81 protein-coding genes, 3 tRNA genes, 1 other RNA gene and 3 pseudogenes are annotated in these 96,705 nt (G+C 64.6%); 57 read left to right on the top strand and 31 right to left on the bottom strand.

What is annotated here, in order from left to right; all coding sequences use genetic code 11:
• Nucleotides 1-146: 146 nt before the first annotated feature.
• From HWY30_RS25020 to trxA, 5 genes and pseudogenes are all read right to left on the bottom strand, one after another.
• Nucleotides 147-410 carry a type B 50S ribosomal protein L31 gene (locus HWY30_RS25020; protein ID WP_090804621.1) on the bottom strand — a complete coding sequence of 88 codons (264 nt, stop codon included), beginning with the start codon at nucleotides 408-410 and terminating at the stop codon, nucleotides 147-149.
• A gap of 180 nt (nucleotides 411-590) precedes the next feature.
• Nucleotides 591-1,424 (bottom strand): M90 family metallopeptidase, encoded by an 834-nt coding sequence (locus HWY30_RS25015; protein ID WP_090804623.1) that lies wholly within the window; start codon nucleotides 1,422-1,424, stop codon nucleotides 591-593.
• Between the two features lie 33 nt (nucleotides 1,425-1,457).
• Nucleotides 1,458-1,784 (bottom strand): annotated as a pseudogene (locus HWY30_RS25010) (MFS transporter); the annotation flags it as partial.
• A 95-nt stretch (nucleotides 1,785-1,879) separates the two neighbouring features.
• Complete coding sequence (gene rho / locus HWY30_RS25005; protein WP_090804624.1) at nucleotides 1,880-3,148, bottom strand: transcription termination factor Rho; 1,269 nt, start codon at nucleotides 3,146-3,148, stop codon at nucleotides 1,880-1,882.
• 281 nt (nucleotides 3,149-3,429) lie between these two features.
• Complete coding sequence (gene trxA / locus HWY30_RS25000) at nucleotides 3,430-3,756, bottom strand: thioredoxin TrxA (RefSeq protein ID WP_013089343.1); 327 nt, start codon at nucleotides 3,754-3,756, stop codon at nucleotides 3,430-3,432.
• A gap of 508 nt (nucleotides 3,757-4,264) precedes the next feature.
• On the opposite strand from trxA, the gene ffs reads away from it, so the two are divergent.
• The 8 genes from ffs (at nucleotide 4,265) to HWY30_RS24960 (ending at nucleotide 12,609) form a co-directional block, all read left to right on the top strand.
• An RNA gene (gene ffs, locus HWY30_RS24995) (signal recognition particle sRNA small type) lies at nucleotides 4,265-4,363 on the top strand.
• Nucleotides 4,364-4,544: 181 nt separating this feature from the next.
• On the top strand, nucleotides 4,545-7,001 hold the full coding sequence (locus tag HWY30_RS24990; RefSeq protein WP_090804626.1) for a DNA polymerase III subunit gamma/tau: 2,457 nt from the start codon (nucleotides 4,545-4,547) through the stop codon (nucleotides 6,999-7,001).
• A gap of 73 nt (nucleotides 7,002-7,074) precedes the next feature.
• A complete protein-coding gene (locus HWY30_RS24985; protein WP_008923976.1) occupies nucleotides 7,075-7,401 on the top strand; it encodes a YbaB/EbfC family nucleoid-associated protein in 327 nt (108 codons plus the stop codon).
• Between the two features lie 227 nt (nucleotides 7,402-7,628).
• Complete coding sequence (gene recR, locus HWY30_RS24980; RefSeq protein WP_018418135.1) at nucleotides 7,629-8,225, top strand: recombination mediator RecR; 597 nt, start codon at nucleotides 7,629-7,631, stop codon at nucleotides 8,223-8,225.
• A 108-nt stretch (nucleotides 8,226-8,333) separates the two neighbouring features.
• A complete protein-coding gene (locus HWY30_RS24975) occupies nucleotides 8,334-9,575 on the top strand; it encodes a CaiB/BaiF CoA transferase family protein (RefSeq protein WP_090804628.1) in 1,242 nt (413 codons plus the stop codon).
• A 160-nt stretch (nucleotides 9,576-9,735) separates the two neighbouring features.
• The gene (locus HWY30_RS24970) at nucleotides 9,736-10,773 is read left to right on the top strand and encodes an ABC transporter substrate-binding protein (protein WP_090805743.1); all 1,038 of its coding nucleotides are present in this window, start codon (nucleotides 9,736-9,738) and stop codon (nucleotides 10,771-10,773) included.
• 127 nt (nucleotides 10,774-10,900) lie between these two features.
• The gene (locus HWY30_RS24965) at nucleotides 10,901-11,713 is read left to right on the top strand and encodes an ABC transporter ATP-binding protein (protein ID WP_090804630.1); all 813 of its coding nucleotides are present in this window, start codon (nucleotides 10,901-10,903) and stop codon (nucleotides 11,711-11,713) included.
• 71 nt (nucleotides 11,714-11,784) lie between these two features.
• Complete coding sequence (locus HWY30_RS24960; RefSeq protein WP_090804632.1) at nucleotides 11,785-12,609, top strand: ABC transporter permease; 825 nt, start codon at nucleotides 11,785-11,787, stop codon at nucleotides 12,607-12,609.
• Between the two features lie 78 nt (nucleotides 12,610-12,687).
• Here HWY30_RS24960 and HWY30_RS24955 read toward each other — a convergent pair whose 3' ends face one another.
• A complete protein-coding gene (locus HWY30_RS24955; protein ID WP_090804634.1) occupies nucleotides 12,688-13,662 on the bottom strand; it encodes an NADPH:quinone oxidoreductase family protein in 975 nt (324 codons plus the stop codon).
• A 344-nt stretch (nucleotides 13,663-14,006) separates the two neighbouring features.
• Here HWY30_RS24955 and surE point away from each other — a divergent pair, with 344 nt between their 5' ends.
• The 6 genes from surE (at nucleotide 14,007) to rlmD (ending at nucleotide 20,390) form a co-directional block, all read left to right on the top strand.
• Nucleotides 14,007-14,765 carry a 5'/3'-nucleotidase SurE gene (surE, locus tag HWY30_RS24950; protein WP_090804636.1) on the top strand — a complete coding sequence of 253 codons (759 nt, stop codon included), beginning with the start codon at nucleotides 14,007-14,009 and terminating at the stop codon, nucleotides 14,763-14,765.
• Nucleotides 14,762-15,973 carry a protein-L-isoaspartate(D-aspartate) O-methyltransferase gene (locus HWY30_RS24945; protein WP_090804638.1) on the top strand — a complete coding sequence of 404 codons (1,212 nt, stop codon included), beginning with the start codon at nucleotides 14,762-14,764 and terminating at the stop codon, nucleotides 15,971-15,973. The genes surE and HWY30_RS24945 overlap by 4 nt, the downstream gene beginning before the upstream one ends.
• A 5-nt stretch (nucleotides 15,974-15,978) precedes the next feature.
• Nucleotides 15,979-16,929 carry a peptidoglycan DD-metalloendopeptidase family protein gene (locus HWY30_RS24940; RefSeq protein ID WP_090804640.1) on the top strand — a complete coding sequence of 317 codons (951 nt, stop codon included), beginning with the start codon at nucleotides 15,979-15,981 and terminating at the stop codon, nucleotides 16,927-16,929.
• A gap of 11 nt (nucleotides 16,930-16,940) precedes the next feature.
• Complete coding sequence (gene rpoS / locus HWY30_RS24935; protein WP_090804642.1) at nucleotides 16,941-18,029, top strand: RNA polymerase sigma factor RpoS; 1,089 nt, start codon at nucleotides 16,941-16,943, stop codon at nucleotides 18,027-18,029.
• Nucleotides 18,030-18,033: 4 nt separating this feature from the next.
• Nucleotides 18,034-18,810: a 3'-5' exonuclease gene (locus HWY30_RS24930; protein WP_090804643.1), complete on the top strand. Its 777-nt coding sequence runs from the start codon at nucleotides 18,034-18,036 to the stop codon at nucleotides 18,808-18,810.
• Nucleotides 18,811-18,959: 149 nt separating this feature from the next.
• Nucleotides 18,960-20,390, top strand: a complete 1,431-nt coding sequence (gene rlmD, locus HWY30_RS24925) for a 23S rRNA (uracil(1939)-C(5))-methyltransferase RlmD (protein WP_090804646.1) — start codon at nucleotides 18,960-18,962, stop codon at nucleotides 20,388-20,390.
• A gap of 93 nt (nucleotides 20,391-20,483) precedes the next feature.
• Here the strand turns inward: rlmD and HWY30_RS24920 are convergent, their stop codons facing one another.
• Nucleotides 20,484-21,344: an outer membrane protein assembly factor BamD gene (locus HWY30_RS24920; protein WP_090804648.1), complete on the bottom strand. Its 861-nt coding sequence runs from the start codon at nucleotides 21,342-21,344 to the stop codon at nucleotides 20,484-20,486.
• 38 nt (nucleotides 21,345-21,382) lie between these two features.
• Between HWY30_RS24920 and HWY30_RS24915 the strand changes: the two genes are divergently transcribed.
• Nucleotides 21,383-22,633, top strand: a complete 1,251-nt coding sequence (locus HWY30_RS24915) for an RluA family pseudouridine synthase (RefSeq protein WP_090804650.1) — start codon at nucleotides 21,383-21,385, stop codon at nucleotides 22,631-22,633.
• A complete protein-coding gene (gene pgeF / locus HWY30_RS24910) occupies nucleotides 22,630-23,493 on the top strand; it encodes a peptidoglycan editing factor PgeF (RefSeq protein ID WP_090804652.1) in 864 nt (287 codons plus the stop codon). Before HWY30_RS24915 ends, pgeF begins: the two co-directional genes overlap by 4 nt.
• A gap of 54 nt (nucleotides 23,494-23,547) precedes the next feature.
• Here the strand turns inward: pgeF and HWY30_RS24905 are convergent, their stop codons facing one another.
• Complete coding sequence (locus tag HWY30_RS24905) at nucleotides 23,548-23,769, bottom strand: hypothetical protein (RefSeq protein WP_143037168.1); 222 nt, start codon at nucleotides 23,767-23,769, stop codon at nucleotides 23,548-23,550.
• A gap of 329 nt (nucleotides 23,770-24,098) precedes the next feature.
• Between HWY30_RS24905 and phaC the strand changes: the two genes are divergently transcribed.
• From phaC to HWY30_RS24865, 8 genes are all read left to right on the top strand, one after another.
• Nucleotides 24,099-25,913 carry a class I poly(R)-hydroxyalkanoic acid synthase gene (gene phaC, locus HWY30_RS24900; RefSeq protein WP_090804653.1) on the top strand — a complete coding sequence of 605 codons (1,815 nt, stop codon included), beginning with the start codon at nucleotides 24,099-24,101 and terminating at the stop codon, nucleotides 25,911-25,913.
• A 196-nt stretch (nucleotides 25,914-26,109) separates the two neighbouring features.
• On the top strand, nucleotides 26,110-27,291 hold the full coding sequence (locus HWY30_RS24895; RefSeq protein ID WP_090805745.1) for an acetyl-CoA C-acetyltransferase: 1,182 nt from the start codon (nucleotides 26,110-26,112) through the stop codon (nucleotides 27,289-27,291).
• 227 nt (nucleotides 27,292-27,518) lie between these two features.
• Nucleotides 27,519-28,259: a 3-ketoacyl-ACP reductase gene (locus HWY30_RS24890; RefSeq protein ID WP_090805746.1), complete on the top strand. Its 741-nt coding sequence runs from the start codon at nucleotides 27,519-27,521 to the stop codon at nucleotides 28,257-28,259.
• Between the two features lie 137 nt (nucleotides 28,260-28,396).
• On the top strand, nucleotides 28,397-29,032 hold the full coding sequence (phaR, locus tag HWY30_RS24885; protein WP_090804655.1) for a polyhydroxyalkanoate synthesis repressor PhaR: 636 nt from the start codon (nucleotides 28,397-28,399) through the stop codon (nucleotides 29,030-29,032).
• Nucleotides 29,033-29,305: 273 nt separating this feature from the next.
• Entirely contained in the window at nucleotides 29,306-30,349 is a 1,044-nt protein-coding gene (locus tag HWY30_RS24880; RefSeq protein ID WP_090804657.1) for a tRNA dihydrouridine synthase, read from the top strand.
• A 301-nt stretch (nucleotides 30,350-30,650) separates the two neighbouring features.
• A complete protein-coding gene (locus HWY30_RS24875; protein ID WP_090804658.1) occupies nucleotides 30,651-31,004 on the top strand; it encodes a type II toxin-antitoxin system RelE/ParE family toxin in 354 nt (117 codons plus the stop codon).
• A 65-nt stretch (nucleotides 31,005-31,069) separates the two neighbouring features.
• Nucleotides 31,070-31,354 carry an XRE family transcriptional regulator gene (locus HWY30_RS24870; RefSeq protein WP_090805748.1) on the top strand — a complete coding sequence of 95 codons (285 nt, stop codon included), beginning with the start codon at nucleotides 31,070-31,072 and terminating at the stop codon, nucleotides 31,352-31,354.
• Nucleotides 31,355-31,456: 102 nt separating this feature from the next.
• Entirely contained in the window at nucleotides 31,457-32,260 is an 804-nt protein-coding gene (locus HWY30_RS24865) for a TIR domain-containing protein (RefSeq protein ID WP_090804660.1), read from the top strand.
• Nucleotides 32,261-32,320: 60 nt separating this feature from the next.
• Here HWY30_RS24865 and HWY30_RS24860 read toward each other — a convergent pair whose 3' ends face one another.
• Together HWY30_RS24860 and HWY30_RS24855 are read right to left on the bottom strand one after the other, a co-directional pair.
• Complete coding sequence (locus HWY30_RS24860) at nucleotides 32,321-32,614, bottom strand: hypothetical protein (RefSeq protein WP_244144988.1); 294 nt, start codon at nucleotides 32,612-32,614, stop codon at nucleotides 32,321-32,323.
• Nucleotides 32,615-32,758: 144 nt separating this feature from the next.
• Nucleotides 32,759-33,553, bottom strand: a pseudogene (locus HWY30_RS24855) (recombinase family protein); the annotation flags it as partial.
• A 16-nt stretch (nucleotides 33,554-33,569) separates the two neighbouring features.
• On the opposite strand from HWY30_RS24855, the gene rimO reads away from it, so the two are divergent.
• From rimO to HWY30_RS42510, 7 genes are all read left to right on the top strand, one after another.
• Nucleotides 33,570-34,955, top strand: a complete 1,386-nt coding sequence (gene rimO, locus HWY30_RS24850; protein ID WP_090804662.1) for a 30S ribosomal protein S12 methylthiotransferase RimO — start codon at nucleotides 33,570-33,572, stop codon at nucleotides 34,953-34,955.
• 3 nt (nucleotides 34,956-34,958) lie between these two features.
• Nucleotides 34,959-35,909: a sugar kinase gene (locus HWY30_RS24845; protein ID WP_090804664.1), complete on the top strand. Its 951-nt coding sequence runs from the start codon at nucleotides 34,959-34,961 to the stop codon at nucleotides 35,907-35,909.
• Nucleotides 35,910-35,996: 87 nt separating this feature from the next.
• Nucleotides 35,997-37,181 carry a beta-ketothiolase BktB gene (bktB, locus tag HWY30_RS24840; protein WP_090804666.1) on the top strand — a complete coding sequence of 395 codons (1,185 nt, stop codon included), beginning with the start codon at nucleotides 35,997-35,999 and terminating at the stop codon, nucleotides 37,179-37,181.
• Nucleotides 37,182-37,244: 63 nt separating this feature from the next.
• Nucleotides 37,245-37,922, top strand: a complete 678-nt coding sequence (locus HWY30_RS24835) for a hypothetical protein (RefSeq protein WP_176078939.1) — start codon at nucleotides 37,245-37,247, stop codon at nucleotides 37,920-37,922.
• An 84-nt stretch (nucleotides 37,923-38,006) separates the two neighbouring features.
• Entirely contained in the window at nucleotides 38,007-39,191 is a 1,185-nt protein-coding gene (locus HWY30_RS24830; protein WP_090805752.1) for a cystathionine beta-lyase, read from the top strand.
• A 181-nt stretch (nucleotides 39,192-39,372) separates the two neighbouring features.
• Nucleotides 39,373-39,822 carry a hypothetical protein gene (locus HWY30_RS41815; RefSeq protein ID WP_244144987.1) on the top strand — a complete coding sequence of 150 codons (450 nt, stop codon included), beginning with the start codon at nucleotides 39,373-39,375 and terminating at the stop codon, nucleotides 39,820-39,822.
• Nucleotides 39,823-39,873: 51 nt separating this feature from the next.
• Nucleotides 39,874-40,005, top strand: a complete 132-nt coding sequence (locus HWY30_RS42510; protein WP_260321381.1) for a hypothetical protein — start codon at nucleotides 39,874-39,876, stop codon at nucleotides 40,003-40,005.
• 78 nt (nucleotides 40,006-40,083) lie between these two features.
• Here the strand turns inward: HWY30_RS42510 and serB are convergent, their stop codons facing one another.
• The gene (gene serB, locus HWY30_RS24820; protein ID WP_090804667.1) at nucleotides 40,084-40,923 is read right to left on the bottom strand and encodes a phosphoserine phosphatase SerB; all 840 of its coding nucleotides are present in this window, start codon (nucleotides 40,921-40,923) and stop codon (nucleotides 40,084-40,086) included.
• A 216-nt stretch (nucleotides 40,924-41,139) separates the two neighbouring features.
• Here serB and HWY30_RS24815 point away from each other — a divergent pair, with 216 nt between their 5' ends.
• The 4 genes from HWY30_RS24815 (at nucleotide 41,140) to HWY30_RS24800 (ending at nucleotide 46,851) form a co-directional block, all read left to right on the top strand.
• Nucleotides 41,140-42,375 carry a cytochrome P450 gene (locus HWY30_RS24815; RefSeq protein WP_090804669.1) on the top strand — a complete coding sequence of 412 codons (1,236 nt, stop codon included), beginning with the start codon at nucleotides 41,140-41,142 and terminating at the stop codon, nucleotides 42,373-42,375.
• 201 nt (nucleotides 42,376-42,576) lie between these two features.
• Entirely contained in the window at nucleotides 42,577-43,596 is a 1,020-nt protein-coding gene (ku, locus tag HWY30_RS24810) for a non-homologous end joining protein Ku (RefSeq protein ID WP_090804671.1), read from the top strand.
• Between the two features lie 48 nt (nucleotides 43,597-43,644).
• Nucleotides 43,645-46,461 carry a DNA ligase D gene (gene ligD, locus HWY30_RS24805; RefSeq protein ID WP_090804673.1) on the top strand — a complete coding sequence of 939 codons (2,817 nt, stop codon included), beginning with the start codon at nucleotides 43,645-43,647 and terminating at the stop codon, nucleotides 46,459-46,461.
• Nucleotides 46,462-46,548: 87 nt separating this feature from the next.
• A complete protein-coding gene (locus tag HWY30_RS24800) occupies nucleotides 46,549-46,851 on the top strand; it encodes a hypothetical protein (RefSeq protein WP_090804675.1) in 303 nt (100 codons plus the stop codon).
• A 22-nt stretch (nucleotides 46,852-46,873) separates the two neighbouring features.
• Here the strand turns inward: HWY30_RS24800 and HWY30_RS24795 are convergent, their stop codons facing one another.
• Nucleotides 46,874-47,842 carry a LysR family transcriptional regulator gene (locus tag HWY30_RS24795; protein WP_090804677.1) on the bottom strand — a complete coding sequence of 323 codons (969 nt, stop codon included), beginning with the start codon at nucleotides 47,840-47,842 and terminating at the stop codon, nucleotides 46,874-46,876.
• 112 nt (nucleotides 47,843-47,954) lie between these two features.
• Between HWY30_RS24795 and HWY30_RS24790 the strand changes: the two genes are divergently transcribed.
• Both HWY30_RS24790 and HWY30_RS24785 read left to right on the top strand, forming a co-directional pair.
• Nucleotides 47,955-48,971, top strand: a complete 1,017-nt coding sequence (locus HWY30_RS24790) for a zinc-binding alcohol dehydrogenase family protein (protein ID WP_090804679.1) — start codon at nucleotides 47,955-47,957, stop codon at nucleotides 48,969-48,971.
• A gap of 233 nt (nucleotides 48,972-49,204) precedes the next feature.
• A complete protein-coding gene (locus HWY30_RS24785) occupies nucleotides 49,205-49,753 on the top strand; it encodes a DUF6013 family protein (protein WP_090804681.1) in 549 nt (182 codons plus the stop codon).
• Nucleotides 49,754-49,822: 69 nt separating this feature from the next.
• Here HWY30_RS24785 and HWY30_RS24780 read toward each other — a convergent pair whose 3' ends face one another.
• Both HWY30_RS24780 and HWY30_RS24775 read right to left on the bottom strand, forming a co-directional pair.
• Nucleotides 49,823-50,629, bottom strand: a complete 807-nt coding sequence (locus HWY30_RS24780) for an ABC transporter permease (protein WP_090804683.1) — start codon at nucleotides 50,627-50,629, stop codon at nucleotides 49,823-49,825.
• Nucleotides 50,626-51,366, bottom strand: coding sequence for an ABC transporter ATP-binding protein (locus tag HWY30_RS24775; protein ID WP_090804685.1), 741 nt, complete (start codon nucleotides 51,364-51,366; stop codon nucleotides 50,626-50,628). The genes HWY30_RS24780 and HWY30_RS24775 overlap by 4 nt, the downstream gene beginning before the upstream one ends.
• A gap of 170 nt (nucleotides 51,367-51,536) precedes the next feature.
• Between HWY30_RS24775 and HWY30_RS24770 the strand changes: the two genes are divergently transcribed.
• A complete protein-coding gene (locus tag HWY30_RS24770; protein WP_090804687.1) occupies nucleotides 51,537-54,020 on the top strand; it encodes an AsmA family protein in 2,484 nt (827 codons plus the stop codon).
• A 149-nt stretch (nucleotides 54,021-54,169) separates the two neighbouring features.
• Here the strand turns inward: HWY30_RS24770 and HWY30_RS24765 are convergent, their stop codons facing one another.
• Nucleotides 54,170-54,661: a hypothetical protein gene (locus HWY30_RS24765; RefSeq protein WP_090804689.1), complete on the bottom strand. Its 492-nt coding sequence runs from the start codon at nucleotides 54,659-54,661 to the stop codon at nucleotides 54,170-54,172.
• Between the two features lie 68 nt (nucleotides 54,662-54,729).
• Here HWY30_RS24765 and HWY30_RS24760 point away from each other — a divergent pair, with 68 nt between their 5' ends.
• The 4 genes from HWY30_RS24760 to HWY30_RS24745 all read left to right on the top strand — a co-directional run bounded on the left by HWY30_RS24760 (nucleotide 54,730) and on the right by HWY30_RS24745 (nucleotide 58,892).
• On the top strand, nucleotides 54,730-54,903 hold the full coding sequence (locus HWY30_RS24760; protein ID WP_167368651.1) for a hypothetical protein: 174 nt from the start codon (nucleotides 54,730-54,732) through the stop codon (nucleotides 54,901-54,903).
• Nucleotides 54,904-55,046: 143 nt separating this feature from the next.
• A complete protein-coding gene (locus tag HWY30_RS24755; protein WP_090804690.1) occupies nucleotides 55,047-56,657 on the top strand; it encodes a sensor histidine kinase in 1,611 nt (536 codons plus the stop codon).
• An 80-nt stretch (nucleotides 56,658-56,737) separates the two neighbouring features.
• Nucleotides 56,738-56,890, top strand: coding sequence for a hypothetical protein (locus tag HWY30_RS24750; protein WP_167368652.1), 153 nt, complete (start codon nucleotides 56,738-56,740; stop codon nucleotides 56,888-56,890).
• 28 nt (nucleotides 56,891-56,918) lie between these two features.
• The gene (locus HWY30_RS24745; RefSeq protein ID WP_090804692.1) at nucleotides 56,919-58,892 is read left to right on the top strand and encodes a hybrid sensor histidine kinase/response regulator; all 1,974 of its coding nucleotides are present in this window, start codon (nucleotides 56,919-56,921) and stop codon (nucleotides 58,890-58,892) included.
• Between the two features lie 123 nt (nucleotides 58,893-59,015).
• Here HWY30_RS24745 and mscL read toward each other — a convergent pair whose 3' ends face one another.
• From mscL to mfd, 4 genes are all read right to left on the bottom strand, one after another.
• Entirely contained in the window at nucleotides 59,016-59,462 is a 447-nt protein-coding gene (mscL, locus tag HWY30_RS24740; protein WP_090804694.1) for a large conductance mechanosensitive channel protein MscL, read from the bottom strand.
• A gap of 99 nt (nucleotides 59,463-59,561) precedes the next feature.
• Entirely contained in the window at nucleotides 59,562-60,596 is a 1,035-nt protein-coding gene (locus tag HWY30_RS24735; RefSeq protein ID WP_090804696.1) for a threonine ammonia-lyase, read from the bottom strand.
• 89 nt (nucleotides 60,597-60,685) lie between these two features.
• Nucleotides 60,686-61,918 carry an acetylornithine deacetylase gene (gene argE, locus HWY30_RS24730; protein ID WP_090804699.1) on the bottom strand — a complete coding sequence of 411 codons (1,233 nt, stop codon included), beginning with the start codon at nucleotides 61,916-61,918 and terminating at the stop codon, nucleotides 60,686-60,688.
• A gap of 171 nt (nucleotides 61,919-62,089) precedes the next feature.
• A complete protein-coding gene (gene mfd, locus HWY30_RS24725; RefSeq protein WP_090804701.1) occupies nucleotides 62,090-65,569 on the bottom strand; it encodes a transcription-repair coupling factor in 3,480 nt (1,159 codons plus the stop codon).
• Nucleotides 65,570-65,690: 121 nt separating this feature from the next.
• Here mfd and ispD point away from each other — a divergent pair, with 121 nt between their 5' ends.
• Both ispD and ispF read left to right on the top strand, forming a co-directional pair.
• A complete protein-coding gene (gene ispD, locus HWY30_RS24720) occupies nucleotides 65,691-66,404 on the top strand; it encodes a 2-C-methyl-D-erythritol 4-phosphate cytidylyltransferase (RefSeq protein WP_090804703.1) in 714 nt (237 codons plus the stop codon).
• A gap of 82 nt (nucleotides 66,405-66,486) precedes the next feature.
• Nucleotides 66,487-66,966, top strand: a complete 480-nt coding sequence (gene ispF / locus HWY30_RS24715) for a 2-C-methyl-D-erythritol 2,4-cyclodiphosphate synthase (RefSeq protein ID WP_090804728.1) — start codon at nucleotides 66,487-66,489, stop codon at nucleotides 66,964-66,966.
• 34 nt (nucleotides 66,967-67,000) lie between these two features.
• On the opposite strand, the gene HWY30_RS24710 is transcribed toward ispF, so the two are convergent.
• The 3 genes from HWY30_RS24710 to ompR all read right to left on the bottom strand — a co-directional run bounded on the left by HWY30_RS24710 (nucleotide 67,001) and on the right by ompR (nucleotide 69,753).
• Nucleotides 67,001-67,549: a peroxiredoxin gene (locus HWY30_RS24710; RefSeq protein ID WP_090804730.1), complete on the bottom strand. Its 549-nt coding sequence runs from the start codon at nucleotides 67,547-67,549 to the stop codon at nucleotides 67,001-67,003.
• Between the two features lie 76 nt (nucleotides 67,550-67,625).
• Nucleotides 67,626-68,975 carry an ATP-binding protein gene (locus HWY30_RS24705; protein WP_090804732.1) on the bottom strand — a complete coding sequence of 450 codons (1,350 nt, stop codon included), beginning with the start codon at nucleotides 68,973-68,975 and terminating at the stop codon, nucleotides 67,626-67,628.
• A gap of 43 nt (nucleotides 68,976-69,018) precedes the next feature.
• Nucleotides 69,019-69,753 (bottom strand): osmolarity response regulator transcription factor OmpR, encoded by a 735-nt coding sequence (ompR, locus tag HWY30_RS24700; protein ID WP_006048917.1) that lies wholly within the window; start codon nucleotides 69,751-69,753, stop codon nucleotides 69,019-69,021.
• Between the two features lie 227 nt (nucleotides 69,754-69,980).
• On the opposite strand from ompR, the gene HWY30_RS24695 reads away from it, so the two are divergent.
• Entirely contained in the window at nucleotides 69,981-70,307 is a 327-nt protein-coding gene (locus tag HWY30_RS24695; RefSeq protein WP_090805755.1) for a hypothetical protein, read from the top strand.
• A gap of 415 nt (nucleotides 70,308-70,722) precedes the next feature.
• Nucleotides 70,723-71,780, top strand: a pseudogene (locus HWY30_RS24690) (DUF1501 domain-containing protein); the annotation flags it as partial.
• A 42-nt stretch (nucleotides 71,781-71,822) separates the two neighbouring features.
• Here the strand turns inward: HWY30_RS24690 and HWY30_RS24685 are convergent.
• Nucleotides 71,823-72,659 carry a squalene/phytoene synthase family protein gene (locus HWY30_RS24685; protein WP_090804734.1) on the bottom strand — a complete coding sequence of 279 codons (837 nt, stop codon included), beginning with the start codon at nucleotides 72,657-72,659 and terminating at the stop codon, nucleotides 71,823-71,825.
• Between the two features lie 230 nt (nucleotides 72,660-72,889).
• Between HWY30_RS24685 and HWY30_RS24680 the strand changes: the two genes are divergently transcribed.
• Nucleotides 72,890-72,976: transfer RNA gene (locus tag HWY30_RS24680), tRNA-Leu, on the top strand.
• A 120-nt stretch (nucleotides 72,977-73,096) separates the two neighbouring features.
• Here HWY30_RS24680 and HWY30_RS24675 read toward each other — a convergent pair.
• From HWY30_RS24675 to HWY30_RS24665, 3 genes are all read right to left on the bottom strand, one after another.
• Nucleotides 73,097-73,384, bottom strand: a complete 288-nt coding sequence (locus HWY30_RS24675; RefSeq protein ID WP_090804736.1) for a hypothetical protein — start codon at nucleotides 73,382-73,384, stop codon at nucleotides 73,097-73,099.
• A gap of 119 nt (nucleotides 73,385-73,503) precedes the next feature.
• Complete coding sequence (locus tag HWY30_RS24670) at nucleotides 73,504-73,953, bottom strand: MarR family winged helix-turn-helix transcriptional regulator (RefSeq protein WP_090804738.1); 450 nt, start codon at nucleotides 73,951-73,953, stop codon at nucleotides 73,504-73,506.
• Nucleotides 73,954-74,016: 63 nt separating this feature from the next.
• Nucleotides 74,017-75,162 carry a glycerate kinase gene (locus tag HWY30_RS24665; protein ID WP_090804740.1) on the bottom strand — a complete coding sequence of 382 codons (1,146 nt, stop codon included), beginning with the start codon at nucleotides 75,160-75,162 and terminating at the stop codon, nucleotides 74,017-74,019.
• Between the two features lie 556 nt (nucleotides 75,163-75,718).
• Between HWY30_RS24665 and tig the strand changes: the two genes are divergently transcribed.
• The 8 genes from tig (at nucleotide 75,719) to HWY30_RS24625 (ending at nucleotide 84,916) form a co-directional block, all read left to right on the top strand.
• Entirely contained in the window at nucleotides 75,719-77,065 is a 1,347-nt protein-coding gene (tig, locus tag HWY30_RS24660) for a trigger factor (RefSeq protein WP_090804742.1), read from the top strand.
• 194 nt (nucleotides 77,066-77,259) lie between these two features.
• Nucleotides 77,260-77,913, top strand: a complete 654-nt coding sequence (gene clpP / locus HWY30_RS24655; protein ID WP_013089401.1) for an ATP-dependent Clp endopeptidase proteolytic subunit ClpP — start codon at nucleotides 77,260-77,262, stop codon at nucleotides 77,911-77,913.
• A 196-nt stretch (nucleotides 77,914-78,109) separates the two neighbouring features.
• Nucleotides 78,110-79,381, top strand: a complete 1,272-nt coding sequence (clpX, locus tag HWY30_RS24650; protein ID WP_013089402.1) for an ATP-dependent Clp protease ATP-binding subunit ClpX — start codon at nucleotides 78,110-78,112, stop codon at nucleotides 79,379-79,381.
• Nucleotides 79,382-79,582: 201 nt separating this feature from the next.
• Complete coding sequence (gene lon, locus HWY30_RS24645) at nucleotides 79,583-82,003, top strand: endopeptidase La (protein WP_018418078.1); 2,421 nt, start codon at nucleotides 79,583-79,585, stop codon at nucleotides 82,001-82,003.
• Between the two features lie 318 nt (nucleotides 82,004-82,321).
• Complete coding sequence (locus tag HWY30_RS24640; protein WP_018418077.1) at nucleotides 82,322-82,594, top strand: HU family DNA-binding protein; 273 nt, start codon at nucleotides 82,322-82,324, stop codon at nucleotides 82,592-82,594.
• Between the two features lie 101 nt (nucleotides 82,595-82,695).
• A tRNA-Val gene (locus tag HWY30_RS24635) sits at nucleotides 82,696-82,771 on the top strand.
• 47 nt (nucleotides 82,772-82,818) lie between these two features.
• Nucleotides 82,819-82,895 (top strand) — tRNA-Asp (locus HWY30_RS24630).
• Between the two features lie 86 nt (nucleotides 82,896-82,981).
• A complete protein-coding gene (locus HWY30_RS24625) occupies nucleotides 82,982-84,916 on the top strand; it encodes a SurA N-terminal domain-containing protein (protein WP_090804744.1) in 1,935 nt (644 codons plus the stop codon).
• A gap of 81 nt (nucleotides 84,917-84,997) precedes the next feature.
• Here HWY30_RS24625 and HWY30_RS24620 read toward each other — a convergent pair whose 3' ends face one another.
• Nucleotides 84,998-85,339, bottom strand: coding sequence for a hypothetical protein (locus HWY30_RS24620; RefSeq protein ID WP_090804745.1), 342 nt, complete (start codon nucleotides 85,337-85,339; stop codon nucleotides 84,998-85,000).
• A 117-nt stretch (nucleotides 85,340-85,456) separates the two neighbouring features.
• Nucleotides 85,457-86,161, bottom strand: coding sequence for an arylesterase (locus HWY30_RS24615; protein WP_090804747.1), 705 nt, complete (start codon nucleotides 86,159-86,161; stop codon nucleotides 85,457-85,459).
• Here HWY30_RS24615 and HWY30_RS24610 point away from each other — a divergent pair.
• On the top strand, nucleotides 86,160-86,846 hold the full coding sequence (locus tag HWY30_RS24610) for an ABC transporter ATP-binding protein (protein WP_026225394.1): 687 nt from the start codon (nucleotides 86,160-86,162) through the stop codon (nucleotides 86,844-86,846). The genes HWY30_RS24615 and HWY30_RS24610 overlap by 2 nt on opposite strands.
• Before the next feature lie 136 nt (nucleotides 86,847-86,982).
• On the opposite strand, the gene pgi is transcribed toward HWY30_RS24610, so the two are convergent.
• The 3 genes from pgi to HWY30_RS24595 all read right to left on the bottom strand — a co-directional run bounded on the left by pgi (nucleotide 86,983) and on the right by HWY30_RS24595 (nucleotide 92,067).
• The gene (pgi, locus tag HWY30_RS24605; RefSeq protein ID WP_090804749.1) at nucleotides 86,983-88,605 is read right to left on the bottom strand and encodes a glucose-6-phosphate isomerase; all 1,623 of its coding nucleotides are present in this window, start codon (nucleotides 88,603-88,605) and stop codon (nucleotides 86,983-86,985) included.
• Between the two features lie 347 nt (nucleotides 88,606-88,952).
• A complete protein-coding gene (locus tag HWY30_RS24600) occupies nucleotides 88,953-90,593 on the bottom strand; it encodes an NAD(P)H-hydrate dehydratase (protein ID WP_090804751.1) in 1,641 nt (546 codons plus the stop codon).
• Nucleotides 90,594-90,771: 178 nt separating this feature from the next.
• A complete protein-coding gene (locus HWY30_RS24595; protein WP_090805757.1) occupies nucleotides 90,772-92,067 on the bottom strand; it encodes an FAD-dependent oxidoreductase in 1,296 nt (431 codons plus the stop codon).
• Nucleotides 92,068-92,380: 313 nt separating this feature from the next.
• On the opposite strand from HWY30_RS24595, the gene purL reads away from it, so the two are divergent.
• Complete coding sequence (purL, locus tag HWY30_RS24590; protein ID WP_090804753.1) at nucleotides 92,381-96,517, top strand: phosphoribosylformylglycinamidine synthase; 4,137 nt, start codon at nucleotides 92,381-92,383, stop codon at nucleotides 96,515-96,517.
• Nucleotides 96,518-96,705: the final 188 nt, after the last annotated feature.

Here is a 96,705-nt window from a genome sequence, read left to right as displayed (position 1 = left end):
ACGAAACGAAGCTCGCTGGAGCAATCCAGTCGTCAGGAAACGCCGGATACGTGATCCGTACGTCCGGTGTTGTGGGAGGACGGCGGGGGCAACCCCGCCTCCTACCCGATCTCCGTTGCCGGCCGGAAGCCGGTACCGTTGCGGTATTACTTTACTGCCTTGCCCGAAGCACGTGCGCCGAACTTCTTGTTGAACTTCTCGACGCGGCCGGCCGTGTCCATGATCTTTTGCTGGCCGGTGTAGAACGGATGCGATTCCGACGACACTTCGATCTTCGCGAGCGGGTAGGTCTTGCCGTTGAATTCCGCGGTTTCGCGCGTCTGGATGGTCGAGCGCGTCACGAACCTGAAGTCGTTCGACATGTCGACGAACAGGACTTCGCGGTAATTCGGGTGAATGCCTTCTTTCATGGTCTTTCCTTTAATCTGGCGGTAGCCAACCCGCGTGCAGCCTCGAATGGGACTGCCTTCAGGCGCGAGCCACTTGCCTACGGTCGAAAAACCGCGATTATGGCAGAAAATCAGTCGCTTGGCGATTTTTCTGCCAGCGGATTCTCTTGCGGCGCAAGCGGCGCCCACATTCGCGGCGTCTCAAATGGGCGTGAACGTCAAACCGACGCGCGCTGGATCTTGCCGGTAGTAGCGCGCGAGCAGTCGGTACAGTTCCGGATACTCCGCCTCGAACGCTTGGGGCCGCACGAACAGCGCCTCGCTGCATACGGCAAAAAATTCCGACGGATGGTCCGCCGCATACGGATCGATCAGCGACTCGCGTTCGAAACGCGCCCAGCGTCGCTCGGGCACCGCGTCGACTTTCGCACAGAAGTGATCGTATGCATGGTCGAACACATCGGCCCATGCCTGCGCATCGAGCGGCGCGTGCCAGCGGCGCATCAGCGGCGGGTGGCCATCCGCTTCGCCGTTGAACATGTCGATTTTGTGCGCGAACTCGTGGATCACGACGTTGTATGCGTCGCTGCCATCGGTCATCTGCGCGTCTTCCCACGACAGCACCACCGGGCCGCCTTCCCACGCCTCGCCGCTGGCGTCGTGTTCGATTTCGTGCACGACGCCATCTTCGTCCTCAACGGTCTTGCGGATCACGAACTCGCCCGGATAGACGATCACGCCGACCCAGCCGCGATACAGATCGAGGCTCAGGTTCAGCACCGGCAGGCACGCCTGCGCGGCGATGCCGACCGTCATCGCATCGGTCAGCTCGAGCTCGTGCGCGGTCGAGAACTCCTTCTGCGCGAGGAAGAGAGTCGTCATCTCGCGCAGCCGCGCGAGATCGGGCGCTTCCAGATGCGTGAGAAAGGGTAGGCCGGCGAGTGTCGCCTGCCACAAGGAATCGTCGATCGCGTAGTCTCGCAGCGCGCGCTCGCGACGCCGTGCGCCCAGCCAGTTCGTGAGTTTCGACAGCATGCTTGGAGCCCACCTTCAGTCGATCTGTTTTTGCTACGCGGCGAACGGGCCGCCGCATATCGCGACGCCGATCAGAAAATAGAAACCGTCGAGCGACGCGAGCAAACTGGCCTGCTGCGCAATCGACCGGCTGATCGACGCGATCGCGAGCGTGTTCTGGTAGACCGGATTGTACGGATTCACGGACTCCGCGAGGCGACTTTGATGCAGCGCGAGCCGGTGCCGCTCGACGATGATCACCGAGGCGGTCGCGAAGGAGAGGGTCAACTGCCGGACGATGTTTTTCAGCCGGTAGCCGTGCGTGAACTCCTCCTCGATCAAGAAGATGCGGCACGTCAGATTCGCGACCGGCGGCACGATGACGGACGATGGACGAAAAAAACCGCTCGCAGTTTGCGAGCGGTTTTTCATGCGTTGCAGTTGCCGACTAATACGGCCGGCACGAACGTCGCGCGTTAGCTGCCGCCGCCACGACGCATCATGTCGAAGAACTCGGAATTGCTCTTCGTCTGGCGGATCTTGTCGAGCAGGAATTCCATCGACTCGACTTCGTCCATGTCGTGAATGAACTTGCGCAGTACCCAGATCTTCTGCAGCGCTTCGGGCTTGATCAGCAGCTCTTCGCGGCGCGTGCCCGACTTGTTCAGGTTGATTGACGGGTAGACGCGCTTCTCGGCGAGACGGCGCTCGAGGTGGACTTCCATGTTGCCGGTGCCCTTGAACTCTTCGTAGATCACATCGTCCATGCGGCTGCCGGTTTCGATCAGCGCCGTGCCGATGATGGTCAGCGATCCGCCTTCCTCGATGTTGCGCGCCGCGCCGAAGAACCGCTTCGGGCGCTGCAGCGCGTTCGCGTCGACACCGCCCGTCAGCACCTTGCCCGAAGCCGGGACCACCGTGTTGTAAGCGCGCGCGAGACGCGTGATCGAGTCGAGCAGAATCACGACGTCGTTCTTCATTTCGACGAGGCGCTTGGCCTTCTCGATCACCATTTCGGCGACCTGCACGTGACGCGCGGCGGGTTCGTCGAACGTCGAGGCGATCACTTCGCCGGCCACCGAACGCTGCATTTCCGTCACTTCCTCCGGACGCTCGTCGATCAGCAGCACGAACAGCACGACGTCGGGATGGTTCTGCTTGATCGCGTGCGCGATGTGCTGAAGCATCACGGTCTTGCCCGACTTCGGCGACGCGACGAGCAGGCCGCGCTGGCCCTTGCCGATCGGCGCGATCATGTCGATGATGCGGCCGGTCACATTCTCTTCGCCACGCATTTCACGTTCGAGCAGCAGCACCTTGTTCGGGTGCAGCGGCGTCAGGTTTTCGAACATGATCTTGTGCTTCGAGGCCTCCGGCGGCTGGCCGTTGACCTTGTCCACCTTCACCAGCGCGAAATAGCGCTCGCCGTCTTTCGGCGTGCGCACTTCGCCTTCGATCGTGTCGCCCGTATGCAGATTGAAGCGGCGGATTTGCGACGGGCTGATGTAGATGTCATCCGTGCTGGCGAGGTAGGAGGTTTCCGGCGAACGCAGGAAGCCGAAACCGTCCGGCAGCACTTCGAGGGTGCCGTCGCCGAAGATCGTGTCGCCCGCTTTGGCTCGTTTTTTTAGAATGGCGAACATCAATTCCTGCTTGCGCAGGCGGTTCGCGCTTTCGATCTCGAGGCCATTGGCCATCTCGATCAATTGGGAGACGTGCTGAGTCTTAAGCTCGGATAAATGCATACGGAGAACCCGCAGGAGAAGGTGCGACGAAATGAAATCTGGGAGGAGGGTGAGCGGAACCGCTCAAAGACTTACACGTCTTTTCGACGTTTTGTGGATTCTAGCATAGCACACGCCAATTTAAGCCAGTGCGGCAGCGTGGCATCTTTGTTGCAAAGCGTGTTGCCGACTGACAACACGCTTGACCGGCGGGCGCGGCGGTTTGCTCACCCGACGCGCCCGATTCTCCAACTGCCTGCGGCGCGCGATGGACCCGCGAGCGCCGCGGCGTACTGCTTGCTTTACAGGTTGCCGTCGAGGAACGCGGTGAGTTGCGACTTCGACAGAGCTCCGACCTTCTGAGCGGCAACGGCGCCGTTCTTGAACAGGATCAATGTGGGGATGCCGCGCACGCCAAACTTGACCGGCGTGGACTGATGCTCGTCGACATTGATCTTCGCGACTTGCAGGCGATCGGCGTAGTCCTTCGCGACCTCGTCGAGGATCGGCGCGATCATCTTGCACGGACCGCACCATTCGGCCCAGAAATCGAGCAGCACGGGTTTATCGGATTTCACGACGTCCTGTTCGAACGATGCGTCGCTAATATGCTTGATTTGTTCGCTCATTTATGAATACCTCTCTCGGTTCGAGGTCCGCCTGAATTGCTCGCCACGATACGTCAAAACTGGGAAAACTTCCGTTCGCTTTGCCGCATCCGGAGCCTCGCCGCGCATGCCTGTGAAAATCAGAAAAACCGTCTGAAAAAACGCCGGATTTTCACGCAATGCGCGGAAAGAGTCGCGTATGCGGGTCTTTCAACTGGCAGTGTAGCTTAATTCGCTATGCGTTGCCGATGGCGATAGTACTCATCAAAGCAGTGGGGCTAATAGGCCGCCGCCGCAGCGTCGGCCGGTTTCTGCGGCTCACGGCGACCGCGTTGCAATCTAAATGGAGTCGCGCGCGGCGAACTCAAGTGCAGCGCGTGGCGGGCGTCGCCGCGGTGGCCGGGAGGGCGTCTGGCGGCGTGCAGAAAGCGGCCGCAAACCGCGCGAAGCCGTTCGAAGCGGAGCGTCGTTCGCGTTTTGCTCATGTCAACAGTCGCACAATGCGCGCGGCAATGATAGAATCCTTCGTGACGGGCCTCCTCGCATGGAGGGATGGTCAACCTGGTCAGGTCGGGAACGAAGCAGCCACAGCCGTTTTCCACCAGTGCCGAGGGTCGGGCTCGTCACCTTTCTTGCTTTTTTCTCCGCGACCGTTCTCACGGCTTCTGCGCAGTTTCTCCCCAGTCATTCCCAGCTTTTGTATTGATCGTTCGCCGTCTTCGGATGGAGCGTCGTCGTGGCCGTTTCGCGCATTTCACGCGTCTTCCCGAATCGGTTTTGCGCGCCATTGTTACTGATACAATTTCCGGATGACCTATCAAGTTCTCGCACGCAAATGGCGGCCGAAGGATTTCGCTTCGCTCGTCGGACAGGAGCACGTGGTGCGCGCGCTCACCCATGCGCTCGACGGCGGCCGTCTGCACCATGCCTATTTGTTTACAGGTACGCGCGGCGTCGGCAAGACCACGCTGTCGCGCATCTTCGCGAAGGCGCTCAATTGCGAGACCGGCGTGACGTCGACGCCGTGCGGCGTATGCCGTGCGTGTCGCGAGATCGACGAAGGGCGCTTTGTCGATTACGTCGAAATGGACGCGGCGAGTAATCGTGGCGTCGATGAAATGGCCGCGCTGCTCGAGCGCGCGGTGTACGCGCCCGTCGATGCGCGCTTCAAGGTCTACATGATCGACGAAGTGCACATGCTGACGAACCACGCGTTCAACGCGATGCTGAAGACGCTCGAAGAGCCGCCGCCGCACGTCAAGTTCATCCTCGCGACCACCGACCCGCAGAAGATTCCGGTCACCGTGCTGTCGCGCTGTCTGCAGTTCAATCTGAAGCAGATGCCGGCCGGCCATATCGTGTCGCATCTCGAACGCATTCTCGGCGAAGAGAGCGTGCCTCACGAGGCGCAGGCGTTGCGCCTGCTCGCGCGCGCGGCCGACGGTTCGATGCGCGACGCGCTATCGCTGACCGATCAGGCGATCGCCTATTCGGCGAACCAGGTCAGTGAAGACGCGGTGCGCGGCATGCTCGGCGCGCTCGACCAAAGCTATCTGATCCGCCTGCTCGACGCGCTCGCGCAGGGCGACGGCGCGGCGGTGCTGGCGGTCGCCGACGAGATGGCCTTGCGCAGCCTGTCGTTCTCGACGGCGCTGCAAGACCTGGCGAGCCTGCTGCATCGGATCGCGTGGGCGCAGTTCGCGCCTTCGTCGGTGCTCGACGAATGGCCGGAGGCGGCCGACTTGCGCCGTTTCGCCGACGCGTTGAGCGCCGAGCAGGTGCAACTGTTCTATCAGATCGCGACGATCGGCCGAAGCGAACTGGGCCTCGCGCCCGACGAATACGCGGGCTTCACGATGACGCTGCTGCGCATGCTCGCGTTCGAGCCGGCGCCGACAGGCGGCGGTGGCGGAGCGGCGGGAGCCGCTGGCACGCAGAGCGGTGCGGGCGGCGCCGGCGCCGGTGCGCAGCGCTCGGGTGCACCGACGGTTGCCGCGCTGCGCGCGCTGTCACCGTCGTCCGCGACGGCCATGGCAGCTGCTGCGCCCGTTCGCGGACCTCAGGTAGGCGTTGCCGGCGAGGAGCAGGGCGACGCGATGAAATCGACCGCGCCGACTGCAAAGCCGATCGCGAAGCCCGCAGCCGACTCCGCGCAATCTGAAGAAGCACCGCAATCGCCCAACGCCGAAGTCGCCCGCGTGACAGACGCGCCTGCCAATGCGGCAGCCCCGCTGGCGCCGTGGGAAGACGCGCCCGCGAATGCCGTCGCCACGATCGCCAGCTCGAGCGCGCCGGTCTCGAACGAAGTTTCCGACATCGCACCTTCGTCCGCACCGAGCGCGCTTGCAACTGCCGCGCCTGGTCGCGCGGAAGAGGCCACGTCACCGGAACCGGAAGCGCGGGCGGAATTGGCGGCGCCCGCAGCCGACTCCGTGCCGCGCCGCGCGGGCGGCGCCAGCGCCGCGCTCGACGTGTTGCGCAACGCCGGCATGAAAGTATCGTCCGACCGTGGCCGTGCTAACACGGAAGTGTCCGCGAAGCCGGCCGCACCCGCCGCACCGAAGCCGGCCGCACCGAAACCCGCCGCGCAGGCTGCACCCGCTCGCGACGCAAACAGCGGCGCGAGCAGCAATGCGCAGCAGAACAGCCCGTCGATCCCACCATGGGACGACATGCCGCCCGACGACTACCTGCCGTTGTCGGCCGCGGACGACGCGTACTTCATTCCGCCAGACGACGACTTCGTGCCGGTATTCGACCGCGGCCCCGACGACGTCCGCATGGACGGCGCGGCCGCGCCGGCGCCGCTCGCCGATACGCGCCCGCTGCCGCCTGCCGTGCCGCTCGATCCGCTAGGTTTCACCGGCGACTGGCCGGCGCTCGCCGTTGATCTGCCGCTGAAGGGCATCTCGTATCAGCTTGCGTTCAACAGCGAACTGATGGCGCTCGACGGCAGCACGCTGAAGCTCAACGTGCCGGTGCCGCAATACGCAGAAGCCTCACAGGTCGCTAAACTGAAGGCAGCGCTCGTCGAGCGGCTCGGCCAGAACGTCGACGTGCAGGTCGAAGTCGGCCCGGCGCGCCGTACCGCCGCCGCGCACGACGCGAAGCTGCGCGCACAGCGCCAGCAGGAAGCCGAGCGCGAGATCAGCGCCGATCCGTTTGTGCAGTCGCTGATTCGCGAGTTCGGCGCGAGCATCGTGCCGGGCTCGATCCGCCCGATTACCCCGGACGCCGCCCCGAACGGCGCGTCGCCGGCCCACTGATCCATCGTTCGCGGCGTCGTCGCGGCGCGGCGCCGGAATGCCAGATTCCACGCTATCTAGAAGGAGCACGTCCATGATGAAAGGCCAACTCGCCGGGCTGATGAAACAAGCCCAGCAGATGCAGGAAAACATGAAGAAGATGCAGGAGCAACTCGCGCAGATCGAAGTCGAGGGGCAGTCGGGTGCCGGTCTCGTCAAGGTGACGATGACCTGCAAGAACGACGTGCGCCGCGTGTCGATCGACCCGAGCCTGCTCGCCGACGACAAGGACATGCTGGAAGATCTCGTCGCCGCCGCGTTCAACGACGCCGTGCGCAAGGCCGAGGCGACCGCGCAGGAAAAGATGGGCGGCATGACCGCCGGCCTGCCGCTGCCGCCGGGTTTCAAGCTGCCGTTCTGAACCTGTTCTGATTGAGAACGGGCTGAAGCGGGTGAGCGCCGCGGCGGTTGATTGCCGCGGTGCGAACGCAGACGCTCGCCGCCGCGCGCCGCGTGCAGGGTGGAAACATCGAACCTGCAGCCGCGCGTGAAAGCGTCGTCACGGCGTGAAAACGCGGCCCGGTTCGAGCAACACCCCCGCATCCCGATTCGCCCACGCGAGCACCACCCACGTCGACGCCGATCCGCATGAAACAACCTTCCGCCCTGTCGGCGCTCGTCGAAGCGCTACGCGCGCTGCCCGGTGTCGGGCCGAAGTCCGCGCAGCGCATGGCGTATCACCTGATGCAGCACGATCGCGAAGGCGCCGAAAAGCTCGGGCGCTCGCTGTTGTTCGCGACCGAGCATCTGCGTCACTGCGAAAAGTGCAACACATTTACCGAAGCGCAGATCTGCGAGGTCTGCCTCGATGAGGAGCGCGATCCGTCGCTGCTGTGCGTCGTCGAAACGCCGGCCGACCAGATCATGCTCGAACAGACGATGACCTATCGCGGCCTCTATTTCGTTTTGATGGGGCGGTTGAGTCCGCTCGACGGCATCGGCCCGAAGGAAATCCATTTCGACCGGCTCGTGAAGCGCGCATCGGATGGCGTCGTCAAGGAAGTCGTGCTGGCCACCAATTTCACCAACGAGGGTGAGGCCACCGCGCATTACCTCGGACAGACGCTGAAGGCGCGCGGCCTTGCCGTGACGCGTCTCGCGCGCGGCGTGCCGGTGGGCGGCGAGCTCGAGTATGTCGACGCGGGCACGATCGCGCGCGCGATGCTCGACCGTCGTTCGATGTAGCCACGCGGCTTTCGTTGGCCGCCGCCATATCCGTCCAGGCAGGCATCGTCGCAAGTCGTTGCAAACCAGACAGACCGGGTACACAACGATGCAGAACCAAGGAGACTCATGAGCGCCACCCCCGAATCAGGCGCCAGCGCCGCACCGCATGACGCGTGCGGTCCGCTCGCCGGCGTCAAGGTGCTGGAACTCGGCACGCTGATTGCCGGGCCGTTCGCCGCGCGTTTTCTCGGCGAATTCGGCGCCGACGTCGTCAAGATCGAAGACCCCAAAGGCGGCGACCCGCTGCGCAAATGGCGCAAGCTGTACCCGGAAGTCGGCGGTACGTCGCTGTGGTGGGCCGTGCAGGCGCGCAACAAGAAGTCCGTCACGATCAACCTGAAAGCCGAAGAGGGCAAGGAGATCGTGCGGCGCCTCGCGAAAGAGGCCGATATCGTCGTCGAGAATTTCCGGCCCGGTCTGCTCGAAAAGCTCGGGCTCGGCTACGACGTGCTGTCCGCCGAGAACCCCGGCCTCGTGATGGTGCGTCTGTCGGGCTACGGCCAGACGGGCCCGTATCGCGACCGGCCCGGCTTCGGCGCGATCGCCGAGTCGATGGGCGGTCTGCGCCATATCACCGGCTATCCGGATCTGCCGCCGCCGCGCATCGGCATTTCGATCGGCGACTCGATCGCCGCGCTGCACGGTGTGATCGGCGCGCTGATGGCGCTGCATCACAAGCAGATGAACGGCGGCAAGGGGCAGGTCGTCGACGTCGCGCTGTACGAGGCCGTCTTCAACATGATGGAAAGCGTGGTGCCGGAATACGGCGTCTACGGCATGGTGCGCGAGCGTACCGGCGCGTCTCTGCCGGGCATCGTGCCGTCGAACACGTATCCGTGCCGCGACGGCAGCATCGTGATCGGCGGCAATAGCGATCCAATCTTCAGGCGCCTGATGATCGCGATCGAACGCGACGATCTCGCCAACGATCCGGCGCTCGCGCATAACGATGGCCGCGTGCTGCGCACGCAGGAAATCGACGCCGCGATCGGCGCGTGGCTGTCCACGCGAACGATCGACGAAGCGCTCGCGGTGCTGAACGCGGCCGACGTGCCGGTGGGCCGCATCTACAGCGTCGCCGATATGTTCACCGATCCGCAGTTCATCGCGCGGCAGATGATCCAGCGGTTCAAGTGGCAGGACGGCAAGGAAATCACGCTGCCCACGGTTACGCCGAAGCTGTCGGCGACGCCCGGTGAGACGCGCTGGCTGGGGCCAGAACTGGGTGAACATACCGATGAAGTCCTGCAATCGCTAGGTTATGATGCTGACGGCATCGCGCGGTTGCGGGCGCAACAGATCGTCTGATGCGCACAGCGCAACGCATAGAGAAAGGCGCGTAAAGCGCGGCGCTGACGCACGATTTGCGCCTTGCGACCAGCAGCCCCACACCGTGGCCAAGCGCTTGCGCAACGCGCACACGGGCGGTCAAAAAGCCGGACGACAAAAAATCTGGAGACAACGGACCATGCAACGCAGAACCTTCCTCGCCGGCGGTGCGGCGCTCGCGGGCGCCTCGCTCGCGGCCACGCCGTTCGCTTTCGCGCAGGGCAAGCCCGAGACCACCAAGGTCGCCATCGCGGTCGGCGGCAAGAACCTGTTCTACTACCTGTCGCTGACGATCGCCGAGCGCCGCAACTACTTCAAGGACGAGGGGCTCGAAGTCGAGATTTCCGACTTCGCGGGCGGCTCGCAGGCGTTGAAGGCGGCAGTCGGCGGAAGCGCCGACGTGGTCTCCGGCGCGTTCGAACACACGCTGCTGTTGCAGGCGCAAAAGCAGATGTTCCGCGAATTCGTGCTGCAGGGCCGCGCGCCGCAGATCGTGCTCGCGGTGTCGAAGAAGACGATGCCGAACTACAAGTCGATCGCCGATCTGAAGGGCAAGAAGATTGGCGTGACCGCGCCGGGTTCGTCGACGGCGATCATGGCGAGCTTCGTCCTCGCGAAAGCAGGGCTCAGTCCGAAGGACGTCGCGTTCATCGGCGTGGGCGCCGGTGCCGGCGCGATCGCCGCGCTGCAGTCCGGGCAGATCGACGCGATCGCCAATCTCGATCCGGTCGTCACGCGCCTCGAGCGCGCCGGCGACGTGCGCGTCGTGTCGGATACCCGCACGCTCACCGATACGCACATCGTGTTCGGCGGCGACATGCCGGCGGGCTGCCTGTACGCTTCGCAGTCGTTCATCACGAAGAACCCGAACACCACGCAGGCGCTGACCAATGCGATGGTGCGCGCGCTCAAGTGGCTGCAGAACGCGAGCGGCAGCGAACTGATCAACACGGTGCCGGAGAGCTATCTGCTCGGCGACCGCGCGCTCTATCTCGACGCGTGGCAGCACGTGCGCGAAGCGATGTCGCCCGACGGCCTGATGCCCGCCGACGGTCCCGCGACGTCGCTGAAGACGCTGAAAGCGTTCGATCCGGTGATCCAGAACGCGCAGATCGATCTGTCGAAGACGTGGACCAACGACTTCGTGAAGAAGGCGCTCGCGACCGTCAAGGCATAAACGACGCGGCGCGCGCACAGGCGCATCGAATGGGACGTGGACAGGGCGATTCGCCGCGTCCACAGCCGTCGCCCCAGCGTCGCCGCGACAACTCCCCGCTAACCCGATTCCCGAAGCGAGCCGTACGATGACCGTTGCTGCCCTGGCGCTCGAAAACATCACCTGCACGTTCGCCGCGCGTGACAACCGCGCACAGCGCTACACGGCAGTTAAGGACACGACGCTGCGTATCGAGCCCGGTGAGTTCGTGTCGGTCGTCGGGCCGACTGGCTGCGGCAAGTCCACGCTGCTGAACATCGGCGCGGGGCTGCTCCAGCCGTCGACGGGCGGCGTCAGCGTGTTCGGCGAACAGCTCAGCGGCCTGAATCGCCGAGCGGGCTATATGTTCCAGGCAGATGCGCTGATGCCGTGGCGCTCGGCGCTCGACAACGTGATGGCCGGCCTGTCGTTTCACCGCGTGCCGGCCTCGGAAGCGCGCGCGAAGGCCGAAGAGTGGTTGAAGCGTGTCGGTCTCGGCGGCTTCGGCGACCGCTATCCGCATCAGCTGTCGGGCGGCATGCGCAAGCGCGTCGCGATGGCGCAGACGCTAATCCTCGACCCCGACATCATCCTCATGGACGAGCCGTTTTCCGCGCTGGATATTCAAACGCGGCAGTTGATGGAAAACGAGCTGCTCGATCTCTGGGCCGCGAAGCGCAAGGCCGTGCTGTTCATTACGCACGATCTCGACGAAGCGATCGCGATGTCGGACCGCGTGGTGGTACTGTCGGCCGGGCCTGCGACGCATCCGATCGGCGAGTTCCGGATCGATCTGCCGCGGCCGCGCGATGTCGCCGAAATCCGTTCGCATCCGCGCTTCGTCGAGTTGCATGCGCAGCTCTGGGGTGTGCTGCGCGATGAGGTGCTCAAGGGTTATCAGCAGCAACTGACCGCTGTTTAAATGTGCCGCGCATCCCCGCCTGCGCATCGAAAAGAAGACGTGTTCAATAATCGTCCAAGGCAAACCAAGTCATGTGGAAGACGTTGCGCCCGAGCCGGGCGAATCTGGTGATCTGGCAGTGGCTGCTGCTCGTGCTGTGCTTCGTGCTGTGGTACGTGCTGACGAGCCCGACGCTGATACCGCCGTTCTATTTCGACGATCCGAACAAGGCGGCGTTTTTCTTTGGCGAGCCGCAGAAAGTACTGCAGCGGATCTGGGAATGGTTCACGGGCGGCGAGATCTATCTGCATCTGTGGATCACGCTCGTCGAGACCGTGCTCGCGTTCGTCTTTGGCACCACGATCGGGCTCGGCGTCGGCCTGTGGCTCGCGCTCGCGCCGACCGCGAGCGCGCTGTTCGATCCGTACGTGAAGGCCGCGAACTCGATGCCGCGCGTGATTCTCGCGCCGATCTTCGGCGTATGGTTCGGCCTCGGCATCTGGTCGAAGGTCGCGCTCGGCGTCACGCTGGTGTTCTTCATCGTGTTCTTCAACGTCTACCAGGGCGTGAAGGAAGTGAGCCCGGTCGTGCTCGCGAACGCGCGCATGCTCGGCGCGAACCGCAAACAGCTGCTGCGTTTTGTCTATCTGCCGAGCGCGATGAGCTGGGTGTTTTCGAGCCTGCATACGTCGGTGGGGCTTGCGTTCGTCGGCTCGGTGGTGGGCGAGTATCTGGGCTCGGCGCGCGGCGTCGGCTATCTGATCCTGCAGGCCGAGGGCACCTTCGATATCAACACGGTGTTCGCGGGGATTCTGGTGTTGACCGCGTTCGCGCTGATTCTCGATGCGATCGTCGGGACCGCGGAGCGGCGTTTGATGAAGTGGCAGCCGCGCACCGGGGATACAGAGAAGTTGTGAACGTGGATCGCAAGCGGCGCGGCGGCCGAAATCGCAGTCGGCCGCCGCGCCGTTTTTGATGCTGCTTTATGGGTTGTGCTACGGCGTGATGACCACCTTGCCGATCACGCGGCGCTCGGCCATGTCGCGCAACGCGCGGCCGGTGTCGTCGAGCGAGTAGCGGGCCGACACGTAGGGCTTGAGCTTGCCTTCACGAATCCAGCCGGTCATCTGCTCGAATGCCGCGCGATTGCGCTGCGGCTCACGCTTTGCGAAGTCGCCCCAGAACACGCCGACCACGCTTGCGCCCTTGAGCAACATCAGGTTCAGCGGCAGCCTTGGAATCTCGCCATTCGCAAAGCCGACCACCAGATAACGCCCCCTCCAGCCGATGCTGCGAAACGCCGGTTCCGCATACACGCCGCCGACCGGGTCGTAGATCACGTCCGGACCCTTGCCGTCGGTGAGCGCCTTGATGCGCTCGCGCAGATCCTCGGTGTTGTAGTTGATCGTCGCGTCCGCGCCGTGCTTCACGCAGGTCGCGAGCTTTTCGTCGCTCGATGCCGCCGCGATCACGCGCGCGCCGAGCGCCTTGCCGATTTCGACCGCCGCCAGCCCGACTCCGCCGGCCGCGCCGAGCACGAGCATCGTCTCGCCCGGCTGCAGCGCGCCGCGATCGACCACCGCGTGATGCGAGGTGCCATACGCGAGCGTGAACGCGGCCGCGAGTTCGAACGACACGTCATCGTCGAGCGGCACGCAGGCCGCGGCGGGCGCAAGCGCCTGCTCGGCAAAACCGCCGGAGCCGGTGAACGCGGCCACGCGCGAACCAGGCTTGAACTGCGTGACGCCTTCGCCCACCGCGCGCACGATGCCCGCGGCTTCCGAACCGGGCGTGAACGGCAGCGGCGGCTTGAACTGGTATTTGTTCTCGATGATCAGCACGTCGGGAAAATTGACGGCCGCGGCTTTCACGTCGATCACGACGTGGCCAGGCGGCGCTTCGAGATCCGCCAGGTTGTCGACGACCAGGCTCTCGGGCGGCCCGTACTGCTTGCAGCGAATCGCGCGCATCGTGTCTCCGTATCGTTCAGGGTTGGCACTGTTTTCGAGTGTAAAACAAAGCGCACGACCGTGCGATTTATTGCGCTGCGGGTTACGACGTGCAGCGCGCTTTCGATGCGTCGCGCGCGCTTCTCGCGCAAGCCGTATTGCATTGCACAGCGCGAAGTACGCACAGGATGCCGATTCATCGACGAGCGCGCACGGCCGCGCGTTCAGTGCGAAGCAGCATCTTTGCGTTCGATACGAGCATCCGCGCAACTGGAAAACACTGGCTCGCACGACGCTTGTGCACGCCACGCAGACACGCCGTCCATGTCGTTCGCGTGCCATCTTTCCTCGGTTACAATCGGCGCATGCGAATCCTACTCAGCAACGACGACGGTTATCTGGCGCCGGGCCTCGCCGCGCTTTACGAAGCGCTGAAGCCGATCGCCAGCGTCACCGTGATGGCTCCCGAACAGAACTGCAGCGCCGCGTCGAATTCCCTGACGCTGTGGCGGCCGCTGTCGGTCCTGCGTTCGGCGAACGGTTTCTACTACGTGAACGGCACGCCGACCGACTCGGTGCACATCGCACTGACCGGCATGCTCGACCATACACCGGACCTGGTCGTGTCGGGTATCAACAACGGCCAGAACATGGGCGATGACACGCTGTATTCCGGCACCGTCGCAGCCGCCACCGAAGGCATCATGTTCGGGGTGCCGGCCATCGCGTTCTCGCTCGTCGACAAGGACTGGGCGCATCTCGAAGACGCGGCCCGCGTTGCCGCCGAAATCGTCGCGCATTATCTCGCGCGGCCGTTGCCGGGACATCCGCTGCTGAACGTCAATATCCCTAACCTGCCGTATGACGAACTGCGCGGCTGGCGGATCACGCGACTCGGCAAACGTCATCCGTCGCAGCCGGTGATCCGCCAGACCAATCCGCGCGGCGAACCGATCTATTGGATCGGCGCCTCGGGCCAGGCGCGCGACGCGAGCGAAGGCACGGACTTCCATGCGGTGGCCAACGGCGCCGTGTCGATCACGCCGCTGCAGCTCGATCTGACCTACACGCAAATGCTGCCTGCGGCGCGCGACTGGCTGCGCGCCGGGAGCGGCAGTTCATGACCGGCGAGCGCGCGAAGCGCTTTCCGTTAGGTCTCGAGGACCTGGTGCGCGAACCGCGCCGGCCCGAGGGACGTCCGGGTGAGATGCGCGCGGCGGCGCTCGCGGCGAGCGCGGCGTTGAACGCACGGCAGCAGTCGGCGAAACCGACGCAGGGCGGCGCGGCCGCACGGGCGCAAGCGAGGACCTCAGCTGCTGCGCAATCTACGCCGGCGACGCGACCCCAGGTGATTCCCCAGGCGAAGACGCAAAGCGCTTCGTTCGGTACGTCAACGGCGGCGACCGGTGCAATGCCGCCAAAGCCGCAGGCCGCGCCAATCGCAAAGACAACGGCGAACTCGTTGGCTGGTGCATTGGCGGGGCAGCCTGTCAAGCAAGCACCAAAGTCGTCGGTCAAGCCAGGCAAAAACTCGACGCATGCGTCTGGCCACAGCGCACGCGCGACGCCATCGCCACTCCAGTCGCAACTGCAGCAAAGCGCGAAACCCGCGCCGAACGCCGCGTTGGCCGGTGCAATGAGCGGCGCATTCGGCGGCGCGACCAGCGGCGCGATGAACAACGCCTTGGCGCTGACCTCGGAACGGGTTCGCGAACGCATGGTCGAACGCGTGCGAGCCAATGGCGTCAGCGATCAGCGTGTGCTGAACGCGATGGCGGCGGTGCCGCGCCACATGTTCGTCGATCCGGGTCTTGCGGCCCAGGCGTACGAAGATGCCGCGCTGCCGATCGGTCATCACCAGACTATCTCGAAGCCGTCGGTGGTTGCGCGAATGATCGAACTCGCGGCGGCCGGGCGCGCGCTGAACACGGTGCTCGAAATCGGCACCGGTTGCGGCTATCAGGCGGCGGTGCTGAGCCAGGTCGCGCGCGAGGTTTATTCGATCGAACGCATCAAGCCGCTGTCCGAGCGCGCGAAGACGAATCTGCGTCCGCTGCGCATTCCGAATATCCGGCTGCATTACGGCGACGGGCGGCTCGGTTTGCCGTCGGCGGCCCCGTTCGACGCGATCGTGATCGCGGCGGCCGGGCTCGACGTGCCGCAGGCGTTGCTCGAGCAGCTTGCGATCGGCGGACGTCTGGTTGCGCCGGTCGGCTCGCAGGAAGGACAGAGCCAGGTGCTGACGCTGATCGAGCGCCTCGGCCCCGCGCAATGGCGCGAGTCGCGGCTTGATCGCGTTTTCTTTGTACCCTTAAAATCCGGAGTGATTTGACACCGATGAGTATGTTGCGCGCGATGCAGAGAACCACCCCGAATACCCCCCTGACCGTAACCCAGCGCAGCGTGTGCGTGCTCGCCTTGTCCCTGTTGATGACGGCCTGTGCATCCCGGCTCGACCAGGCGCCCGTCGTCGACCGCTCCGGCGGCGGCACGCTCGCCACCGCGCAGGGCGCGGCGCAACCGGCGGTGCCGCTCGGCCCGCCGCCGCCCGGCTACTATCGCGTGAAGCCGGGCGATACGCTGTACCGCATTGCGCTCGAAAACGGCCAGAATTACCGCGACATCTCGACGTGGAACAACCTGACCAACCCGAATCAGATCGAAGTCGACCAGCTGCTGCGCGTCGTGCCGCCGGGCGCGAATACCGCGGCCATGACGCCGGGCGTGTCGACCGCGCCGATCGGCAGCACGGGCGCGGTGCAAAGCGCACCGCTGAACAACAACGCGCCGGCCGTGGTCGGCGCCGCGATGCCGCCGCTCTACGGCGGCGCGACGAACGGTACGCCCGCGAATGGTGCGGTAGCTGCGCCTCCGGCCAATCCCTCTGCGGCGAGCGCCGACGTCGGTAGCGCCGCGGCAGGCAACGTAGCATTTGCATGGCCGGTGCGCGGTCCGCTGCTCAACACGTTCAACGACTCGACCAACAAGGGCGTCAATATCGGCGGCTCGGCGGGCGAGCCGGTTAAAGCGTCAGCCGATGGTCGCGTCGTCTATGCCGGAAATGGGCTGCGTGGTTACGGCAATCTCATTATCATCAAGCATGATGCAACTTATCTCACCGCGTATGCACACAACCGCGCTTTGATGGTAAAAGAGGGGGACGCGGTTACGAAGGGGCAGAAGATCGCAGAGATGGGCAATAGCGATTCCGACCGTGTGATGTTGCATTTCGAAGTTCGCCGACAGGGTAAACCAGTCGACCCACTGAAGTATTTGCCGCCGCAATAAGCGATACGACCATGCCGAAATCGAAGCGCCGCCCGCCGCAAGCCGAGTCTGAGACGATCAGCGAAGTCACGTCTGCCGCAGTGGACGAAAGCGGCGCTTCGGAAGTGGAAGAAGAGGTCGCGGAGGAGCGCGATCCCGACGAACGCCAGAGCGGCCTCGACGACAGCGAGAGCGCTGACGCGCGCGAAACCACCGGCGAGGCGCCGCCCGACGCCGACGATTTCCGCGCACTGCTGCAGGCCGAACTCACGGCCGACACGATCCAGCATTATCTGAATCGCATCAGCGTGAAGCCGTTGCTCACCGTCGAGGAAGAGCAGAAATATTCGCGCCTTGCCAAGGCCGGCGAGTTCGAAGCGCGGCAGGTGATGATCGAGCGCAATCTGCGGCTGGTCGTCAGCATTGCCAAGGGTTATCTGAATCGCGGCGTGCCGCTGCTCGATCTGATCGAGGAGGGCAACCTCGGCCTCATGCACGCAATCGAAAAATTCGATCCGACGCGCGGCTTCCGTTTCTCGACCTACGCGACGTGGTGGATCCGCCAGAGCATCGAGCGCGCGATCATGAACCAGGCGCGTACGGTGCGATTGCCCGTGCATGTGATTCGTGAGCTCAACCAGGTGTTGCGCGCGAAGCGCCATCTGGAAAAGAACTCGATGAATTCGGGGGAGGCGGCCGAGCGCCGCGACGCGAGCATCGACGACATCGCTTATCTGACCGGCAAGACCACCGACGAAGTCACCGACATCCTCGCGCTGAACGAGCACACCGCCTCGCTCGATGCGCCGCTCGATCTCGATCCGGCGAGCAGCCTGCTCGATCTGCTGTCGGACGACCAGAGCCAGTCGCCAGACGCCGAAGTGCAGCATCGCGAGCTCGAAACACTGACACGCGCATGGCTCGCGCGTTTGTCGGACAAGCACCGCCATGTGATCGAGCGGCGCTTCGGTCTGAATCACATCGAGCCCGCCACGCTCGAAGAGCTGGCCGACGAAATGGGCCTCACGCGCGAGCGTGTGCGCCAGATCCAACAGGAAGCGCTGGTGCGACTGAAGCGCTTCTTTGCCTCAAACGGTGTCCGCAAAGACGCCGTTCTCTGACCTGATGACACCGATTCTTGTTTTCGACATCGAGACGATTCCCGATGTCGCCGGCATCCGCCGGCTTGAAGATTTGCCCGCGTCGATGAGCGACGCCGATGTCGCCGAGCACGCGTTCGCCGCACGCCGCGAAAAAACTGGCAGCGATTTTCTGCCGCATCACCTCCAGCGGGTCGCGGCGATTTCCTGCGTGTTCCGTGACAACAGCGGTTTTCGCGTGCGCTCGCTCGGTACGCCCGAGGACGGCGAGGCGACGCTCGTGCAGTCGTTCTATCGCGTGATCGAAAAGTACACGCCGCAACTCGTGTCGTGGAACGGCGGCGGTTTCGATCTGCCGGTGCTCAACTACCGCGCGCTCGTCAACGGCATCCCCGCCTACCGGTTCTGGGATCTCGGCGAGGACGACCGCGACTTCAAGTGGAACAACTACATCAGCCGCTACCACGCGCGACACACCGATCTGATGGACGTGCTCGCGATGTACCAGGCGCGCGCGAACGCGCCGCTCGACGCGCTCGCGAAGATGTGCGGCTTTCCGGGCAAGATGGGCATGGACGGCAGTCAGGTGTGGCAGGCGTTCCAGCAAGGGCGTATCGAGGAAATCCGCAATTACTGCGAGACCGACGTCGTCAATACGTACCTGCTGTATTGCCGCTTCCAACTGATGCGCGGTGGCTTTTCGCCGTCGGAGTATGCTGACGAGATCAACCTCGTGAAGAACGCGCTCGCGCTGGAAGGCGCGCCGCAGTGGGCCGAGTATCTGGCGGCGTTCGAGCAGTAAGCGCGCGCGAGCAGAGCCTGCGCCGGGGAGTCGCAATCCGGGCCGCGATCCGCACTCGCTCCGCGTGTGGTCCGCACCGCATCGCAGGCAAGCCCGGCGCTTCGTCTACAATCTCGCCTTTCCCCCATAGTTTGTCAGGAAGTCCGCAGGTGTCCCGAACTGCCCCCCAACGTCGCTCGCCGCGGCGCTCATCGAAGCATGCCAGGGCGCACGCCCCGGCGCCGGCGCCCGTCATTACCGGCAACGAACCGCTGATCGAAATCGTTTCGCTCGATATGGAAGCGCGCGGCGTGGGCCGCACCACGAGCGAAGACGGCACGCCGGGCAAGGTCGTGTTCGTCGAAGGCGCGCTGCCGGGTGAACTCGTCAGTTATTCGACGCATCGCAGCAAGCCGAAATTCGAGCAGGCCGAAGTCGTCCAGGTGTTCCGCGAAAGCGTGATCCGCACGACGCCGAAATGCACGTACTTCAACATCTGCGGCGGCTGCTCGATGCAGCATCTCGACATGCGCGCGCAGGTGGCGGTCAAGCAGCGCGTGCTCGAGGACAGCCTGCAGCATCTGGCGAAACTGCGCCCCGAAACGGTGTTCCGGCCGATTCACGGGCCGTCCTGGGGTTATCGCTATCGCGCGCGGCTCGCGGTGCGCTATCTGCCGGAGCGCGGCGGCATGCGCATCGGCTTTCACGAGAAGAAGAGCAGCTATATCGCCGACATGAAGACCTGCGAGGTGCTGCCGCCGCATGTGTCGGCGATGCTGATGCCGCTGCGTTTCATGGTCCGCAAGCTGTCTATCTACGACCGCATGCCGCAGCTCGAGCTCGCGGTCGGCTCGTCGGTCACGGCGCTCGTCGTGCGCAACCTCGAACCGCTGACGGCCGGGGACGAGCAGGTGCTGCGCGAGTTCGCGGACGAGCACAAGGTGCAGTTCTGGATCCAGCCGGGCGGTCCCGACACGGTCACGCCGCTTTATCCTCTCGACGTGCAGCTCGACTACACGCTGCCCGAATACGGCATCCGTATGCCGTTCAAGCCAACTGATTTCACCCAGGTCAATCACGCGATCAACCGCGTGCTGGTGAGCCGCGCGCTGCGCCTGCTGGCGCCGGCACGCACCGACCGCGTGCTCGACCTGTTCTGCGGGATCGGCAACTTCACGCTGCCGCTCGCGCGAATCTCGCGGGAAGTGGTCGGCATCGAGGGTAGCGAAGTGCTGACCCAGCGCGCGCTCGCGAATGCGGAGCTGAATGGCGTCGCCGGGCATACGTCGTTCGCGTGCCGCAACCTGTTCGAAGTCACCGCCGACGACTTGCGCGCGCTCGGCCAGTTCGACAAGTTCCTCGTCGATCCGCCGCGCGAAGGCGCACTCGCGATCGCGAAGGCGCTCGCGGAGATCGCGCAGAGCGGCAACGGGCCGCTGCCGACGCGCATCGTCTATGTGTCGTGCGCGCCGGCCACGCTCGCGCGCGATGCCGGGCTGCTCGTGCATGAGGCCGGCTATCGGCTGGTGGGCGCGGGCGTCGTCAATATGTTCCCGCATACGTCGCACGTGGAATCGATTGCGCTGTTCGAGCGCGATTGAGTCTCGCGGCGCGCATAAACGAAAACGCCACGACCGAGGTCGTGGCGTTTTCGTTTTCAGACGAAGGTCAGTGTGCCGTCGGCGCGTGAGGGCTCAGAACTGCCACCACGACTTCGCCGTGCCGGGCCGTGCGTGGCCGGTCACGTACGGGCTGTCGGGGAAGGTGCCGGCCAGCACGCGACGAGTGTCGTCGGCGAGTTGCTGGTTGTTCAGCTTCTCGTACGACAGGATCATGATGTGCAGCGCGTCTTCGATGGCCGGCGCGTTCTTGTACTCGCGCAATGCGAGCTGCGCACGGTTGATGGCGGCGACATAGGCGCCGCGGCGATAGTAGTAGTCCGCGGCGTGGACTTCGTGCGATGCGAGCGCATTCACGATGTAGCGCATGCGCTGCGCGGCGTCCGCCGCGTACTTGCTGTTCGGGAAACGGTCCACCACGACCTTGAACGCGTCATACGACTCGCGCAGCGACTTCGGATCGCGCTCGCTCATATCCTGGCCCGAGAAGCGGCCGAACAGACCGAGGTCGTCGTTGAAGTGGATCATGCCCTTCAGGTAATACGCGTAGGCGATGTCCGGATGATCCGGGTGCAGCTGGATGAAGCGGTCGATGGCCTGGTCGGCGGCGGCGTTTTCGTTGTCTTTCCAGTTGCAGTACGCGACGTTGATCTGCGCCTGCTGGGCGAAGTGGCCGAACGGGTCGCGGCCCTCGAGCAGCTCGAAATACTTCGCGCACTTGCCCCAGTCGCCACCGGTCAGGGCGTCGTTCGCCTCCGTATATAATTTGTTGTTGTTCCACGCTGCCGTTTCGTCGGTCTTCTCCGGCAGGCCGTGGCAAGCCGCAACAGCGACGACGGCCGCGGCGCACGCAATGTATCCGGCCACTTTCCGGGCCGCCTTCTTGATGGCCGCCAAATTGATCGCCGCTTCAGTGATGGTGTTCAAGGCTCGCATTTTCCAGTCTAGCTTTACGTCCAGGTGACCCAGATTCAATGACCCGCTCAAATACTCCAGGCGCCGCAGGCGCCGGGAATAGCAACGAAGATTATAGCGTAAGCGCCGACCCGGCCGACGCGTCGGGCGTCGATTCCCTCGACGACGATTTCTCCGGCGACGCGCTCGCCGCAAGCAGCCCGCAAGGCTCTGCGGCCGCGGCGGCACCCGTGCCCGTGCGCGCGGCCGACGAAGCGCCGCGCAGCGTCGTGGTACCCGACGAACTGGCCGGCGAGCGCCTCGACAAGGTGCTCGCCAAAGTGTTCCCGGAGTTCTCGCGCAGCCGTCTGCAAAGCTGGATCGAGGCGCAGCGGGTGCGCGTCGACGGCAAGGCGGCGAAGATCCGCCAGCCGGTGCCGCTTGGCGCGACGATCGAGCTCGTGCCCGATCTGCTGCCCGAGCAGCTCGCCTTCACGCCCGAGCCGGTGCCGCTCGATATCGTCTACGAGGACGACACGCTCGTTGTCATCAACAAGCCGGCCGGCATGGTCGTGCATCCGGCGGCTGGCAACTGGAGCGGCACCGTGCTGAACGGGCTGCTCTACCGCTATGGCGAGTCCGCGGCGGGTCTGCCGCGCGCGGGCATCGTGCATCGGCTCGACAAGGAGACCTCGGGGCTGATGGTGGTCGCGCGCACGCTCGAGGCGCAGACCGACCTCGTGCGCCAGTTGCAGGCGCGCACGGTCAAGCGCCGCTACCTCGCTCTCGTGTGGGGCAACCTGCCCGACAAAGGCACGATCGACGCGCCGATCGGCCGCGATCCGCGCGAGCGCACGCGCATGGCCGTGGTGACGGGCGCGGCCGGCAAGCCGGCGCGCACGCATTTCCGGCGCGTGGCCTCGGCGATCTGGCAGCGTCAGCCGGTCACGGCGATTCACTGCGATCTGGAGACGGGGCGCACGCATCAGATTCGCGTGCATTGCGCGCACATCGGTCATCCGTTGCTCGGCGATCCCGTGTACGGACGCGCGCGCGGCAAGCGCTCGGTCACGCCGCTGCCAGACGGCTTCGCGCGCCAGGCGCTGCACGCGTGGCGGCTCGGCCTGATTCATCCGAAGACCGGCCGCTCGATGCAATGGCGCGCCGAGGTGCCGGCCGACATCGAGGCGTTGTCGGCCGCGCTCGGTCTGGGTCGCGACGACGCGGGCGAGTTCGACGATGCGTATGGCGAGGATGAGGACTACGATGCATCGGTCGACGACGGCGCGTACGATGAAGACAGCGACCACGACGAGGACGATCACGCATGAGCACCAATCTCCCGGAGCTGGGTTTTGCCGATGTCGTGCAACCCGCATGGAACGTGTCGCCGCGCGTGCGCGCGCTCGTGACCACCCGCGACGGCGGCGTCAGCAACGCGCCGTTCGGCCGCTGGCGCGACGGCGCCGACCAGCCCGGCGGGCTGAATCTGGGCATGAAGACCGGCGACGATCCCGCCGCGGTCGCGAGCAATCGCGCACGGCTCGTCGCGCTTGCCGGTGTTCGCGAGGCCGCGTGGCTCGAACAGATCCATGGCGCCGGCATCGTCCGCGCCGAGGATGCGATCGCGCACGCGCGCGAGCATGGTGCGCCGGCGCGCGCCGACGCGAGCGTCACCGATGGCGCGGGCATCGCGTGCGTCGTCATGGTCGCCGATTGCATGCCGGTGCTGTTGTGCGACGAAGCGGGGCGCGCGGTCGGCGCCGCGCATGCGGGGTGGCGCGGACTCGCGGCGGGCATCGTCGAGCAGACCGCCGCGCGGGTCGCGGCGCTGGCTGGTGTGCGGGCGAGCGCGCTGCATGCGTACCTCGGGCCGTCGATCGGGCCCACCGCATTCGAAGTCGGCGCAGACGTGCGTGACGCCTTCATGACCGGTGCCGACGATGCACAACGCGACGCGACCGCGCAGGCGTTCGTCGCGCATCCCGCGAATGCCGGCAAATATCTCGCCGATCTGCCGGCGCTGGCGCGCCTGCGCCTGCAGCGGCTCGGCCTTACGCGCATCAGCGGCGGCGATCTGTGCACGGTCACGTTGCGCGAGCGTTTTTATTCGTATCGCCGTGATCGCGAGACCGGTCGCATGGCCGCGTTGATCTGGATCGACGAACAGGCGCAATCAATTGCCGATTAATTCGGGATGGCGCGCGGGCGCATCTTGTCATACTTTTAAAATCGAGCCGTGGTTTTATTTCGCGTGAATGCGCACCGGGTCGTTATTCGCGAATGCCACTGCCGACCCGTCGCTGACGGCCCGTTCCCCGGCCTTCACACGCATTTTTTGTTGCGCTGCCGGAAGGCCCGCCGATAGCGCGAATCGCCCGCCGGCTGTGTGGGCGACCGAACGAATAAATATGCTTAAGTGCCATGCGCCCTTGGAGTTTTTCGGATTTACCCGCGGCAGGGTCATTTGACTCGTTAAAGCGCGATTTGCCATACAGGGAAAACGATAATTAAAAAACTATCGCACTGCGGCAAAATCGGGAGCAAGCATTGACATGCCTTGTGATGGGGAGCAAGAATGTTCCTTCTAAGCTCCTCGTCGTTCATGGGACAGGGCGTGACGAAGTCGCGAGCAATCGCCACGTGCGCACGGACCTGCCTCTCAACCCGTCCGCAAGGACTTACCGGTCAAAAGCAGGTATGGCAGCATCTCATTCCTCAGCTTCCCCCAGCACCGACTCCTCGAAGGAGCAGACGCAGCAGGCCGGTACGAGCGGTGCATCGTCAGCCGCAGGCATGCAGCAATTTCTCGACGCCTGGATGAACGCCTGGCGTTCGTTCGGCGCGCAGCCCAATGGCACGGCATTTCAGATGCCCTCAATGCCGCAGATGCCGGACCTTGCACAGATAACGGCGGGCTTCCCGCAAATACCGGCATTTCCCGGCATGCCCGACTTCAGCAAGCTGGCCGCCGGTGCGTTGCCGTCGTTGCCGGGGCTGAGCATTCCCACCGCCGCGATTCCGCCCGAGCGTTTGCAGAAGCTGCAGACCGACTATTCGCACGAGGCGATGGAGCTGATCCAGCAGGCCACCACGTCGGCGATCAGAGCGCCCGAACTCAAGGACCGGCGCTTTAGCGCGGACGCCTGGAGCGCGGCGCCCGCCTACGCGTTCACCGCCGCGTGGTATCTGCTGAACGCACGCTATCTGCAGCAGATGGTCGACGCGCTCGACACCCAGCCGAAAACCCGCGAGCGCATTCGCTTCGCGGTCCAGCAGTGGACCGCGGCGGCCTCGCCGAGCAACTTCTTCGCGCTGAATCCCGAAGCGCAGAAAACGCTGCTCGACAGTAAAGGCGAGAGCTTGCGCCAGGGCGTGATGAACCTTCTCACCGATATGCAGCGCGGCAAGATTTCCCAAACCGACGAATCGCGTTTCGCGGTCGGCGAGAACCTCGCGAACACCGAAGGCTCGGTCGTGTTCGAGAACGATCTGCTGCAACTGATCCAGTACAAGCCGCGCACGGCGACCGTGCGCGAGCGGCCGCTCCTGATCGTGCCGCCGTGCATCAACAAGTACTACATTCTCGACCTGCAACCCGAAAACTCGCTCGTCGCGCACGGGCTCGATTCGGGCCATCAGGTGTTCCTGATTTCGTGGCGCAACGCGGATCAGTCCATCGCGCACAAGACGTGGGACGACTACATCGGCGAGGGTGTGCTCACCTCGATCGACACCGTGCGCAAGATCAGCGGCCGCGAGCAGATCAATACGCTCGGCTTTTGCGTCGGCGGCACGATGCTCGCCACCGCGCTCGCGGTGGCTGCGGCGCGCGGCGAACATCCGGCCGCGTCGATGACGCTGCTCACCGCGATGCTCGACTTCTCCGACACGGGCGTGCTCGACGTGTTCGTCGACGAGGCGCACGTGCAGATGCGCGAGCAGAGCATCGGCGGCAAGAACGGCGCGCCGCCGGGACTGATGCGCGGCGTCGAGTTCGCGAACACGTTCTCGTTCCTGCGCCCGAACGACCTCGTGTGGAACTACGTCGTCGACAGTTACCTGAAGGGCCGCACGCCGGTACCGTTCGACCTGCTGTACTGGAACAGCGACTCGACCAGTCTGCCTGGGCCGATGTACGTCTGGTATCTGCGCAACACGTATCTCGAGAACAAGCTGCGCGAGCCCGGTGCGCTGACCACCTGCGGCGAGCCGATCGATCTGTCGAAGATCGACGTGCCGACTTTCATTTACGGTTCGCGCGAAGACCATATCGTGCCGTGGCAAACCGCGTATGCGTCGGCGCCGCTGCTGACCGGGCCGCTAAAGTTCGTGCTCGGCGCATCGGGCCATATCGCCGGCGTGATCAATCCGCCCGCGAAGAAAAAGCGCAGCTTCTGGAAGCTCGATACCGACGCGAACACGCTGCCCGAAAGCGCGGACGAATGGTTCGACGCGGCGACCGAAGTGCCCGGCAGCTGGTGGCCGGAATGGACCGACTGGCTCGATCAGTACGGCGGCAAGAAAGTGAAGCCGCGCGCCAATTTGGGCTCCGACGAATTCCCGGTCATCGAGCCGGCGCCGGGCCGCTACGTGCGGCAACGGGAGTAGGTTCACGCACAGGCTCGACGCGCGCGTACGACATTGCTGTCGACGTCGGCATAGTGCGCAGTCGGCCGGTGCATAGGTGTTTGGCAGGTGAATGAGCGTCTGGTTGATGAAGGCGTGAGAGCAACGCAAGTTGCAACGCAATTTTTAACGTAACGGGCTGTGGCGCAGTTGGCCGGGATGCCCGGAGGATATGGAAATGACTGATGTTGTGATCGTATCGGCCGCTCGTACTGCAGTGGGCAAGTTTGGTGGGTCGCTGGCGAAGATTGCCGCACCTGAACTCGGCGCGCTCGCGGTGCGCGCCGTGCTCGAACGGGCAGGCGTGAAGCCGGAACAGGTGAGCGAAGTTATTCTGGGCCAGGTGCTGACGGCGGGCTCCGGTCAGAACCCCGCGCGTCAGGCGCTGATCAAGGCGGGTTTGCCGTCGGCCGTGCCGGGCATGACGATCAACAAGGTCTGCGGCTCAGGTCTGAAGGCCGTGATGCTCGCGGCCAACGCGATCATCGCCGGTGACGCGGACATCGTCGTGGCAGGCGGCCAGGAAAACATGAGCGCCGCGCCGCACGTGCTGCCGGGTTCGCGCGACGGTTTCCGCATGGGCGACGCGAAGCTGATCGACTCGATGATCGTCGACGGCCTGTGGGACGTCTACAACCAGTACCACATGGGCGTGACGGCCGAGAACGTCGCGAAGGAGCACGGCATCACGCGCGAACAGCAGGACGCGTTCGCGGCGCTGTCGCAGAACAAGGCGGAAGCCGCGCAGAAGGCGGGGCGCTTCAACGACGAAATCGTGCCGGTCGAGATTCCGCAACGCAAGGGCGAGCCGCTGCGCTTCACCACCGACGAATTCGTGCGTCATGGCGTGACGGCCGAATCACTCGCGAGCCTGAAGCCGGCGTTCTCGAAGGAAGGCACGGTCACGGCGGCCAACGCATCGGGTCTGAACGACGGCGCAGCCGCGGTGCTCGTGATGTCGCTGAAAAAAGCGGAAGCGCTCGGCCTCACGCCGCTCGCGCGCATCAAGGCATACGCGAACGCGGGTGTCGATCCGAAGGTGATGGGTATGGGCCCGGTACCGGCTTCGCGCCGTTGCCTCGAGCGCGCGGGCTGGACGCCGGCCGATCTCGACCTGATGGAAATCAACGAAGCGTTTGCCGCGCAGGCGCTCGCCGTGCACAAGCAGATGGGCTGGGACACGTCGAAGATCAACGTGAACGGCGGCGCGATCGCGATCGGCCACCCGATCGGCGCGTCCGGTTGCCGGATTCTCGTCACGCTGCTGCACGAAATGCAGAAGCGCGATGCGAAGAAGGGTCTGGCGTCGCTGTGTATCGGCGGCGGCATGGGTGTCGCGCTCGCGGTCGAGCGCGTTTAAAGTACGCTGGGTACGCCGCGCGCATTCGCGACCGGTCGCGCGCGGTCTTCGCCGGCACAGGCATCTGGCCGCGCGGCACGCCAACTGGCGGCGCGGCGCGTTGCAACAGGTGACTCGTGTCGGCAGTGCGCGTTGCCAGACGGTCGCCCGGCGGCAACGCGAACCAGCATCAGGCGAGGCACGAGGCCGCCGGCAGGCGCCTCGACAACGATAACGGAGTGTGGTTTATGACACAGCGAATTGCGTACGTAACGGGCGGCATGGGCGGCATCGGCACCAGCATCTGCCAGCGTCTGCACAAGGAAGGCTTCAGGGTGATCGCCGGCTGCGGCCCGAATTCGCCGCGCCGTGCGAAGTGGCTCGACGAGCAGAAGGTACTCGGCTACGACTTCGTCGCCTCCGAGGGTAACGTCGGTGACTGGCAATCGACCAAGGACGCATTCGACAAGGTCAAGGCCGAAGTCGGCGAGATCGACGTGCTGGTCAACAATGCCGGCATCACGCGCGACGTCGTGTTCCGCAAGATGACGCACGAAGACTGGACGGCGGTGATCGACACCAATCTGACCAGCCTGTTCAACGTCACCAAGCAGGTGATCGACGGCATGGTCGAGCGTGGCTTTGGCCGGGTGATCAACATTTCGTCGGTGAACGGCCAGAAGGGCCAGTTCGGCCAGACCAATTATTCGACCGCGAAGGCCGGCATTCACGGCTTTACGATGTCGCTCGCGCAGGAAGTGGCGACCAAGGGCGTGACGGTCAACACCGTGTCGCCGGGCTACATCGGCACCGACATGGTCAAGGCGATCCGCCCGGACGTGCTGGAAAAAATCGTCGCGACGATTCCGGTGCGCCGCCTCGGTCAGCCGGACGAAATCGGCTCGATCGTCGCGTGGCTTGCGTCGGAAGAATCGGGCTTCGCCACGGGTGCCGATTTTTCGCTGAACGGCGGCTTGCATATGGGCTGAGCCATCGGCGCGCCGGACCGGAAGGCGGCGCGCTTCGGCTCAGATGGTTTCGCCGGCGTCCCGGCTGCGCAATGGATCCCGTTGCACAGCCCGGACGCCGTTTCCGCGTTTGCTTAACTCGAGCTTAAAGGCGTTACATGACTACTACTACAAAGAAAACGGCCGAACGACTGATCAAGAAATATCCGAATCGTCGGCTCTACGACACCGAGACGAGTACCTACATCACGCTGACTGATGTGAAGCAACTCGTGCTCGATCAGGAAGATTTCAAGGTGATCGATGCCAAAAGCAACGAGGACCTGACGCGCTCGATCCTGCTGCAGATCATTCTCGAAGAAGAGAGCGGCGGCCTGCCGATGTTCTCGTCGTCGATGCTGTCGCAGATCATCCGGTTCTACGGTCATGCGATGCAAGGCATGATGGGCACGTATCTGGAAAAGAACATCCAGGCCTTCATCGACATTCAGGCGAAGCTTGCCGACCAGTCGAAGAATCTCTATGAAGGCAAGGCGATGAACCCCGAAGTCTGGTCGCAGTTCATGAACATGCAGGCGCCGATGATGCAGGGCATGATGACCAGCTACATCGAGCAATCGAAGAACATGTTCGTGCAGATGCAGGAGCAGATGCAGAATCAGGCGAAGACCATGTTCGCCACGTTCCCGTTTACGCCGGGCGGCGCGGTCAATGCGAGCAATGCGAGCAATGCGAGCAATGCGAGCAATGCGCCGGCCACGCCGCAGGCCAATCCGGAGACGGAGAAGAAGTGAAGGAGTGAATGGCGGCGAGCTCGCGGGAGTGCAGCCGCCGACGCGCTACAATGGCGGCCCGCGCGGGGGGACGCTTTTCCGTCGGAACCGGATTCCGGCCGCGGCTCGATATCCGTTGCGTCCACTGCCGGCACACCGCTGCTTGCGCCGTTACCGTTTCTTCCGCTGGACCCGTCCTATGTTTCAGACCGTCTCCCTGATCGCGTCAGCGTCTTCCGTTGCGAAGGCCGCGCGGATCATTCTGCTCTGACCCGCCGTTCACCCAGACCGCTCATGAGCCGGCTGTTTCTCGCCCCGATGGAAGGGCTCGCTGACTATGTGCTGCGCGACGTGCTGACGAGCGCGGGCGCTTTCGACGGCTGCGTGTCCGAGTTCATCCGCATCACAGGCTCGCTGCTGCCAACCCGCGTCTACGAGCGCGAGGCGCCCGAAATCCTGCACGCGAGCGTGACCGCCAGCGGCACGCCGATGGTGATCCAGCTGCTCGGCAGCGATCCCGAGTGGATGGCACGCAATGCCGCGTACGCGGCCATGCTGTCGCCCTACGGTATCGACCTGAACTTCGGCTGTCCCGCCAAAGTCGTCAATCAGCACGGCGGCGGCGCGATGCTGCTCGCGAACCCGAAGTTGCTGAACCAGATCGTCTCGGCCGTGCGCGCCGCGGTGCCTGCCGATATCGCGGTGACGGCAAAAATGCGCCTCGGCGTGTCCGACACGTCGCAGGCGATCGAATGCGCGCAGGCGCTCGCGGACGGCGGCGCGGCCTCGCTCGTCGTGCATGCGCGCACGCGCGACGACCGCTATCGGCCGCCTGCGCACTGGGAGTGGATCGCGCGCATCGACGACGCCGTCGACGTGCCCGTCATCGCGAACGGCGAAGTCTGGACGGTGGCGGACTGGCAGCGTTGCCGCTCGGTCAGCGGCTGCGCGGACGTGATGATCGGGCGCGGCGCCGTGTCGGATCCGTTCCTCGCGCAGCGAATCCGCGGGCTCGTCGACCCGTGTCCATCTGCCGACGAATGGCAGCAGGTGCTGGGTTCGATCGTCGGCTACATGAACAAGCTGCGGGCGCATGGCACGCTGACCCATGAGCACGGCCGCGTCAAGAAGTGGCTCAGCTACCTGCAGCGGACCTGGCCGCAAGCCGCCGAACTGCATGCGGCGATCCGGCGAGTGCAGGACTCTGACGAAATTCTTACGGTAATCGGCCAGGCGCTGGCGGCCGGAGACGCGTCGGCGCCCACGCGTCAGCACCTTTCCAGCGACGAAAATAGTGAGCTGAATCAACCCGGTCCTGCCGAACCCATCCCGGTTTGAAGACTAGAATTCAAAGACTTACGAGCGGTGGCGGTGGCGAACCGCTACAATTCAGGGTTTAACGTCTTCAAGCGGTTCCCCATGTCTTCCACCCCCTCGAACGCTCCGGCCGGGCCGGGCGCCACGCCGAAAGTCGGCTTCGTCTCTCTCGGCTGCCCGTAGGAAAGCAAATCTAAACTGCAAAGAGCACTGCCCGACCAACGCCAGCAGGGCTCCCCGCCTTGTATGTAAACCAAAAAGTGTTTACATTGCGTACCAGATTTGGTACGATTTCGGTATTCCAAGTCCGTCCCAACCATCAATGATTCGTACCGTCGAGGTCGTTTTGTCCGTTTATTTTTTTCAAACGGAAACCGGCAATGAACCGGTGCGCCAGTGGCTTCAGGAGTTGAGCGCGGCCGATCGGAAGGTGATCGGCGAGGACATCAAGACGGTGCAGATCGGTTGGCCGATGGGTATGCCGCTTGTGCGCAAGATGGGGCGGGATTTGTGGGAGATTCGTATTCATCTCCATCGGCGTATTGCTCGCGTTCTGTTTTCCGTGGTGGGTTCCGACATGGTCCTGATCCACGGGTTTATCAAGAAGTCTCAAGAAACGCCGGCAGACGAACTTGATGTGGCAAAAGAGCGGCTGCGTCAGTTGAGAAGGGGATAGGCATTCAAGGTAGCATGGCCAAGGGGTTGGACATGTCCGATGGGTTTAAGGGTTGAGGGGTGGACGTGGCAAATCAACATATCGGCAGTAATTTCGATGACTTCCTCGCTGAGGAAGCAATTCTGGAAGAGGCGACTGCTACTGCAATGAAGCGCGTTATCGCGTGGCAGATCGAGCAGGAGATGAGGGCTCAGCACCTTTCCAAGACGGCAATGGCGACGAAGATGAAAACGAGCCGTGCTGCTCTGAACCGCTTGCTTGATGAAACGGATACAAGCCTGACGCTGACGACGCTGGCAAGCGCTGCAGCCGCACTTGGCAAAAAATTTAAGTTCGAACTTGCGGCTTAGTAGAGCGGCGCTGCGGCGCCGTTTTTGTTTTCTGACGCTGGTCAGGTTGAATTGCCCGCATCTCGTGCTCGCGATTTGAGGGGCCGCTTGTACGGAGGGGCTGTGAACGAAATCGCGACTACATTGGCAAAAATTGCCGGCCTCCGGCAGGCGGTGGGGGCCGCTCTAGCTGAAAAGGTAATCCAAAGAGACAGATCTACCCTCGTTCGCGAGAGCTTCGATCCAAATGCCGTCCGTCATTATTTCTCGCAGGCAGATAAGCTCCTAAAAAAGCTGGAGAATTTGTTGCCGGAACTGTACGAAGATTTTCAAACCGTGAACGCCGAGCCAACTGATAGGCGTATGGAATTTGTGGACGGTGGCCGGAAGACCCAAGAAGTGTTGCACTATTCTCGCGCGCAACTTGAGCGGTTGGTGCGAGATCTGGATCAGATTCTTGAGATTCGAGCAAACAGCGAATTGGCGCCGCCGAGTCAAAGTTCGCCGCAATTACCAAACCGGATTTTCTTGTCCCACGGACGTTCTGGCGATTGGCGTGAGGTACAGGCGTTTGTTGAAAAGGATGTGGAAATACCGACTCTGGAGCTTGCTCAAGAAGTCAATGCCGGGCAGTCGATCATCGAAAAACTCGAGTCCAATTCCGCGGCGTGCGACAGTGCCGTGATAGTCATGACGGGGGATGACATCGATGAGAACGGCCAAGTACGTGCTCGGGAGAATGTGATTCACGAAATTGGTTGGTTTCAAGGGCGCTACGGCCGCGCGCGCGTGTGCCTGCTTCACGAAGAGGCCGTTAATATACCTTCGAATCTTTCGGGCGTCGTATACATTCCCTTTCCGAAGGGAAGTGTTCAAACAAGTTTTGGCACATTGTTTCGAGAACTGAAAGCGATGTATAAGAAATAGGACACCCGGTTGTACTGTTCTCTGAAGAATCAAAAGCGGCGCCTACGCGGCGCCGTTTTTTTATGCCTTGATCGGCTCTGTCGGCCGGGAGAGCACCCGCAAGTGCCCGGAACCTATCAGGAAGTTCCGATACGACTCGAGCGCGATTTTCCAGACGGCCCTCGCGACGCCGGGACCGGAATCGAGAATGCGCCCCTGCATGTCGATCACCGCAAGCATGGCAGGCTCGCCAGTGGCGGTTCTGATCGTGAGGCCGTCGTAGCTTACCGCGCTGATCTGGCAGTTTTTCGGAATCGACGGATCGGCGGCGATCACTGTCGTGGCCACCAAGCTGTGTTCGTTGGCCTTTTTCATTTCTCGGTTCCATTCTTCAATGCGCGAACCAGATCAGCACCGAGCGGCGTGAGGCAAAACGCGCCGCTTTCTGTTTTATACACCAGCCCCATACCGCACAGCTTCGTCATGGTAACGGGCTTCCAGAAGTAGCGACCCCACGGGTAACCGAAACACTTCGCCGTCGACCTCGACTGACTTCTCTCCGAGCAGCATGCGGTTCGCCAGCAGCTTGTATATGTGCGACGAGTGGGTAAGGCCGGACTCGCTTATTTTTAGTCCGCGCTCCGACAGTTCACGCACCACATGGACCGCACCATTCCCTTGGCGGAACATCTGAATTACCAACCGCACCGCGTTCGCGCGCTCAGGTATGAGCTCGAACCTTCCGTCGCCGGACTCTCGGACCCATTGAGGGTCCTTTCCAACGCGGATGGGCGAACGCCACGTTCCGGCGATCCAGCCCTGACAGTGACGCCGGATCGCCGCCTTGACGCGTTTACTTTTCGTATCTGATTCTTCGTGAGCGCAAATCATCACCAGCAGGCTGTACACTAGGTCCATCGGTTGCGCCTTCAGGCGCTCCCGGTTGTACTCACGGCCGTCGCTTGCGGTAACAACGGTGATGCCGGCATTAATAATCTGTGCAAGTTGCGCTTGGGCCTGGATTGGCTCGGCGCGGCTGAGGCGATCCAAGCCCTCGACGACGAGGACGGAGCCGGCTGATACCTGGCCGTCCTCGACGGCGCGGAGGAACACGCCTAACGCGCCCTGCCGGACATGGCGGTGATGGTAAGCCGACAGCCCTTCGTCCCGAAGTGAAAGGGTCGCATCGAGCGCCAGTTCTCGCTCTGCAGCCCATCGAGCGGCATACTCTTGTTGCCGCTCAGCGCTACTTCCCGATGCTTGTTTTGGGTCGGAGAACCGCAAATAGCTGTAAACTCTCGGCTTTGCTGCCATTCCCACTTCCTTTCAAATGTCTAAGCCGCACAGCCTCAAGCCGTCCGAATCGCCTCGTATAGGTATAGTATCCCTCGGCTGCCCCAAGGCCCTCGTCGATTCCGAGCAGATCATCACCCAGTTGCGCGCCGAAGGCTACGAAATCTCCGGCACCTATGACGGCGCGGACCTCGTGGTCGTCAACACCTGCGGCTTCATCGACGAAGCCGTGCAGGAAAGCCTCGACGCGATCGGCGAAGCGCTCAACGAAAACGGCAAGGTGATCGTCACCGGTTGCCTCGGTGCGAAGAAGAGTGCGAGCGGCTCGGGGCTGATCGAGGAAGTGCATCCGAAGGTGCTCGCGGTGACCGGCCCGCACGCGCTCGGCGAGGTGATGCAGGCGGTGCACAGCCATCTGCCGAAGCCGCACGATCCGTTCGTCGATCTGGTGCCCGCCGCGGGCGTCAAGCTCACGCCGCGCCACTACGCGTACCTGAAGATTTCCGAAGGCTGCAATCACCGCTGCACGTTCTGCATCATCCCGTCGATGCGCGGCGATCTGGTGTCGCGCCCGGTCGCGGAAGTGATGCTCGAAGCGGAGAACCTGTTCAAGTCCGGCGTGAAGGAACTGCTCGTGATCTCGCAGGACACGAGCGCATATGGCGTCGACGTCAAATACCGCACCGGTTTCTGGAACGGCAAGCCGATCAAGACGCGCATGACGGATCTGGTCGCCGCGCTCGGCGAACTCGCCGCGCAATATGGTGCGTGGGTGCGCCTGCATTACGTGTATCCGTATCCGAGCGTCGACGAAGTGATTCCGATGATGGCCGAGGGTCCGTACAAGGGCCACGTGCTGCCGTATCTCGACGTGCCGTTCCAGCACGCACATCCGGAAGTGCTGAAGCGCATGAAGCGCCCGGCCAACGCCGAGAAGGTGAGGGAGCGCGTCAAGGCCTGGCGCGAGACCTGCCCCGATCTGACGATCCGCAGCACGTTCATCGCCGGCTTTCCGGGCGAGACCGAAGAGCAGTTCGAGACACTGCTCGATTTCATCCGCGAGGCGGAGCTCGATCGCGTCGGCTGTTTCGCGTATTCGCCGGTCGAAGGCGCGAGCGCGAATGAACTCGACGGCGCGCTGCCCGATGAAGTGCGTGAGGAACGTCGCGCGCGCTTCATGGAAGTGGCCGAGCAGATGTCGGCCAAGCGCATCGCGAGGAAGGTCGGCAAGACACTGAAGGTGCTCGTTGACGAAATCAACGCGGACGGCGGCATCGGCCGCACCGCGGCGGATGCGCCGGAGATCGACGGCGTCGTCTATATCGCGCCGTCCGCCAAGGCGTCGAAGCGCTACAAGGTCGGCGATTTCGTATCGGTGAAGATCACCGGCGCGGACGGCCACGATTTGTGGGGCGAGGTCTAAGCGATGACGCACAGCGCGGCCGCACAGCCTGAAGCTCACACACCGGACATCCTCGCGCTCGGCGAGGCGATGATCGAATTCAACCAGTCGGCGAAGGATCAACCGAACTACCTGCAAGGCTTCGGCGGCGACACGTCGAACTTCTGCATCGCGGCCGCGCGCCAGGGTGCGAGGACCGGCTTCGTGTCGGCGGTCGGCGCCGATCATTTCGGACGCCTGCTGGTCGATCTGTGGGAGCGCGAGCAGGTCGACACGTCGTTCGTGCGCATCGATGCGCAAGCGTCGACCGGCGTCTATTTCGTGTCTCACGGCCCCAACGGCCACGCGTTCGACTATCTGCGCGCGGGCTCGGCGGCGAGCCGCTATGCACCCGCCGATCTGCCGCGCGACGCGCTCGCGGCGGCGAAGGTCGTCCATCTGTCCGGCATCAGTCTCGCGATCAGCGTCAGCGCCTGCGACGCCGCGCTCGAAGCGATCGCGCATGCGCGCGCGAATGGCGCGCGCGTGAGCTTCGACACCAATCTGCGTCTTAAGCTGTGGCCGCTGGCGCGGGCGCGCGCGGTGATGCTCGAGGCGATCCGCCAGACTGACATCTGCCTGCCGAGCTGGGACGATGTGACCGAACTGACGGGGCTGACCGGCCGTGACGAGATCGTCGATTTTCTGCTGTCGCATGGTCCGGGCGTGGTCGCGCTGAAGCTCGGCAAGGACGGCTCGTATATCGCGACGCCGAACGAGCGGCGCGTCGTGCCGGGCCATGTCGTCGACGCGGTCGATGCAACCGGCGCCGGCGACTGCTTCGGCGGCGCCTTCATCGCGCGCATCGTCGCGGGCGACGATCCATTTGCCGCCGCGCGCTACGCGAACGTTGCCGCCGCGCTGTCCACGCAAGGTTATGGCGCGGTCGCGCCGATTCCGTCGCGCGAGACAGTCGAGCGGCGGCTGGCGAACTAGGTTTTACGTAAGCCGCGCGCGGCGCAGCATGGCCCGCGCTGGTGCAATCATCCAGGCAGACTGGAGAGACAACAGGAGGGACAAGCGATGCAACGGGACGTAGTGGTGGTAAGTGGTGTGCGCACGGCAATCGGCACGTTCGGCGGCAGCCTGAAGGATTTCGCGCCGACCGACCTCGGCGCGCGCGTGGTGCGCGAAGTGCTCGAGCGCGCGAGCGTGTCGGGCGACGAAGTCGAACACGTCGTGTTCGGCAACGTCGTGCACACCGAGCCGAAAGACATGTATCTCGCGCGCGTCGCGGCAATCAACGGCGGGGTCGCGCAGCATACGCCCGCGCTGACCGTGAACCGGCTGTGCGGCTCGGGCTTGCAGGCCATCGTGTCGGCCGCGCAAAGCGTGCTGCTCGGCGATGCCGATATCGCGATCGGCGGCGGCGCTGAAAACATGAGCCGCGCGCCTTACTCGATGCCGGCCGCGCGCTTCGGACAGCGCATGGGCGACGCGCGTCTCGTCGACATGATGGTCGGCGCGCTCAACGATCCTTTCCAGTCGATCCACATGGGCGTGACCGCCGAGAACGTCGCGCGCAAGTACGAGATCTCGCGCGACGCGCAGGACGCGCTCGCGCTCGAGTCGCATCGTCGCGCGGCCCACGCGATCACGAGCGGCTACTTCAAGGAACAGATTCTGCCGATCACGATTGCGTCGAAGAAGGGCGACGTCGTGTTCGACACCGACGAGCACGCGCGGCTGAACGCAACCGCGGAAGACTTCTCGAAGCTGAAGCCGGTGTTCGTGAAGGACAACGGCACGGTGACGGCGGGCAACGCGTCGGGCATCAACGACGCGGCCGCGGCCGTCGTGCTGATGGAGCGTAGCGTCGCCGAGCGGCGCGGCGTGAAGCCGTTGGCGCGACTCGTGTCGTACGCGCATGCGGGCGTCGATCCCGCGTACATGGGCATCGGCCCGGTGCCGGCGAGTCGCAAGGCGCTCGAGCGGGCGGGTCTCACGGTCGCCGATCTCGACGTGATCGAGGCCAACGAGGCCTTCGCCGCGCAGGCCTGCGCGGTCAGCAAGGAGCTCGGCTTCGATCCGGCCAAGGTCAATCCGAACGGCTCGGGCATTTCGCTCGGCCATCCGATCGGCGCGACCGGCGCGCTGATCACCGTGAAGGCGCTGTACGAGCTGCAGCGCATCGGCGGGCGCTATGCACTCGTCACGATGTGCATCGGCGGCGGGCAGGGGATCGCGGCGATTTTCGAGCGTCTGTGAGCGCGTACGGCAGGCCGGCGCGACATAGGTAGCAAGCAGGAACCAGCAACAAGGATCGACGGGATGCAGGAAGCGAAAGTGACGAAGGGTTCGGCAACCCGCACGGCAACGCACGCCTTGCGCCGGCGCGCCGGCGTGGTGGTGAGCGCCGCCGCGCTGTTGTGTACGGGCACGGTGCTGTGGATGCCGTCGCAGGCGTGGGCGGAAAGCGATGCGGTCAAGGAACTGGCCGCGCCGCCGCCGATCCAGTTGCCGCTGAAACCGAGCCCCGAGTTCGCGAAGTTTCCGCGCTACGTGGGCACGCTCGGCGCGCGGCCGATCGTGCTGCGGCTCGGGCCCAAGACCGACGATCCATCTGGCGTGCACGGCGAGTATCAGTACACCGATAGCGGCGAGGTGATTCTGATCGCCGGCGATCGCGACGGCGATACGCTCGAAGTCGAGGAATCGAACGACGGCACGCATATCACCGGCAACTGGGTCGGCAAGTTCGCGGCGGACGGCTCGCTCGAAGGCGACCGCATGAACGTCGACGATTCGAACCCTCAGGAATTCAACCTGAAGCCGCTGGCGGCAGGGCAGGCGGTGCCGTTGGCCGGTTCGGCCGGCGGTGCGGCGACGAGGCCTGCAGCCCCCTCACCGCAACCGGCCGGGGCCAACGGCGCGGCGGCTCCCGCGCCGGCACCCGCTGCCGGCGGGCACCCAGTGGGCGGCGTCAGCAACCTGCAAACGGGCTACTGATGCGCACGCGCGCCGGGCATCCGGAATCGCGCAGCGCGGCCGTTGCTTCAGGCTCGCTTGACTATGTTTTTCACCGAGCTTCACATGACTGAATCCAAATTCAAACATGGCCTGCAGACCCGCATCGTGCGTGCCGAGGACCAGATCACGCCGGGCTTCGAATCGTTCTCGACGCCCGTCACGCGCGCGTCGACGGTGGTGTTTCCCGACCTCGCCGCGATGCGCGCGCTCGACTGGAAAAACGACGCGCAATGGCGCTACGGCCTGCATGCGACGCCGACGCAGATCGCGCTCGCTCAGCGCCTCGCCGCGATCGAGGGCGGCAATCATGCGCTGCTGCAGCCGTCGGGGCTGTCGTCGATCTCGAACGTCTACTTCGGCCTCGTGAAGGCCGGCGACGACGTGCTGATTCCCGATAACGTGTACTCGCCGAACCGCGACCACGGCGACTGGCTCGCGCGCGATTTCGGTATCACGGCGCGCTACTACGATCCGCTGATCGGCGCGGGCATCGCCAGTCTGATCCAGCCGAACACGCGCCTGATCTGGATCGAGGCGCCCGGCTCGGTGACGATGGAAGTGCCCGACGTACCGGCCATCACGGCGGCGGCGCGCGCGCGCAAGGTCGTCACCGCGATCGACAACACGTGGTCCGCGGGCCTCGCGTTCCGGCCGTTCGACCACGGCGTCGACATCTCGGTGCAGGCGCTGACCAAATACCAATCGGGCGGCGGCGACGTGCTGATGGGCGCGACGATCACGGTCGACCACGACGTGCATGTGAAGCTGAAGGCGGCGCGCATGCGCATGGGCATCGGCGTGTCCTCGGACGACTGCTCGCTGATCCTGCGCAGCCTGCCGAGTATGCAGTTGCGTTTCGCGCAGCACGATCGCGTGGCGCTGTCGCTCGCGACGTGGTTGAAGAGCCGGCCGGAAGTCGTCGCGGTGTTGCATCCGGCGCTCGGTGACTGTCCGGGGCACGAAGTGTACAAGCGCGATTTCAGCGGCGCGGGCGGACTGTTCTCGGTGGTGTTCGACGAACGGTACAGCGCGGCGCGGATCGACACGTTTTGCGAGTCGCTCGAACTGTTTTCGCTCGGCTGGAGCTGGGGCGGCGCGCATAGCCTCGCGATGCCGTACGACATCGCGTCGATGCGCACTGCGGCGCAGTGGCCGCGTCGCGGCACGTTGGTGCGCTTCTATATCGGTCTGGAAGACGAGGCGGACCTGTGTGCGGATATCGAGCAGAGCCTGGCCAAGCTGGCTTAACACGCGTTAGCCCTGTTCGACACGTTGTTCGAGAAGCCCGCCGGGATGTGTTCCCGGCGGGCTTTTTTGTTGCCCTGAGTATCAGGCAGACCCGACCGTCCGGCCGAATGTTCGATGCCGCGGCGCGACGCTACGATCGTGTGCTTGACGGAACGTTGCGGCGCTCGGGGGAGGGGCTTGGATGAATCTTTTCTTCTGGCTGTTGCTGAACCTTGCGGTGCCGATTGCCGGGCCGATCTTTACGCTCGCGCTCGTCGCGCCCGCGTATGGCTGGCGCGTTGCCAGGACGATGATTGCGGCGTCGGTCAAGGACGGGCAACTGTTCTGGTGTGCGATCGGACTTTGCGCCGCCGCGATTTATGAGGCGGTGATGGCCTTGGAGCAGGGCAGCGTGGAGACGTCGATGCTTGCGTTGGGGATCGTTGGGTTCTGCGGCTTGGCGTTCGCCTGTTCCATAGCCGTGATGGCGTGCTTACTCAAGGTGCGGCGGGACGGCTTCGCCATCGTTATCGATCACCGGCAGACCGAGTCCGTGGTTGGCGCGCTATCACGTGGGGCGATAGGCACGTCAATTTTCATGACCTGCCTGGCGGCGCTTCTATCCGCGGCCCTGCACATTTACCTCAATTAGTTTTATTGGATAGTGCAGCTCTTATACTTGTTCTGTCTTGTGGAGGAGCTTATGAAACAATTTATCCTGTCATTGGAAATAGGCAAAAATCACGATCGCATCATGAAGGGCGTATTGATCTTCAGCATCCTGATTTCCATCGGCATGTTCGCGCTGTTCTTGCCGGCCATTTTCAACAGATAACGCAACGGTTCGCGCGGCTCGCTAGCGCGTCGGTCGTTGTGCCGACGCGAGCGATAACGGATCCCTCGAGCGCCAGCCTCAAACCAACCGCAACAAACCGTCCAGTCCAACGAAATTGAACGACACGCTGGCTGCTTCCCGCACCACCGGCTTCGCCCGGAATGCAACGGAGAGTCCCGCTTCGGCCATCATTTTCAGGTCGTTCGAGCCGTCGCCCATCGCAATTGCGCGCGACGGTTCGATGCCGAGCGTCGCGCAGGTTTCGCGCAGCGTGCGCGCTTTCACCTCGGCATTGACGATTTCGCCCATCACATTGCCGGTCAGCTTGCCGTCGATGATTTCAAGCGTGTTCGCGCGCGTGAAATCGAGCCCAAGGCGCGTCTTCAGCTTCGCGGTGAAGAACGTGAAGCCGCCCGACACGAGCAGCGTTTTCAGGCCCGCCTGTTTCGCGCCGGCCAGCATGCGTTCGGCGCCCGGCGACAACCGCAGCCGCTCCTCGTACACGCGCTCGAGCGCGCTGGCGTCGAGCCCTTTCAGCAGCGCGACCCGACGAATCAGGCTCTCGTTGAAGTCCTTGATCTCGCCGCGCATCGCAGCCTCGGTGATCGCCGCGACTTCGGCTTTGAGCCCGCAGAAATTGGCGATTTCGTCGATGCACTCGATCGTGATCAGCGTCGAATCCATGTCCATCGCGACGAGGCCGAAGTCGCTCAACTGGCGGCCGGTTTCGACAAACGCGTAGTCGAGTCGATGCGCATAGCAATACGCTTCGACGTCGGCGCGTTGCGCGAGGTTCGCGTCGGCGATGCGAATCGCGTGCTCGTCGATGACGGCGGCGTGCGAGCCGCGTGCGAGCGCGACGAGCGTTTTGTGGTGGTCAGCGGAAAGGGGGGCGACGCTTTGAATGACGAGGTTCATGGACGACCGGTGACGCGGGAAGAAAGAGGCGCGTGGCGCGCGGAAAATCCCGCTATTGTATCGGTTCTGTGCGTTGGCCCGTCGCAGGCGGCTGGTCGTCGCGTTGGCTGAAGCCGGCGTCCGGCGCATCGCCGTAACGGAGCAGGCCGAACGAATACGCTCACACGAACCCACCACCCCACCCTGGCGCAACAAGACGCCCCACGGAGACAACGCATGACCCCGGCAACCGCCAGCGAGGCATCCTCCCTTGCCCGCGACTTCGATCTGCGTCATCTGAGCCCGGCGTTCTACGCCGACCCCTATCCGGTCTATCACGCACTGCGCAGCTATGAGCCAATCCGGCGCATGCCCGACGGCTCGCTGTTCCTGACGCGCTTTCGCGACGTGCAGGCGGTCTACCGCGACCCCAAGACCTTCAGCTCCGACAAGACCGTCGAGTTCCGCCCGAAATACGGCGACTCTCTGCTCTACGCGCATCACACCACGAGTCTCGTGTTCAACGATCCACCGCGCCATACGCGGGTGCGCAAGCTGATCGCCGGCGCGCTGACCGCGCGCGCGATCGCGGCGATGGAGCCCGCCCTGATCCGGCTCGTCGACGGCCTGCTCGATGCGGCCGCGCAGCGCGGGCGTATCGATCTGATCGGCGAATTCGCGGCGGCGATTCCGGTCGAGGTCATCGGCAATCTGCTCGAGGTGCCGCACGATGAACGCGCGCCGTTGCGCGACTGGTCGCTCGCGATACTGGGCGCGCTCGAGCCGTCGCTGACCGACGCGCAGTTCGAGCGCGGCAATCGCGCGGTCAGCGAATTCGTCGACTATCTGCGCGGCCTCGTCGCACGACGCCGCCGCGAGCCGGGCGATCCGCAGCACGACGTGCTGACGCGGCTGATCCAGGGGGAGGGGCCGCACGAGCAGCTATCTGAAGCCGAACTGCTGCAGAACTGCATTTTCATCCTGAACGCCGGGCATGAAACGACCACCAACCTGATCGGCAACGGACTCGTCACGCTGAGCGAGTGGTCTGACGAGCGTGCCGCGCTGCTGCGCGAGCCGGAGTTGATCGGCACCGCGGTCGAGGAGTGCTTGCGCTTCGAGAGTTCGAACCAACTCGGCAATCGCATGGCCACCGTCGATACCGAGATCGGCGGCGTCGCGCTCGCGCGCGGCACGCCGGTCACGCTGTGCATCGGCGCGGCCAATCGCGATCCCGAGCAGTTTGCCGAGCCGGACCGCTTCGATATCCGCCGCGACCCGAACCGGCATCTCGCGTTCGGGTTCGGGATTCATCAGTGCGCGGGTCTGTCGCTGGCGCGGCTGGAGGCGCGGATTGCGATCGGGCGCTTCGTGCAGCGCTTCCCGGCGTATCGCGTCGATGGTGAGCCGACGCGGGGCGCTCGCGTGCGGTTTCGCGGGTTTGCGTCGGTACCGGTCCTGCTCGAGCCTTGATGCGGGCGCCGCATAGACCGCGCGCACCAGGAAAACCGTAGGTTTTGCCGCCTCGTCGCAAGACTTACAACCCCATGACGGCACGCCGCCGAGCCGACCCGCTCCTGCTTTACGCGTGGCAGCAGTGTCGAGCGCACCGAAACGCGGGCACGCTTGCTGCTTCGCCTGAGATCTCAGGGCCATGGGACAGGGGAGCGCGCGATGGCACACATGATCTGGAAGGGCGCAATCAGTTTCGGGCTCGTCCACGTACCGGTGCAGCTTTATCCGGCGACGCAGTCGGAGAAGGTCGGCTTCAATCTGCTCGACAAGCGCACGATCGATCCGATCGGCTACAAGCAGTTCAACAAGCGGACCGGCAAGGACGTGACCCGCGACAACATCGTGCGCGGCTTCGAGTACGAGAAGGATCACTACGTCGTGCTGTCGGACGACGAAATCCGCTCGGCGAACCCCGAGTCGACGCAGACGGTCGACATCCTCGCGTTCGTCGACGCCCCCGACATCTCGTTTCTCTATCTCGATACGCCGTATTTCCTGACGCCCGACCGCAAGGGTGAAAAAGTCTATGCGCTGTTGCGCGAGGCGATGACGGCGTCGGGCAAGATCGGCGTCGCCAGTGTCGTGCTGCACAACAAGCAGCATCTGGCGGCGCTGATTCCGCTCGGTCCGATGCTCGCGCTGAACACGCTGCGCTGGGCCGACGAGGTGCGCAATTTCGACGAATTCAACGTGCCGCCCGAAGGCATGAAGGCCGCCGGCGTGACGGCGAAAGAACTCGACATGGCGAAAAAGCTGATCGACGACATGAGCGAGACGTGGGACCCGATGCAGTATCACGATACGTTTCGCGACGACATCATGGCGCTCGTCGAGCGCAAGATCCAGGCGGGCAAGACCGAGGAGGTCGTCGAGGTCGAAACGCCGCACGAGTCGCGCAAGTCCGCCGACATTCTCGACCTGTCCGATCTGCTGCGCCGCAGTCTTGGCCGCGGCAAGGGCAAGCAGGCCGCCACGGGCCGCAAGCGCGCCGCCGACGAGGACGAGGATCAGAGCGATAGCGAGGCCGAGTCCGATGAAGAGGCGGCCGCGCCCGCGCGCAAAAAGCCGCGCGCGGCAAGCACGGCGCGCAGTCGCAGCGGTAGCGGCGGCAGCGGCGGCAGCGGGCGCGCGACGTCGAAAACCACCGCAACGTCCCGCAAACGGCGCGCGGCGGCCTGAGCGCGCGGCCGAGCCGTCTATGGCACCAAACGCACCGGAGTCATCGCCATGAACGACCGGCTCGAGCACTATCATCGCAAGCGCCGCTTCGAGGACACGCCGGAGCCGGCCGGCGCGACGACCCGCGAGCGCGCCGCGAGCAAGACCGGCAAGCGCGCGACGCGTGCCGCGCCCGATACGCTCTCCTACGTGATCCAGGAGCACGACGCGCGGCGTCTGCACTACGACTTCCGGCTCGAACTGAACGGCGCGCTGCTGTCGTGGGCGGTTCCGAAGGGGCCGAGCCTCGACCCGTCGGTCAAGCGGCTCGCGGTGCGCGTCGAGGACCATCCGGTCGAATACGGTACCTTCGAGGGCGAGATTCCGCCCGGCAACTATGGCGCGGGAATCGTGATCGTGTGGGATCGCGGCACATGGGAGCCGGCGGGCGGCGCGGCCGAAGCCGCGCGGTCGTATGCGGCCGGCAAGCTCAAGTTTCATTTGCACGGCGAGAAGCTACATGGCGGCTGGACGCTCGTACGGAGCCACATGCGCGGCAGCGGCGACAAGGAGCAATGGCTGCTGATCAAGGAGCGCGACGAGGAAGCGCGCGACGAAAGCGACTACGACGTGCTGAAGAAGCTGCCGGGCAGCGTGCTGGCCGACGGGGCTTCGAAAGGCAGGAAAACGAAGCAATCGAAAGCGCAGACGAAAACCTCGCGCGACGGCAAGGCCACGAGCGCGGGCAAGCCGGCGAAATCCGCATCCTCGCGCCGCGCAGCCGATCCCAAACGCCCCGACATCGTCGCGACGCGCAGCGCGCAGTCGCTACGCGAACTCGCCGCATCGCCATCGATCGAAGGCGCGGTCAAAGCCGTCTTGCCCGCGAGCCTGAAGCCGGAGCTGGCGACGCTCGTCGACAGCGCGCCGCCAGGCGATGACTGGCTCTACGAAATCAAGTTCGACGGCTACCGCGTGCTCGCGCGCATCGACCACGCGTCGAAAGCGAAGGGCGGTGCCGTCAGCGTTTTCACGCGCAACGGCAACGATTGGACCGCAAAGTTCAGCAAGCAGATCGAGGCTCTCGCGGCACTCGATGTGCAAAGCGCGTGGCTCGACGGCGAAGCGGTCGTGCTCGATGAACGCGACGTGCCCAACTTCCAGTTGCTGCAAAACGCGTTCGATGCGCATCGCCCGCAGGACATCGTGATCTATCTGTTCGATCTGCCGTTTCTGAACGGCTACGACCTGCGCGACGTGCCGCTCGAACAGCGCCGCGCGATTTTGCGGGCGCTGCTCGAAGGCGTCGACGATCGCGTGCTGCGCTTTTCGAACGACTTCGCGTTCAGCGCCGACGAGCTGCTCAGGAGCGCGTGCGACATGGCGCTCGAAGGCATCATCGGCAAGCGGCGTGACAGCAGCTATGTGTCGGGCCGCTCGCCGTCGTGGATCAAGCTGAAGTGCCGGCGCCGCCAGGAGTTCGTGATCGGCGGCTATTCGGAGCCGGGCGGCAGCCGCTCGGCGTTCGGCGCGCTGCTGCTCGGCGTCTACGACGCCGATGGCCGGCTGCAGTACGCAGGCCGCGTCGGCACCGGCTTCGACGCCGCGCTGCTGCGCTCGGTCAAACAGGCGCTCGACGCGCACGCGAGCAAGCGCATGCCGTTCGCGAGCACACCGCGCGAGCGCAGCCGCACGCCCGTGCATTGGGTCGAGCCGGTGCTCGTTGCCGAATGCAACTTCGCCGAATGGACGGGCGACGGCATCGTGCGCCAGGCGTCGTTCGTCAGCCTGCGCGACGACAAGCCGGCGCGCCAGATCGTCAGGGAAACCGCCCGACAAGGAGCCGACGTGCAACAGCAAACCGAAACCGCCACCGCCGCTACGTCGCAAACAGGCGCGCCGAAAAAGCGCGCAACCAGCAAGACCGCCAGTGCCGCCAGGCCCGCCGCCAAGGAAAGCGCGCCCGCCCGAACCACGGCAACACGCTCGCGTGCACAGAGCGAAATCGCCGGCGTGCGCATCTCGCATCCCGATCGCGTGATCGACAAGAGCAGCGGCGCAAGCAAGCTCGAACTGGTGCAGTACTACGAATCAATCGCCGAATGGATGCTGCCGCATCTGCGCGAGCGGCCCGTCGCGCTGGTGCGCGCGCCCGAGGATATCGGCGGTGAGCTGTTCTTCCAGAAGCACAGCCAGAAGCTGTCGATTCCGCACGTCACGCAGCACGAGGGACTCGATCCCGGCCATCCTCCGCTGATCACGATCGACACGCTCGCCGCGCTGGTCGGCGCCGCGCAGATGGGCACCGTCGAGTTTCATACGTGGAATGCGGTCGCGTCGAATATCGAAAAGCCCGATCGCATGGTGTTCGATCTCGACCCGGACCCCTCGCTCGGCTGGGAACGCATGGTCGAGGCCGCGCAACTGACCCGCTCGCTGCTCGACGAACTGGGCCTGAAGTCGTTCTGCAAGACGAGTGGCGGCAAGGGCTTGCACGTGGTCGTGCCGCTCGCGAAGCAGGCCGGCTGGGACGAAGTGAAGGATTTCTCGCAGGCGGTCGCGCAGCACATGGCGACGACGCTGCCGCAGTACTTCAGCGCCAAGATGGGCGCGCAGAATCGCAAGAAAAAGATTTTCATCGACTATCTGCGCAACAACCGTGGCTCGAGCACGGTGGCCGCATTCTCGGCGCGCGCGCGGCCGGGGCTCGGGGTGTCGGTGCCGCTCGCGTGGGACGAACTGGAGAGCACGACGAGCGGCGATCAATGGGGCATCCGCAACGTCCACGAGCGCGTGGACGGCCTCGGAAACGACCCGTGGGCCGGCTACGCAAAGACGCGTCAGCGCATCACCGCGGCGATGAAAAAACGTCTGGGCGTCGCGTGATGAGCGCGCGTCCGGGTGGCTGAATCCAACCCGCGAGTGCGCCGTGCGTACTTGGCGCGCGAACGCGCTTCGCGAAGGAGCAATGCAATGAAGACCCTGCCGCAATCGACCGATGGCGACGCGCAAGCCGACCCGCACGCGAACAAGGATCCGAAGTCGTTGCAGGAAGCCGCGGCGCCGCTGCCGCATGAAGCCGACCAGCATCCCGAGTCGCAGCACGAGGACGAGCCGCGCCATGTCGGCAAGCAGGCACATGACGACATCGCGCATGGGCAGCAGGATACCGACCGCCGCGGCGGCGGCGAGTATCAGCAACGCACGCAGAACGACGCGCATGCCGATGTGAACTCGGATCGCAAGCAGGGCGGCGCAAAGGTCGGCAAGCGCTGACGCGGCGTAGCGGGCATCGCGCCTACGCGCCCGCCAGGCCAACCGGCTCGCGATCCCAGTACGGCGGATCGCCGAAATGCGTGGCGACGAAGTCGATGAAGGCGAGCGTCTTCGGCGGCACGAACGCGCGGCTTGGATACACGGCCCAGATCGCGACGTCGTCCGCGAGAGGATAGCTGTCGAGCACGCTGACGAGTTTGCCGCTGCGCAGATAGGGCGCCACGTCCCATGTCGATTTCAGCGCGATGCCGAAGCCCGCGAGCAGCGCGTCGCGAATCACCTCGCCGTTATCGGTGACGAGGCGTCCGCTCACGCGCACGTCGAGCGGGCCGGCGGGCGTCACGAAGCGCCAGTCGCGCTGCGCCGACAGGATGATGCACTCGTGCCCCGCGAGATCCGACGGATGATGCGGCGTGCCGCGCGCGGCCAGATAGGCGGGGGCCGCGCACAGCACGCGGCGGTTGACCGCGAGCCGCCGTGCGACCAGCGACGAATCCTTCAGCACGCCGACGCGAATCGCGACATCGATTCCCGCGTCGACCAGATCGACCACCTGATCGGTCAGGCGCAGATCGACGCTGACCCCCGGATAGCGGCGTAGAAACTCGCTGATCACCGGCGACACATGCTGACGCCCGAACGACGACGGCATCGACACGCGCAGCCGTCCCTGCGGTGCGGCCTGCGCGCGGCCGACCGATGCGCGCGCTGCGCCGGCCGCGTCGAGCAGCGCCTCGGCGCGCGTCATGAACACTTCACCGTCCTGGGTGAGGCTGATGCGGCGCGTGGTCCGATGCAACAAACGCGCGCCGAGGATCTTTTCGAGTTGTGCGATCCGCGCGCTCGCGACCGCCGCCGACAAACCGAACTCGCGCCCGGCCGCCGACACGTTGGCGAGCAGCGCGGCACGCACGAACAACGCGACGTCGAGCAGATCGAGCCGTTCGCGTTCGCTGGGCACGGACCGGCCGGCCGGGCTTGAATCATCCATTATTCTGAAAAACCAAAAAATGATTCAGTGATTATGGCTGTTTTATCAGAATAAGAACCATCCTACGATATGAGTCATGCGTGCACATCAACCGAACCCACAAGGAGCAGCCATGAAAGCCGTCGGACTCTACCGTTATCTGCCCCTCGATCACGCCGAAGCGCTCGTCGACGTCGAGATCCCGAAACCCGAAGCGACCGGCCGCGATCTGCTGGTCAAGGTCGAAGCCATTTCCGTGAACCCGGTCGACACCAAGGTGCGCGCGCCGAAAGACACCGTCGAAAAGACGCCGCGCGTGCTCGGCTGGGATGCGGCCGGCACTGTCGTCGCAGCTGGCCCCGAGGTCACGCTGTTCAAGGTCGGCGATCCGGTGTTCTATGCGGGCAGCATTACGCGGCCGGGGGCCAACAGCGAGTTTCATCTGGTGGACGAACGGATCGTCGGACACAAGCCGGCGTCGCTCGATTTCACGCACGCGGCCGCATTGCCGCTGACCGCGATCACTGCGTGGGAAGCATTGTTCGATCGCCTCGGCGTATCGCCGCAGGGCGCCGACGCAGGCCGTACGGTGCTGATTTTCGGCGGGGCGGGCGGGGTCGGCTCGATCGGCATCCAGCTCGCGAAGCAGCTCGGCAAGCTGCATGTGATCGCGACCGCGTCGCGGCCCGAATCGGCGAAATGGGCACGGGAGCTCGGCGCGGATCACATCGTCGATCACTTCGGCGATCTGCCCGCGCAGATGAAGGAGATCGGCATCGAGCAGGTCGACTACGTGCTGATCTTCAACGACACCGACCGTAATTTCCCGGCCGCCGCGCAACTGATCAAGCCGCAAGGCGGCATCTGCACGATCGTCGAGAACAGCGCCGCCGTGCCCGTCGAATTGCTGAAGGCGAAGAGCGCCGCGTTTCACTGGGAGTTCATGTTCACCCGCTCGATGTTCGGCACGACCGACATGATCGAGCAGCACAAGCTGCTGACCGAGGTCGCGCGGCTCGTCGATGCCGGCACGTTGCGCACGACGCTCGGCCAGGACCTCGGCCGCATCAACGCGGAGAATCTGCGTCGCGCGCATGGGTTGCTCGAAGCAGGACGCGCGATCGGCAAGCTGGTGCTGACCGGCTTCTGAGATGAAATCGACGCGCAGAAAGCGCGTCGCCGCAAGCGGGTTAACACCCGGGCCGACACGACACGCGCGGCAGCGCGCTTGGCGTTAGACTGACGACGCAGCATGCCAAAACGGTTGCGTGTCTTGCGGCGAGGCCAGCCGGTATGAACCGGCCGGCCCTCGGCAGTGCGTGAACAGTGCACAGGCAGTCGCGTCGACGCGAGCGCGCAGCGGCACAACAACGAGGTGACAGTATGAGCTTCAGCTTCAAACTCTCCGCCGTTTCCGTTGTCGCTTCTCTCGCCTGCGCGCTCGTGCCGGCTGCTCGCGCAGCCACGCCGATCACGGTGACCAACAAGGCCCCGCTCGACGGTCCGATCCGCTACACCGTTCGCGTCACGTCGAAACAGTTCGGCAATTCCCAGGAGACCCGCACGATCCGCTCGGGCGAATCGGACGACTTCACGTGGAAGACCGTGCCGCCCGGCGGTCCGGTGGCCGCGACGGACGCATGCCCGGACTATGCGTCGCTGCCGGTCGACGAGAATGGCGCGATGATCCGCCAGACGCAGATCCGCTTCTCGCCGGTGGTGTCGAGCGACGGCACCGCGGCCGTCCAACTGAACTTCCAGGCGCAGACGCCGCATGGCGTGAAAACCGTGACGAGCGGCGGCAAGACGCTCAAGTGTCCGAACGATGTGAGCGTGAGTCAGATCGTGCGTTTCACGATGCCGGTCAACGGCACGACGAAAACGCTGACGCTGACCGACGGCACGGAGATCGCCGTCACCGCGAAGCGGTGAAGGTTCGAGCGTGCGGCGTGATGGCCGCGTGCGCGAGCGTAGCACGCGCTAGCGCGTCATCCTTGTGCGTCATTCTTTGCGTGCCTCACGCTCGACGAGCCGCGCCGGCAAGAACTGATGCTCGGCCGAAAAGAGCCGCCGGTACGTGAGCAGCACCGCGCCCACGGTCCCCAGCGCCGACGCCGCCGCGATCAGAAACATGATGACGATCTGATAGCGCACCGCCTGCAATGGCGACTGCCCGGCCAGCACCTGACCGGTCATCATGCCCGGCAAACTGACAACGCCGACCACCGCCATCTGGTTCAACGTCGGCATCATGCCGGCGCGCACCGCCTGGCGCGCCGGCGCCTGCGCGGCCTCCCAGCGTGTCGCGCCGAGCGCGAGCGCCATGTCGACGCGGTCGCGCCGCGCGGTCAGCTCCTCGGTCATCCGCTCGATGCCGAGCGATACACCGGTCAGCGTGTTGCCGAGGATCATGCCGAGAATCGGAATCGCATATTGCGGCGCGTACCACGGATGGATGCGGATCACGACGAACAGTCCCACCGCGGCCACGAGCCACGAGCTGACCCAGATCGACAGCACGCTGTCGGCGCGTTGTCCGGCATAGGTGTGGCTGCCGCGCTGCGCGCCGGCGAAACCGGCGATCAGCGTCATCACGATCATCAGCGGCAGCACCACGTACCAGCGAGCGAAACTGAACACCCAGCCGAGCACATAGCCGATCGCGAGCAACTGGACCACGGTGCGCACCGCCGCCCATGCGAGCTTGCGCTCGAGATCGAGCTTCAGCGCGACCGACACCGCGCCATTCACGACGATCAGCAGCGTCGCGATCGCGACGTCCCACAAGCTCAGATTCTGCAGGCTCATTGGCGGGGCTCCCGACGCTGGTCGGCGGGAGCGCGTTGGTCCGCATCGCGCCGCACGCAAGTGTGTTCGGCCAGTACGCCGGCGCGCATCGTCAGATGCCGTTCGCTCATGCGTGCCGCCTGCTCGACATCGTGCGACACCCACATCGATGCGTGAGCGCCCGGCGCGGCATCGAACCACGCCTGCACGAGCGCTTCGATCGCGCGCGACGACGCCGGATCGAGCGAGGCGGTCGGCTCGTCGAGCAACAGCACTTCGGGCGCGAGTTGCAGCACGCGGATCAGCGCGGCGATCTGCGCTTCGCCACCCGATAATTCGCTTGCGCGCTTGCCGAGAAAGTCCTCGCCGCGGCCGGCCTGCATCGCGAGCCTGGCCGCGCACGCGCGATCGAAGCGCGCGTCGCGATATGCCCGCAGCTCAAACGGATAGCGCAGATTGTCTTCGACGCTGCCGTCGATCAGCGCGGGCCGCTGCCGGATATACGCGATTGCGCGCCGGTAGCGCGGAATCCGCGCACTCTCGAGCGGCGCGCCATGCCACAGGATGCGCCCCGCATCGACCGGATCGAGCAGTGCGAGCGCGCGCAGAAACACGCTCTTGCCGGAGCCGGACGGTCCGGTAATCGCGACGCGCTCGCCGGCGCGCAGGGCGAAGGTGGTCGGCTGCAACAGCGTCTGGCCGCGCTGCGCATCGCGCCGTACGATGCCGTCGGCGAGGACGAAGGGAACATCGGTCATGGTTGGAACGCCGTGGGGAGGGTGTGCCGGTGGGGCTGTCGGTAAAGCGTGCGCCATGATAAAGCGACGAGGCGCAACGGCGCACGACCGACGCGGCGATTCATGCTCGCGCGCCAGGTACGATAACTGCTGCACGGTGCACAACGTGGAACAACACGCGGAGCTTTTCAATGGCAGTGTCGAGCGGCACCGGACGACGGGTCGGAAAAATCTTTGCATGGCTGCTGGCGGCGCTCGTGATCCTGATCGTCGCGCTCGTCATCTTCATCCTGAGCTTCGACTGGAACCGCGCGCGGCCTTACATCGACGACAAGGTCAGCCAGGCGATCGGCCGGCCGTTTGCGATCAACGGCGACCTGAAGGTGGGCTGGCGTCATGCGGTCGGCGAGACCGGCTGGCGCGGCTGGGTGCCTTGGCCGCGCTTTTCGGCGGCCAACATCGCGATCGGCAATCCCGACTGGACCAAACAGCCGCAGTTCGCGACGCTCGACGAAATCGACTTCGAGGTCGAGGTGCTGCCGCTGCTCGCGCACGACATCGAGATTCCGGCGATCAACCTCGTGAATCCGTCGGTCGATCTGGAACGTCTTGTCGACGGGCGCAATAACTGGACCTTCAAGCTGCCGTCGTCGAGCAGACCCACCGAGTGGAAGCTCGATCTGCACGATATCGCGTTCGCGAAGGGCAACATCGCGCTGTCGGATCAGCAGAAGAAGGTCGAGGTGCAGATGGTCGTCGATACGCTCGGGCAGCCGATCCCGATCGGCGACGCGCTGAAGCAGCAGGAAGCGGCCTCGCGCAGCGCGTCGGCTCAGGCCGTCGGCCGGGCGGGCGCGCGCCAACTCGCCGCGCAGGCCGAGGCAGAGGCGGCCTCGGAGGCGAAGGCGGCTTCCGCAGCGGCGGCTTATGAAGCGGCGGCGCAGGCGTCGGGCGCATCGGGCGCATCCGCAACGTCGGGCGTGGCCGCGAGTTCCGGCGCGCTCGCGACGAGCGGCGCCGCCGCACCGGCCGAAACCACCAGCGGGAGCGCCAGCCCGGCCGCGGCTGTCTCGGGGGCGAGCGGCACCGCACCTGGCGCCAGGCGCGCGACGCCGCTTTATGCGATCGGCTGGACCGTCAAGGGCACCTACAACCGCACGCCGGTGTCGGGCAGCGGCAAGCTCGGCGGCGTGCTCGCGCTGCAGGACGCGAACCGGCCGTTCCCGGTGCAGGCCGATGTCAAAGCCGGCGATCTGCATATCGCCTTCGTCGGCACGCTCACCGATCCGGCGCATCTCGGGGCGCTCGATCTGCGCCTCTGGCTGCAGGGCAACAGCATGGCGCGCCTGTATTCGCTGACCGGCGTGACCTTGCCCGAGACCCCGCCGTACGCGACCGAGGGTCGTCTGATCGGTCAGTTCAAATCGAGCGGCAACGTGTTCACGTATGAAAACTTTACAGGCCGGGTCGGCGGCAGCGATCTGAACGGTTCGTTGACCTATACCGGGCGCGAGCCACGTCCGCTGCTGCAGGGCGAACTCGAGTCGCATCTGTTGCAGTTCTCGGATCTCGCGCCGGTGATCGGCGCCGATTCGAACGCGAGCAAGGCGAGGCGCGGCGACGCGGCCGCGCAGCCGAGCAACCGCGTGCTGCCGGTCGAGGAGTTCCGCACCGACCGCTGGAAGGCGATCGACGCCGACGTCAAGTTCACCGGCCGGCGCATCATCAAAAACGCGAACCTGCCGATCACGGATCTGTACACGCACGTCGTGATGACCGACGGCGTGCTGTCGCTCGTGCCGCTGAAGTTCGGCGTCGCGGGCGGCTCGCTCGTGTCGGACATTCATCTCGATGGCAGCGCGGCGCCGCTGAAGGGGCGCTTCGCGATGTCGGCGCGGCACGTCAAGCTGAAGCAATTGTTCCCGACCTTCAAGACGATGCAGAACGCGCTCGGCGAGATCAACGGCGATGCGTCGCTGTCCGCGACCGGTAATTCGCCGGCGGCGCTCGCGGCGACTTCGAACGGTGAGTTGAAGGCGCTCGTGACCGAAGGCACCGTGAGCCGTCTGCTGATGGAGGCGGCCGGGCTCAACGTCGCGAACGTCGTCTATGAAAAGCTGTTCGGCACTAGCAACGTGAAGATCAACTGCGCGGCCGCCGATTTCGTCGCGACCGACGGCGTGCTCGAAGCGCGCGTGTTCGCGCTCGACACCGGCGACGCGGTGATCAATATCGACGGTCAGGTGAATCTGCGCGACGAGACGATGGACCTGGGCGTGCATCCGCATACGAAGGGCTTCCGGGTCTTTTCGCTGCGCTCGCCGCTGTACGTGAAGGGCACCTTCAAGGATCCGCACGTCGGCGTCAATGCGGCCGCGCTCGCGTTGCGCGGCGGCGCGGCGGTCGGGCTCGGGCTGATCAATCCGTTCGCGGCGCTGATCCCGCTGCTTGCGCCCAGCAACAACAAGCCGCTGCCGTGCGCGCGATTGCTCGCGCAAGCGCGGCAGATGCCGAAGGCGCCGCCGCCGGGCGTCAAGCAACAGCCGAAGGCGCCGATATCGCTCGAGGGCGCGCCGGTCAACAAGTCTCCGGGCGGCGCGTCGTCGCCAGCCGCGGTGGATCGTAAGCCAGCGACGCAGTCGCCGGCGAGCGCGGCCGAATACAAGGGCAGCTGAAGCGCGGCGAGCGCGTCGATGATGCGATCGCCGAATCAACGGCATGATGCCGCGTGAGAAACTGCGCGCGGTTGCCGTCGAGCCAGGGTTTCGATGAAGCGAAGAGAACGACCTGTCAGCAGCCCTGAACTTCAGGGTGCCCGATTGGCCTATCTGAGCGAACGTGGGGTTGCATCGCCCGACGCATCCTGGCGACGCACGCCGCGCCGGGTACCGATTCGTGTCGCGCCGAACTCCGTCAGAATCTTGCCGCGCGCACGGCTCGCGAACACGAGGAAGCCGAAGCCGTCGGCCTCGTACCAGTAGCCGCCGTTCTCGAGACCATCGAGCGGCTGCTCCAGCGCGTTGGTAATGGATTCGAGGCAGCGCCGCCGCAATTCGGCTGGTGCGGGGTAGGGCGGCTGTGCGCCGCGCACACTGCATAGAAGCACGTCGAGTCCGGGCAGCACGTGTGCATAGAGCACCGGTTCGTCCTGTGCGCGAGCCCGCGCAATCTTGGTGTCGAGTTGACCGAACGGCTTGAAATGCCGCAGAACCGCGAGGAACGACTCGTCGCCGTCCACCTTCGCGCGCCTACGCTTTTTCGGGAAGGACATAAAAATTCGCCTGAAAAAGAATTGCAAGAATCGCTGCGTCTTCATGCGACCACTCCCGGCTTTCGCGCGCCGCACGTCGATGTTTTATAGCATACGACAAGGCCGGATTCACGATGATTCGACGCTACCGCATCGCCCCACCGCCTCCCGCACGAATCATGCCGAACCGCCTCGCCGCGCGCATTCGCATCCCAGCACACCTTGTCTCCATCATAGACGCAGGCGGCGCGGAAAAAACATCCCATCCCAATAAAAAAGTCATTTTTGTGTGGTCGAGCGCCTGCTGACGCGTCGTTGAAATATCTCTGATTCACGTCGATAATGGCCCGTCCAGCCGCGCGGCGCCCGCCTTGCAGGGCGCGACGGGTGCGCGCGAGCCCCGCCGTTCGAGTGACAGCCTGAACCACAGCCTGAACGCCCTGACGGAACCATGAAACTATTCACCAAAGGTCTGCTGCTGATCGCGATACCGAGCGTGGTCGAACTCGCGCTGCTCGGGGTCGTCTTCGATACCCAGGAGCGGACCGCGCAGGCCGCGCGATGGGTCGACAACAGCAAGCAGATCCTCTACGAGTCGTCGGCCATCGTCGATCCGCTGCTGCGTCAGGCCGCGCGCGTGCGCACGGCGATGGTGACGGGCAGTGCCTCGCTGATCGACCGCCATGCGGTGTGGGTCGACCTGAATGACCGGCTCGCGAAGCTCGATGCGCTCGTCGCCGAAACGCCGGCCCAGGCCGAGCGCGTGCGCAGCATGCGGCACGCGATCGACGCGTATCGCGAACAGAGTGTCGCGATCTCGCAGGCGTTGCACGAGGGGCGCAGTCTACGCCCCTATATCGCGCTCGAAACCGGCGAGTTGCCGGAGCAGATCGCCGTGTTCCGCGACGAGTTGGCCCAGTTCGGCGCGGCGGCGTCGGAGCTCGACGTCGAGCGCTCGAGCGCGCTCGGCGAGCGGCGCGAGCTTCAGCAGCGCGCGCTGATCGCCGCGGTGTTCGGCTCGATGTTGATCTGGGCGGTCACCGCCTTCGGGTTCGCGCGCGGCATCGGCCAACGCCTCGAAGTGCTGACCGATAACGCCGAGCGGCTCGGCAGCGGCCGGACGCTCGCGGCGCCGTTGTCGGGCAGCGACGAAATCGCCGCGCTTGACACGGTGCTACATCAGACCGATGCGCGTCTGCGCGAGGCGGAAGCCGGGCAGGAGGCGCTGAAGATGGAGCTCGAAGCACGCGCGCGCGAACTGGCGGCCGTCAATGAGGAATTGCGCCAGGAAACGCAGGACAACGAGATGTTCATCTACAGCGTGTCGCACGATCTGCGCTCGCCGCTCGTCAATCTGCAGGGGTTTTCGAAAGAGCTGCACGTGTCGTGCGACGAACTCGACGTGCTCGTCGGACAGGCTCGTCTGCCGGAGAACGAAGCACGGCGCATGACGCAGATCCTCGATGGCGAGGTGCGCGAGTCGTTGCACTATTTGCGCACCGCGGTCGCGCGCGCGGCGGCGATCATCGACGCGCTGTTGCGCATCTCGCGCGCGGGACGGCTCGAATATCAGTGGCAGCGGGTCAGCGTCGAGCGCGCGGTGGCGCGAGTCGTCGATGGGCTGCAAGGCACGATCGACCACCGCGCCGCGAGCGTCACGGTGCGCGAGCTGCCGCCCGCATGGGGCGATCCGGCGGCGGTCGAGCAGATCTTCGGCAATCTGATCGGCAATGCGCTGACTTTCCTCGATCCGGCGCGCCGCGGGCGCATCGAGGTCGGCGCGCTCGCGCCCGAACCCGTCGACGAAAGCGAGCCGCGCGCGGTCCGTATGCGCATCTATTACGTCCGCGATAATGGGCTCGGCATTCCGGCCGTGTATCTGTCGAAGGTGTTTCGCGCGTTCCAGCGTCTGCACGGGGACGTCGCAAGCGGCGAGGGGATCGGCCTCGCGGTGGTCCGGCGCGCGGTCGAGCGGCACGGCGGGCGCGTCTGGGTCGAATCGGCCGAAGGCGCCGGATCGACCTTTTTCGTGGTGCTGCCCGAGCAGCCGGCGCGCCTCTGAGCGCGGCGCACGCCGGCGCGGGCACCGTCGCTGCCCTTCTCCCGGCGGCATGGATGACGAATCGTTGGCACGGAGAGCCTATGAATCACGCGCAAGCGGTCAGCATCGTTGTGATCGAAGACGACGACGGCCACGCGACGCTCTCGGCTTTTTCCTGCAAGTGGTCAAACTGCCGCCGGGGCAGCGGCTCGCGCCGCCTTGAAGCTGTCCGAAAGCCGTTCATGACAAGATGAGCACCGTACCGAGCCGGAGAGCACCTGCATGATCGAAGAAGTGTCCACGCCGCACGCCGCCTATGTGCTCGTCGTCGATGACGACGAGGGCATCTTGCGGCTCGCGCGCAAGTCGCTCGAACGCGCCGGCTGCCGGGTGACGATCTGCGCCGGCGTCGAGGCGGCCCGCGAGCGGCTCGCGAGCCGCGCCCCCGATCTGCTCGTGCTCGATTATCAGCTGAGCGGACCGGAGACCGGGCTCGATTTCTTCCGGCGTCTGCGCGCGGAGGGCGTGCGCATTCCGGCGATCCTCGTGACCGGCTTCACCGACGAGTCGCGCGTGATCGAAGCGCTGCGCGCGGGCGTGTCCGACGTGGTGCCGAAGTCCGGCGACTATCTCGACTATCTGCCAGAGGCCGTGGAGCGCGTGTTGTCGCAGGTGCGGCTGCAACGCGCGTCCGACGAAGCGCTGCTGCTGCGCGATCGCGAGCTGCATTACCGCACGCTGTCGGAGACGTTGCCGCATCTCGTGCTGACCTGCGACGCGGCCGGCGATTGCGACTTCCTGTCGAAGCAATGGTACGACTACACCGGCTTGCCCGAACATGGCTCGCATGGTCTCGCGTGGCTAGAGGCCGTGCATCGCGACGATTGCGAGCAGATCCGGCAAAGCTGGCTGAAGGCCGTCGCGAGCCGCAGCGGCGACTATCGGCACGAGATGCGGATTCGCCGCCACGACGGCGAGTACCGCTGGTTCGACGTGCGCGTGGTCGCGATGCGCGATGCCGATGGCAACGTCAGCAAATGGTTCGGTAGCTGCACCGACATCCACTCGCAGCGCGAGGCGATCGAGGAGCGCGAGCGACTGCTCGAGTCCGAGCAGGCCGCGCGCCAGGCCGCCGAAGAAGCGAATCGCGCGAAGGACCGTTTTCTCGCGATGCTGTCGCACGAATTGCGCACACCGCTCACGCCGGTGCTCGCGGGCGCGAGCGTACTCGAGATGATCCCGGAACTGCCGGAGCAGGCGCGTGCGAGCGTGCGCATGATCCGCCGCAACGTCGAACTGGAGGCGCGGCTGATCGACGATCTGCTCGATCTGACGCGCGTCGCGAACGGCAAGCTGCGGCTGTCGCTGGAGACCGTCGACGTACACGAGGTGATCGACAGCGTGCTCGAACTCTTTCGCAGCGAAATCCAGGTCAAGCAGCAGGACGTGCATGTCGAGAAGCACGCGACGCATCACTACGTGCTCGCCGATCGCGCGCGGCTGCAACAGATGCTGTGGAACCTGATTCGCAATGCCGCAAAGTTCACGCCGGACGGCGGCCATATCTATGTGCGCACACGCGACGAACGCATGCAGGTGCAGATCTCGGTCGAAGACACCGGCATCGGCATCGAGCCGGAGCAGATCGGCAAGCTGTTCAATGCGTTCGAGCAGGGCGACCAAAGCATGACGCGGCAGTTCGGCGGCCTGGGTCTCGGTCTCGCGATCACGAAGGCTTTGACGGACGTGCACGGCGGCACTGTGACCGCGCGGAGTCCCGGTCCGCATTGCGGCGCGACCTTCACGATCACGCTGCCGACCGCCGCCGCGCGGGCCACCGCGCCGCCGGTCATCGTGCCGAGCAACCTGCAGCCGGCGAGTTCGCTGTCCGTGCTGCTGATCGAGGACCATGCCGACACCGCCGACGTGATGGCCCAATTGATGCGCGGCTTGGGTCATCAGGTGACGGTGGTCGGGCGGGTCGACGATGCGCTTGCCGCGACGCAGTTGCACGGGTTCGATCTGGTTGTCAGCGATGTCGGATTGCCCGATGGCACCGGTCTTGATTTCGTCAAGGCGTTTCGCGAACATTCCGACGTGCCAGCCGTCGCGCTGACCGGCTTCGGCACCGACGAGGACGTGCGCCGCTGTTTGAGCGCGGGCTTTACATCGCATCTGACGAAGCCTGTCAATTTCGGCCAGCTCGAAGCGATGATCGAAAGTGCGGCGCAATTGAAGGCGCAAAAGGAAGGGTAAGGCTCGATAAAGCGCAGCGCGCTGAAGGCAGCGTGAAAACACAAAGGCCTGTCGCGACGCCGATCGCGACAGGCCTTTTGATTTCACTGGCTCAGGCCGTCCAACCCGAGCTTGATTCGACGATTAACGCTGCTGGTTGTTCAGCGAATCGCGGATCTCGCGCAGCAGCAGCACGTCTTCCGGCGGCGGCGGCGGCTCCGCCGGCGCGGCTTGCGGCTCCTTGCGCAGTTTGTTGATGAATTTGACCATCAGAAAGATGATGAACGCGAGAATGATGAAGTTGATCGTCGCGGTAATGAATGAACCGTAACCGAACACCGCCACGCCACCTGTCTGCAGGTCTTTATACGATTCGGGGTTGCCTTTGTAAGTGGCCGGAATATGGCCCAGGCGAACGAACAGATTGGAGAAATCGAGGCCGCCGGTAGCGACCCCGACAACCGGCATGATCAGGTCTTTAACCACGGAATTGACAATGGTGGAAAACGCGCCGCCGATAATCACACCGACCGCCAGATCCATCACGTTGCCTTTGAGGGCAAATTCTTTAAATTCCTGGATCATGCTCATGCCTACACCTCCCTGATGTGAATAGCCGAATCATACCAACCTGAAGCGGATAGGCTAGTGCTTTAGCCGCAAGGCAACAAGCGCATCTGCTGCGCGTCGCTAATGAGGAAACTGTGACTCGCTATGGCGCGCGCGCTCCAGATGCGCGGCAAAACTGACCGGGTCGATATTGGCACCGCACAGCAGCACGCCCACGCGTTTGCCCTGCAACTGTTCGCGCAGCGGTCCGAGCAATCCGGCCGTGGCGGCCGCGCAAGCCGGCTCGACCGCGAGCTTCAGCTGATTGAACAGGATCAGCATCGCCTCGCGCAACTGGTCGTCGGACACGGTGACGATCCGATCGACATGGCGGCGGCACAGTTCGTAGCTGTATTGCTCGGTATGCGGCGACATCAGCGAATCGGCGATGCTGTGCATGTGGCCCATTCTGACCGTATGGTTGGCGGCAAAACTCTTACTCATCACGTCCGAGCCTTCGGGTTCGACGCCGTACACGTGCACGTTCGGATTCGCGAGCCGCAGCGCGGTGGAGACCCCGGCCGCGAGTCCGCCGCCGCCGATCGGCACGATCACCGCTTCGAGGTCAGGCGTTTGCGTGGCCCATTCGTAGCCGAGCGTCGCCGAGCCGAGCACCGTGCGATAGCCGTTGAACGGATGCACGAAATAGCGGCCTTCCTCGGCCTCGACGCGGCGCACCAGTTCGAACGCTTCGGCGAGATCTTCCGCATAGACGATGTCGGCGCCGTACTCGCGGCACAACGCGACGCGGGCCGGATTCGCCGCGCTGAACAGCACGACCTTGGCGCTGACGCCGAGGCGCATCGCCGCATAGGCGACCGCCACCGCGTGATTGCCGCCCGACACGCAGGTGACACCCGCGCTCTTTTGCGCGTCGTCGAGCGCGAGCAGGTTCGTGAAGGCGCCGCGCGCCTTGAAGCTGCCGCCCGCCTGCAGCAGCTCGAACTTGAAATTGACGACGGTGCCGCGCAGCGATGAGAAGTCGAGCCGGTCGAACACCGGCGTGCGCGCGACCCAGGGCGTCAACGCGAAGTGCTGCGCGGCGATGTCGTCGAGCGTAGGGATCGGCTCACCGTCGATCGTGTGATCCGTGTGCTGCGGCATGGCGCTGGACATGGCGGTCGCTCCGGAGTCGTCGATGTCGCTGAGGCCCGTGGCTCGGCGCGCAGGTTCACTGCGGCTGCGCGCCGCTGCAACGAAACGGGCTAAGCGGCCTCGACCGACATGCTGTGGATGAACTTGCGCAAGAAGCGCTCGCACGCGACGAGCTGCGCGAGCTCGACGAATTCGTTCGCCTTATGCGCCTGCTGGATGTCGCCGGGGCCGCAGACGATGCTCGGAATCCCCGCGTTCGAAAACAGCCCGGCCTCGGTGCCGTATGCGACCTTGCGCTTGTCCTGGTCGGCCGTCAGCGCGCGGACGAGCTGCGTGATCGCGGCCTGTTCGGACGAATCGAGTCCGGGCGCCGCGGCGATCTTCGTGATCTCGATCGCGGCCGAGGGGTGCTCGCGCAGCATTTTCGGCAGCAGCGTTTCGCGCGCGTAGCTGTCGATGCGCGCGAAGATCTGCTCGGGATCGAGCGTCGGCAGGTTGCGGAACTCGAACTGGAACTGGCATTCGGCCGGCACCGTGTTGATTGCGTTGCCGCCCGTGATCGTGCTGGTCTGCGCGGTGCTGAACGGCACGTCGTACAGTTCGTCGAAGGGGCCTTGCGCGCGGAACTGGTCGGCCATGTCGCGGATGTAGCAGATCAGGCGAGCCGCGTACTCGATCGCGTTCAAGCCCTTCGGCGTCAGCGACGAATGCGCGGCCTGGCCGCGTACGCAGCACTGATACGCGTTGATGCCCTTGTGCGCGATGATCGGGCGCATGCTGGTCGGCTCGCCGACGATGCAGCCGTCCGGCTTCACGCCGCGCTTCATCAGATCGGCGATCAGAAGCGGCGCGCCCACGCAGCCCACTTCCTCGTCGAACGACAGCGCGAGGTGGATCGGCTTCGCGAGCTTCGTGCGCTGCATGTCCGGCACGAGCGCGAGCGCCGCGCCGATGAAGCCCTTCATGTCGCAGGTGCCGCGGCCATAGAGCTTGTCACCGCGAATCTCCGGCTTGAACGGATCGCTGTCCCATTGCTGGCCGTCCACCGGCACGACGTCGGTGTGGCCCGACAGCACGACGCCGCCGTTCGTTTCGCCGTCGTGCGCGGGAATGGTCGCGAACAGGTTCGCCCATTTGCCGCCCTTGCCGTGCGTCAGCGTCGCGTCGATACCGACCGCGCGCAGTTCGTCGCGCACGGTTTCGATCAGGCCGAGGTTTGGATTGCGGCTCACCGTGTCCATCGACACGAGACGGGTGACCCAGGGCAGAGATATCGGAGAAGCGGGGGACGCGGAGGAGGCGGACGACTGCAACGATTGCGCTGTTTCAGCGACGTGAGACATGACATGACTCCAGCGTTTTGTGTCTATCGATCATATCCCAAATTGCATTTTCGTCAGGATGTCCAAAAAGCCGGGCTCGCGTTGGCGCAGCGCAGCATCGATGCAAAAAAACGGGGGACGTCCCCCCGTTTTCTGCGGTTTTCACGAGCCTGTGCGCACAGCGTGCCGCGCTCAGCGAGCCGGCGCCGCCGCCGTGCCGCGGCTCGGCGAACCGAGCGCGCGCAAGGTCTCCTTGACGGTCGCGACGCGCACCGCGAGATCCGGGCTGCGCGTTTCGATACGCAGCTTGTCCTGACCCGCGAGCTTGATGTGCTTGTGCTTCTGCACCATCTCGATGATCCGCATCGCGTCGACGGGCGGATTGGGGATGAACTGCAGGCCGATCACCGCTTCACCGGCATCGATCTTCGAAATGCCGAGCGGCTTCGCGGCGAGCCGCAGTCGATGCGTCTCCACCAGCGCATGCGCCTGCGGCGGCAGCTTGCCGAAGCGGTCGATCAGCTCTTCCTGGATGCCGTCGATCGAATCGTTGTGTTCGCAGTTCGCGAGGCGCTTGTACAGCGACAGCCGTTCCTGCACGTCGCCGCAATAGTCCGACGGCAGGATCGCCGGCGAATGCAGGTTGATCTCGGTGGTCGCGGCGAGCGGCGCGGTGAGGTCTGGCTCCTTGCCGTTCTTGAGCGCCCTCACTGCGTCGTTGAGCATGTCGGTATAAAGCTGGAAGCCGATCTCGTGAATCTCGCCCGACTGCTTGTCACCGAGCACCTCGCCGGTGCCGCGAATTTCGAGGTCGTGCATCGCGAGATAAAAGCCCGAGCCGAGTTCCTCCATCTGCTGGATCGCTTCGAGCCGCCGTTGCGCCTGCTTGGTGAGCCCCTGCGGATCGTGCACGAGCAGATACGAGTACGCCTGGTGATGCGAGCGGCCGACGCGGCCACGCAGCTGATGCAATTGCGCGAGGCCGAACTTGTCGGAGCGGTGGATCAGGATCGTGTTCGCGCTCGGCACGTCGATGCCGGTTTCGATGATCGTCGTGCACAGCAGCACGTTCGCGCGTTGCGCGACGAAGTCGCGCATCACCCGCTCCAGTTCCCGCTCGTGCATCTGTCCATGCGCGACCGCGATGCGCGCTTCGGGCACCAGCTCTTCGAGCATCTGCCGGCGATTCTGGATCGTCTCGACTTCGTTGTGCAGGAAGTAGACCTGGCCGCCGCGCTTCAACTCGCGCAGCATTGCTTCGCGAATCACGCTGTCTTCCTCGCGCCGCACGAAGGTCTTGATCGCGAGGCGTTTTTGCGGCGCCGTTGCGATCACCGAGAAATCGCGCAGGCCTTCGAGCGCCATGCCGAGCGTACGGGGAATCGGCGTCGCGGTCAGCGTCAGTACGTCGACTTCCGCGCGCAGCGCTTTCAGCGCCTCCTTCTGACGCACGCCGAAGCGATGCTCCTCGTCGATGATCACGAGTCCGAGCCGCTTGAACTGCACATCGGACGACAGCAGCTTGTGCGTGCCGATTACGATGTCGACCGAGCCTTCGTTGATCTGCCGGATCGCCGCGTTCACTTCCTTGGTCGACTTGAAGCGCGATAGCTCGGCGATGCGCACCGGCCAGTCGGAGAAGCGGTCGCTGAAGGTTTGCGTGTGCTGTTCGGCGAGCAGCGTGGTCGGCGCCAACAGCGCGACCTGCTTGCCGCCCATCACCGCGATGAACGCCGCGCGCAATGCGACCTCGGTCTTGCCGAAGCCGACGTCGCCGCACACGAGCCGGTCCATCGGTTTGCCGCTCGTCATGTCGCCGATCACGGCCGCGATCGCGGCGGCCTGGTCCGGCGTTTCCTCGAAACCGAAGCTCTCGGCGAACTTCACGTAGTCCTTCGGTTCGAGCGCGAACGCGTGGCCCTCGCGGGCGGCACGGCGGGCGTACAGGTTGAGCAGCTCGGCGGCGGTGTCGCGGATCTGCTGCGCGGCCTTGCGCTTGGCCTTTTCCCACTGGCCCGAGCCGAGCGAATGCAGCGGCGCGCTTTCCGGATCGGCGCCGCTATAGCGCGAGATCACGTGCAATTGCGCGACCGGCACGTAGAGCTTGCTGTCGCCCGCGTATTCGAGGTGCAGGAACTCGGTCTCGCCTTCGCCGAGATCCATCGTCACGAGACCCATGTAGCGGCCGATACCGTGCTGCGAATGCACGACCGGGTCGCCGAGCTTCAGCTCGGACAGATCGCGCACCATCGAATCGACGTTGCTCGCCTGTTCCTGGCGGCGGCGTCCCGCGCGGCGCGCGAGCGGCCCGTACAGCTCGGTTTCGGTGATGATCGCGATGCCGTCGCCCGGCAGCGCGAAGCCGTTCGCGAGCGGCGCGACGCCGAGCGAGAAACGCGCGTCGCTCTTGAGCCAGTCGGCGAAGCTGTCGGCCGAGGTGGGCTTCAGCTGGTTGTCGGCGAGCAGTTGCAGCAGCGTCTCGCGGCGGCCCGCCGATTCGGCGGCGAACAGCACCCGGTTCGGCGTCGCGCTCAGATACGCGCGCAGCGCCGAGACGGGATCGTCGGCGTGACGATCGATCGCGAGGTTCGGCAGCGCGATCGACCAGGCGCCGTCGCCGTTGGTGGGCAGCACGAGCCGTGCGAACGGTTTCGCGAACGTGAAGAAATCCTCGTCCGACAGGAACAGCTTGTGCGGTTCGAGAATCGGCCGGTCGCGGTCGTGCGACAGGAAATTGAAGCGCTGCTTCGTGTCGTTGGTGAAGCGCCGGATCGCCGCGTCCAGATCGCCGACGAACGCGAGTTGCGAACCGTCGGGCAGGTAATGGAAGAGGGTGGCCGTCTCCTCGAAGAACAGCGGCAGATAGTATTCGATACCCGCCGACGGCACGCCGTTGCCGATGTCCTTATAGATCGACGCGCGGCTCGGATCGCCCTCGAAAGTCTCGCGCCAGCGGCTGCGGAATGCGGTGCGCGCGGCCTCGTCGAACGGGAATTCGCGGCCCGGCAGCAGGCGCACGTCCTTGACCGGATAGAGGCTGCGCTGCGTGTCGGGGTCGAACGCGCGGATCGAGTCGACCTGGTCGTCGAACAGGTCGATCCGGTAGGGCAGCGGCGAGCCCATCGGAAACAGATCGAGCAGCGAGCCGCGCACGCAATATTCGCCGGGACGCACCACCTGGCTCACGTGCTCGTAGCCGGCGAGCGTCAGCTGCGCCTTCAGCTTCGCTTCGTCGAGCCGTTCGCCTTGCGAGAACGAGAACGTGTAGGCGGCCAGAAACGATGCAGGCGGCATCCGGTACAAGGCCGTCGTGGCCGGCACGAGCAGGATGTCGCAACGGCCTTCGCCGAGGTCGTGCAGCGTCGCGAGACGCTCGGAGACGAGGTCCTGGTGCGGCGAAAACGTGTCGTAAGGCAGCGTCTCCCAGTCGGGCAGGAGGCGCACGCGCGCGTCGGGCGCGAAGAAGCCGATTTCCTGCGACAGCCGCTGCGCGTCGAGCGCGTTTTCGCAGACCACCGCAAGCAGCGGCATCTTCTCGCGATACGCGAGATGGTAGCGGGCGATCAGCAGCGCGTCGGACGAACCGCGCGTGCCGTCGAAGGCGAAACGCTGGCCGGCCTTGACGAGCGCGACGGGCGGGGAGGACTGCGAGGATGCGGCGATGTCTGGCATAAAGGAGAAAAAGGGCGGCTCGGGGCTCACGCGACGGCCAAGTTTACGCGTGTACGGGCGTGGATGCGAAGGACCTATTATAAAATCCGTCCTTTACTTTGACCTGGCGGCATCCGCACTCGTGACTTCCCGTCTCTTTGCCCTGATCCCGTGCGCAGGCACCGGCAGCCGTTCCGGCGCCGCGATGCCCAAGCAATACCGCACTGTCGCCGGCCGCGACATGCTGCATTACTCGCTCGCCGCGTTCGACGCGTGCAGCGAATTCACGCAGACGCTCGTCGTCATCGCGCCCGACGATCAGCACTTCGACGCCCGCCGCTTCGGCAATCTGCGCTTCGCGGTGCGTCGCGTGGGCGGCGCGTCGCGCCAGGCGTCGGTGCTCAACGGTCTGCACGCGCTCGCCGAGTTCGGCGCCCACGACGCCGACTGGGTGCTCGTGCACGACGCGGCGCGGCCGGGCATCACGGCGGCGCTGATCCGTACGCTGGTCGGTTCGCTCAAGGAGGATGCGGTCGGCGGCATCATGGCGTTGCCGGTCGCCGATACCTTGAAGCGTATCGACCGCGCGTCGGCCGATGGCCGCATCGCCCAAACCGAATCGCGTGACGGCTTGTGGCAGGCGCAGACGCCCCAGATGTTCCGCATCGGCATGCTGCGCGAGGCGATCCTGCGCGCCCAGGCCGACGGCCACGATCTGACCGACGAGGCGAGCGCGATCGAATGGTCGGGCCACGCGCCGAAGCTCGTGCAAGGCAGCCTGCGGAACTTCAAGGTCACGTATCCGGAAGATTTCGATCTGGCCGAGGCGATTCTGAGCCGCCCCGCCGGTTCGTGAAACCGCGCCTGGGCACATTGGCAAGATTTAGAAAGGCTTTAAAGAAGCTTTAAAAGCTTCAGCACTTGAGGACGTGACGCACATGGATTTCAGAATTGGGCAGGGCTACGACGTGCATGCGCTGGTGCCGGGACGCGCGTTGATCATCGGCGGCGTAACGATTCCCTACGAGCGCGGGCTGCTCGGTCACTCGGACGCGGATGTGCTGCTGCACGCGATCACCGACGCGCTGTTTGGCGCGGCCGCGTTGGGCGATATCGGCCGCCACTTCTCCGATACCGACGCGAAGTTCGCCGGCGCCGACAGCCGCGTGCTGCTGCGCGAGTGCGTGGCGCGCGTGAAGGCGGCCGGCTTTGCGATCGGCAACGTCGACAGCAGCGTGATCGCGCAGGCGCCGAAGCTCGCACCGCATATCGAAGGGATGCGCGCCAATATCGCGGCGGACCTCGGTCTGCCGATCGAGCGCGTGAACGTCAAGGCGAAGACGAACGAGAAGCTCGGTTATCTCGGCCGCGGCGAGGGCATCGAGGCGCAGGCCGTGGTGTTGTTGGTCAGGAGCTGAACGGGATTTTTGTTTGGGTGACGGGCGGTGCCGCTTACAGCGTCGCGCCGCCAATCGTCCGATTGCTCGGACACAGCTCGTCCGTTTGCAGGCCGTCGAGGATGCGCAGCACTTCTTCGGGATTACGGCCCACGTACAGATTGTTGACCGACACGTGCTGGATCGTGTTGTCCGGATCGACGATATAGGTCGCGCGCAGCGCGACGCCCGCTTCCTTGTCGCGCACGCCGAGCTGGTCGATCAGCTCGCCTTTCACGTCGCCGAACGAGTAGTGGTTGAGCCTGTCGAGTTCCTTGTACTCGCGGCGCCATGCGAGCTTCACATATTCATTGTCGACGCTGCCGCCGAGCAGCACGGCCTCGCGGTCCTCGAACTCCTTGACGAGCTTGCTGAATTCGACGATTTCCGTCGGGCAGACCAACGAAAAATCCTTCGGATAGAAGTAAATGATTTTCCATTTGCCTGGAAACGACTGCTCGGTGATGTATTCGAACGCCGAGACGCCGTGTTCTTCGTGATGGTTGAAGCCCGGCTTGGCGGCAATGACGGTGAACGCTTCGAGTTTATCGCCAACGGTTTTCATGCAAAGGCTCCTTCGGAAGTCGCAACAAGCGGCGTGTTTCGAATGGCGACGGCGCGCGGTGCCGCGCGTCGTCGGCTCACGCGCTTTTCGCGAGCGGAAACTCGATCGTCACTTCAAGCCCGGGTCCGGGCGAGCGGTTGCGCAGCCGCAGCGCGCCGCGATAACGGGCGACGAGCCGCTGCACGATCGCCATGCCGAGGCCCGTGCCGTTGGCCTGGGTGCGCGCCGAATTCACACGATAGAACGGCCGCGTGACGAGCGCGAGCTGGTCTTCGGGAATGCCGGGGCCTTCGTCGACCACCGAGAGTTCGACGCGCGAGTGCGACACGCGCGTTTCGAGAATGACGCGCGGCACACCGTCGCCGTCGCTGAGGCCATATTTGCGCGCGTTCTCGAGCAGATTGCCGACCACGCGACGCATGTCGGTTTCATCGGCCTCGATCACCGCCGACGGAGCGAGCCGCGTGATCAGCCGCATGCTGTCCTCGCTTTGCATGCGTGCGGCGAGTTCGCTCGCGATCACCGAGAGGTCCACCGGTTCCGGCACACGCTGAACGGGACGCGCGTAGTCGAGGAAGCGGCCGATGATCATGTCCATTTGCTCGATGTCGTCGACCATCGCGTCCTTGGTGGCCTGATCGGACGGGCTCATTTCGGTCTCGAGCCGCAGCCGTGCGAGCGGCGTGCGCAGATCGTGGGAGATGCCCGCGAGCATCAGCGCGCGGTCCGCCTCGAGCTGTTCGAGGTCGCGCACCATCTGGTTGAAGCTTCGATTGGTTTCGGCGGCCACACCCATGCCGCGCTCGGGCAGCGGCTCGGGCGATTGCCCCGAGCCGACCCGGCGCGCGGCCATCGCCAGACGCGCGAACGGCCGGTTCACCAGACTCGTGATGAACGCCGCGCCGAACAGCGACAGCGCGAGCGCGAACACGCCCCAGCCGGCCCATTGCAGGCCGGTGGCGTTGTCGAGCTGATCGCGGTCGAGCGCGACCCAGTAATCGTCGTCGTCGATCTTGAAGCTGATCCATACGCCGTTGATATCGTTGACGCTCTGCGCGATTATGGTGTCGTCGCCGAGACGGCCGCGGATGTCGTGCTCGATCAGGCGATTCAACGATTCGTCGGGCTGGAGTTTGTATTTGTCGGTGGCTTCGCGCGGGTACACGCGCACCCCTTCGTTGCTCTCCAGATCCTGCAGCAGCGCGCGCCGCAGGTCGGGATCGGAATAGAGGAGTGCGGTACGCGTGAGCTTGACGATCGCGACGAGTTGCAGAGCCACGCGCTGCGCGCGCGGCTCACGCTCGATCACGCGAAAGCTCTGGAACCACGCGGCGAGACTGACTGCGATCAACAGCGCGATCAGCAGAAAGGTCCGCCAGAAAAGGCCGCCGAACGCGAGCGTCAGGAGGCGCCGGTCGATCCGCATGGGCCCTTCTTATGTGACACAGAAACAAAAACGGAGCACAAACTCAGGCTGCACCGTCGGGGATGAAGACGTAGCCGAGGCCCCACACGGTCTGAATGAAGCGCGGGCTGCCCGGATCCGGCTCGATCAGCTTGCGCAGACGCGAGATCTGCACGTCGAGGCTGCGGTCGAAGACCTCGTATTCGCGCCCGCGTGCGAGTTCCATCAGCTTTTCGCGCGACAGCGGCTGACGCGGATGACGCGCGAATACCTTCAGCACCGAGAACTCACCGGTGGTGAGCGGAATTTCCTGGCCGGCCTTGGTCAGCGTGCGGGTGGCGAGATTCAGCGCGAACTCGCCGAACTCGAAGACCTCGGTGGTCTCGGACGGAGCGCCCGGCAACTCGGACGGCGACTGGCGACGCAGCACCGCGTGAATGCGCGCGACCAGTTCGCGTGGATTGAACGGCTTGGGCAGATAGTCGTCGGCACCCATCTCGAGGCCGACGATGCGATCGACATCCTCACCCTTGGCCGTCAGCATGATGATCGGCGTGCGGTCGTTGCTGCCGCGCAGTCGCCGGCAGATCGACAGGCCGTCCTCACCGGGCAGCATCAGATCGAGCACCAGCAGATCGAAGCGCTCGCGCACCCAGAGCTTGTTCATTGACGGCGCATTTTCGGCGACGTAGACGTTGAAGCCTTGTTCGCCGAGGTAGCGGCGCAGAAGATCGCGCAGGCGTGGATCGTCGTCGACGACGAGGATTTTCGAAGGGTTTTTGGTTTCCATGGTCGGCATCTTAGCGCGATTAGAAAGTGGTGCGCGGTTACACCATTTCTGGGGTTACAGTCGGTTACAAAATTTACCCGCGGTGTGGCGCGACGTAAAGTATGCGCGTTTAGACTGCTTTACTGAATGCGGCTGTTCGGTGGATACTTCACTCGACAAAACTCTCGCACCCGGCTGTTACCGGGGTTTGTATACGCATCTGAGGTAGCCGGTTGCCGCGCCACGAAGGGAACAACATGAAGGGAGGGGTTTGGCCAAACGTGCGCCTGAGCGTGATTGCACTGGCGGTTGCCGGTACGCTGGCAGGCACACTGGGCCCGACGCTCGCTCATGCGCAGCCGTCCGCGGATAGAGCGGCGAGCGAGCATGCGCCCCGCTTGGGCAATGGCAGAACCAGCCGCCACAACCCGGGCATCGATCGCCCTGCCTCTGACGCGATGCTGCGCACCGCGGTTCCCCCCGATCTCGATCAACGTCGCCGCGACGGGCATATGACGCCCGAAGAGCGTCGGCTGTTGCGGCAGCACATCGAAGACGCCGTGCGCGAGTTGTACAAGCGTTAATCTCAGCGCGCGCATTGCCGCGTGAAAAATCCCGTTGCATCTTCAGCGTCCACTTTCTGATCCGCTGCTCCGTTGAGTCGCCAGCGCCGGCGCGTTTTTGTGCGCGTCTTGGTGCATACAGGCGCCTCGGCTCACGATGTCACGCCACTCACGAGCGCGCGCCGCGAAGCGATATCGCGACCTCCCGACTGTATTCGAGCCGATCCCAACGCGCGCCGAGCGCAACGCATGGACGCCGGATCAGCGTCGCATCTCCGACACGCCGGACCCGGCACGCGTCGAGCCGATCGCCATGCAGTTTCGCGCGAGCGGTTATGACATCGAGGTGACGCTACGCGCGCTCGGCGACAACCTGTTCTATCCGCCGAACCTCAAAGGATGGCCGGGCGGCGCGTCCTGGATCAACAGTTCGACGCTGAAAGGCGGCAACGACGGTTTGAACACCGTGATCCCGTTCGCCGATCCTGCGTACCTCGTGCTGCGCAAAAACATCGGCATCAAACGCGAACAGATGATCCAGCTCGACGAGCGCACCGCGCTGCATCCCGCGCCGTATCCCGCGTTGGAGCCGCTGATGCCGCTCTCGCGCAGCCGGCAGCTCGCGATCGTGCAGGGCGTCAGCTATGCGCAGCCGAACCTGTCGCATTTCCGTTCGATCGAGATCTGGGATACCGCTCACGCTCCGACCAATATCTGCGCGACGGCTGGCTCACGCGCGCGTTCGCGATGAGGCCGGTGCCCATCGGTTTCGCGGCCGACGGCGTCGTGGTCGGCAGCGCCGAAATGGGGCCGCTCGCAAACGGCGCGCGCGCGATCGCGCTGGTCAATCCCGCGCTCGCGCCTATTCTCGACGTCGAAAACGACATCGTGAAACCGGCCGGTCGTCTGCGTGCGACGCAAAGGCAGCCTCAGTTGAAGACCGCGTTTCCGGGCGGCGCGTTCGGCAGTTCGATCAAAACGGCAATGCAGGTGCTGGCCGCTTCGGACACGCTGAAGATAGCTGGCGCCGGACGCGCGCCACTGGAGCAGCCGTTGAGCGGGCAGGGCGTGGCCGTGATCCGGCTAACGCTGAACGGTTTCGATACGCACCAGAACCAGCCGGGACAACAGGCCGAGTTGCTCAAACAGTTCGCGGAAGGGATGGTGGCGATGCAGGCCGCGCTCGTCGAGTTGGGCCGGTGGAACGATACGCTCGTGATGACGTACGCGGAATTCGGGCGCCGTCCGCGCGAGAACCAGAGCAACGGCACCGATCACGGCACGGTGGCGCCGTACTTCGTGACGGGCGGTCGCGTGCAGGGCGGTTTGTTTGGCGTGCCGCCGATGCTTGCGCGGCTCGATGGGAATGGCAACCTGCCGGTCGGCGTGGATTTTCGCCAGCTTTATGCGACGGTGCTCGGGCCCTGGTGGGGATTGGACGCGCCTGCGACTCTGCAGCAGCGGCTCGAGCCGCTGCCGTTGCTGCGGGCGTGAGCGCTGGGCGCTGGGCGCGAATCGACGCGCCCGGCGCTCAGGCTACTTCGCGCGCCACGCGATCCATAGCTTGCGGATCGGCGTCAACGCGATGCGTTGATGCAGCACGTGATAACCGTCGCGCTCGATTTCATCGAGCAACGCCAACGCGAGCGCCGCGAGCGCGAGCAGCGTGCGCTGCGCGCGCCGCGCGCTGGCGGGCACCGCGGCGAGCGCGGTCTGCACCGCGTCGCGCGCGCGATTCGTTTCGAACCGCATCAGCTCGGTGAAAGCGTCGGTGTATTTGCGGTTGATCAGATCGGCGGCGGTGACGTTGTAGCGTTGCATCTCGTCGATCGGAACGTAGATGCGGCCGTGCCGGGCATCGTTGCCGGTTTCGGCGACGAACTGCGCGAGCATCAGCGCCTCGCCGAGCGGAGCGGCCCACGCCGACGCATGCGCGGCATCGTCGGCCGATCCGGTTGCAGCCGCGCGCGACACCAGCGAAGCAAAATTGCCACCGACACCCTGCACATAGCGCCGCAGGTTCGGATAGTCGAGATAGCGTGCCTGGTCGAGATCCATCTCGAAGCCCGCGAGCAGTTCCTGCAGAGCCCGACATTCGGCCTGCGCGTCGGGCAGATAGGCCGCGAGTGCCTTGGACACCGGATGCGACGGCGAGCCGGCGGCCAGCGCGGCAATTTCTTTCTGCCACCACGCGAGCTTCGTGCGGCCGACCGCCGGATCGCTCGTCTCCTTGACCGTTTCCTCGAACTCGCGACGCAATGCGAAGAGCGCCGTCAACAGAGGCTGACTGGCGGCGCGCGCCTGGCGAAGCGCATAGTAGGTGCTCGATCCTGGGGGCGCCGCTTTCTGCTGGCAATAGTCGTCGAAATTCACGGGATGAGAGTGTGGGGAAGGACTGGCGAGAAGGGCGCCGACGTCCGTCGCGGCGCCCGTCTCGACGAGCCGAAAATTGTAGCATCGGCGTCGCGCGCGCAGATACCGTCGGGTGCAGACAAGCGCGAATCAATCGGTTAGAATCTCGCGCTTACGCTTTCGGGCACGTGTTCAGCGCGCTTGGGAGTGCACAGGACAATCGGGCGCGACGCTTTGCGGCGTACCCGGCTGCGAGGGTGGCGAAATTGGTAGACGCACCAGGTTTAGGTCCTGACGCCCGCAAGGGTGTAGGGGTTCGAGTCCCCTCCCTCGCACCACTTATTGGTAGTCAAGAAAAACCCCGTCAAGTCTTTGGACCGACGGGGTTTTTTCTTTTTTGCGCGGTCTTCTGAAAGGCCTCAGTGTTGCTCCGCTGCCTTTCATCGCGACCGCGCGACTCAGGCACCCGGCGTTCCCGGCACTTCCTGCGAGCCCGGCAATTCCGCTTGCGCGGCGCCTTCGAGGAAACGGCGCGTCGACTCGAACGCCTGCAGCATCTGGTCCGGCCATGGCGTTTGCAGCATCACCGCCTGATGATTTTCAAATGCCGACGACAGCAGTTTCGCCAGTTCCGGCGAACGAAGATGACGCAGTACGACGCTGACCGCGATCGCGCTCGCCTGGCTCGCGCCGGCGGTCTGGAGTTCCGACGCAGTGAGTGCCGCGACCTGTTTGTTGATGTCCACTGAAGCGTCCCTGGATGAAAAAGAGGGTGAAGGCGCGTTGGCCGAGGCTCAATTTTGACACGCGCCGCCCAATGCCGTGAAACGGCGCTTTTCAAACACGGCCGGTTCGCCGCGCGCTATCACTCCTGCGCGTTCATGGCACGGATCACCTTGTCGAGCGCCGCGCCGAACGCGGCCCTTTCCTCTTCGTCGAGGCACTCGAACATATCGCCGTTCCACTTGCGCGCGATCGGCATCACTTTGCGATACAGCGCGCGGCCTTCCTGCGTCAGCGAGACCAGCACGACGCGGCCGTCCGCGGCGCTCGCTTCGCGCTGCACGAGTCCCTGCCGGATCAGCGCTTCGGCCGCGCGACTCGCCTGGCTTTTGTCGAGATTGGCATGGCGTGCCAACTCCATGATCGAGAACGGTCCGAACGATCCCACCGTCGCAATTACCCGCGCTTCGGGCAGCGTCACGTCGAGCTTCGCCGCGTAGCGCGCGCTGATGCCGCGCTCGGCCAGTTTGTTCAGTACATGCAGACGATACGTGAGGAACTGCTCGAGCCCGGCTTTGGCGGAGTCCTTCATGGTCACCCCGTGATGAGTGGAACGGTCGTGGCGCTGTGATTGTTGCGGCAACCGTTTCGCGGGTCAACGCACGCCGTATTTCAGGCGCGTCAGCTGCTCGGCTTCGTTGGCGAGCAGGCGCGCCGCATCGCGAATCGCGACGTCGAGCGTGATCGGCCCCGGCGCCGGAGAAAAGCAGCCGCCGAAGTATTCGGCAAGACGCGGCAGCGCGGCGGGGTCGATCGCGCCGGACAGCAGCGTGGCGGGCACGCCCGCGGCACGCGCATGCGCGCAGGCGATGAACGGCGCCTTGCCGTGCAGCGTCTGTACGTCGGAACGGCCTTCACCGGTAATCAGCCAGTTGGCGCCCGTGAGCGCGGCGTCGAGGCCGATTTGCCGCGCGACGGTTTCCGCGCCCGGCTCGAACTGCGCGCCGAGCATGTGCAATGCGAAGCCGAGGCCGCCCGCCGCGCCCGCGCCCGGCAGGTCACGCGCCGTGCGGCCGAGCGCGGCTTCGAGCAGATCGGCGAAGCGCGCGAGCGCCGCGTCGATCGGCGCGACCTGTTCTGGCTTCACGCCTTTTTGCGGACCGAAGATCGCGGTCGCACCGTGCGCGCCGGTCAACGGATTGTCGACGTCCGACATGCCGACGAACTGCGTGTCGGCAAGCCGCGCGTCGAGCAGCGACGCATCGACCCGCGCCACGCGCGCAAGCTGCTCGGGTGTGCCTTCGAGTACGTTGCCTTGCGCGTCGAAAAGTTGCAAGCCGAGGCCGGTCAGCAGGCCGGCGCCGCCGTCGTTCGTGCTGCTGCCGCCGAGCGCGACGAAAAAGCGCCGCACGCCGGCATCAAGCAGCGCGCGAATCGCTTCGCCCATGCCGCGCGTGCTGCGCGCCTCGACCGGCACGCCCATGCCGACGGGGTCCGTAATGCCGACGATTTCCGCCGTTTCGATGATGGCGCTGCCGTCTGTGAGCAGGCCCGTCAGCGCTGCGCGCGTCGGACCGGCCGCGCCGCGCACGCTAAGCGTGCGGCGCTCGCCGCCGCTCGTGAGCATTGCGTCGAGCGTGCCTTCGCCGCCGTCGGCCATCGGACAGATGCGCACGCTCGCGTCGGGGCGTGCGCGCTGGACGCCGGATGCGATCGCTTGCGCGACCTGTTCCGCGCTGAGCGAGCCTTTGAATGAATCGGGAGCGATGACGACGACAGGCGAGGACGACGAATTCGGCATGGTGTCTCTGAGAGGTTTGAGTCGTTGTAAGCGGTTGCCGGAGCGGATGAAGCGACCGGCTGCCGGTGACCGGCGGTGGCGGCCCGAGCGAGTGCGTTAGCTTATCAGCATGGGGGCGTCGGCTGAATATGTCGAAAGGCATAGGCGGGATCGCGGCCACGACGCGTCGGCCGCGAGCGGGTGCGAGCGTCCACGCGAACGTTCTGTTGCATGACTAAAGAGCGCCGAGGAACGCATGACGCTAACCGGATAGCGATGCCAGCGGCAAATCGCGCTCGCTGTGTCAAAACTAACCGAAAATGGCCCTCAAAACGCCCGGAATGCAGGGAAAGCTCGATGCAATCATCGAATCCCGGCTAGGCGCGCAAATAGTTTGCTAAAATATTCGGCTCTTTGGACTCAACCGTGCTGCCGACGGCCTGCAAGCCCGCGGCGCAGGTGCGTGATCGATGCAATCGGCGCGATGCAATCGGCGCAAATCGATGCGAAGCGACATCGACGGGCAGCACGGAGAAGATAACTGATTCGCTCGAATAATTTTAGGACGATTGAAGCCATGGCTAACGTTGTTGAAAACCTCGGCAAGCTCGAACGCCGCGTGACGATTTCCCTGCCGAAGGATGCCGTGCAGAAGGAAGTGGATTCGCGTATCCGTCAACTCGCGAAGAACGTGCGCATGCCGGGTTTCCGCCCGGGCAAGGTGCCGCTCAAGATGGTGACGCAACAGTATTCGGGCCAGGTGGAAGCCGAAGTGCTGAGCGACAAGGTCGGCAAGGAATTTTTCGACATCAGCCGCACCGAAAACCTGCGTGTCGCGGGTCAGCCGAGCTTCGCGCCGAATACCGACGCGGGTGAAGGCAGCTACGCGTTCGACGCGACCTTCGAGGTGTATCCGGAAGTGAAGCTGGGCGACGTCGCCACGGCTGAAATCGAGCGCACCATGACCAGCATCAGCGAAGCGGAAATCGACCGCACGCTGGACATCCTGCGCAAACAGCGCGTGCACTTCCTCGCTCGCGGCGAGGCAGGCGAGCATGGCGACGGCGGCGCGGACACGGCCGCCAAAGACGGCGACCGCGTGACGGTCGACTTCGTCGGCAAGATCGACGGTGAAGCATTCCAGGGCGGTAGCGCCGAAGACTTCGGCTTCATCCTCGGCGAAGGCCGCATGCTGCCGGAATTCGAAAAAGCGGCGCTCGGCTTGAAGGTCGGCGAAGCGAAGGAATTCGACCTGAAGTTCCCGGACGACTACCACGGCAAGGAAGTGGCGGGCAAGACGGCGCAATTCACGATCACGATGAAGAAGATCGAATGGCCGCATTTGCCGGAAGTCGACGGCGAATTCGCGAAATCGCTCGGCATCGAAGACGGCGATCTGACCAAGATGCGCGCTGAAATCAAGGACAACCTCGAGCGCGAAGCGAAGCGCCGCACGCAAGCCATCGTCAAGAACCAGGTGATGGACGCACTGCTGAAAATCTCGGAGCTCGACGTCCCGAACGCGCTGATCGAGCAGGATCAGGAGCGCCTCGTCGCGATGGCTCGCCAGGATCTGGAACAGCGCGGCGTGCCGAACGCGAAGGACGCGCCGATCCCGGCCGCGATGTTCAAGGAGCAGGCCGAGCGCCGCGTCAAGCTGGGTCTCGTGCTGGCCGAGCTGGTGAAGGCGAACGAACTGCAGGCGAAGCCGGAGCAGATCCGTGCCGAAGTCGATGAATTCGCGAAAAGCTACGAAGACCCGAAGGAAGTCGTCCGCTGGTATTATTCCAACCAGCAACGTCTTGCTGAAATGGAAGCGTATGTCGTTGAAGCCAACGTCGTCGACTTCGTCCTCAGCAAGGCGAAGGTGACGGACAAGGAAGTGAGCTTCGAGGAACTGGCAAGCGCAACGGCGCAAGCGTAAGCGTCGCTGCAACGGCGTGCCGGCTGTCGGAGCGACCGACGGCCGGCACGCCGTTTTTTTGTGCTATGAATCTGTGTGACGTAGCGGATCCGGTCGTGCGGCGCACACGAAGACGGCACTTGAATACGGGCTCGTCGCACCAACCTGTGTCCAGCAGCTAATATTCAGAATATTTCCAGACAAGGATCCATTGCATGACCTTTCGCGCCCAAATGCTGGACACGTTGACCTCCCAGTCGTCCCGGGATCTCGAAGCGCAGGCACTCGGTCTGGTGCCGATCGTCGTGGAAACGAGCGGTCGGGGCGAGCGCTCCTATGATATTTATTCGCGTCTGCTGAAGGAACGCATCGTGTTCCTCGTGGGCGAAGTGAACGACCAGACGGCCAATCTGGTGGTTGCGCAGATGCTGTTTCTGGAAAGCGAGAATCCGGACAAGGACATCTACTTCTACATCAACAGTCCGGGCGGCTCCGTGTCTGCCGGTATGGCGATCTACGATACGATGCAGTTCATCAAGCCGGACGTCTCGACGCTGTGCATGGGGCTTGCGGCGAGCATGGGCGCGTTCCTGCTCGCGGCCGGTGCTAAGGGCAAGCGTTTCGCGCTGCCGAATTCGCGCGTGATGATTCATCAGCCGCTCGGCGGCGCGCGCGGCCAGGCATCGGACATTGAAATCCAGGCGCGTGAAATCCTGTACCTGAAGGATCGGCTGAATCATCTGCTCGCGCACCACACCGGTCAGCCGGTCGAACGCATCGCGCGTGACACCGACCGTGACAATTTCATGTCCGGCGATGACGCGCAGGCGTACGGCCTCGTCGACCAGGTGGCGCACAAGCGTCCCTGATCTGGTACGGTTTTGCCCTGCTGTTTTGCCCACTGTTGCGGCAAAACCGTCATCGGGTCGGTTGTGAATGTTCCACTTCCGTCCGGGCGTCTGCGGCAAGCGCCGTTATCGTGCTCACTAGCCCTGCCGCGCCCAAACTGCGTGGCGGGGGCAAACGGCGTATTATCTAATCCGGTGTCCGGAGGCTCACACATCTATGGCGGACAAGAAAGGTTCTAACAGCGAAAAGCTGTTGTATTGCTCGTTTTGCGGCAAGAGCCAGCATGAGGTCAAGAAACTGATTGCTGGCCCGTCGGTATTCATCTGCGATGAATGTATCGATCTGTGCAACGAAATCATTCGTGACGAGGCTGCAGGCGCGGGCATCGAGGCCGGCTTGTCCAAGTCCGATCTGCCGACCCCGCAGGAAATCCGCGAAATTCTCGACCAGTACGTGATCGGTCAGGAGCGCGCGAAAAAGATCCTCGCGGTCGCGGTCTACAACCACTACAAGCGCCTCAAGCATCTCGACAAGAAGGATGAAATCGAGCTGTCCAAGAGCAACATCCTGCTGATCGGCCCGACCGGCTCCGGCAAGACGCTGCTTGCGCAGACGCTCGCGCGCCTTCTGAACGTGCCATTCGTGATTGCCGACGCGACCACGCTGACGGAAGCCGGCTATGTCGGCGAAGACGTCGAGAACATCATTCAGAAGCTGCTGCAGAATTGTAATTACGAGGTGGACAAGGCTCAGCGCGGCATCGTCTACATCGACGAAATCGACAAGATCAGTCGCAAGTCCGACAACCCGTCCATCACGCGCGACGTGTCGGGCGAGGGTGTGCAGCAGGCTCTGCTGAAGCTGGTCGAAGGCACGATGGCGTCGGTGCCGCCGCAAGGTGGCCGTAAGCATCCGAACCAGGACTTCATCCAGGTCGATACGACGAACATCCTGTTCATCTGCGGCGGTGCGTTCGACGGCCTCGAGAAGGTCATCGTCGATCGCACCGAGAAGACCGGCATCGGTTTCGGCGCGAGCGTGAAGAGCAAGCAGGACCGCGACGCCGGCGAAGTGCTGCGCGAAGTGGAGCCGGAAGATCTGATCAAATTCGGCCTGATTCCGGAGCTGATCGGCCGTCTGCCGGTGGTCGCCACGCTAGGCAAGCTCGACGAAGCGGCGCTGATGAAGATTCTCGTCGAACCGAAGAATGCGCTGGTCAAGCAGTATCACAAGCTGTTCAGCATGGAGCGCGTCGAGCTCGAAATCCGTCCGGCTGCGTTGCAGGCCGTGGCGCGCAAGGCGATCCGCCGCAAGACGGGCGCGCGGGGCCTGCGTTCGATTCTGGAACAGGCGTTGCTTGATGTCATGTACGACCTTCCGCAAATGAAAGGTGTCAGCAAGGTCATCATCGACGACAACGTTATCGACGGCGACGGCAAACCGCTGCTGATCTACGAAGACGCGCCGAAGGTCGCGGGTTCGAACTGATCGGCTTTCGAGTTCTGCAAAAAGGCCGTTCATGGCGACGTGAACGGCTTTTTCGTTTATCGTGTGGTCAGGCTGGTTGTTCTCAACTATGGAGTCACTGAACCTTCGGAGTCACTGAACTTTTCCCACACGCGGAGGCTTGCAATATTTTCTGCTGGCCTCACCTATCGAACGAACTGATTCCACTCATGGGGAAATGAAATGTCAGGAACCCAACTCCTCCCGCCGGAACGCATTACGCTGCCGCTGCTCCCGCTGCGCGACGTAGTCGTTTTCCCGCACATGGTGATTCCGCTCTTCGTAGGCCGCCCGAAGTCGATCAAGGCTCTCGAAGCAGCGATGGAAGGCGGCAAGCACATCATGCTCGTCGCCCAGAAGACGGCTGCGAAAGATGAGCCGACCGAAAAGGACATGTACGAAGTAGGGTGTATCGCCAACATCCTGCAGATGCTGAAGCTGCCCGACGGTACCGTGAAGGTGCTCGTCGAAGGCTTGCAGCGCGCGAAGACGCTTTCCATCGAAGAACAGGAAACGCAGTTCTCGTGCGAAGTCATGCCGCTCGAACCTGACCACGCCGACAGCGCTGAAACCGAAGCGCTGCGTCGCGCGATCGTGTCGCAGTTCGACCAGTATGTGAAGCTGAACAAGAAGATCCCGCCGGAGATCCTGACCTCGCTGTCGGGTATCGACGAGGCAGGGCGTCTCGCCGACACGATCGCGGCGCATTTGCCGCTCAAGCTCGACCAGAAGCAACACATCCTCGAGATGTTCCCGGTGATCGAGCGGCTCGAGCATCTGCTCGCGCAGCTCGAAGCCGAGATCGACATCCTGCAGGTCGAAAAGCGTATCCGCGGGCGCGTGAAGCGTCAGATGGAGAAGAGTCAGCGCGAGTACTACCTGAACGAACAGGTCAAGGCGATCCAGAAGGAACTCGGCGAAGGCGAAGAAGGTGCGGATCTCGAAGAACTCGAGAAGCGTATCACGGCCGCCCGCATGCCGAAGGAAGCGAAGAAGAAGGCCGACGCCGAGTTGAAGAAGCTCAAGCTGATGTCGCCGATGTCGGCGGAAGCGACGGTCGTGCGCAACTACATCGACACGCTGATCGGCTTGCCGTGGCGCAAGAAGAGCAAGGTCAACAACGACCTGTCGAATGCGGAGCGCGTCCTCGACGAAGACCACTTCGGTCTCGAGAAAGTGAAGGAACGCATTCTCGAGTATCTCGCGGTCCAGCAACGTGTCGACAAGGTCAAGGCGCCGATCTTGTGCCTCGTGGGGCCTCCGGGCGTCGGTAAGACTTCGCTCGGTCAGTCGATCGCGCGCGCGACGAACCGCAAGTTCGTGCGCATGGCATTGGGCGGCGTGCGTGACGAAGCCGAGATTCGTGGCCACCGTCGCACGTACATCGGTTCGATGCCGGGTAAGATCCTGCAAAGCCTGACCAAGGTCGGCGTGCGCAATCCGCTCTTCCTGCTCGACGAAGTCGACAAGATGGGTCAGGATTTCCGCGGCGATCCGTCGTCGGCCCTGCTGGAAGTGCTCGATCCGGAACAGAACCATACGTTCGCCGACCACTACGTCGAAGTCGACTTCGATCTGTCGGACGTGATGTTCGTGGCGACGTCGAACTCGCTGAACATTCCGCCGCCGCTGCTCGACCGGATGGAAGTGATTCGTCTGTCCGGTTATACGGAAGACGAGAAGGTCAGCATCGCGCAGCGTTATCTGCTGCCGAAGCAGAAGAAGAACAACGGCCTCAAGGATGGCGAGGTCGATGTGACGGAAACTGCGATCCGCGACATCATTCGTTACTACACGCGCGAAGCGGGCGTCCGCTCGCTCGAGCGTGAAATTTCGAAGATCTGCCGCAAGGTCGTGAAGATGCTTCTGCTGAAGAAGGCGGAAGGCGCGGTGAAGGTCGACGGCAGCAACCTCGACACGTTCCTCGGCGTGCGCAAGTACGACTTCGGTCTGGCCGCGAAGGAAAATCAGGTGGGCCAGGTCACGGGTCTCGCGTGGACGGAAGTGGGCGGCGATCTGCTGACCATCGAAGCCGCGGTGATGCCGGGCAAGGGCAATGTGATCCGCACGGGTTCGCTCGGCGACGTGATGAAGGAATCCGTCGAAGCGGCGCGCTCGGTCGTGCGTTCGCGTTCGCGTCGTCTTGGCATCAAGGACGAAGCGTTCGAGAAGCAGGACATTCACATCCACGTGCCGGAAGGCGCAACGCCGAAAGATGGTCCTTCGGCTGGTATCGCGATGACGACCGCGCTGGTGTCGGTGTTGACCGGTATTCCGGTGCGCGCCGATGTCGCGATGACGGGCGAAATCACGCTGCGTGGCGAAGTTCTGCCGATCGGCGGCCTGAAGGAAAAGCTGCTGGCGGCGCATCGCGGTGGCATCAAGCTGGTGCTGATTCCGGAAGAAAACGTCAAGGACTTGACGGAGATTCCGGACAACGTGAAGAACGCGATCGAAATCGTGCCGGTCCGCTGGATCGACAAGGTGCTCGAACTTGCGCTCGAGCGTGTACCGCAGGCGTTACCGGAAGAAGAACCGAAGCCCTCGGCGCCGGTTGGGGCTGAGCCGGGCAAGGATGCCGCGACGGACGTCGTCAAGCACTAAGGTTCGATGCGCGTCAGAACGCGCTGACACCAAAGCATTCTGCAGCGGTGTCGTTCGCTGAAGCAGAAAACCCGCGGTCAAGAGCCGCGGGTTTTTTTGCCCGCGCGGCTTCGTCGCCAAGCCGCATCGCCAGTCTTTCCGCTGCAACATACTGTGACAAAAGCGCCCCTCTAAAATACCGCCGATCAGGCTCAACCCCGGTTGACACAAGGGTTTCGGCCGCTTCTAATGAGGCGGCCTGGCGTTCGCGCCGGCCGCGTGGCGGGAGGTGCTGGAAAGCACTGTCACGATTGCCAATAAATATTCACGGGGGTTTGAATGAACAAGACGGAATTGATCGATCACATAGCACAGCAAGCCGACATTTCGAAGGCCGCGGCGGGCCGTGCACTCGATGCGGTCATCGCGGGCGTCAAAAACACGTTGAAGAAGGGCGGATCTGTGACGTTGGTCGGCTTTGGCACGTTCGCGGTCGGCAAGCGCACCGCGCGCACCGGACGCAATCCGCGCACGGGCGCCGCGATCAAAATCAAGGCAGCAAAAGTTCCTAAATTTAGGCCTGGCAAAGCTCTGAAGGATGCGCTAAACTAGTGCGCTTGCTGCTTGAGGAATTGCTTAACCCGACTGCATGAACGATTCACTGGGAGGGCAGCGGCAAGGCAGAAAACACATCAAGCACTGAATCACGAAACGGGTGCTTAGCTCAGTTGGTAGAGCGGCGCCCTTACAAGGCGTAGGTCGGGAGTTCGAGCCTCTCAGCACCCACCAGTTTCAGATTCGGCTGCAGTGTTTCCAGTCGCAAAAGTGCAGTATAAGGAGTGGTAGTTCAGTCGGTTAGAATACCGGCCTGTCACGCCGGGGGTCGCGGGTTCGAGTCCCGTCCACTCCGCCAGTATCCACGAAAGGCGAACTCCGGTTCGCCTTTTTTGTTGCCCGCTGTTGTAAGATCGGGCGTTCTGTTTTTGGCACCCCTCACGCATGCTCGATTTTTTCCGCAATCACCAACGCCTGATGATGTTCATGCTCATCCTCGTCATTTTGCCGGGGTTGGGTTTCGTGGGTATTCAGGGTTTCCGCGGCTTCTTTGACGAAAGTGCAAACGTCGCGAGTGTCAACGGTCACAAGATCACCCGTGTCGAATACGACGACGCGATGCGCCAGCAGATCGACCGCGGGCGTCAGATGCTCGGCGCGAAGTTCGACATGAAGTCGTTCGACACGCCGGAGCGCCGTCGCCAGATGCTCGACGGCATGATCGAGCAGCGTGTGCTTGCCGACGAAACGCAGCGTCTGCATCTGAGCGCATCGGACGAAGCGGTGCGCCGCGCGCTGCTGTCCGATCCGGTGATCTCGTCGCTGAAGAATCCCGACGGGTCGATCGACCTCGACCGCTACAAGCAACTGCTCGCGATGCAGGGCATGACGCCCGATCAGTACGACGAGCGCGTGCGCTACAACCTCGCTATGCAACAACTGCCCGCGAGCATCGAGGCGAGCGCGTTCACGTCGAAGACGCTCGCGCAGCACTTGACCGAGCTCGCGCAGCAGCAGCGTGAAGTGCAGGGCATCGCGTTTCATCCGCACGATTACGCGGCGAAGATCCAGCCGACCGATGCGCAACTGCAAGCGTACTACGACGCGCATCGCAACGACTTCGCGACGCCCGCTACGGCGACGATCCAGTACCTGGTGATGTCGCCGGCCGCGCTGAGCGCATCGGTGCAGCCGAGCGACGCGGACCTGAAGAAGTACTACGACGACAACATCGCCCACTTCCGCACCGAAGGCGAAGTGCGCGCGAGCCATATCCTGATCGCGGCACCGAAGGACGCGAGCGCGGCCGACAAGGCCAAAGCGAAGCAGAAGGCCGAGGAGTTGCTCGCGCAGCTCAAGGCGCATCCGGACCAGTTCGCGCAGATCGCGCGGCAGAACTCGCAGGATCCGGGGTCGGCATCGAAGGGTGGCGATCTCGGTTACTTCGGCCGCGGCATGATCGCGGGCGGCCAGGCGTTCGACGACGCGGTGTTCGCGCTGAAGAAGGACGAAATCAGCGGCATCGTCCAGACCGACTTCGGTTTCCACATCATCAAGGTCACCGATGTAAAGCCGGCGGTCACGAAGTCGTTCGACGAAGTGAAAGACCAGATCGCCAGGGAGCTGAAGACGCAACTGGCGAGCAAGGCATTCACCGACAGTTCGGAAGGTTTCACGTCGCTCGTCTATGAAAAGGCCAAGAGCCTGCAGCCGGCCGCTGACAAATTCAAGCTGCAGATCCAGACCGCGACGGTCACGCCGCAGCCGGATCCGAAGCTGCCGCCCGACAGCCCGCTGAACAACCCGAAGTTCCTCGCAGCCGTGTTCGCGAACGACTCGGTATCGGCGCACAACAATACGCAGGCCATCGACGTCGGCAACAACACGCTGATCGCCGCGCGCGTGACCGACTACAAGCCCGCTGCCGTGCCCGCATTCGACGCGGTGAAGGACGCGGTGCGTCAGAAGGTGATCGCCGTGCAGGCGAACGAAGCAGCGCACAAGGACGGCGTCGCGAAACTGGCCGAGTTCGAGAAGTCGAAGGCGACCGCCGGTTTCTCGTCGCCGCTGAAGGTGTCGCGCAATGACGCGCAGGGCGTGCCACCTGCCGCACTGAGCGCAATCTACAAGGTCGATGCGCAAAAGTTGCCGGCCTACGTCGGTGTCGATCTCGGCGACGACGGCTATGCGATCTATCGCGTGAACCAGATCGTGCAGCCCGCGGCCACCGACGCGCAGCATCTCGCTGTCGCGCAGCAGCAGATCGCGCAGGTGGACGCGCAGTCGGAGACCGAGGCCTATCTGAAAGCGCTGCGCGAGCGCTCGAAGGTGAAGATCTACGGTACGCTCGACAGCGCCGCCCAGCCGGCCGATCAGTAAGCCGCAGTAAGCATTACCTGCTCGTCCAAAAGCAAGCCCCGCATTTGCGGGGCTTTTTTTATCTACAGCCAGGTGGCAGCTTTACAGACAGCCACTGATCGCGCCGGTGGCGTTGCCGCCGCCAGCGCCGCCGGCGCGAAAGCCGACCCACGTGCCCTTACCGCTATACGAAGGACGGACCACCGCGGCCGCGCCGTTGGGCGGCTGCTGGCCCGGGACGTAGACGTCCATGGCCTGATCGTTGGCGAGGATGTTTTGCGAGATTACCTGTTGTTGCGAACTATCCGCCCATTTTTGCGCGATGCAGGTTGCGACGGCGCGAGGCGGCTGCTGGCTTTGACCCACCGACTGAACGCCGGCCGGCGGTTGAGCCGCGCAGGCCGAGATGGCAATGGTCAAAGCGATTAACGGTAAATATTTCAACGTTATCTCCTCAGAAGTCGCTCAAGAATGAGCCGGGTGGCAGGGATTGCCCATATGTCGAACGGCTCGGCGATCCATGTTCCCCCAGGTTCCGGAAACAAGTCGTTAGCAGGTCTTTCAGTGCGGCGAACTTGTGCGAAGAAGTGGCTTGACAGCGGGCCACACGTTATTGAGTAGCAGCGGCTGTGCCTGCTGCGTCGGGTGGAGCTGATCGGCCTGGAACATGTCCGGTTTATCCGCGATACCGGCGAGAAGAAACGGCACGAGCGGCACATGGAACTCCTTCGACAGTTGGCCGTAGAGGCCGTGGAACTTTTGCGTATAGTCGGGGCCGTAATTGGGCGGCACGTACATGCCGACGAGCACGACCTTCGCGTGGCCTTGCTGCGCCTGTTCGATGATCGTGCGCAGGTTGTCCTCGGTCGTCGAGAGCGGCACGCCGCGCAACGCGTCGTTGGCGCCGAGCTCGACGATCACGATGCTCGGTTTGAGCCGTTCCATCAGCGCGGGCAGACGCGCGCGTCCGCCGCTCGTCGTGTCGCCGCTGATGCTCGCATTGGCGACGCTATAATCGATGCGCTCTTCGGCCAGACGCTGACGCATCAACGCGACCCAGCCCGTATCGCGGGGCAGCCCGTACTCAGCGGAGATGCTGTCGCCGAGCACGACGATCACCGGCTTCGCGGGTTCGGGCGTATTCGCCGCGTGAGCCCGCAACGGTAACGAAACCAGCGCGGCGGCCATCATGTTCGCGCCGAATGCCGCAGACAGCGCCGCGGCGCGAGGGGCGATGGCGCGCACTTTCAACCTACGCTTCACCATGCCAAACAGAACTGATCCAGTCATTGAAGTGCGGGGTTTGTGCAAGAGGGTTAAGGATGCTGCGGGCGAACTGACGATTCTCGATGACATCGATCTTGCCATCGATGCCGGCAGCAGCGTCGCGATCGTCGGTGCATCCGGGTCGGGCAAGTCTACGCTGCTCGGCTTGCTCGCGGGATTGGACAGTGCTAGCGCGGGCTCGGTTCGGCTGCTCGGGCGCGAACTCGGCGAGCTCGACGAAGACGGCCGCGCCGCGTTGCGCAGCGGCGCGGTCGGCTTCGTGTTCCAGTCGTTTCAGTTGATGCCGCATCTGACCGCGCTCGAAAACGTCACGTTGCCGCTCGAACTGCAAGGCGGCATCGGCACACGCGAGGCCGCCGCGCGTGCGCGTGAACTGCTCGAACAGGTTGGGCTCGGGCAGCGTACCGGTCATTATCCGAAGCTGCTGTCGGGCGGCGAGCAGCAGCGCGTCGCGCTCGCGCGCGCGTTCGTCACGCGCCCGGCGATCCTGTTCGCCGACGAACCCACCGGCAGTCTCGACGCGGCCACCGGCCACGCGGTGATCGATCTGATGTTCGAGATGAATCGCGCGCACGGCGCGACGCTCGTGCTCGTGACACACGACATCGAACTCGCGCGGCGTTGCGATACGACGGTGACGATCGAAGCGGGGCGGCTCGCTTGATGGCCCGGCTGGTCGCGGGCTTGCGCGCGCGTACTTCGAGCATGTCGTCGTCGAAGCAAAAACAAAGCGGGCCGTAGCCCGCTTCGTTCTGTTTGTGGCGCGTTATCGCCCGCTATCGTGCACTCCAGACTTCCATTCAGCGCTTCAACGCAGCCCGGGCCCGCGCGATCAGCGCCGCCGTCGACGAGTCATGCTTCTTCACGTCGGCACTCGCCGCGCCCAGATCGGCCTCGACCACCTTGCCGAGAATCTTGCCGAGTTCGACGCCCCACTGATCGAACGGGTTAATGTTCCACACCGACGCCTGCACCAGCACCTTGTGCTCATAAAGCGCGATCAACGCGCCGAGCGTGCGCGCGGTCAATGCGTCGAGCAGCAGCGTCGCGGTGGGGCGGTTGCCCGGGAACGTCAGGTGCGGCGCGAGTTCCGGCTTGTCGGGGCCGGCCACCTTCTTCGCTTCTTCAAGCGTGCGACCGAGCATCAACGCTTCGCTCTGCGCGAAGCAGTTCGCGAGCAGCTTCGGATGATGGCTCGCGAGCGGATGCTCGGGCGTCAGCAGCGCGATGAAATCGATCGGCACGATCGTCGGGCCCTGGTGCAGCATCTGGAAAAACGCGTGCTGACCGTTCGTGCCCGGCTCGCCCCATGTGACTGCGGAAGTCGCATAGTCGACGAACGCGCCGTCGAGACGCGCGGACTTGCCATTGCTCTCCATTTCGAGCTGCTGCAGATACGACGGCAGGAAATGCAGCGCCTGCGAATACGGCGCGACCAGATAGCTCTGCGAGCCGAAGAAGTTGCGATACCAGATGCCGATCATGCCGAGCAGCACCGGCAGGTTCCTGTCGAGCGGCGCGGTGCGGAAGTGCTGGTCCATCTCGTTGGCGCCGGCGAGCAACTCGTCGAACTGTTGCGGACCTACCGCGATCATGATCGACAGACCGACGGCCGACCACAGCGAGTAGCGTCCGCCGACCCAGTCCCACATCGAGAACACGTTCTCTTGTGCGATGCCGAACTTGACGACTTCGGCCGTATTGGCCGACACACCGACGAAGTGCTTCGCCAGCGCGCTTTCCGGGCAGCCTTTCTGGATGAAAAAGTCGCGCAGCGAGCGCGCGTTGGTCATCGTCTCCAGCGTCGTGAAAGTCTTCGACACGATGATCGCGAGCGTCTCTTCGGGATCGATCTGCTGCATCACGCTGTACAGATCGGCACCGTCCACGTTCGACACGAAGTGCGTCGAGATCTCGGGCGTCGCGAGATGATGCAACGCGTGCACGACCATCTTCGGCCCTAGATCCGAGCCGCCGATGCCGATGTTCACGACATGACGGATCCGCTTGCCGGTGTAGCCGGTCCATGCGCCGCTGCGGACCTGCTCGGCGAACGCGGCCATTTTCTTGCGCTCGGCCTGCACTTCGACGAAGAACGGCGCCTTCGGGTCGGTTGCGCGCAAGGCCGTGTGCAGCGCGGCGCGGCCTTCGGTCGGGTTGACGACCTCGCCCGCGAACATCGCGTTGCGGCGCTTTTCGACGCCGGCTTCGCGGGCGAGTTGCACGAGCAGTTGCAGGGTTTCGGCGGTGATGCGGTGCTTCGAGAAATCGGCTGAGAGACCGCCGCCCGCAAACGTGAAGCGTTCGGCGCGCGTGGGAGCGGGATCGTTCTCGGGGGCGAACCAGTCGCGCAGATGCGCATCGCGAATCGTGTCGTAATGCGTCTGCAGCGAGGACCAGGAGGGGAGCGAGTTCTGGGTCATAGCGTCCGTCTAACCAAGGGGCACGAAGGAAGGCGCGCGCATGAAGCGTGGCCGAGAATGATGCGGCGATGCAGTCAGAGCGATGCCACGCGGCCCGGATCGGGACAGGTGCCGACGATACTTCGCGAAGCGGGTGAACTTCGCGAACACGCGAGGCGGCGCCCGCGCCCGCTGGAGTATCGCCGCGACCCGCGATCGATCCGACGCGCGGCGCAGGCAATCAGTATAGCGGGGATGCGCGACGGGCAGCTGGGCGTTGCGCGCGCTCGCAATGATTGGGATCGCGATGTGTCATCGGTGTGAACGAGCGCCGCGGACGCGATTCGTATTCAGAGCAATCGCGCGCGTCAAGCAAGCGGCGCCGAATAGAACAGCCGGTTCAACAAGGTACGCACCATCGGTGCCAGCTCGCCGGCCGTCAGCCCGGCGGGGCCGTGGCCCTGCGCGGTCAGCGTATCGGCGGCAAGGCCGTGCAGATAGACGCCCGCGAGCGCCGCCTCGAAGCGTGGCAGATGCTGCGCGAGCAGCGCGCCGATGATGCCGCCGAGCACGTCGCCGGTGCCGCCCGTCGCGAGCGCGGCGTTGCCGGTCGGGTTCAGCGCGAGGCGGCCGTCGGGCGCGGCGATGATCGTGCCGACGCCCTTCAGCACGACGACGCTCGCAAAACGCGCCGCGAGCGCACGCGCGGCCGCGAGACGGTCGCGTTGCACGCTCGCCGCATCGCTGCCAAGCAGGCGCGCCGCTTCGAGCGGATGCGGAGTGAAAATGCACGGATCGCCTTGCACGCCGCGCGCGGTGACTTCCGCGGCGAGCGCGGGATCCTTGGCGACCAGGTTCAGCGCGTCGGCATCGAACAGCTTGGGCACGTCGAGTTGCAGCACGTCGTGCAGTACCCGCGTCGCGCGTTCGCCGTGCCCCATGCCGCAGCCGATCGCGAGTGCGTCCATCGAATCGAGCGGCAGCGTGTCGATCGGATGCAGCATCAGTTCGGGGTGCGGCGGATCGTAGGGCGGGGCGCCTTCGCCGAGCAACGCGACGTGGACCTTGCCCGCGCCGGTGTAGAGCGCCGCGCGTGCCGCGAGAATCGGCGCGCCGCACATGCCGGTGTCGCCGCCGACCACCGCGAGGCTGCCGAAGGTGCCCTTGTTGGTCGCGAAGTTGCGTGGGGGCATGAAGGGGCCGAAGAGATCGGGCGCGCTGAGCTGGATCGCCGCACGTGAGGCGCTGGTGGCAGCGTCCTGGCTGCCCCCGTCGTTGATCCCTGCCACGAGCCCGATCGGTGCGACCGTCACTCGCCCGGCGAGATCACGGCCTTGCGCGGTGAAAAGCCCCGGCTTCGCGCCGATGAACGTGATCGTGTGCGTCGCATGGACCGCCGCCGCGCCGTTGCCGCCGATCACCGCGCCGGTGTCGCTGTCGAGCCCGCTGGGCACATCGAGCGCGAGCACGGCGGCTTGTGTCGGGCGCGCCTTCGTGCGCTGCGACAACTGCCGTGCGAGCGTCGCGAAGACGCCGTCGAGCGGCCGCGCGAGACCGATGCCGAACATACCGTCGACGAGCCAGCCATAGCCGTCGAGCGAGGCGGGCGGCGCCGCGTCGATCGGCACGCCGGCGGCGCGCGCGGCGTCGAGCGCCCAGCGCGCGTCGGCGGGCTTCACTTCAAGCGGCATACAGACTTCGACTGCGATGCCGGCCTTGTGCAGTTCCGTCGCGACGACCAGCGCGTCGCCGCCATTGTTGCCGGGGCCGGCGACCAGCCACGCGCGCTGCTGCGACTTCGTCACCGACGTATCCGCGGCGATCCGTTCGAGCAGCCAGCGCGCGGCCGCATGACCGGCGCGCGCCATCAGCGTGTGCTCGGGCAGGGCCGTGGCGGCCAGGGATTCGGCGATCCGCAAGTCGGTCAGCGTCAGCAGCGGCAGCGCAAGCGGCTGCGAGTCGGTCAGCGGATCGAAAAGGGAGAGCAGCGAGTTTTCTGCGTCTGTCATGGCGAAACCTGGCGGTGCGCCCGCGGCGCGGCGGGCAGACTTTGGAATCGCTATGTTAGTGCCGATAGGCGCACGGCGTGCGGCTGTTTCGGTGCGTGCGGCGGAAGCGGCGCGATGAACGCGGGGTATCGACAGCGGGCTGTCAGCCCGCCATACCCGCCTGGAACCGCACGAAACCTTACTGGAACCGCTCCGGCCTCAATGCAGCGAGCGTGTCTTGCGGCAACGTCGGCGTCTGTCCCGACATCAGCTGTGCAACGAGCTTGCCCGCGCCGCAGGCGAGGCCCCAGCCGGCCGGACCATGCCCGACGTTGATGAACAGCCGCGGATGCAGCGCGTTGCCGATCACCGGCAAGCCATCGGGCGACAGCAGTTTCACGCCTTCCCACGGCAGCGCCGCCGAAATGCGCGCGGCGCCCGGAATCCAGTCGTGCGTCGCCTGGCCGAGCAACGCGAGCGCCTCCTTGGTCAGCGCTTCGCCGAGCGGCTTGTCGATCTGGCTCGCGCTTTGCAGCACCGCGCCGCCCGCGATCCGCAGCCGATGGTTCATGCGGCTGATGCCGATGCGCTTGACCGCATCGACGATCGCGACGTGCGGCGCGCATTCCTCGTGCGCGATCGGCGCGACCAGCGAATGCAGCCGCAGCGGATGCAGCGGCAGCCTGAGCCCCGCGCGTTCGAGCAGCGCGAGGCTGCCGTAACCGGCGGCGACCACGACGGCGTCGGCCTGGACCACGTCGATCTCGCGCGAGCGGGGCGCGCCGTCGCGCGGCGCCAGTTCGACCGCCGCGCGCTGACTGTCGAGACGAATGCCGGTCACCTCGCAGTTCGGCATGAACTGCACGCCGCCTTGGGTATCGAGCACCTGTTTGACGAGCTTGGTAAAAAGCGGACAGTTCGCGGTGCGCTCGTGCTCGAACAGCACGCCGCCGGCGAATTCAGGATCTGTGGGGACCGCATGCTCGAACGCCGCGCATTCGGCCGGGCTCAGCACGTGATGCGGCACCTCGAACCGGTGCAGCAGATCGAGCGCGGCTGCGTTCAGCTCCCATTCGTGCGCGCTGCGCACGAGGTACAGCAGACCGCTCGCCTGTTCGAATTCGAGGCCGAAGCGGGCTTCGACGTCGGCCATCGCATCGCGCGAGGATTCGATCAGGGGCCGCAGCAGCGCGTACTGGCGCGCGAACGCCTCGGGTTCCTGCCATGCTCCGAGCTGCTTGATGAACTGCCGCGCGGCGCCGTTGAAGCCGGTCTTGCTGATTACGCCATTTTTCGCGTTGTAGCGGCTCGCCATGAAGGTCGGGCCGAACCAGACGTCGAGCGGCGTCGGCAGCACGTTGCCGCCTTGTCCGTAGGTGGCGCCTTGCGCGACGGTCGCGTGACGCTCGACGACGCATACCCGGTGGCCGGCCGCGCGCAGGTGATAAGCGGTGGCGACGCCCGCTATCCCGCCGCCAATGACGATGACATCCATGCTCTGATTCGATGTGCCGACGGGCGGCTCGCGCGCCGTCCCGCTGGCTGTGACATGCGGCGCGCCGCCGGGTGAAACCCGGGCCGCGTGCGCCGATCTGGTGAAACGCGAATGATAGCAGTCAAAACACCCGCGCGGCGACGCGACGGGCACCGCGGCGACGCCTCGCGCGGGCAGGCGCGGCCCGCCGCCCACGCACCCCGGAGCCCGCTGGAAGCCCGTTCCCGGGGTATAATCCCGGACTTCCTTTCCGCCTCACGTCGCCTGCATGCGCGGCTCCCCGGCATCAATGAGCGACGCAACGTCAAGTCCCATGGCCCACTTCTCGTGTTTCCCCGGCGCTTCGGCCCTCTCCGATTTCCGTCAAACCCGCCTGCTCGACACGCTCACGCGCATCGACCCGAATATCACCGGCGTGCGCGGGCAGTATCTGCACTTCGTCAATGCCCAGACCGAACTGTCCGCTGAAGACAGCGCGAAGATCGAGGCGCTGATGCACTACGGCAATCCGTTCGAAGAGGGCAAGGAGCGTGGCGCGGTCGAGACCTTCCTCGTCGTGCCGCGCTTTGGCACCGTGTCGCCGTGGGCCAGCAAGGCAACCGACATCGCGCATCTGTGCGGGCTCACGCGGGTGCGCCGCATCGAGCGCGGCGTCGAGTACTCGGTGACGCTGAAAAGCGGCCTGCTCGGCGGCAAGAAGACGCTGTCGGACGAAGCGCGCGCGGCCGTCGCCGCCGCGCTGCACGATCGCATGACCGAGAGCGTCGCGCCATCGCGCGACCATGCGTTGCATCTGTTTGACGAATTGCCGGCCAAGCTTCTGCAAACCGTCGACGTGCTCGCGAGCGGCCGCGCCGCGCTCGAAACCGCCAACGCGGAACTGGGCCTCGCGCTCGCCGACGACGAAATCGACTATCTGGTCGACGCATTCACGAAGCTCGGCCGCAATCCGACCGACGTCGAGCTGATGATGTTCGCGCAGGCCAACAGCGAGCACTGCCGCCACAAGATCTTCAACGCGGACTGGACGATCGACGGCGAGAAGCAGGACATGTCGCTGTTCAACATGATCCGCAACACCGAGAAGCTGAACCCGCAGGGCACGATCGTCGCGTATTCGGACAACTCGGCGATCATGGTCGGCGGCATGGCCGAGCGCTGGTTTCCGCGCACGCCGGCGCAGCTCGGCGCGAGCGAATTGCCCGAGCACTATGGCCGCAGCGTCGAGTTCACGCACACGCTGATGAAGGTGGAAACGCACAATCATCCGACGGCGATCTCGCCGTTCCCGGGCGCCGCGACCGGCGCAGGTGGCGAAATCCGCGACGAAGGCGCGACCGGACGCGGCGCGCGTCCGAAGGCGGGCCTCGCGGGCTTCACGGTATCGAACCTCGAACTGCCGGACGGCGTCGAGGCGTGGGAAAACGCCCGCGACACCGCTCAGCCGCTCGCGCAGCGCAATCCGGCCGACCAGCACGAAGCGTACGGCCGCCCGGACCGCATCGCCTCGCCGCTGCAGATCATGATCGACGGCCCGCTCGGCGCCGCGGCGTTCAACAACGAATTCGGCCGGCCGAACCTCGGCGGCTACTTCCGCACCTACGAGCAGAACGTCGCGGGTCTCGTGCGCGGCTATCACAAGCCGATCATGATCGCGGGCGGCATCGGCAATATCTCCGACCAGCACACGCACAAGCACGATCTGCCGGAAGGCTCGCTGCTGATCCAGATCGGCGGCCCGGGCATGCGCATCGGCATGGGCGGCGGCGCCGCGAGCTCGATGGCGACCGGCACCAACACCGCCGAACTCGACTTCGACTCGGTGCAGCGCGGCAACCCGGAAATCGAGCGACGCGCGCAGGAAGTGATCAACGCGTGCTGGCAACTCGGCGCCAAGAACCCGATCCTCAGTATTCACGACGTCGGCGCGGGCGGTCTGTCGAACGCGTTCCCCGAAGTGGTGGACGGTGCGGGCAAGGGCGCACTGTTCGAACTGCGCAAGATCCAGCTCGAAGAGAGCGGTCTGTCGCCGCGCGAAATCTGGTCGAACGAAGCGCAGGAGCGCTACGTGCTCGCCATTGCGCCGGCCGATCTGCCGGCGTTCGAAGCGATGTGCAAGCGCGAGCGCTGCCCGTTCGCGGTGATCGGCACGGCCACCGCCGAGCGTCAACTGAAGCTGATCGACGCCGAACTGCAGGAAGGCGCGCACCAGCCAGTCGATATGCCGATGGAAGTGCTGCTCGGCAAGGCGCCGCGTATGCACCGCGACGTAAAGCGTGCCGAGCGCAGGCTCGAACCGGTCGACGTGACCGGCCTCGCGCTGCAGGACGTCGCGCAGAGCGTGCTGCGTCATCCGACGGTCGCGAGCAAGTCGTTTCTGATCACGATCGGCGACCGCTCGGTCGGCGGTACGACCGCGCGCGATCAGATGGTCGGTCCGTGGCAGGTGCCGGTGGCCGACGTCGCGATCACGACGATGGACTACGCAGGCTTCAGCGGCGAAGCGATGACGATGTCCGAGCGCACGCCGCTCGCCGTCATCAACGCACCGGCCTCCGGCCGTATGGCAGTCGGCGAGGCGATCACCAACATCGCGGCGGCGCCGATCGCGTCGCTCGACAAACTCAAGCTGTCGGCCAACTGGATGGCCGCGTGCGGCGCGCCTGGCGAAGACGCCGCGCTCTACGACACGGTCAAGGCGATCGGTATGGAACTGTGCCCGGCGCTCGGTATCGGCATTCCGGTCGGTAAGGATTCGCTGTCGATGCGCACCCGCTGGGAAGAGAGCGGCGTCGCGAAGGAAGTGGTCGCGCCGGTGTCGCTGATCATCTCCGCGTTCGCGCCGGTTGAAGACGTCCGCAAGCATCTGACGCCGCAACTGCAGCGCGTGAGCGAAGTCGGCGAGTCGGTGCTGATTGCGATCGATCTCGGCCGCGGCAAGCAGCGTCTGGGCGGCAGCATTCTCGCGCAGGTCACGCAGCAGGTCGGCGACACGGTGCCTGACGTCGACGATCCGGAAGATCTGAAGCGCTTTTTCAACGCGATCCAGGCGCTCAATAGCGACGGCAAGCTGCTCGCGTACCACGACCGCTCGGACGGCGGCCTGTGGGCGACGGTTTGCGAAATGGCGTTCGCGGGTCACGCGGGCGTGTCGCTGAACGTCGACATGCTCGTGCTCGACGCGCATCACGAATCCGATTACGGCGACGCGAAGGACTGGGCGAAGCAGACCAGCGGCCGCCGCGACGACCGCACGCTGCGCGCACTCTTCAACGAAGAACTCGGCGCCGTCGTGCAAGTGCGCGCGGCCGATCGCGACGCGGTGCTCGCCGCGCTGCGCGAGCATGATCTGTCGGCGTGCTCGCACGTGATCGGCAAGACCAACGAGCGCGACGTGATCGAAATCTATCGCGACGCGAAGAAGCTCTACGAGGCGCCGCGTGCCGAACTGCATCGCACGTGGAGCGAAGTGAGCTGGCGCATAGCGCGTCTGCGCGACAACCCGGCTTGCGCCGACGCCGAATACGACGCGCTGCTCGATGCGGCCGACCCGGGCATCACGCCGGTGCTGAGCTTCGATCCGGCCGACGATGTCGCCGCACCCTTCGTCCCCCAAGGGGACTTCCTTCGGGGCGTCCCCCAAGGGGACTTCCTTCGGGGCGTCGGCAAGGGCGCGCGTCCGCGCGTCGCGATCCTGCGCGAGCAGGGCGTGAACTCGCATCTGGAGACGGCCTATGCATTCGATCGCGCCGGCTTCGACGCGCACGACGTGCATATGAGCGACCTGCTCGCGGGCCGCGCGAACCTCGCCGATTTCGCGGGTGCGGTCGCGTGCGGCGGCTTCTCGTACGGCGATACGCTGGGCGCCGGCGAAGGCTGGGCCAAGACGATCCGCTTCAACGCGCAACTGGCCGACATGTTCGCCGCGTTCTTCAGTCGTGGCGACACGTTTGCGCTCGGCATCTGCAACGGCTGCCAGATGATGAGCAGCCTCGCGTCGATGATCCCCGGCGCCGAAGCATGGCCGAAGTTCACGCGCAACAAGTCGGAGCAGTTCGAGGCACGCTTCTCGCTCGTCGAGGTGCAGGCATCGCCGTCGCTCTTTTTCGCCGGCATGGAAGGCTCGCGCATTCCGGTCGCGGTCGCGCACGGCGAAGGCTTTGCGGACTTCTCGCAGCAGGGCGACAAGTCGAAGGTCGCGGTCGCGATGCGCTATGTCGATCACCGTGGTCAGGCGACCGAGCAGTATCCGTTCAACCCGAACGGTTCGCCCGAGGGCATCACGTCGGTCACGACGGCCGACGGCCGCTTCACGGTGCTGATGCCGCACATGGAGCGCGTGCATCGCGCGGTGCAGATGAGCTGGCATCCGCAGGGCTGGGGCGAGATCGGCACGGACGCGAGCCCGTGGCTGCGCGTGTTCCAGAACGCGCGTCGCTGGCTCGGTTGATGAGTCGAGGGGCTGCCGCCCGCGTGCGGCGGCTCCTGGTTGCGGCAGCCACGCACGCCGCCGCTGCAAATCTTGCAGATCGGGTAGGAGGCGGGGTTGCCCCCGCCGTCCTCCCACAACACCGGACGTACGGATCACGTATCCGGCGTTTCCTGACGACTGGATTGCTCCAGCGAGCTTCGTTTCGT

The sequence above is a fragment of the Paraburkholderia tuberum STM678 genome (genome assembly GCF_902833905.1).
In the GTDB taxonomy this organism is placed as follows: domain Bacteria; phylum Pseudomonadota; class Gammaproteobacteria; order Burkholderiales; family Burkholderiaceae; genus Paraburkholderia; species Paraburkholderia tuberum.
This window is presented reverse-complemented; position numbering and strand designations above follow the sequence as displayed.

Excerpts from the sequence above, each read along its gene's own strand:
- HWY30_RS25020 (WP_090804621.1), bottom strand. The coding sequence starts at position 410 with ATGAAAGAAGGCATTCACCCGAATTACCGCGAAGTCCTGTTCGTCGAC.
- HWY30_RS25015 (WP_090804623.1), bottom strand. The coding sequence starts at position 1,424 with ATGCTGTCGAAACTCACGAACTGGCTGGGCGCACGGCGTCGCGAGCGC.
- rho (WP_090804624.1), bottom strand. The coding sequence starts at position 3,148 with ATGCATTTATCCGAGCTTAAGACTCAGCACGTCTCCCAATTGATCGAG.
- trxA (WP_013089343.1), bottom strand. The coding sequence starts at position 3,756 with ATGAGCGAACAAATCAAGCATATTAGCGACGCATCGTTCGAACAGGAC.
- HWY30_RS24990 (WP_090804626.1), top strand. The coding sequence starts at position 4,545 with ATGACCTATCAAGTTCTCGCACGCAAATGGCGGCCGAAGGATTTCGCT.
- HWY30_RS24985 (WP_008923976.1), top strand. The coding sequence starts at position 7,075 with ATGATGAAAGGCCAACTCGCCGGGCTGATGAAACAAGCCCAGCAGATG.
- recR (WP_018418135.1), top strand. The coding sequence starts at position 7,629 with ATGAAACAACCTTCCGCCCTGTCGGCGCTCGTCGAAGCGCTACGCGCG.
- HWY30_RS24975 (WP_090804628.1), top strand. The coding sequence starts at position 8,334 with ATGAGCGCCACCCCCGAATCAGGCGCCAGCGCCGCACCGCATGACGCG.
- HWY30_RS24970 (WP_090805743.1), top strand. The coding sequence starts at position 9,736 with ATGCAACGCAGAACCTTCCTCGCCGGCGGTGCGGCGCTCGCGGGCGCC.
- HWY30_RS24965 (WP_090804630.1), top strand. The coding sequence starts at position 10,901 with ATGACCGTTGCTGCCCTGGCGCTCGAAAACATCACCTGCACGTTCGCC.
- HWY30_RS24960 (WP_090804632.1), top strand. The coding sequence starts at position 11,785 with ATGTGGAAGACGTTGCGCCCGAGCCGGGCGAATCTGGTGATCTGGCAG.
- HWY30_RS24955 (WP_090804634.1), bottom strand. The coding sequence starts at position 13,662 with ATGCGCGCGATTCGCTGCAAGCAGTACGGGCCGCCCGAGAGCCTGGTC.
- surE (WP_090804636.1), top strand. The coding sequence starts at position 14,007 with ATGCGAATCCTACTCAGCAACGACGACGGTTATCTGGCGCCGGGCCTC.
- HWY30_RS24945 (WP_090804638.1), top strand. The coding sequence starts at position 14,762 with ATGACCGGCGAGCGCGCGAAGCGCTTTCCGTTAGGTCTCGAGGACCTG.
- HWY30_RS24940 (WP_090804640.1), top strand. The coding sequence starts at position 15,979 with ATGAGTATGTTGCGCGCGATGCAGAGAACCACCCCGAATACCCCCCTG.
- rpoS (WP_090804642.1), top strand. The coding sequence starts at position 16,941 with ATGCCGAAATCGAAGCGCCGCCCGCCGCAAGCCGAGTCTGAGACGATC.
- HWY30_RS24930 (WP_090804643.1), top strand. The coding sequence starts at position 18,034 with ATGACACCGATTCTTGTTTTCGACATCGAGACGATTCCCGATGTCGCC.
- HWY30_RS24920 (WP_090804648.1), bottom strand. The coding sequence starts at position 21,344 with ATGCGAGCCTTGAACACCATCACTGAAGCGGCGATCAATTTGGCGGCC.
- HWY30_RS24915 (WP_090804650.1), top strand. The coding sequence starts at position 21,383 with ATGACCCGCTCAAATACTCCAGGCGCCGCAGGCGCCGGGAATAGCAAC.
- pgeF (WP_090804652.1), top strand. The coding sequence starts at position 22,630 with ATGAGCACCAATCTCCCGGAGCTGGGTTTTGCCGATGTCGTGCAACCC.
- HWY30_RS24905 (WP_143037168.1), bottom strand. The coding sequence starts at position 23,769 with ATGACCCTGCCGCGGGTAAATCCGAAAAACTCCAAGGGCGCATGGCAC.
- phaC (WP_090804653.1), top strand. The coding sequence starts at position 24,099 with ATGCAGCAATTTCTCGACGCCTGGATGAACGCCTGGCGTTCGTTCGGC.
- HWY30_RS24895 (WP_090805745.1), top strand. The coding sequence starts at position 26,110 with ATGACTGATGTTGTGATCGTATCGGCCGCTCGTACTGCAGTGGGCAAG.
- HWY30_RS24890 (WP_090805746.1), top strand. The coding sequence starts at position 27,519 with ATGACACAGCGAATTGCGTACGTAACGGGCGGCATGGGCGGCATCGGC.
- phaR (WP_090804655.1), top strand. The coding sequence starts at position 28,397 with ATGACTACTACTACAAAGAAAACGGCCGAACGACTGATCAAGAAATAT.
- HWY30_RS24880 (WP_090804657.1), top strand. The coding sequence starts at position 29,306 with ATGAGCCGGCTGTTTCTCGCCCCGATGGAAGGGCTCGCTGACTATGTG.
- HWY30_RS24875 (WP_090804658.1), top strand. The coding sequence starts at position 30,651 with ATGATTCGTACCGTCGAGGTCGTTTTGTCCGTTTATTTTTTTCAAACG.
- HWY30_RS24860 (WP_244144988.1), bottom strand. The coding sequence starts at position 32,614 with ATGAAAAAGGCCAACGAACACAGCTTGGTGGCCACGACAGTGATCGCC.
- rimO (WP_090804662.1), top strand. The coding sequence starts at position 33,570 with ATGTCTAAGCCGCACAGCCTCAAGCCGTCCGAATCGCCTCGTATAGGT.
- HWY30_RS24845 (WP_090804664.1), top strand. The coding sequence starts at position 34,959 with ATGACGCACAGCGCGGCCGCACAGCCTGAAGCTCACACACCGGACATC.
- bktB (WP_090804666.1), top strand. The coding sequence starts at position 35,997 with ATGCAACGGGACGTAGTGGTGGTAAGTGGTGTGCGCACGGCAATCGGC.
- HWY30_RS24835 (WP_176078939.1), top strand. The coding sequence starts at position 37,245 with ATGCAGGAAGCGAAAGTGACGAAGGGTTCGGCAACCCGCACGGCAACG.
- HWY30_RS24830 (WP_090805752.1), top strand. The coding sequence starts at position 38,007 with ATGACTGAATCCAAATTCAAACATGGCCTGCAGACCCGCATCGTGCGT.
- HWY30_RS41815 (WP_244144987.1), top strand. The coding sequence starts at position 39,373 with ATGAATCTTTTCTTCTGGCTGTTGCTGAACCTTGCGGTGCCGATTGCC.
- HWY30_RS42510 (WP_260321381.1), top strand. The coding sequence starts at position 39,874 with ATGAAACAATTTATCCTGTCATTGGAAATAGGCAAAAATCACGATCGC.
- serB (WP_090804667.1), bottom strand. The coding sequence starts at position 40,923 with ATGAACCTCGTCATTCAAAGCGTCGCCCCCCTTTCCGCTGACCACCAC.
- HWY30_RS24815 (WP_090804669.1), top strand. The coding sequence starts at position 41,140 with ATGACCCCGGCAACCGCCAGCGAGGCATCCTCCCTTGCCCGCGACTTC.
- ku (WP_090804671.1), top strand. The coding sequence starts at position 42,577 with ATGGCACACATGATCTGGAAGGGCGCAATCAGTTTCGGGCTCGTCCAC.
- ligD (WP_090804673.1), top strand. The coding sequence starts at position 43,645 with ATGAACGACCGGCTCGAGCACTATCATCGCAAGCGCCGCTTCGAGGAC.
- HWY30_RS24800 (WP_090804675.1), top strand. The coding sequence starts at position 46,549 with ATGAAGACCCTGCCGCAATCGACCGATGGCGACGCGCAAGCCGACCCG.
- HWY30_RS24795 (WP_090804677.1), bottom strand. The coding sequence starts at position 47,842 with ATGGATGATTCAAGCCCGGCCGGCCGGTCCGTGCCCAGCGAACGCGAA.
- HWY30_RS24790 (WP_090804679.1), top strand. The coding sequence starts at position 47,955 with ATGAAAGCCGTCGGACTCTACCGTTATCTGCCCCTCGATCACGCCGAA.
- HWY30_RS24785 (WP_090804681.1), top strand. The coding sequence starts at position 49,205 with ATGAGCTTCAGCTTCAAACTCTCCGCCGTTTCCGTTGTCGCTTCTCTC.
- HWY30_RS24780 (WP_090804683.1), bottom strand. The coding sequence starts at position 50,629 with ATGAGCCTGCAGAATCTGAGCTTGTGGGACGTCGCGATCGCGACGCTG.
- HWY30_RS24775 (WP_090804685.1), bottom strand. The coding sequence starts at position 51,366 with ATGACCGATGTTCCCTTCGTCCTCGCCGACGGCATCGTACGGCGCGAT.
- HWY30_RS24770 (WP_090804687.1), top strand. The coding sequence starts at position 51,537 with ATGGCAGTGTCGAGCGGCACCGGACGACGGGTCGGAAAAATCTTTGCA.
- HWY30_RS24765 (WP_090804689.1), bottom strand. The coding sequence starts at position 54,661 with ATGAAGACGCAGCGATTCTTGCAATTCTTTTTCAGGCGAATTTTTATG.
- HWY30_RS24760 (WP_167368651.1), top strand. The coding sequence starts at position 54,730 with ATGATTCGACGCTACCGCATCGCCCCACCGCCTCCCGCACGAATCATG.
- HWY30_RS24755 (WP_090804690.1), top strand. The coding sequence starts at position 55,047 with ATGAAACTATTCACCAAAGGTCTGCTGCTGATCGCGATACCGAGCGTG.
- HWY30_RS24750 (WP_167368652.1), top strand. The coding sequence starts at position 56,738 with ATGAATCACGCGCAAGCGGTCAGCATCGTTGTGATCGAAGACGACGAC.
- HWY30_RS24745 (WP_090804692.1), top strand. The coding sequence starts at position 56,919 with ATGATCGAAGAAGTGTCCACGCCGCACGCCGCCTATGTGCTCGTCGTC.
- mscL (WP_090804694.1), bottom strand. The coding sequence starts at position 59,462 with ATGAGCATGATCCAGGAATTTAAAGAATTTGCCCTCAAAGGCAACGTG.
- HWY30_RS24735 (WP_090804696.1), bottom strand. The coding sequence starts at position 60,596 with ATGTCCAGCGCCATGCCGCAGCACACGGATCACACGATCGACGGTGAG.
- argE (WP_090804699.1), bottom strand. The coding sequence starts at position 61,918 with ATGTCTCACGTCGCTGAAACAGCGCAATCGTTGCAGTCGTCCGCCTCC.
- mfd (WP_090804701.1), bottom strand. The coding sequence starts at position 65,569 with ATGCCAGACATCGCCGCATCCTCGCAGTCCTCCCCGCCCGTCGCGCTC.
- ispF (WP_090804728.1), top strand. The coding sequence starts at position 66,487 with ATGGATTTCAGAATTGGGCAGGGCTACGACGTGCATGCGCTGGTGCCG.
- HWY30_RS24710 (WP_090804730.1), bottom strand. The coding sequence starts at position 67,549 with ATGAAAACCGTTGGCGATAAACTCGAAGCGTTCACCGTCATTGCCGCC.
- HWY30_RS24705 (WP_090804732.1), bottom strand. The coding sequence starts at position 68,975 with ATGCGGATCGACCGGCGCCTCCTGACGCTCGCGTTCGGCGGCCTTTTC.
- ompR (WP_006048917.1), bottom strand. The coding sequence starts at position 69,753 with ATGCCGACCATGGAAACCAAAAACCCTTCGAAAATCCTCGTCGTCGAC.
- HWY30_RS24695 (WP_090805755.1), top strand. The coding sequence starts at position 69,981 with ATGAAGGGAGGGGTTTGGCCAAACGTGCGCCTGAGCGTGATTGCACTG.
- HWY30_RS24670 (WP_090804738.1), bottom strand. The coding sequence starts at position 73,953 with ATGAAGGACTCCGCCAAAGCCGGGCTCGAGCAGTTCCTCACGTATCGT.
- HWY30_RS24665 (WP_090804740.1), bottom strand. The coding sequence starts at position 75,162 with ATGCCGAATTCGTCGTCCTCGCCTGTCGTCGTCATCGCTCCCGATTCA.
- tig (WP_090804742.1), top strand. The coding sequence starts at position 75,719 with ATGGCTAACGTTGTTGAAAACCTCGGCAAGCTCGAACGCCGCGTGACG.
- clpP (WP_013089401.1), top strand. The coding sequence starts at position 77,260 with ATGACCTTTCGCGCCCAAATGCTGGACACGTTGACCTCCCAGTCGTCC.
- clpX (WP_013089402.1), top strand. The coding sequence starts at position 78,110 with ATGGCGGACAAGAAAGGTTCTAACAGCGAAAAGCTGTTGTATTGCTCG.
- lon (WP_018418078.1), top strand. The coding sequence starts at position 79,583 with ATGTCAGGAACCCAACTCCTCCCGCCGGAACGCATTACGCTGCCGCTG.
- HWY30_RS24640 (WP_018418077.1), top strand. The coding sequence starts at position 82,322 with ATGAACAAGACGGAATTGATCGATCACATAGCACAGCAAGCCGACATT.
- HWY30_RS24625 (WP_090804744.1), top strand. The coding sequence starts at position 82,982 with ATGCTCGATTTTTTCCGCAATCACCAACGCCTGATGATGTTCATGCTC.
- HWY30_RS24610 (WP_026225394.1), top strand. The coding sequence starts at position 86,160 with ATGCCAAACAGAACTGATCCAGTCATTGAAGTGCGGGGTTTGTGCAAG.
- HWY30_RS24615 (WP_090804747.1), bottom strand. The coding sequence starts at position 86,161 with ATGGTGAAGCGTAGGTTGAAAGTGCGCGCCATCGCCCCTCGCGCCGCG.
- pgi (WP_090804749.1), bottom strand. The coding sequence starts at position 88,605 with ATGACCCAGAACTCGCTCCCCTCCTGGTCCTCGCTGCAGACGCATTAC.
- HWY30_RS24600 (WP_090804751.1), bottom strand. The coding sequence starts at position 90,593 with ATGACAGACGCAGAAAACTCGCTGCTCTCCCTTTTCGATCCGCTGACC.
- HWY30_RS24595 (WP_090805757.1), bottom strand. The coding sequence starts at position 92,067 with ATGGATGTCATCGTCATTGGCGGCGGGATAGCGGGCGTCGCCACCGCT.
- purL (WP_090804753.1), top strand. The coding sequence starts at position 92,381 with ATGGCCCACTTCTCGTGTTTCCCCGGCGCTTCGGCCCTCTCCGATTTC.